This is a genomic window from Ralstonia sp. Ralssp110 (genome assembly GCF_047325135.1).
GTDB classification, from domain to species: Bacteria; Pseudomonadota; Gammaproteobacteria; order Burkholderiales; family Burkholderiaceae; genus Ralstonia; species Ralstonia mojiangensis.
This window is the reverse complement of the sequence record NZ_CP168610.1, coordinates 1,356,652-1,470,041: the sequence shown is the minus strand read 5'-3', so window position 1 is coordinate 1,470,041 and position 113,390 is coordinate 1,356,652. Positions and strand designations below refer to the sequence as shown.

Genomic DNA, 113,390 nt, shown 5'->3' with positions numbered 1-113,390 from the left:
AGGAAATAAGCTTCGCGGGCGAGCGTGCGGCCGTCGCGCGCGTGCCCTTGCATGGCCGGAACTTCGTAGCTGCCGCCGGACAGTTCAACGAGGTCGACACCCAGTGGGTTGAGCAGCTCGACCACCTGCTTCGCATCGTCAGGGCTGAAACCGCCGCGCTGGAAATCGGCCGAGTTCAGCTTGACCGCCACGACGAACTGCGGCGACACGGCGGCGCGCACGCTGCGCACGATATCGAGCAGCAGGCGCGCGCGGTTCTCGATCGGGCCACCCCACTGGTCCTGCCGCCGGTTCGAAATGGGCGAGAGAAACTGGCTTAGCAGATAGCCATGGGCGGCGTGGATCTGCACACCGGTGAAGCCGCTCTGCTCGGCCAGTTGCGCGCTGCGCGTGAAGCGCTGCTGGACCTCGCGGATATCCGCCTCGGTCATCTCGCGCGGCACCGGAAACTGCTTGGACAGCGCGCCGAGCGCGAGCGGAACTGCCGAAGGCGCCACCGTCGGCTGTCCGAGCGATGCAGGCATCTGGCGCCCCGGATGGTTGATCTGCACCCACGCATGCGCACCATGCGCACGCGCCACCTGGGCCCAGCGGCGAAAGCGTTCGAGATGCGCGCCGTCTTCCAGCACGACGCCGTTCGGGCCCGTCATGGCGCGGTGGTCGACCATCACGTTGCCGGTCAGGATCAGGCCGGCGCCGCCTGCGGCCCAGGCCTCATACAGACGCAGCAACGCGTCGGAAGGCGCGTGATCGGCATCGGCCATGTTTTCTTCCATGGCGGCTTTGGCCAGGCGATTCGGGATCACCGCGCCATTGGGCAGGACGAGGGGCGTGAAGAGTTTCATGGTGGCATCCGCGGGGGATTTGACATTTGACGACACCTCAACCCTAAGCTTAAAGTCAACTTGAATGTCAAGCCTGCGGAGCAGCACATGAAGATTGGTGAACTGGCCCGCCTGAGCGGCGTGGCCGCCTCCCGCATTCGGTTCTATGAAGCCAGCGGCCTGTTGCAGCCCGCTGAGCGGCAATCCAATGGGTATCGGGAGTACGCGCCGGAATCGGTGACGCGGCTGCAGATCATCTTGCGCGCGCAAAGTGCGGGGTTCTCGCTGGAAGAGATTCGCGCCTTTTTGCCCGGACACCAAGGCGCGTGGTCACGCGAAGAACTGCTGCAGGCGCTGCGCCGCAAAGTCGCGGAAATCGATGTGCTGGAGCAGCACCTGGCGCAAAACAAGCGCGACTTGCTGGCGCTCATTCGCGAAGTCGACCACGAGGCCGACGGTGAAGACTGCGCCGAACGCGCCCGCCGCGTCTTCGACAAGATGAACCTGCGACCGCTCAAGCAGCCCGCTGCAGAACCTCCGGCGCGCCCGGCGAGAAAGCGCGGCTGAGGCGCGCGGCTATTCCGAGACACGCTCGAACGTGTCGGCGTTGGTCATGACCGCATGCGGCCAGACCCGCTTGCCGTCGCCCTCTGTGGCCCGGTCCGACACCACGTGCCACACGGTCTCCAACCTGCCCGCGCGCAGCACACCGGTGAACGCACACACCATGTCGCCCTTGGGCGTCCCACCGGCAAAGGCGAGTGCGATGCAATCGCCGTGGCAGGTTCCGACCACGTCGTAGTCCCGGCCGAAGAAGCCGCTGTCATCCAGCGCCGTGCGGAATGTGCCCGACAGCCGCTCGCCGTCTTCCTCCAATGTCACAACGGAGCCGTATTGGTTCCGCCAACTGCCCGTCCAGGTTGCCATTTCGCCTCCTCGCATCCTTCTCGTGCTGAACGCATGTCGCTCAGCAGGACACATACCTCTCCGCCAGCACCGCAGCGCTGACTCGGGAATGGCAATTGCGTCCTCCCCCGCGCCCGATGCCGCAAACGCCCGCGTCAGGGCCAAAGGAAACGCACTTCAGATCGCCTGACAGCACATCGCGGAGCGGCTGTTGGCACTTCCGACGCAGGCTATGTGGTAACGCTTACGCACGGTTTTGTACAAAGGCCATCTGCGCGACAGAAGGGCCCTCCCCCTTACAAAATCAAGCTGGAGACAACGATGCTGAGTCCCCATGAAATTGCGACGCTGGTTTTGCTATGCGGCAACTCGCAACCGCGCGATCTGGACACGGTGGATGTTGAAACGCTGCTGGCGCTGCAACTCCTAACACTGGATCGTCCAAGCCCTGGCGTGAGCGAACCGCGCGTGACGCTGCAGGGGCATGCGTTATTGAAATCGCTGGGCGTACTCCGCGTGCGCAAGGGCATGCAGACAGCGGCGGCTTTACGGTAGACGCAATCGAATCAAAGCCCGCCCAGCGCGTGACGCAGCAGCACCGCAGACAGCACCAGCATCGTCACGCCAATCAAGCCGTCCAGCACCTGCCACGCCTTCGGCCGGGCAAACCATGGTGCGAGCCAGCGCGCGCCAAACCCGAGCGACACAAACCACAACAGGCTGGCCGATCCTGCCCCCGCTACAAACCAGCCGCGCAATGCCGAGGCTTGCTGCGCGCCAATGCTGCCCACGAGCAGCACCGTATCCAGATAGACGTGGGGATTGAGCAGCGTAAAGGCCGCCGCCTGCGCCAGCGCCGCGCCCCGGCTGAGGCCATCGCCACCTGCGGCGGCCCGTAACTGGCTGGAATGCCGCGCCCGCCACAGCGCCTGCACGCCATACAGCAACAGGAACGCGGCGCCCGCCAACGCAAGAAAACGCGCCAGGCTGGGTCGTTCACCCAACGCCTGCGCCATGCCAAGCACGCCCGCCAAGACCAGCAGCGCATCTGCCATCGCACAGAACAGCACGACACTCCCCACGTGCTCACGGCGCAGACCCTGACGCAGCACGAAAGCGTTCTGCGCGCCAATGGCCACGATCAGCCCCAGGCTCAGGGCCAAGCCCTGCAGGAAGACGGAAGAGGAAGTCGCAATCGATGTTGTCATGCGCGCAGCTTGCCGGGCCGATGCGATGAAGACAAACTATCTTTTCTTCACCCAATTCAGTTTTACTAACTATCGTGCTCGACTATTCCGCCTTGGCCGCTCTGGCTGCTGTCATCCGAGAAGGCAGCTTCGATCGGGCAGCCCGCGCACTCAATGTCACGCCGTCGGCCATTTCGCAGCGGATCCGGTTGCTGGAAGAACGCGTTGGCTGCGCGCTGGTGGTGCGTGATCAGCCGTGCCGCCCGACTGAAACCGGCCGACGGCTTTGCCAGCACGTAGACCGCGTTCGCCTGCTCGAACAGGAACTGCAAGGTGCGCTGCCAACGCTGGCGCAGGAGGGCGTTGCGCGCGTTGCGCTGCCCATTGCCGTGAATGCCGACAGCCTGGCGACGTGGCTCGCACCGGCAATCGCCACATTCGCAGCGGCGCATCCGGTGTTGATGGAGGTGGCTGTGGATGACCAGGATCACACCAGTGAATGGCTGCGCAGCGGCGCCGTGCTGGCTGCCGTTACCGCCACCGCGCGGCCGGCCACGGGCTGCAACAGCCGCCCACTCGGTGCCATGCGTTATCTGGCTGCGGCCTGCCCGGCATTCGTGCAGGAATATTTCGCAGACGGGGTCGGCGCAGGTGAACTGTCGAAAGCGCCTTGCCTCGTGTTCAACACCAAGGATGCGTTGCAGGCTACCTGGGCAAGGCGCCTGTGCCATCGCCATGTGGAACTGCCGCGCCATCTGCTGCCTTCGTCACAGGCGTTTGTGACTGCGGCCGTGGCCGGCATGGGCTGGGGGCTGCATCCGCATGCGCTGATTGCGCAGCATCTTGAAGACGGTTCGCTGGTCGAGCTGGTGCCTGACACGCCGTTGGACGTGCCGCTGCATTGGCAGCACGCGCGGGCGGCATCGGCGTTGGTGGACGAACTCAGCCGCGAGGTGCTGACTGCCGCGCGTGCCGCGCTGCTCCCGCCCTAGCGGTTACAGCGCGTTCAGCGGAATCTTGAGGTACTGCACACCGTTCGGCTCCGCTGGGGGCAACATGCCCGCGCGAATGTTCACCTGAATAGCCGGCAGGATCAGCGTGGGCATGCTGAGCGTGGCGTCGCGCTTCGTGCGCATCTGCACGAACTCGGCCTCGGTCACGCCATCGCGCACATGGATGTTGGCGCGGCGCTGCTCTGCCACTGTTGTGTGGCAGATGGCTTCGCGGCCGGCGGGCGGATAGTCGTGGCACATGTAGAGCCGGGTGTCCGGCGGCAGATCCAGCAGGCGGCGGATCGACTGGTACAGCGTGCCCGCGTTCCCGCCCGGAAAATCGCAGCGCGCAGTGCCCACGTCCGGCATGAACAGCGTGTCACCCACAAACACCGCATCGCCCACCTGATATGCCATGTCCGCCGGCGTGTGACCCGGCACGGCCAGCGCCTTGGCCTCCAGATTGCCGATATGGAACACTTCGTCGGGCGCGAACAGGTGGTCGAACTGCGAACCATCGAGCAGGAATGAGGGCTCCAGATTGAAGATCGGTTTGAACACGCCCTGCACGACGCGAATACGCTCGCCGATAGCGATGCGCCCACCGAAACGCCCACGCAGATACGGCGCGGCCGACAAGTGATCGGCATGCGCGTGGGTCTCCAGCAGCCATTCGATGCGTAAGTCCTGCGCTTCGATGAAGGCAGCAACGCGGTCGGCTGACCGGGTCGTCGTACGGCCGGATTTCGGGTCGTAGTCGAGTACCGAGTCGATCACGGCGCAAGGCGTGCCGGGGCCTGCGTGCACCACGTAGGTCATGGTGCAGGTTTCGGGGTCAAAGAAGGATTCGATCTGGGCATGCATGGTGGACGTTCCCGAACAATCTATATTTTTATAGAATATCGTCTGACATTCTGTCTGCCAATAGTGCAAACAGCGCGAATAGAACCCCGTGCCACGCCCCATGAGCCATTCCACAGACAATTCCGACGTTGTGCCGCTGCCCGAGGCGGCCATTTCCATGCTGCGCGCCTCGGCGTCGCAGGCGTGTGCCGTGCTCAAGGCCATGGCCCACGAAGACCGTCTGCTGCTGCTCTGCCAACTTACGCAGGGCGAGCGCAATGTCAGCGAGCTCGAGGCGTTGGTGGGCCTACATCAGCCCAGCCTGTCGCAGCAGCTGGGTGTGCTGCGCGACGAGGGCCTTGTCACCACGCGGCGCGAGGGCAAATACATCTACTATCGGCTCGCCAGCTTCGAGGTCATCCAGGTCATGCAGACACTCTCCGAGCTGTACTGCGGCAAGGTCTTGAAAAAGATGGCGGGACATTGACCATGTCGCCAATCGAAGCGGGTTGGATCGTCAGCGCGGGGCTGGGCTCTGTGGTGGGGCTCATTCTGGCGCTCACAGGTGCGGGTGGGGCTATCGTCGCGGTGCCGCTACTGATTTTCGGATTGCATCTGTCGGTGCCACAAGCTGCGCCGATTGCGCTGCTGGCGGTGGGGCTGTCCGCCGGACTGGGCGCGATGCTCGGCTTGCGGGAAGGCAAGGTCCGCTACAAGGCCGCTGGGCTGATGGCGCTGTGCGGCGTGGTGATCTCGCCGTTCGGCATCTGGACTGCGCACCGCGTGCCGAACACGCCGCTCACGCTGCTGTTTGCAGTGGTGCTCGCCTATGTGGCGCTACGCATGTTCCGGCAAGCGCGCGCGGCACCGTCAACCGAGGTCCAGCCGAGGCGAACCGCCCCGCCCTGCCACCTCGACACCACCACGGCCAAGCTGGTCTGGACGCTGCCATGCGCACGCGCATTGGCCGCGTCGGGCGTGGGCGCGGGCTTCCTGTCCGGATTGCTCGGCGTGGGCGGTGGCTTTGTCATCGTGCCCGCATTGCGCCGCGCGACCGATCTGCCGATGCAAACCATCGTCGCCACCTCGTTAGCAGTGATTGCGCTGGTGTCCATGGGGGGTGTGGTCGCCTCGGCCATTGGCGGGCATGTCGATTGGCATATCGCGCTGCCGTTTGCCGCCGGAGCCTTGACCGGCATGCTGGCGGGCCGGCGCTTTGCGCGGCATTTGGCGGGGCCGGCGCTGCAGCAAGGATTTGCTGCTTTTGCGGGCATCGTGGCGCTCGGCATGATCGTTCGAACACTAATTTGACCAGCGTGTTGCGGAAGCGGTACAATCGCGGTCTTCGGGGCGTAGCGTAGTCTGGTAACGCGTCCGGTTTGGGACCGGAAGACCGCGGGTTCAAATCCTGCCGCCCCGACCAGAATTGAGCAGCAAACAAAACGGCTTACGTTCACTACGTAAGCCGTTTTGCTTTGGAGCACGCGTTGCGGCTCGTGGTGTCATCTGACGATGCTATAAAGACAGCGTCCGCATCACGCAATGCCACCGACTTTCCCCCATGAACCTCATCCTGTGGCGCCACGCTGAAGCCGAAGACGTGGCCGCATCCCTGCGCATCCAGCGCAACACCGATCTCCAACGAGAACTCACCAAGCGCGGTCACAAGCAGGCCGAGAAGATGGCCCAATGGCTGCGCCCTCGCCTGCCGGAAGACACGCTCATACTCGCCAGCCCCGCTGTACGTACGCAGCAGACTGCGCGCGCCCTCACCGAACATTTCCACACGCTCACCGCGCTGGCGCCCGGAGCCGATGTCAGCGCGATCCTCGATGCATTGGACTGGCCGTCCAATAAGAATCTGCTGCTGGTCGGGCATCAGCCGTGGCTGGGCCGCCTTGCCAGCTTGCTCATCGCCGGCGTGGAAATGGACTGGAGCGTGAAGAAAGCCGGCGTGTGGTGGCTCTGCCGCCGCATCCGCGAAGACGAAGCGCAGACCGTGCTGCGCGCGGTGGTCAATCCCGATCTGGTGTGACACATCGCCCTCGTCACAGCATCGCCACGCAAAATTCACGCAACGGTCACGATTGACACGCTTTTGTCGCGGATCTGTCACGCAGCGTCTCTAGAATCGCCTCGAAATCCACCCTTGGGGATCCACGAATGCGAGACCTGCCGACGCCGACCCAGCCATTGATTGACGCACTGCCGAGCCTGAACCTGGGCAACGCACGGAGGGGCCTTCCTCGCTCACCCGACGCTGTTCCGGCGCGTGACAAGCCTGTTCTGGCCGTTTCGTGGGCGCGCCATCAGGATGAAGTAACGGAAGCACAGCGCCTGCGCTACAAGGTATTTGCCGAAGAAATGGGCGCCCGCCTGCCCTCGGCCCACACCGAACTGGACGTCGACATGTTCGACGCCGTGTGCGACCACCTGATCGTGCGCGACCAGAAGACGCTGCGCGTGGTGGGCACCTATCGCGTGCTGCGCCCTGACGCCGCCAAGCAGATCGGTTGCCTGTATTCCGAATCCGAATTCGACCTCGTGCGCCTGACGCACCTGCGCCCGAAGATGGTGGAGCTTGGCCGCTCGTGCGTGCACCGCGACTACCGCTCGGGCAGCGTCATCATGGCGCTGTGGGCCGGTCTGGGCGAATACATGCAGCGCTACGGCTTCGAATCGATGTTGGGCTGCGCAAGCGTGTCGATGGGCGATGGCGGTCACTTTGCTGCAAGCCTGTATCGCAGCTTCGTCGACGATGGCTCGCTCGCACCGATCGAGTACCACGCCTTCCCGCGCGTGGCCCTGCCGGTGGACGAACTGAACCAGGATCTCGAAGTCGAGCCGCCTGCGCTCGTGAAGGGCTATCTGCGCCTGGGCGCACGCATCTGCGGCGCACCGGCGTGGGACCCTGACTTCAACGTCGCCGATTTCCTCACGCTGCTGCGTCTGTCGGACATCAACCCGCGCTACGCACGCCACTTCCTGCGCGGCTGAGATCGCTCCGAACGGCACCACGCAAAACAAAACGGCCCGGGTCACTCCGGGCCGTTTTGCTTGGGATGCAGCGAGACGCCTTACACGTACACCACCTTGTAGCGGCGACCGATGCGCTGCCACTCATCGGCTTCTTTCGCCAGGCTGTATTCCACCAGCGGATTCTGCTCGATCCAGCTCTTGGGCAGCTCGACCTCGAAACCACCTTCATTCAGTTCGCCTTCGCTGTGGCGCACGCGCAGGCCGGGCAGTTGGATCGCTCCCCGACGACGGCACAGCACAAACGCCAGACGCAGGCTGAACAGCATCCGCCAATCGAGGAACTTGCCGCCGCCCGAGAGTTTGCCAAGCTTGCCGGCATGGCCCAGCAGCAGCGTCGCGAGGCGCGCCTGATCGGTCTTGGAGAAGCCCGGCATATCGGCATGGCTGGCGATGTACGCCGAGTGCTTGTGGTACCCGCTGTGCGAGATGCTCATGCCGATCTCGTGCAGGTTTGCCGCCCAACCCAGCAGCGCGAGATTGTCTTCGCGGCGCTCATCGGGCGGATCGGGAAACTGCGACAAAAGCGCCGTCGCCGCATCGCGAACGCGGCTCGCCTGCGCGCGGTCGACGCTGTAGCGGCGCATGAACTGTTCAATCGTCACCGTGCGCATGTCTTCGTGATGGGTACGGCCGAGCAGGTCATACAGCACGCCCAGGCGCAAAGCGCCATCGGTCACATCCATACGATCCACATCGAGTTCGGCGAACACGCCGAGCATGATCGACAGGCCGCCCGGCAGCACCGGAATCCGATCTGACTTCAGGCCGTTGAGCTTCAGACGATTGGTGTTCTCCGACTTGACGAGCGCGCGTTTCAGACGCTCGAGCCCTTCGCGCGTGATGCCGTGCTCGTTGCTCTTGTCATTGAAGCCGTTCAGCTCGATCAGCTCAGCCAGCGCACGTGCCGTGCCCGAAGACCCGACGGCCTGGTTCCAGCCAGCCGTGCGGTACTGCTGCACGAGCACCTGGATTTCGCGACGTGCGGCCAACTCGGCCTGCTTCATCGCATATTCGTCTACGTTGCCGTTCGGGAAGAAATGCCGGCTATGCGAAACGCAACCGATATACAGCGACTCCATCAGCTTGGGCTTGTAGCCGTTGCCGATGATGAACTCCGTGGAACCACCGCCGATATCGACGACGAGCCGGTTGCCCTGGCACGCCGGTGCGTCATGCGATGCACCGAGATAGATCAGCCGAGCTTCTTCGCGGCCCGCAATCACCTCAATGGGGAACCCCAGAGCGGCTTCCGCCTCGATCAAGAATTCCTGCGCGTTCTTGGCCACACGCAAAGTGTTGGTCGCCACGGCGCGCACATGCTCGGGGGCAAAATCGCGCAAGCGATCGCCAAAGCGGCGCAAGGCATCGACGCCGCGCCGACGCGCAGGCTGATCCAGGTATTTATCTTGCGTAAGCCCGGCGGCCAAACGGACCGGTTCGCGCAGCGCATCAACCTGGAATATCTGGGTGCCACCAGGGGTTTCGTCGACGCGGCCGATCATCAGCCGAAAGCTGTTGGAGCCCATGTCGACAGCAGCCAGCAGACGGGGGGTGGGACTCATGAATGAAAACGGTTGAGGAGCAGAATCAGGGGCGCGGAGTATTGTCGTTCGAAACAATGCGCAACAAAATATGTCTTTATTGTGTCCCGAACGTGACAAATCCAATGTGTCACAAATTTGACACCGAACTATGAAAAAGTGGCCGGATCGTCATCCGTCTGAACACAACATGTCGACATTGCCCGCGGGCGATCTGCTCAATCGCGAACTGGGCATCCTGGAATTCAACGCCCGTGTGCTCGCCCAGGCCGCTGACACGGGTGTGCCGCTGATGGAGCGGCTGAAATTCATCTGCATCGTGTCGAGCAATCTCGATGAGTTCTTTGAAATCCGCATTGCCGGATTGAAGGAGCAGATGCGCGACAACCCTTCGTCGGTCACGCCCGACGGGCTGTCGGTGCAGCAGGCGTTTGGCGTGGTTTCGGAGCGGGTGCGGCAGCTGGTCGCGCAACAGTATGCCATGTTGCAGGATGAGATCCTGCCCCTGCTGGAGAAGGAAGGCGTCTTCTTCCACATGACTACCAACTGGAATGAAGTCCAGCGCGCCTGGTGCCGCAGCTTCTTCCAGCGCGAACTGGTGCCCATCCTGACACCGATGGCGCTGGACCCGGCACACCCCTTCCCGCGCGTGCTCAACAAGAGCCTGAACTTCATCATCGAGCTGTCGGGCAAGGATGCCTTCGGCCGCGAGGCTGAACTGGCGATCGTGCAGGCGCCGCGCGCCCTGCCCCGGCTTGTGCAGATGCCGCCGGAGCTGTCGGGCTATCAGTATGGGTTCGTGCTGCTCTCGTCGTTCATGCAAGGCTTTGTGCACGAACTGTTTCCGCAGATCGACGTACACGGCTGTTACCAATTCCGCGTAACACGCAACTCCGACCTGTTCGTGTCGGAAGATGAAATCACGGACTTGCGCGAAGCGCTGCAGGGCGAACTTTCAACCCGTCACTTTGGCGACGCGGTACGCCTGGAAATCGCTCATGACACATCGCCGGCATTGGCACTACGCCTGCTGCAGGAGTTCGGTCTAGCCGAAACGGACTGCTACCGCGTCAAGGGCCCGGTGAACCTCGTGCGCCTGCTGCAGGTGCCGGACATGGTCGACAAGCCGGTGCTGAAGTACCCGCCGCATGTGCCAGCAACGGTCAGGCAGGTGGCTAACAGTTCGAACGTGTTCGACGCCATCCGTCAGGGCGACATCCTGCTGCACCATCCGTACGAGAGCTTCACCCCCGTGCTCGAACTGCTGCAGCAAGCTGCGCGCGACCCCGACGTGGTCGCCATCAAGCAGACTGTCTACCGCACCGGTAACGAATCCACGGTAATGGAAGCGCTCATCAAAGCGGCGCACAACGGCAAGGAAGTGACTGTCGTCGTCGAACTGCTCGCGCGCTTTGACGAAGAGACGAACATCAACTGGGCGGACCAGCTTGAATCGGCCGGCGCCCATGTCGTGTATGGCGTGGTGGGCCACAAGTGCCACGCAAAGATGCTGCTGGTGGTGCGCCGCGAGGTGTCCGGCAAGAGCAAGACCGTCAAGCTGCGCCGCTATGCGCACCTCGGCACGGGCAACTACCATCCCAAGACCGCCCGCCTCTACACAGACTTCGGCCTGATGACGGCCAACGAGCAGATCTGCGAAGACGTGCATCACGTGTTCCAGCTGCTGACAGGCACGGGCGCGCAGGTCAAGCTGCATCATTTATGGCACTCGCCGTTCACAATGCACGACAACCTGATCGAGCACATCCGGGCCGAAGCACGTGCCGCTCGTGCAGGCAAACGTGCGCGCATCATCGGCAAAATGAATGCGCTGCTGGAACCGGCCATCATCGACGAGCTGTACAAGGCATCGCGCGCGGGCGTGAAAGTCGACCTGATCGTGCGTGGAGTGTGTGCCCTCAAGCCGGGCGTGCCTGGGCTGTCGGAAAACATCAGCGTGCGCTCCGTCGTCGGGCGCTTCCTGGAGCACCACCGCGTCTATTACTTCCATTCTGGCGGCGAGGAAGTCGTCTATCTTTCCAGCGCCGACTGGATGGACCGCAACCTGTTCCGCCGTGTCGAAGTGGCCTTCCCCGTGCTCGACCGCAAGCTCAAGGCGCGCGTCATCAGGGAAAGTCTGCAGGTGCATCTGCGCGATAACGCGTCGGCGTGGGTCATGCAGCAGGATGGCCGCTACGTGCAGCGTCAGACGCGTGGCAAGCACGTGCGCGTCAGCCAATTGGAACTGCTGAACCACTTCTCGCCGCAGGCCGCTGCAGCGGCGGAGACGGCTGCCGCAGTGGCGGCGGCAACGGCGGCGGAACCGACGGTGCGCGCTCCGGTGGAGATCTCCGCAGGCTGATCCGGCCGCCTGCCAGCAAACGAAAACGCACGCTCAACAGCGTGCGTTTTTCATTGGATCAAGGGATGGAGAAAGCCGGTGATCAGGCGACACGCTCATCGGTAACGCTGGCGCTGCGCACCACCGTACGCTCCGGCGGGAACACGGCGCGGAAGGTGCTGCCCTTGCCGTGCTCGCTGGTCACCTGCAGTTCTCCACCGTGGCGCGATAGCACGTGCTTCACAATAGCCAAGCCCAGCCCGGTACCACCGGTGTCGCGTGAACGGCTGCGGTCCACCCGATAGAAGCGCTCGGTCAGGCGCGGAATATGCTCGGGCGCGATGCCGATCCCCGTGTCAGTGACGGAGTACACCGCGTGGCCGTCCCGCACGCCCCAATCGAGGCGGATCGTGCCGCCATCGGGCGTATAGCGCACTGCGTTGGACGCCAGGTTGCTGAACGCGGAAAGCAATTCAAGCTCGGCGCCACACACGCTCACGGCCGAGTCGCACGTCATGCTGACAGTGTGGCGGCCCGCAGAGAGCGCTTCGATATCGTGCTGAAGCTGCAGCATCATGCGCTGCATCGGCACCGGCGCCAATGACGGCGGCTCGGAATTCCCCTCCAGCGTGGCGAGCGCCAACAAGTCTTCCACCAGGTGCTGCATGCGCATGGCTTGCGTATGCATCATGTCCAGATAGCGCTTCTTGTCTTCTTCCGGCAGGGGAAGGTCGCGCACCGTCTCCAGAAAACCCGAGAGCACGGTCAGCGGCGTCTTCAGCTCGTGCGAGACGTTGGCCACGAAATCGCGGCGCATCGCTTCGGTGTTCTCCAGCTTGGTGATGTCCTGCGACACCAGCAGCTTGCGGTCTTCGCCATACGGCAAGATCTGGGCGGAGATGATGCTTTGCTTGTGCGGGCCCACGTCATGCATGGTGAGCGGCTCCTCGAACTCGCCGCGCGCAAGGTAGCGCACGAACTCCGGTCGGCGGATCAGGTGGGTAATACGTTGGCGCAGATCACGCCTGGCAGAGAGGCCAAAGTGCTCTTCAGCCACCGCGTTGCACCATTCGATCTGGTCTTCGCCGTCAAGCATGAGCACGCCGTTGGGCGAGGCCTGAATAGCCTGAATGAAGCGGCTGTGCTGTTGTTCAACCTGCAGCACCTGCGTGCGCCAGCCCTTCATCAACCGGTGCAGGCGGTAGTAGACCTCGCCCCACAGGCCCAACGCGCTGGGGATCTCGCCATAGGCCGGCGAGTCCAGCACGCGCCACAGGCGTTGGATCTGATAGACGTAATACAGGAGCATCGCCAACAACATTGCACTGAGAACGGCCAGTGCAACGACATGGTCGACGAAGAGATACAGGCATGCCGCGACGATGCCCATGAGGGCGGCAAAGACGGCAAAGCGGGTCCAGAAGACGTTCATGAAGGCATTCTAAGCGCTGGACCGCGACGGGCGTGTGAACGCGCGATCGGAAACCCCGCCTCGCGCGTTTGTCTGACTGCTGCGTTATTGCCCCGGATTGCGCGCCAGGCGATAGCCGCTGCCGCGCACGGTTTCGATCATGTTGCTGTAGCCACCCGGAGCGAGCGCTGCACGCAGACGCTTGATGTGCACATCCACCGTGCGCTCTTCCACGAACACATGGTCGCCCCACACCTGATCAAGCAGCTGCGAGCGGCTGTGCACGCGCTCCGGATGCGTCATCAGGAAATGCAGCAGTCGGAACTCCGTCGGACCGAGGTCCAGCTTGATCGGGTTTTCTGCCTCGAGGTTCGTAGCCGTTACACGGTGCGTGGCCGGGTCCAGCTTCAGGCCGTTGATTGCCACCACGTCATCGGTCAGCTGCGGCGCGCGGCGGCGCAGCACGGCCTTGATGCGGGCCAGCAATTCCTTGGGCGAGAACGGCTTCGTGACGTAATCGTCCGCGCCGCTGTCCAAGCCCATGATCTTGTCCTGCTCTTCGCTGCGGGCCGTCAGCATGATGATCGGGATCTGGCGCGTGCGCTCGTTGGCGCGCAGCTCCTTGGCGAACATCACGCCCGACTTGCCCGGCAGCATCCAATCGAGCAGAACGAGGTCGGGCAACACATCGCTCATCAACGACAACGCCTGCTCGGCGTTGTACGCGCGGATCGGGTAATGCCCTGCGTGCTGCAGGTTGACGGCGATCAGTTCAGCGATCGCCGGTTCGTCTTCTACGACGAGAATACTGCTCGGCATGCTCACGTCTCCAGTCCTGCCTTTTATTCGCCTTCGCCAAGGATCTCGCGTTCCAGCGTTTCGCGTGAAGCGTGCCGGACGTCGGTGCCCTTGACGATGTAGATAATAAACTCGGCGATGTTCTTGGCGTGATCGCCAATACGCTCAATAGCCTTGGCAATGAACAGCAGATCCAGCGCCACCGAAATCGTGCGCGGGTTCTCCATCATGTACGTGATGAGTTCGCGCATGAAGCCGCGGAATTCCTCATCAATGGCCTTGTCTTCCTGCAGGATCGACACGGCGGCAGCGGTATCCAGACGCGCGAAGGCGTCCAGCGCGTGACGCAGAATGGTCGCGGCCATCTCGCCCGAGCGCTCCACACCAGCGTAGTTCAACGCATGTGCCGACGGGTCCTGCATGATGCGCTTGGTGCGCTTGGCGATCTTCTCGGCTTCGTCGCCGGCACGCTCAAGGTTCGTGATGGTCTTCGAGATGGCCATCACCAAACGCAGGTCACGTGCGGTCGGCTGGCGGCGCGCGATGATGTTGTTGCAATCGCTGTCGATCTCGATCTCGAGCGCATTGATTTCCAGCTCCACGGCCATGACTTGATCGCACATGGCGGTGTCGAAGTTGGCCAGTGCGCGCATGGCGCGTGCAATTTGCGCTTCCACCAGCCCGCCCATCTGCAGCACCTTGGTGCTGATCGAGGTCAGGTCGGTATCAAACTGCGATGACAGATGCTTCTCAGACATCGGTTTCTCCTTGTCGCTTCAGCTTCAGCGTTGTTGCAGGTCAGCCGAAGCGGCCGGTAATGTAGTCTTCGGTTTCTTTGCGCTGCGGCTTGATGAAGATCTTTTCGGTATCGCCGAATTCGATCAACTCGCCCAGATACATGTACGCCGTGTAGTCAGAGCAACGCGCTGCCTGCTGCATGTTATGCGTGACGATGACGACCGTGTAGTCGTCCTTCAGTTCAGCGATCAGCTCTTCGATCTTGCCCGTGGAAATCGGGTCGAGCGCCGAGCACGGCTCATCCAGCAGTAGCACTTCGGGGCGGATGGCAATGCCGCGCGCGATACACAGACGCTGCTGCTGACCGCCCGACAGGCCGTAACCCGACTGGTTGAGCTTGTCCTTCACTTCGTTCCACAGCGCGGCCTTGGTCAGCGCCCATTCCACGCGATCGTCCATCTCAGAGCGCGATAGACGCTCGAACAACTTCACACCGAAAGCGATGTTGTCGTAGATCGACATCGGGAACGGCGTCGGCTTCTGAAACACCATGCCGACCTTGGCGCGCAGCAGGGCGATGTCCATGCGCGAGGTCAGCAGGTTCTCGCCGTCCATGTTGATCTGGCCCTCGGCTCGCTGCTCCGGATACAGCGCATACATCTTGTTGAACGTACGCAGCAGCGTCGACTTGCCGCAGCCCGACGGGCCGATGAACGCAGTCACCTGCTTTTCCGGAATCTGCAGGGAGATGTTCTTCAGCGCGTGGAACTTGCCGTAATAGAAGTTCAGGTCGCGAACATCGATCTTCGGGCTTTGCGTGCGCACTTCGAGGGACGTAGCAGTCATGGTCATTTCTTGGTGAACAAGGCACGCGCGAGGACATTCAGCCCCAGCACACCCAACGTAATCAGGAATACCCCGGCCCAGGCCAATTGCTGCCACTCGGGGAACGGGCTCATCGCAAACTTGAAGATCACGGTCGGCAGCGTGGCCACCGGCTGATTCAGATCCAGACTCCAGAACTGGTTGTTCAGCGCGGTGAAGAGCAGCGGTGCGGTTTCGCCGGCAATGCGGGCCACGGCCAGCAGCACACCGGTAATCACGCCGGCATACGACGCCTTCAACGTAATCGACAGGATCATCTTCCACTTGGGCGTGCCAAGCGCCATTGCAGCTTCACGCATCGCGTTGGGCACCAGGTTCAGCATGTTCTCGGTGGTGCGCACCACGATCGGAATCTGCAGCAGCGCCAGCGCAAGCACGCCGGCAATCCCCGAGAAGTGCTGCACGCGGGCCACCACGACGGCATACACGAACAGGCCGATCACGATGGACGGTGCCGACAGCAGGATGTCATTGATAAAGCGCGTGGCGCTCGCCAGCGGCGAAGTCTTGCCGTACTCGGCCAGATAGATGCCGGCCATGATGCCCAGGGGTGTGCCGACCAGCGTAGCCATGCCCACCAGCAGGAGCGACCCTGCGATGGCGTTGGCGAGGCCGCCTCCCGGCGTATTGGGCGCCGGTGTCATCTCCGTGAAGAGCGACATCGACAAGCCGCCCACACCCAGCGAGAGCGTGGTCCACAGAATCCATGCCAGCCACACAAGGCCGAAGGCCATGGCAGCCAGCGACAGCGACAGCGCAATCCCGTTGACGTTGCGGCGGCGGGCCTGCAGGCGTGCCTTGATCTTTTCAGAGTCGGCGCGGACGGCAGGAATGGAAGACGTACGCATGGTGTTGGGTCTCATAGCGTCAGGCAGATCGCGTTGGTTCACTTTTGACCCTCGCTCTTCTGCAAGCGCAGAAGCAGCAACTTGGACGCCGCCAGCACGATGAACGTGATGACGAACAGGATCAAGCCAAGCTCCATGAGCGCCGCGGTGTGCAGACCCTGGCCTGCTTCCGCAAATTCATTGGCCAGCGCCGACGTGATGCTGTTACCCGGCGAGAACAACGACGGATCGGACAGCAGGTTGGTGTTGCCGATCACGAACGTCACGGCCATGGTCTCGCCCAGGGCGCGCCCCAGGCCCAGCATCACACCGCCGATCACACCCGCCTTGGTGTAAGGCAGCACCACGTTCCACATGACTTCCCACGTCGTGCACCCGACGCCGTAGGCGGATTCCTTAAGCAGCGTCGGCGTGATTTCAAACACATCGCGCATCACCGCCGAGATGTACGGGATGATCATGATCGCCAGGATCACCCCAGCGCACAGCAGGCCGATGCCAATCGGCGCACCCTGGAACAGCGCGCCGATGACCGGAATCTTGCCTACGGTCGCTGCCAGCGGTTTTTGAAAATATTCGCCGAAGATCGGCGCAAACACGAGCAGGCCCCACATGCCGTACACGATGGACGGCACTGCAGCAAGCAGCTCGATGGCGGTACCTAGTGGTCGGCGCAGCCACGCTGGCGACAGCTCGGTCAAGAACAGGGCAATGCCGAAGCTGACAGGCACGGCAATGATGAGCGCGATCAGCGACGTGACCAGGGTGCCGTAGACGGGCACCAGCGCGCCATAGATGTCAGAGGGCGGATCCCACTCCGAATTCCACAGGAACGACAGGCCGAACTTCTGAATCGTGGGCCAGGAGCTGATGATGAGCGAGATGATGATGCCGCCCAGCAGTAACAGCGTAACGATTGCGGCAAGGCGGGTCAGACCGCCGAACACCAGGTCGCCGAGGCGGCTGGGTGCTCGCATACGGGAAGCGCCAGAGGAATCAGAGAGCGTGGCCATGAGGGAAACCGGTCAGCCGTGAAAGAAGCATTTGAAATGGTGCGGACAGCCAATTCTCACCGCCCGCCCGCACCTTGTGCCGCACTTACTTACGAGCCTTTATGCAGCAGGCAACGATCAGTGGTTGTAGACAACCTTGCCCGATGCATCCTTCACGCTCGACTTCCACGTCGCACGGATCTGGTTCTTTACAGCGTCCGGCAGCGGCACGTAGTCCAGGCCCTTGGCAGCGTCGTCACCACCCTTATAGGCCCAGTCGAAGAACTTCATGACTTCAGCGCCCTGCTCCGGCTTGGCTTGCGTCTTGTGCAGCAGGATGAACGTTGCACCAGCGATCGGCCATGCATCCTTGCCCGGCTCGTCCGTCAGGATCTGGTAGTACGACTTGCTCCACTCGGCGCCGGCAGCTGCGGCCTTGAACGCTTCAGCGGTCGGTTGCACGGTGGCGCCCGACTTGTTCTGCAGGTTCACGTACGTCATCTTGTTCTGCTTGGCGTAGGCGTACTCAACGTAGCCAACTGCGCCACCCAGACGCTGCACGAAAGCGGCCACGCCTTCGTTGCCCTTGCCGCCCGTACCGGTCGGCCAGTTCACGGTCGTGCCTTCGCCAACCTTGCTCTTCCACTCGGTGTTCACCTTCGACAGGTAATTCGTGAAGATGAACGAGGTGCCCGAACCGTCAGCGCGGCGCACCACGAGGATGTCCTGGTCCGGCAGCTTAGCCTTCGGGTTCAGCTTGGCGATCGCCGGATCATTCCACTTCTTGATCTTGCCCAGGTAGATGTCGCCCAGCAATTGGCCGTTCAGCGTCAACTCACCCGGCTTCACGCCCGGCAGGTTGATCACAGGCACCACGCCGCCAATCACGGTCGGAAACTGGATCAGACCATCCTTGGCCAGCTCTTCGTCCTTCAGCGGCATGTCCGATGCACCGAAGTCGACGGTCTTGGCAGTGATCTGCTTGATGCCACCCGACGAGCCGATACCTTGGTAGTTCACCTTGGTTTGGGTCGCCTTGTTGTAGTCGGCCGCCCACTTGTTGTAGACGGGTGCCGGGAACGTTGCGCCTGCGCCAGTGATGTCAACAGCAAATGCGGCACCAGCGAAAGCCAGCGCGGCCACGCCAGCGATTGCGGTTTTGACCAGTTTCATGAGTTCTCCAGAGGAGCGGTTGAGCGATGACAGATTTTTGACATCCGAACTTTAGGCGGCTTGAATGACAGTTCTGTGACAACACGAAAACTTCTCATAACTGACCTGCAAGGCATGAAAGTCGACCTGTGCGCATAAAAAAAGCGGCCCAGAGGCCGCTTTTTTACTTACATATTTGATCGAGCAAGAACTTACTGCAACGTCGCTGCAAGACGCTCCGCGTGTTGGTTGGCCAGTTCAGCATCCTGCGCTTCCACCATCACGCGAACGACCGGCTCCGTACCCGACGGGCGAATCAACACGCGCCCCTTGCCGTCAAGCTCAGCTTCGCTGGTCTTCAGCGCCGCTTGCAAGCCAGCGTGCGACTTCCAGTCGAAGCCTTTCTCGACGCGCACGTTGATGAGCTTTTGCGGGAACAGGCGCACGCCGTCTAGCATCTGGTCCAGCGTCTGGCCACTGCGACGCAATGCCGCAAGCACCTGCAGCGCCGAGATGATGCCGTCGCCCGTGCTGTGCTTGTCAAGGCAAAGCAAGTGACCCGACCCTTCGCCGCCCAGCAGCCAACCATTCTTCTTCAGCTCCTCCAACACGTAACGGTCACCCACCTTGGCGCGTACGAATTCGACGCCCTGCGCCTTGAGCGCCAGCTCCACGGCGAGATTGGTCATGAGCGTGCCAACCGCACCCGGCACCGCCTGACCAGCCGCACGACGCGCCTGCACCATCACGTAAAGCAGTTCGTCCCCGTTGTAGAGGCGGCCGTTGCGGTCCACCACCTGCAGGCGGTCGGCATCGCCGTCGAAGGCCAGGCCAATGTCGGCACCATGCTCGCGCGTGGCCTCGACCAACTTGCCCGGCGCCGTCGCGCCATAGCCGTCGTTGATATTGCGGCCATTCGGCTGGTTACCGATCGAGACGACATCCGCGCCCAGTTCATGGAAGACGTGCGGTGCGATGTGATAGGCCGCGCCGTGCGCGCTGTCCAGCACGACCTTCATGCCGAACAGGTTCAGATCGCTGGGGAACGTGCTCTTGCAGAACTCGATGTAACGGCCAGCAGCATCCTCGATACGGCGGGCGCGGCCCAGCGCGTCCGAGGCCGCGTACACCATCGGTTTTTCCAACTCGGCCTCGATCTGCAACTCGGTTTCGTCAGGCAGCTTGTCGCCGGTGGCGGAGAAGAACTTGATGCCGTTGTCGTAATACGGGTTATGTGATGCTGAAATCACCACACCCGCCGACAGCCGCAGCGCACGCGTGAGATACGCCACACCCGGCGTGGGCAGCGGCCCGCTCATCAAGACGTCAACACCGGCTGCGGTAAAGCCAGCTTCCAACGCGGCTTCCAGCATGTAGCCTGACAGGCGCGTGTCCTTGCCGATCAGCACGGTGGGACGACCATGGCCATGTGCTTCGCTGCCAAGGGCCAGCACACGCCCCGCTGCGTAGCCGAGGCGCAATACGAAATCCGGCGTGATCGGGCTTTCACCGACACGCCCACGGATGCCGTCGGTGCCGAAATACTTCCTGGACATTGGGAATCTCTCCTGGAGAATGTTTCTTTATTTGTTTGTAAGGCGCCGGCCATCGCCGGGCAATCCTCTGTTCGCTTGATCCCCCAGCCGCGCGAGGCCGGGGCGGCTCTCAGGCCACTGGCGGATTCACCCGTTCGTGGCGCATGGCCCACCAGAGTTGAATCGCTTCCACCGTCGGTTGTACGTCGTGCACACGCACAATGAACGCGCCCCGCTCTGCGGCCAGCAGCGCTGCCGCCACACTGGCGGTCACGCGCTCGGCCGGCGGTTTGCCACCCAGCACAGCGCCAAGCGTCGATTTGCGCGATAAACCGACGAGCAGCGGCAAACCGATCCGATTGAACTCCGCCAAGCGATTGAGCATGGTGAGATTGTGATCCGGCGTTTTGCCAAAGCCAAATCCCGGATCGAGTGAGATACGCTCGGCGGCCACACCTGCGGCCATCAACGCCTCCGTCTGCGAGCGCAGGAAGGTCTCCACCTCGCCCATCAGGTCCGCATAGCTGGGCGCTTCCTGCATCGTTTCCGGATCGCGCTGCATGTGCATGACGCACAGGCCCGCGTTGCCCTTGGCTACTGCCTCGATCGCGCCCGGCCGGCGGAAGCCCCATATGTCGTTGATCAGATCGGCGCCGGCATCCAGCGTGGCCCTCATCACTTCGGGCTTGTAAGTGTCAATGGACAGCGGTTTGCCGCATTCGCGCAGCGCCTCGACGAGGGGCATCACGCGGTCCAACTCGGCCTGCAGGCTCAGCGGCTCGGCACCCGGACGACTCGATTCGCCCCCGATGTCGATCATGTCCACGCCTTCGGCGATCAGCCTCTCAGCGTGGCGCAAGGCTGTATCGCGCGTGGCGTGTTGCCCCCCGTCGGAGAACGAATCGGGCGTGACGTTGAGAATGCCCATGACCAGGGGACGCCGATCGCGCGCGTAACGGAAACGTCCACACTGGAAGTGCGTTGTGGTGGAAATGGAAGCGGACAAGATAGATTGATGGAAATGCTGCGCAGGACCGGAATGCTACGCCAGGCATGCCAGAAAGCGCCAACAAAAAAGCCGGTGCGCTTGCACCGGCTCTTCTGCGTCGCTGCCAGAGCGACAAATCAACGCGTCATCATCAGGCCGTGGCAGGCACGTTGCCCGGGGTCACACCCGCCGGCGTCCCACCACCCGGCGGGGTGCTGCCACCACCAGTCGAGCCGTAGCGCGGCGGGCGCGGCGGCTTGCCGTCCATGATGTCGTTGACCTGATCGGCGTCGATGGTTTCCCACTCGAGCAGCGCGGCGGTCATGGCTTCAACCTTCTCGCGATTCGCTTCCAACAGCCCCTTGGCCAGGGCGTATTGTTCATCCACGATACGGCGAATTTCCGAATCCACCTTCTGCTGCGTCGCTTCGGACACCGTCTTCGATGCCATGCGGCCGAAGAAGCCATCCTGTTCCGTATCAACGTAGACCATGGTGCCGAGCGCGTCGCTCATGCCATAGCGCGTCACCATATCGCGGGCCATCTTGGTGGCGCGCTCGAAGTCGTTGGAGGCACCGGTACTCATCGCGCCCAGGAACACCTCTTCTGCAGCACGGCCACCGAACAAAATCGCGACCTCTTCGAGCATCGTGTCCTTGTAGGCGTAGTGCTTGTCGTGCTCAGGCAGCTGCCAAGTCAGACCGCCCGCCCAACCGCGCGGCATGATCGTGACCTTGTGCACCGGATCAGCCTTCGGCAGCAGCTTGGCCACCACCGCATGACCCGACTCGTGGTACGCCGTAGCGCGGCGTTCCTCTTCGCGGATCACGGCCGACTTGCGCTCCGGACCCATGTAGATCTTGTCCTTAGCGTCTTCGAAGTCCTGCATGTCGACCACGCGCTTGTTACGGCGCGCAGCAAACAGCGCAGCTTCGTTAACCAGGTTGGCCAGATCAGCGCCAGAGAAGCCCGGCGTGCCACGTGCCAGCACCGATGCATCAACGTCGTTGCCGATCGGCACCTTGCGCATGTGCACCTTGAGAATCTGCTCGCGGCCGCGGATGTCGGGCAGCCCAACGTAAACCTGACGATCGAAACGGCCCGGGCGCAACAGCGCCTTGTCGAGCACGTCGGCACGGTTGGTTGCGGCGATCACGATGACGCCCGAGTTGGCCTCGAAACCGTCCATCTCAACCAGCATTTGGTTCAGCGTCTGCTCGCGCTCGTCGTTGCCGCCGCCCATGCCGGCGCCGCGGTGGCGACCGACCGCATCGATTTCATCGATGAACACGATGCAGGGTGCCTGCTTCTTGGCGTTTTCGAACATGTCGCGCACGCGGGCCGCGCCCACGCCAACGAACATTTCAACGAAGTCCGAACCGGAGATGCTGAAGAACGGCACCTTGGCTTCGCCAGCAATGGCGCGAGCCAGCAGCGTCTTACCAGTACCAGGAGGGCCCACCAGCAGTACGCCGCGCGGGATGCGGCCGCCTAGCTTTTGGAACTTCTGCGGGTCTTTCAGGAAGTCGACCAGCTCAACGACTTCCTCCTTCGACTCGTCACAGCCTGCCACGTCAGCAAACGTGACGCTATTGTTGTTCTCGTCAATCAACCGCGCCCGGGACTTGCCGAACGAGAAGGCACCGCCTTTCCCGCCGCCCTGCATCTGCCGCATCATGTAGAACCAGAATACGATGATCAGCAACGTCGGGCCGAGGTAGTAAAGCGCGGTGAGAAGCACACCTTGCTCTTCTTCCGCCTTGCCGGTCACCTGTACGCCGTACTTCATCAGGTCGCCCACCATCCAGATGTCGCCGGGCGAGATGATGGAATATTTGTTGCCCTCGTTGGGCGTGACCAACAAAGTACGGCCCTGGACCTCCACGCGCTTGACCTTGCCGGCCTTCGCGTCGTCCATGAATTGCGAGTACGTCACACCCTCTTGGGCGCGCGGCTTGTCGAACTGCTTGAAGACGGTGAACAGCACCAAGGCAATCACCAGCCAGATGGCCGCCTTCTGAAACCAGTTGTTATTCAAGGCGAGACTCCTTTAGAAATGCCTTGACGGGATGCTTGGCATTGTAATGCACGGACACCGCCGCGGGTTGATTGCCCGCAAGACCGAGGGACCGCCGCGCTAGCCGGGGGCCCTTCCTGAGTATCGTCCGTCAGCCGGGATGCTTGAGCTGGCGGCCCAACAAGAATGTTTCGGACGATTTGTCGCGGGAGGCTTTAGGCTTGCGTGGCGCCACGATCTTGAAATGGCGCTTGAACATCTCGACGATCTGACTATAGCCGCTGCCGTGAAAACATTTGATCAGCAGCGCGCCCTCAGGTTTCAGGTGCGCCATGGCAAATTCCACAGCCAGCTCGGCGATGTGCTCCATGCGCGCGGCGTCCGCCGACGCCACACCTGAGAGATTGGGGGCCATATCGGACAAAACAAGGTCCACTTTGCCCCCGCCCGTGGCTTCCAGCACGATTTCTTCGAGTTGACGGAAAACGTCGTCCTCGCGGAAGTCGCCCTGGATGAAGGTGACGTCGGCGATGGCTTCCATCGGCAGGATGTCGATGGCGACGATTGCCCCATCGATACGGCCGTCCTTGGCGCGTGGCGAGGCGGCCAGCTTGTTGCGCACGTACTGGCTCCAGCTGCCCGGCGCGGCGCCCAGGTCAACGATGACCTGACCCGGCTTGATCAGCTTGTCCTGCTCGTCGATCTCTTTGAGTTTGTAGGCTGCACGTGCACGATAGCCTTCGCGCTGCGCCAACTTTACGTACGGATCGTTGATATGGTCGTGCAGCCACGACTGGTTGAACTTGTTCTTTGCCATCGAATTGGTTGCAATTTCGCCCGAACGTAGCGCCAAACATGGCGGCCGGGACTGGTTTTGGCGGATAATACGCGCCGTTTGTCTCTTTGCGTGATCCCGCCCTTATTTATGCCCGCCCTTATCCTCACCCCTGCCCAACGATCGGAACTGCGCTCCGAAGCGCACGCGTTGAACCCGGTCGTCATCATCGGTGCGGAGGGCCTGACCAAGGCCGTTCTGGCCGAAATCGACCGCTCACTGGCGGCCCACGGGCTGATCAAGATTCGCGTCTTCGGCGATGACCGCGAAGCACGGGTCGAACTCTATGACACCATTTGCGCCCGCCTGCAGGCCGCGCCGGTGCAACACATCGGCAAGCTGCTGGTCATCTGGCGCGAGGGCCCGGCGTACCTGAAGGAAAACCAGCCGCGAGACCTCAAGCCGCCGCGCAAGACTACCGTTGGCGCCGGTCCGCGCTCGGTCACCGTGCGCAAGCCGAACCCGAACAGCGCACGCCGCCCGAAGCCGGTCCGTCTGAGCGTGCTCGGCAACGAGCGCGTCACGGCCGGTGGCAACGTCAAGCGCGCCAAGCCGCGTCAAACCAGCCAGAAAAAGAAAGCGCTGTCCTGATCCAATTCGGGGCTGCACAGAAAACGACCGGCTTTTCAGCCGGTCTTTTTTTTGGCCTCAGGTGGCTTACCGAACGCCAGCCGCCGTCCAGATCAGCGCAAACCCCAGGAGGCTCTGCACCAAATAGAACACGCTCGATACGCCGTGCAGCATGCCGAACTGTGCACGGTACGGAGAATTTCCCACCGCCACGCCAAGCGCATCGGCCTGTTCGCGCAGCGAAGCCATGAACGGCTGCAGGCCGAAATAGCCCACCAGCACACACAGCAGCATCGCCAGCACAAGCCAACGCAGCCGCCGGTAACCGATCTCACCGCGACGCACCAGCGCCGTAGCAGCCAGCAGCAGCAAACACCCCGCCGCCAGACCGATCCACGCTTGCGCATGAAACAACCGGCCGGCAATCGAGCCGGCCAGCTGGCGATCGTCCAGCATCGCAAACAGCGTCGGAGCGACGATGTAGCCGATAGTCCAGAGCGAACCGCACCATACCGTGGCAAGCAACTGGAAGAAGCGCTGCGGCATGGCGGTTGTCTCGGATCGAGTTAGAGGTATTTGACAGCCAGGACTTCGTACTCGCGTTCGCCGCCCGGGGCGACCACGGTGGCGACGTCGCCTTCGAACTTGCCGATCAACGCACGAGCGATCGGCGAGCTGATCGAGATCTTGCCGGTTTCCAGATCGGCTTCATCATCACCAACGATCTGGTACGTGACGGGCTTGCCCGAATCCAGATCTTCCAGGTCAATGGTTGCGCCGAAAACGATGCGACCGTCGGCATCCAGCGAAGCCGGATCGATGATCTGCGCGGCGGACAACTTGCCTTCGATTTCCTGGATGCGGCCTTCGATGAAGCCCTGGCGCTCCTTGGCGGCATCATAGTCGGCGTTTTCGGACAAATCGCCCTGGGCACGTGCCTCGGCGATGGCGTTGACGACGGCCGGACGCTCCTTGGTCTTCAGACGTTGGAGTTCGTCTTTCAGCATCTCGGCACCGCGCTTGGTAATCGGAATGGTGCTCATCGTAAGTCTTTCGGAATCACAAAAAAATCAGCCGCAGCGAAGCGGGAGGGCGCGTAGCGCACACCCGCCTGACGGCGGCTGTCGTTGTTTTGACACGGACGCTCTAGTTTAGGCGAAGCGTCCGGAGGCGGCAACTGCCCCTCTCCGGGCGACTCGCCGCGACGCTATGCCGCGTCGCGGGCCCTGACGATGGGCTTACAGGGTGGCGTGCAGACCCTGCAGATCGTACACATCCAGGTGTTGCATATGCTTCAGGCCCTCCACCGCAGCGCGAGCGCCGGCGATGGTCGTGTAGTACGTCACGCGTTGGGCCAACGCTGCCTGGCGGATGGAACGCGAGTCGGCAATCGCGGCACGCGTCTCGTCGACCGTCGTGAAGACGAGTGCGATCTCGCTGTTCTTGATCATGTCGACAATGTGCGGGCGGCCATCCTTCACCTTGTTCACCACGCGCACGGGAATGCCGGCAGCTTCAATCGCCGAAGCCGTACCACGCGTCGCCACGATCGGGTAGCCCAGCGTATGCAGCGCACGGGCCACTTCCACGGCTTGCGGCTTGTCGCTGTCCTTGACCGTCATCAGCACAGTGCCCTTCTCGGGCAGGCGCGAACCAGCAGCGAGCTGGCTCTTGAAGAGCGCCTCGCCGAAGGTCTTGCCAACGCCCATCACTTCGCCAGTGGAGCGCATTTCCGGTCCAAGCACCGGGTCGACGCCCGGGAACTTGTTGAACGGGAACACGGCTTCCTTGACGCTGTAGTACGCCGGCACGATTTCCTTTTCGATGCCTTGCGAATCCAACGACTGACCTGCCATGCAGCGAGCCGCAACCTTGGCCAACGAGACACCAGTCGCCTTCGAAACGTACGGCACCGTACGCGAAGCACGTGGGTTCACTTCGAGCACGTAGACGATGTCTTCGCCGCCCTTCTGCTGGATGGCGAACTGCACGTTCATCAGACCAACCACGTTCAGCGCCTTCGCCATCGCGGCGGTCTGGCGCTTGAGTTCATCCACGGTGGCCTGCGACAGCGAATACGGCGGCAGCGAGCAAGCCGAGTCGCCCGAGTGCACGCCGGCCTGCTCGATGTGCTCCATCACGCCGCCGATGAACACACGCTTGCCGTCAGACAGGCAATCCACGTCGCATTCGATGGCGTCGTTCAGGAAGCGGTCGAGCAGCACGGGGCTGTCGTTCGACACCTTCACGGCTTCACGCATATAGCGCTCGAGGTCGCGCGGCTCATGCACGATTTCCATCGCACGGCCGCCGAGCACGTACGACGGGCGCACCACCAGGGGGTAGCCGATTTCTTCGGCCAGCTTGAGCGCCTCATCTTCTGCGCGTGCGGTGCGGTTGGGCGGCTGGCGCAGGCCCAGCTCGTGCAGCAGCTTCTGGAAGCGCTCACGGTCTTCGGCCGCATCGATCATGTCCGGCGACGTGCCGATGATGGGCACGCCGTTGGCTTCCAGGTCGAGCGCGAGCTTCAGCGGGGTCTGGCCGCCGTATTGCACGATCACGCCGACCGGCTTCTCCTTGTCCACGATCTCGAGCACGTCTTCCAGCGTCACCGGCTCGAAGTACAGGCGATCGGAGGTGTCGTAATCGGTCGAAACGGTTTCCGGGTTGCAGTTGACCATGATGGTCTCGTACCCGTCTTCGCGCAGCGCCAGCGCAGCGTGCACGCAGCAGTAGTCGAACTCGATGCCTTGGCCGATCCGGTTCGGGCCACCACCCAGAACCATGATCTTCTTGTTGCTGGTCGGCTCGGCTTCGCACTCGCCGTGCTCAGCCTCATAGGTCGAGTACAGATACGCGGTGTTGGTGGCGAATTCGGCAGCGCAGGTGTCCACGCGCTTGTAGACCGGACGGACCTTCTCGGCGATACGCTTCTCACGCACGGCCTTGGAAGTCGTCTTCATCAGCTTGGCAAGGCGGCGGTCGGAGAAGCCCTTCTGCTTGAGCAGACGCAGCTCGGCAGCCGACAGGCTATCCAGTGTGCGAGCCTTGACCAGCGCTTCGGTCTTGACGATGTCTTCGATCTGCGCGAGGAACCACGGGTCAACGGCGGTCTCGGAGTAGACCTCGTCGATCGACAGGCCCAGGCGGAATGCATCGCCCAGATACCAGATGCGGTCCGGACCGGCTTCGCCGATCTCTTCGATGATCTCGTCGCGGTCGGTGGACTTTTCGTCCAGGCCATCTACGCCGACTTCCAGGCCGCGCAGCGCCTTCTGGAACGATTCCTGGAAGGTACGGCCCATGGCCATCACCTCACCGACCGACTTCATCTGCGTGGTCAGGTGGCTGTCGGCCTGCGGGAATTTTTCGAACGCGAAACGCGGCACCTTGGTGACCACGTAGTCGATCGACGGCTCGAACGACGCCGGGGTCGCGCCACCAGTGATTTCGTTCTTCAGCTCGTCCAGCGTGTAACCGACGGCCAGCTTGGCAGCAACCTTGGCGATCGGGAAACCGGTGGCCTTCGAAGCCAGTGCCGACGAACGCGACACACGCGGGTTCATCTCGATGACGATCATGCGACCGTCCTTCGGATTGATCGAGAACTGCACGTTCGAACCACCCGTATCCACACCAATCTCGCGCAGCACAGCCAGCGAGGCGTTACGCAGGATCTGGTATTCCTTGTCGGTCAGCGTCTGTGCCGGGGCCACGGTGATGGAGTCACCGGTGTGGATGCCCATCGGGTCCAGGTTTTCGATCGAGCAGACAATGATGCAGTTGTCGGCCTTGTCGCGCACGACTTCCATCTCGTATTCCTTCCAGCCAAGCAGCGATTCTTCGATCAGCAGCTCGTTGGTCGGCGAGAGGTCGAGACCGCGCTTGCAGATCTCTTCGAATTCTTCGCGGTTGTAGGCGATGCCGCCGCCCGTGCCGCCCAGCGTGAACGACGGACGGATCACGATCGGGTAGCCGCTCGTGCCGGTTTCCTTGGCGATTTGCGACTGCACGGCCACGGCTTCGTCCATCGAATGCGCAATGCCCGACTTGGCCGAGCCCAGACCGATCTTGGTCATCGCGTCTTTGAACTTCTGACGGTCTTCGGCCTTGTCGATCGCCTCGGGCGATGCGCCGATCAGCTCGACGTTGTACTTCTTCAGCACGCCATGGCGATGCAGGTCCAGCGCGCAGTTCAGCGCGGTCTGGCCGCCCATGGTCGGCAGGATCGCATCCGGACGTTCCTTGGCGATGATGCGCTCGACCACTTCCCACGTGATCGGCTCGATGTAGGTCACATCGGCCGTGTTCGGGTCGGTCATGATCGTGGCCGGGTTGCTGTTGACCAGGACCACCTTGAAGCCTTCTTCGCGGAGCGCCTTGCAAGCCTGCGCGCCGGAGTAATCGAATTCACACGCCTGGCCGATGATGATCGGACCCGCGCCGATGATCAGGATGGTTTTGATATCTGTACGTTTTGGCATAACCCGCTCGATTCGATTAATTCAGTGTGGCCGTCGCCAGCTTGGCGGAGAAGCCGATAAACATGGCGCCGACGCCGCTGCTCATACCGGCAGACAAACGTCGTCGCGCGCGGAACGCCGCGGCCAGCCGCGCGCCCACGAAGATGATGGTGGTCAGGTACAGGAAGCTGCAGATCTGGCAGACCAGCCCCAGCACGACGAACGACACCACCGGCAGCGCATAGTGCGGGTCGACGAACTGGATGAAGAACGAGATGAAGAACAGGATCGCCTTCGGGTTCAGCAGGCTGATGATCAGCGCCTTCTTGAACGGGTGCGACTCGTCAGCCGGCGCCGCGTCTTGTGCGACGGATTCGCCGGCCTTGCGCGCGCGCCAATTGCGTACCGCGCCACGCAGCATCTGCAGACCGATCCACGCCAGGTAGGCCGCACCGATGTACTTCACGACGTAGAACAGCGCCGGACTCGCCTTCAACAGCGAAGCCACGCCTGCTGCCGACAACACCATCAGGATGGCATCGCCCAGAAACACGCCGCACGCGCCCTGGTAGCCCGTGCGCACACCGCGGCGGGCGGCCACCGACAGCACGTACATCGAGTTCGGCCCCGGCAGCAGCACGATGAAGATCGTGCCGAGCAGGAAAGTCCAGAACTCGGTGATGCCGAAGTGGGCGAGCATGAAGGCGTTCATGACGATGCGATCTCGTTTGCTTTACTGCTTCGCTGCGTCCATTGCCGCGGTGAAGCGGTCAAACAGATACGCGATGTCGTGCGGACCGGGCGACGCTTCCGGGTGGCCCTGGAAGCAGAACGCCGGGCGGTCGGTCAGCTCGAAGCCCTGCAGCGTGCCGTCGAACAGCGAGACGTGCGTCACGCGCGCGTTGGCCGGCAGCGATTCCGGGTCCACAGCAAAACCGTGGTTCTGCGAGGTGATGACCACACGGCCATCCTGCAGATCCTTGACCGGGTGGTTGGCACCGTGGTGACCGGTTTTCATCTTCAGCGTCTTGGCGCCTACGGCCAGGCCCATGATCTGGTGACCTAGGCAGATGCCGAACGTCGGCAGGCGACGCTCCAGAAATTCCTTTGCGGCAGCGATAGCGTAGTCGCAGGGTTCCGGATCGCCGGGGCCGTTGGAGAGGAATACGCCGTCCGGGTTATGCGCCAGCACCTCGGCCGCGCTGGTTTGTGCCGGCACCACCGTCACGCGGCAGCCACGCTCGGCCAGCATGCGCAGGATGTTGAACTTGACGCCGAAGTCATACGCGACCACGTGGTACTTCGGGGCTTCCTGCTTGCCGTAGCCACGGCCCAGCGCCCATTCGGTCTGGGTCCACTCGTACGGCTCGGTCACGGATACGACCTTCGCCAGGTCCATGCCCGACAGGCCGGGGAACGAGCGCGCCAGGTCGATGGCTTTCTGCACGTTGTCTTCGCCGGCGAGGATGCAACCGTTCTGAGCGCCCTTCTCGCGCAGGATTCGGGTCAGCTTGCGGGTATCGATTCCGGCGATGGCAACGACCTTCTCACCCTTGAGGTAATGCGAGAGCGAGTGCTCCTTGCGGAAGTTGGACGCGAGGATCGGCAGATCCTTGATGATGAGGCCGGCGGCATGGACTTTCGTAGCTTCGACGTCCTCACGGTTCACGCCAACGTTGCCGATATGCGGATACGTGAGCGTGACGATCTGGCGCGAGTAGCTCGGATCGGTAAGGATTTCCTGATAGCCGGTGATGGCAGTGTTGAACACCACTTCGCCGATCGTATGACCGGCCGCACCGATGGAATAGCCACGAAAGACCGTGCCGTCTGCAAGCGCGAGGATGGCGGGCGGGAAAGACGGCAACACGGGTAGCTCCTGCTGGATTCACCCTGTGCCGACCTGATCACCTTGTCGCCAAAGCGGAATTCCGGCTGAGCGGAATCCGGGCCGTTTGCGCGCCGAAAATCGGAACTGGGACAGAACTCACCAGAAATCACCGAGAAACGAGGCAGACGGGGCGGGAGGCGGGAGGTAGGAAGCGGTTGGCGCTAGGGTGATGGGTTTCTGAACTCAAACCTGACAATTATACCCTGGCGCCGCAAAAAACTCAATGAAAGGAAGGACTTAACGGCGTGTGCCACCTCGCGTTGTGACGCTCTTCCATCCCGGCGAACCCAACCTCAAGCTAGCGAGAGCATCACTTTTCTGCCGCCCTACTCACCTCGCATAGCAGCCTGCACCTGAGCCAGGGCCGTCGGGTCTTCGATCGTGGTCAGATCGCCCGGGTCACGCCCTTCCGCTACGGCCTGCATCGCGCGGCGCAGCAGTTTTCCGGAACGCGTCTTGGGCAGCGCTCCGACAAAGAACACCCGCGAAGGCCGCGCCACAGCACCGAGTTGCGCCTCGACCGTGCGCATCAACTCGCCTTCCAGGGCCAAGCGCCCTGCCGCCTCGGTAATGCGCGAGGCGTCACGCACGATGGCAAACCCCATCGCAACCTGTCCCTTGAGTTGATCAGCCACGCCCACCACCGCCACCTCGGCGATGGCGGGATGCGACGACAGGCTTTCTTCGATCTCGCGCGTGCCGAGGCGATGCCCCGCCACGTTGATCACATCGTCGGTGCGGCCGAGGATGGTCACGTAGCCCTCTTCGTCGCGCACGCCCCAGTCGAAGCTCGAATAGATGTGCCGCCCAGGAAACGCCGACCAGTAGGTCTTCAGAAAGCGAGCATCGTCGCCCCAGACGGTGGTCATGCAGCCCGGCGGCAGCGGCGCGGCGACGGCGAGGAGCCCTTTCTCCCCCGGGGCGCATGGCTGCCCCGTAGCCTCGTCCAGGATGTCGAGCTTGTAGCCATAGACCGGAAAGCCCGGCGAGCCGAGCTTTTGCATGGAAGGCTCGACCCCTTGCGGAATGGCCAACATCGGCCAGCCAGTTTCGGTCTGCCAGTAGTTGTCGACGATGGGCTTGTGCAGGGCCTCGCCGATCCAGCTGGCGGTGGGCTCGTCCAGCGGCTCGCCGGCAAGAAACAGGCGGCGCAGACTCGACAGGTCATGTCGCTGCAGCAGCGCTGGATCCTGCTTCTTCAGCACGCGAATGGCGGTCGGCGCGGTGAACATCACATTCACGCGGTATTGCTCGACGATGCGCCACCAGACCGCGCCGTCAGGGCGGATTGGCGTGCCTTCGTACATGACCGTCGTCAGGCCCGCCAGCAGCGGCGCATAAACGATGTAGCTGTGCCCGACCACCCAGCCGACATCCGATGCAGTGAACATCGTGTCGCCGGGCTGCGCGCCAAAAATGAGCGGCATCGACGCCGCCAGTGCCACCGCATAGCCGCCGGTATCGCGCTGGACGCCTTTCGGTTTGCCAGTCGTACCCGAGGTGTAGAGGATGTACGAGGGCTCGCTCGACTCCATCCATTCGCATGGCACATCGGCATTCGCGTGCTCTGCCGCGAGCGTTGCGTAATCAACATCGCGCGGGTTGTGCTGCATGGGCGCGAGTTTGCGATTGACCAGCAGCACGCGCTCAGGCTTGTGCGCCGCCAGGTCAATCGCCGCGTCAAGCAACGGCTTGTATTCGACCACCTTGCCCGCTCGCGAGCCCGCATCCGCACTCACGATCACACGCGGCGTAGCGTCGTCAATGCGCGTGGCGAGGCTGTTGGATGCGAAACCGCCGAACACCACCGAGTGGATCGCGCCGATGCGTGCACAGGCCAGCATGGCGAACGCGGCCTCGGGAATCATCGGCAGGTAAATCAGCACGCGATCGCCGCGCCTGACACCCAGCGCCTGCAGACTCGCCGCCATGCGGTTGACCTCGCGATGGAGCTGGCGATATGTGTAGGTGGTCTCCAGGCCGGTTTCGGTGGAGACGTACACCAGCGCCGCTTGCTCACCGCGCGTGGCGAGATGCCGATCGACGGCGTTGTGGCAGAGGTTGGTGCGCCCGCCCACGAACCACTTTGCGAACGGCAAGCGCGAATCGTCGAGGACTGCCGAATACGGCGTTTGCCACTCGATGTGCTGGGCCTGCTCACCCCAAAAGCCTGTGGGATCGTCAATGGAGCGCTGATACAGCGCGCGATATGCGGCGGACATGGGCATGACGTTGTCTCCTGGCCATCGTGTGCGATGGCTCAATCTTGATTGTGCTTGGATACACTTACTTTGCGGTCGCCAACTTACGCAGGTCTTACCGCCGCCCCAAAACAAAACGGCGCCCCGCAGGACGCCGTTTTTCTTGCCAGCCTCAGCGCTTCTTGCGCTTGGCCGAACTGGATGAAGTTGCCACCGGTTTAGCCTTGACCACCGGCTTGCCGGCCACCTTCGCAGTTGGCACGCGCGTGGTTGCCGCTGTGGCGCGCGCCGTCGTGGCCGACACGCGCATCACGCGCACATGCCCACCACGGCTGCCACCGCGCGCTTGCGGCAGCATCAGCACGACACTGTGCCCCTTGGGGATGGCATCGCCGGGGAGCTGGTTCCACGCACGAATCTGGGCAACGGACACGCCGTAGCGCCGCGACAGACCCGCAACCGTGTCACGCTTGCCCGCGCGCACCACCACCTTTCTGAGATCCGGCATGTCGGGTTCGACTGCCATGGTGGCGTTCTCGGCCAACTCGGGGCTGATGTCGGGTGCGTTTTCCTGGGCGCCGTCGGCGCGCGGCACCACCACGGTGGAGCCGGCCTTCAAACGCATGCCCTTCGGAATACGATTGATCTCGCGAATGGTGTCGGGGTCAACCTTCAGCCGCGCCGCCAACGCCTCCACACGCTCGCGATTGCCGACCGTCACGGCCGTCCAGCTCGAAAGACCGCCGCGGTAGGTGTTCAGGTTGTATTGGAACGTTTCCGCGTTGTCGTACGGCAGAAGAATCTGTGGGTTCGACGCGCCCAGGATCACCGGCCGGTTAAACGATGGGTTCAGCGCCTTGAACTCATCCATCGGCAGATTCGCCAGCTTGGCCGCCAGCGTCACATCAATATCACGTGACGTTGTGACGGTGACGAAGTACGGATGGTTGGGAATCTCCGGCAGCGTGACGCCGTAGCGCTCCGGGTTAGCAATGATGTTCTTCACCGCTTGGAGCTTGGGCACATACATGCGCGTCTCGGCGGGCATGTTCAGGTTGACGTAATCCGTCGACAGGCCAGCTGCCTGATTACGCGCAATCGCCCGTGCAACCGCACCTTCGCCCCAGTTGTAGGCGGCCAGCGCGAGTTGCCAGTCGCCAAACTGATCGTGCAGCTTGGAAAGATAGTCAAGCGCAGCATCGGTCGAGGCAAGCACATCGCGACGCTCGTCCTGGAAGACATTCTGCTTGAGGTTGTACGTTCTGCCGGTGCTCGGGATGAACTGCCACATTCCGGCGGCCTTGGCGCTCGACACAGCCTGTGGGTTGAACGCGCTTTCCACGAACGGCAGCAGGGCCAGCTCGGTGGGCATATTGCGCCGCTCCAGCTCTTCAACGATGTGATACAGGTAGCGGTTGGAGCGATCCACCATGCGGCGGAAAGCGTCTGGGCGCTGCGCATACCAGTCGGTACGATCGTCCACCGCCGAGCTTTGCAGGTCGGGCATGGAGAAACCTTGGCGAATGCGCGCCCAGAGATCCTTGGCCGGCCCTTTCAGGGATGCCACGGGCTGCTGATCGACATTGACGACCGGCGCAGGGGCTTGGCCGGTGGCGGTGGAAGCGCTGGTGCTGGCTGTGTCGGCGTTCGGCCCGGGGGCCGTTGCACAGGCCGCAAGGAGCAGACTGAGCACAGTTGCCGCAAGAAGTCGCACGGATCGCATCAAGTTCTGTGAGGTTAGGGCTAAAAATTGCCCCAGATAGTAAGAAACGCATCCGACCGCGTCAACCCGCGTTCACCCGGCGTCGCGCCTGCTGGATGCTTCACATGTGGCCGCGGCATCGCCGCGCGCCCAGCATTCTCAACGGAAATCGTTCTTCCACTGACGCAACGCGGCGAAGACTGCCACCGGATCATCCGCGTCGATACCGGCATGGCGTGCCACGGCCTGCGTCACATTGACGTCGTCCGATCGCATGAAGGGATTGGTCGCGCGCTCATGGCCAACGGTAGTGGGTACAGTCGAGCGGCCCTCGGCCCGCAACGCCGTTACCTCATCCTCCCAGGCTGCCAAGTCGGCGTTGCCAGGTTCGACTGCACGCGCAAAGCGCACATTCGATGCAGTGTATTCATGCGCGCAGTAGACACGCGTATCGGGCGCCAGCGCCGCCAGCTTGGCCAGCGACGCGCGCATCTGCGCAGGCGTACCCTCAAAAAGCCGGCCGCAACCGGTGGCGAAGAGTGTATCGCCACAAAACAAGCTCGCCGATGCGGCATTACCCTGAAGGTGCGCCACATAGGCGACGTGGCCGCTGGTATGACCTGGCACATCGATCACCCGAAATGTGGCGGCAGGCTGCAAAAGCGTGACGACATCGCCTTCACGCACCGCCTGCGTGCGGCACGGGATCGCTTCACCTGCTGGGCCGATGACCTGCAATGGCGCACCTTCGGGATTCTCCGGATACGCCGCGAGCAGTTCGCGCACGCCGCCGACGTGATCGCCATGATGATGTGTGATTACAATGGCACCGAGCGCGAGCCCGCGTTCCTTCAGGAAGCGCAGCACCGGTTGCGCGTCGCCCGGGTCGACGACAGCAGCCACACGGCCATCGTGTAGTGCCCAAATATAATTGTCGGTAAACGCAGCGATCGCCTCCACCTCAAGCGCTACACCACGCGGCACACCACCCTGGACCATGTCCGACTCCTCTAACGATCGTCGCATTATAGATTGGCACCACTGGCTCGCTTCGCCGCCCGGGCAATACGTCCTGCGCTGGGAACAGGCGCAGTTCGATCGCACGGTGGCCGACATGTTCGGCTATCACGCGCTGCAGCTCGGCCACCCTGGTTTTGGGGCGCTGCGCGAGAACCGCATCCCGCTGATCGCGCGTGTGGTGGATGACATCGACCCGACGGCCCCCACCGAAACGCTCGACCCGATGGACGGCGACCCCGCCGAATCCGCCGACGCGGCTGACACAGAGCCCGACGCCAGCACGCCCCAGCGCCAGGCCACACCGCGCGTCATCTGCCGCTATGACGAACTGCCCTTCGCTTCGCAGAGCATCGACCTCGTCGCGCTGCCCCACGTGCTCGAGTTCACGGATGATCCGCATGAAGTGCTGCGCGAAGTGGCGCGCGTGCTGATGCCCGAGGGGCGCCTGGTCATCACCGGCTTCAACCCGCTGAGCCTTTGGGGTATGCGCCAAGGCATGCGGCGCCTGGGCACGGAATCGTTTCTGCCGGCTCAGAGCCAGATGATTGCGTTCACGCGACTGAAAGACTGGCTCAAGCTGCTCGGATTTGATATCGTGCGCGGCCGTTTCGGCTGCTACTGCCCGCCCAATCGTTCAGACAAATGGCTGCAGCGCACCGCCTTCATGGAAAAGGCCGGCGACCGCTGGTGGCCGATCTTCGGCGCGGTCTACATGCTGCAGGCCGTCAAGCGCGTGCGCACCATGCGTCTGGTCGGCCCGGCATGGAAGACACGCAAATCGCCGGCGCTGGTGCCGGCCGGTACGCCGGTCGCAACACCTTCGGGCTCGCATTCGACCAAGGCGCCATCGGTCACGGCGCGAGACGGCAAATCGGGCGCCTGAGCGCTGCCGTTCCACTCACACGTCACCCACGTTTCTCAATGCAGGAAGTCACCGTTTATTCCGATGGCGCGTGCAAGGGCAACCCCGGCCTCGGCGGCTGGGGCACCGTGCTCGTCTCGGGCAGCCACGAAAAAGAACTCTTTGGCGGCGAAACGCTGACCACCAATAACCGCATGGAGCTGATGGCCGTGATCGAGGCGTTTCGCGCACTCAAGCGGCCGTGCCGGGTGCAGGTGTACACCGATTCGCAATACGTGCAGAAGGGCATCAGCGAATGGTTGGCCGGCTGGAAAGCCCGCGGCTGGAAGACGGCCGACAAGAAACCGGTCAAGAACGACGACCTCTGGCGCACGCTCGACGAACTCGTCACCGGCCACGAGGTGAGCTGGCATTGGGTCAAGGGCCATGCCGGCCATCCCGGCAATGAGCGCGCCGATGCGCTGGCCAACAAGGGCGTCGAGATGGCGCGCCAGGCGAAAGCCTGACGCGCCCGGGCGGTCGCTCACGTGCCCGCGCAGCGCTGCGTGGGGATCTGCGGCGCATTTGCGGCGGTGGTCGTGACGTATTGCGGCTTGCCATCCTGCGCATAAACCAGCCGCAGCGGGCCGCGCTTGGAAAGACCATCGTCGATATCGGCCTGCAACAGACCGGTCTGCGCCCATAAATCACCACCGATGCTGCGCTTCTGCATCATGACGGGGCGATTGGCACCCGGCTCCCAGTTGGCCTGGCGCTCGGGCACGTAGCGGTTGGGCAGCGTGCCGTATGCGTAGAGCTGGCTCAACGCGTCGGCGAGGTAACGCCCAGCTTGGTCATTGAAAATCGGCAGATCCTGGTTTCCGAGTTCGCTGCGGATGCGCTGCGCCTCCGCTGTGCAGGTTGGCGCGACATTGTCGGCCGCGCGGGCATAGGACATGCCGATCGCCACGGCTGCGGCGGCAAGCCAGGTCAGCACGCGATACAGGCGGCGCGGACGGGTGGTGGGAATCACGGACATCGGTTCGGTATGCATGCGAGCTTCTCCGGTGAAGTAACGTGGTGGTGAATCAGGACAGGAACAACTTGCGTTCGGCCTGACGACGCTTCGTCAGCCCCTTGAGCGGCTTGCCGCCGGCCTTGTCCCACAGCAGGAACTGGTTGGCCGCGCCGACGTAATCACCGGCGTTGAGCTTGCGCAGCAGCGTTGACGAGCGCAGCCGCCCCGCCCCCAGGTTGAAGACGAAGGACGCCAGCGCGTCGAACTGACCCTGCGTGATCGACACGCGCACGGCCTTGGCGATGCCTTGCTCGGTGTCGGCGAGGTCTTTGCGCAGCAGCGCTTCGGCCTGCTGCTGCGAGATCGGCCCCTTGAAGGTCTCGCCGGGACGAATCAGGTGGCCATAGCCGATCGTCGGCTTGCCAACCGCATCCAGATACGTCGACAGACGCAGTCCTTCCGATTCCTTGATCAGCGCGAGGCCTCGCTCGCCGGTGGTGCGCGGGTTGTGCTCAGTGCTCATCGCTCTTCTCCTGGGGCGTGCTGGTGGTGTCGGGGCCACCGGAACCGGCTGCATTCGGTTGCACGGGCCTTGGCACCAGCCGATTCGTGTATTCGTCAATCAGCCGCATCACCGCTTCTGGCGGCTGCAGCGCCGTGAACTTCATCTCGATGTCGATGTGCTCGCTATCGCGGCCCGTATCCCGCTTGGAATGCGGCGCAAGCGAGACGTAGAACCGGCCAACGCCGCCGCCGGCAGCGCCGTGTAAAGGCAGGGCCTCGGCGATGTCGCTGCGCACGGTCATGTTCACCGTCATTTCATCGAGCGCGATGCCGCGCGGCATCGCCAACGAGACCAGCGGCAGCGCCAGCCGGTGCTGACTGTCGAGCGCAAGTTCCACCTCGCGGGCGACCAGCGTGCCGCTGTCGTCGGCATCAAAAAACTGGTCGAGCAGCGCGGTGTATTGCTGCGCAAGCATCTGATTGGCGGAGGCTGCGGCATGCTGCATGCCGCGCGTGATGTCGTCGAGCGTCAGGCCATTCAAGCCCGGGTGACCGTGGCTGTTGCTGTTGCTTCCACCGCCGTTGCCACCGCCAGGCGGAGACGAACCCGGTGGCGACGGCGGAGACGCATCGGACGCAGTCTCGGGAAACGGTGCGGCATTGGAAGACACAGGTGGCGCTGGTGGCGCGCTGGCGGGCGGCGCAGGTGGTGTGGCGGGCGCTGACGACGCACGGTCATCATCACGCCCGCGGCGGCTGAAGAGATTGAACATGGTGTCGGGTCGGTCGGATCGATCAGATCAATAGGCGGCGCGCGGCAGGCGCGCACCGATCAGGACACCGGCCGTGGGGAGGCCGGCCGGCGTCCGTCGCCGTGGCGGCTTACGGATTTGCCGGGGCCGGGGCCGGCGCGTTGCCGCCAGCCGGCACCTTTTCGCCGACCATCGTGCCGTCGGTCGGCGTGGCCGGCAGCGGCTTGACGTCGTTCTCCTTGCCCTTGACGACCACCGGCTTGGTTGCCGCGTCAGTCAAGAACTCCATCACGCGCATCAGCGCTTCCGGCGGGTTCTGACGCTTGACCTGGGTGTGGAAGGAGTACTTGGCACGCGTGTCGGTACTACGGGTCTGCTCCGACTTATGCGAGGCGCGTCCCGACACCGACACGCTGAACGGGCCCCAGCCGAGCTTGGCCTGGAACGACCCTTCGGCCTCGGTGCTGGACGACGATTTCTCCGACTGCGAAATCTCCAGCTCGAAGTCGATCGTGCCTTCCTCGATGGCGATCACCGGATGCACGACCGCGCACAGCAGCGGAATGCGCATCGTCTTCTGGATCGTGCCCTGCGACACCCCCTTCTCGTCGACGATGGTTTCGTCGTAGTCAAATTGCACCGCAACGGCTTTGCCGTTCTGAATACACACCTGCAGCAGAAAATCCGCATAGGATTTTGCCGCCGTGGTTTGCGCTGCGATCATGGCCTGCAGCGGCGCAGAGATCATCTTGTCGATCGGCAGCGCATTGATAACCGACCCGATAAGTCCGTTGTCCATTTAAAACTCCTCACATTGAATTATTTGGACGCACAGGTTTGTGTGCCCGAATCCAAAGTAAGAGTTTTTCCTACGGGGTTCGATGCCTCGAAAGTCCCAGCCAAGGCCACGGAACAGCGGCCCAGTACGTATCGACAGGCGGCCCGTGACTTTCGGCACTGAACTTCCGTTTCAATGCATCCGGATCGATCCCGCCCTACAAAATAATCGGTTTCGCCGAAAATAATTAACTGAAGTACGAGGGGTCGATGAATATTCTGGTAATCGATAGCTTGCCTCTTTTTGCGGCAGGTGTGTCCAATGTATTGAATGCACTCGACGCGCAGGGTGTGTTTATCGATACTCACTACGTTGAGCAAATCGGACCGGCTTGCAGGCAAGCCGAACCCAGCGCCGTTGTGATGGAATGGAGCGCACAGGACGACGACGCACGGCAGCGCCTGTCGGAGTTGAAAGCGGTGTTGCCGGAAGTGCCCGTGCTGCTGACGGTGCAAGCGGTCGGCCGGCACGTGGTGGGCGATGCGCTGCGCTTTGGCGCGGCCGGCGTGGTCGACCGGCAAGCCACGGCCGACGTTCTGCTCGAAGCCCTGCTGCGCATTACCTCAGGCGCGGTCTACTTGCCGCCCATCAGTAATCTGTTTCCCGACGATCCGCGCCAAAGCTCAGGAGAAAGCCCGGCCGAACTCTGGCGCCGACTCACGCCGCGGCAACATGAGGTGCTGCAACTGCTTGCAGAGGGCAAATCCAACAAGCAGATTTGCCGCGTGCTCAACGTAGCTGAAGGCACCATCAAAAACCATCTGTACGCGCTGTTCCGGCAAATTGGCGTCAACAACCGGACCGAGGCCGCGCTCTGGCTCTCGCGCTGCAAGGCCAGCCTCGTCCGCCTGCAGATGTGTGCGATGTAGCGCCGCGACATGCACCTGCCCGTGGCCTCCCCTGCCTTTTTCGGACGTCACGGGCCCCAGGGTTCACCGCGGGGTGAAAACACTGAGCCGACCACATTGCATTCACGCAATCGCGCCATACACTGGTTGGAAGGCGGCGCACGGTGCATCGCCGTTTTTTCATGGAGGCCGCCCATGGAAACCATTGAATTCCACGCCAGCCCGCCACGCTATTGCGCTGCGGACCTCACGCTTACCTGCACGGCAAGCGTCGACGGCGTCCCGGCCCGCTATGCGGTGACGGCAGAAGCGCTGGAAGAACATTTCGGCGCCCGCTCGTGGCGGCAGGAGGATCTGCTGCAAGCTATGGAAAGCCACCGCGGCACCATTGAAGACATGGCGCGTTCGCTGTTCAAGCTGACGGATTCGCACAACATCGTGCTGCGTAGCGGTCATTTCCGCTTCGGCATGTAGCGAAGCGACGGGCAGCATGGCCGACATCCGCGCCTGCGGCGGACAAAAAGAAGGCCAGCGCGAAGCTGGCCTTGTGGAAACGAATGTGGGCTAGTCAGGCTTGCACTCGTGTTTCATCTCGCGTCGCCCGTCTTCGTAGACCACCTCCAGCCGGCACGTAAAGCCCCATAGGCGTACGACGTGCCGCAGCATCTCTTCGTAGTTCGGCCCAAGCGGGCGTCGGTTGCTCTGTAAATGGCGCAGCGTCAATGAGCGATCTCCGCCCACATCAACGTTGGTCACCTGGATGTTGGGCTCGATGTTCGAGAGGTCGTACTGCCCTGCCAACAACTCGCGGATCTTGCGATAGCCATCGTCGTCGTGGATCGCGGTGACGCGCAACTTGGCGTCGCGATCGTCATCGAGCACAGAGAACAGCTTCAACTCGCGGATCACGCGCGGGGAGAGGAATTGCAACAGGAAGCTCTCGTCCTTGAAGTTGCGCATGGCGAAATCGAGTGTCTTCTGCCAATCGCTGCCGGCAATCTCGGGCGCCCAGCGGTAATCCTCTTCTTCTGGCGATTCGCAAATGCGCCGGATGTCCTGGAACATCAGAAAGCCGAGCGTGTATGGGTTCAGGCCGCTGTAGTACGGGCTATTGAATGGCGGCTGATAGATCACGTTGGTATGCGCCTGCAGCAGCTCGAGCATGAAGGCGTCGTTGACGAGTTTCTCGTCGTACAGCTTGTGCAGGATGGTGTAGTGCCAGAAGGTGGCCCAGCCTTCGTTCATCACCTTGGTCTGGCGCTGCGGATAAAAGTACTGCGCGATCTTGCGCACGATGCGCACGATTTCTCGTTGCCACGGCTGCAACTTGGGCGCGTTCTTCTCGATGAAGTACAGCAGGTTCTCTTCCGGCTCGGGCGGAAACTGCGGATCAGGTTCCGGCACGTCGTCTGCGGTTGCCAGCGCACGTGCCCGGTGCGTGGGCAGCGTACGCCACAGGTCGTTCACCTGTGCTTCAAGGTATTTCTCGCGTTCAGCCTGGCGAGCCTGCTCTTCGTTGATCGACAGCTTCTTCGGTCGTCGATAACGATCGACACCGTAGTTCTGCAACGCGTGACAGGAGTCGAGCAGCAGTTCCACCTCCTGCTCGCCGTAGCGCTGCTCGCATTCGGCCACGTAGTTCTTTGCGAAGAGCAGGTAATCGACGATGGCGTCCGCGTTCGTCCACGTCCGGAACAGGTAATTGCCCTTGAAGAAGGAGTTGTGGCCGTAGCAGGCATGCGCGATGGTCAGCGCCTGCATCGGCATCGTGTTCTCCTCCATCAGATAAGCGATGCAGGGGTTCGAGTTGATGACGATCTCGTACGCCAACCCCATGAGGCCGCGCTGGTAGCCGCGCTCCGATGCGAGGAAATGCTTGCCGTATGACCAATGGTTGTAGCCCAGTGGCAGGCCGGACGACGCATAGGCGTCGAGCATCTGCTCGGCGGTGATGATCTCGATCTGGTTCGGATAGGTGTCCAGGCCGAAATCTGCGGCAATCTGGGCGATGCTTTGGTCGTAGCGCCTGATCAGCTCGAAGGTCCACTCCGAGCCCGTAGATAGGTAGGCCATGCTCGTTCCCGTTGGTCCATCACACAGGGTCACAGGTGGCGTGCTCGCCATGGCACACGCTGCCATTGCGCGGCGGCAGTGCCGGGCTGGCAGCAACTCCTGCGGCCCGATCAGCGATCAGGCGGCGCGCTTCTGAAACAGCTCGTGCAACACCGGATAGATTTCGTCCGCCTTGAGGATGCGCTGCATCGCGAAGTTCTCGTGCCCAGCCTTCAACGTAAGATACTCCTCCCACAGGTTCTGCGGCTCCGTGGAGACCACCTCAACATAGGCGTAATACTGCGTCAGCGGCAGGATCGTTTCGCGCAGTATCTTGGCGCACAGCTCCGAGTCCCCTGCCCAGTTGTCGCCATCCGAAGCCTGCGCGCAGTAGATGTTCCATTGGCTTGGTGAATAGCGCTCCTGAATCACTTCCGCCATCAACTTGAGTGCGCTCGACACAACAGTGCCGCCCGACTCCCGTGAGTGAAAGAAATCCTCTTCATCCACTTCCTTGGCCACGGTGTGGTGGCGGATGAAGACGACGTCGATGCGTTCGTAGTTCCGCTTGAGGAACAGGTAGAGCAGCATGAAGAAGCGCTTGGCCAAGTCCTTGCGCGACTCGTCCATCGAGCCGGATACGTCCATCACGCAGAACATCACTGCCTGCGCCTGCGGACGCTTGCGCAGCACGCGGTTGTTGTAGCGCAGGTCGAGCTTTTCAATGAACGGCACGCGATCCAGGCACGAGCGCAGATGTCGCATCTCCTTCATCAGCTCTTGCGCGCGCACGCTGTAAGGGCCGTCGTTTTCCAGCTCCTCGTTGTACTCGCCTTCCAGCTCATGCAGACGGCGCTGATACGGGCTGGACAACGCAATGCGGCGACCGAGCGAGCTGCGCATCGTACGCAGAATCGACAGGTTGGACGGCGTGCCATCGAGCGAAAAACCCGCGCGCACCTTGCGCACCTCCGCGATCTTGGCCAGGCTGCGCTTGGCAAGATCGGGCAACGCCATGTCTTCGAAAAAGAAGTTGAGAAAGTCCTCGCGCGAGAGCGTGAAGATGAAATCGTCTTCGCCCTCGCCCGAGTCGCTGGCCTGCGAACCGGAGCCGCCGCTGCCCTGCTGCGGGCGGTCGAAGCTGTCGCCGCGAATGAACTCTTTGTTGCCCGGGTGAACGCCTTCTCGGCGCCCGCCCGAGCCGTGGTGGAACATGGGCTCGGAGATGTCCTTGACGGGAATGGACACCTGACCGCTCTGCTCGATGTCCATGATCTTGCGACCCGTCACCGCCTTGGCCACCGCACGGCGGATCTGGTCTCGGTAACGCTTGATAAAGCGTTGCTTGTTGACGGTGCTTTTGCCGCCACCGTTCTCCCGCCGATCAATGATCGTGCCCATGTGACTGCCCTCGATTGGAAGTTCGCTGGGTGTCCTTGCCCTCTCCTTACCTCCTTAAGATGACTTCCTGACGCGCAGATACCACTCCACCAGCAAGCGCACCTGCTTCTGGGTATAGCCCTTCTCCACCATGCGGTTCACGAAGTTCTCGTGCTTCTCCTTGTCGTCATGCGACGACTTGGCATTGAACGAGATCACGGGCAGCAGATCCTCCGTGGTCGAGAACATCCGCTTCTCGATCACCGCGCGCAACTTCTCGTAGCTCGTCCAGACCGGGTTCTTGCCTCCGTTCTTGGCCCGCGCCCGCAGCACGAAATTGACGATCTCGTTGCGGAAATCCTTCGGGTTGGAAATGCCCGCCGGTTTTTCCACCTTCTCCAACTCATCGTTCAACGCGCTGCGATCGAGAATCTCGCCCGTGTTCGGATCGCGATATTCCTGATCCTGAATCCAGAGGTCGGCAAACACCACGTAGCGGTCGAAGATGTTCTGCCCGTACTCCGAATAGGACTCCAGATACGAGGTCTGAATCTCCTTGCCGATGAACTCCACGTACGGCGACGTGAGGTATTCCTTGATATAGGACATCAGCTTGGATTCCGTCTCCGGCGGGAACTGCTCGCGCTCGATCTGCTGCTCGAGCACATACAGCAAGTGCACCGGATTGGCCGCCACTTCCGTCCCATCGAAGTTGAAGACCTTCGAGAGCACCTTGAAGGCAAAGCGCGTCGACAAGCCCGTCATGCCCTCGTCGATGCCGGCAAAGTCGCGGTACTCCTGATACGACTTTGCTTTCGGGTCGACATCTTTCAGGCTCTCGCCGTCGTACACGCGCATCTTCGAGAAGATGTTGGAATTCTCGGGCTCCTTGATGCGTGTGAGCACCGCGAACTGCGCCATCATTTTCAGCGTGTTCGGCGCGCACGGCGCCGCGGCCAGCGAGCTGTTGCGCAGCAGCTTGTCGTAGATCTTCACCTCGTCCGACACGCGCAGGCAATACGGCACCTTGACGATGTAAATGCGATCAAGGAACGCCTCGTTGTTGCGATCGGACTTGAAGCTCTGCCACTCCGCCTCGTTCGAGTGCGCCAGGATGACGCCATCAAACGGGATCGCGCCAAAGCCCTCCGTGCCCTTGTAATTGCCTTCCTGCGTGGCCGTCAGCAGCGGGTGCAAGACCTTGATCGGCGCCTTGAACATCTCGACGAACTCGAGCAAGCCCCGATTGGCCAGGCATAGCCCGCCCGAATACGAATACGCATCGGGGTCGTCTTGCGGATAGTCCTCCAGCTTGCGAATGTCGACCTTGCCCACCAGAGACGAAATGTCCTGATTGTTTTCGTCGCCCGGCTCCGTCTTGGAAATCGCAATCTGCGACAGCACCGACGGATGCAGCTTCACCACGCGGAAACGCGTGATGTCGCCATTGAACTCATGCAGCCGCTTGACCGCCCAGGGCGAGGCAATCGTGTTCAGATAGCGTCTCGGGATGCCGTAGTCTTCCTCCAGAATCTTGCCGTCTTCGTCGGGCGAGAACAGCCCGAGCGGGGACTCGTGAATAGGCGAGCCCTGGAGCGCGTAGATGGGAATCTGCTCCATCAGCGCCTTCAACTTCTCGGCAAGCGAGGATTTGCCGCCGCCCGGAGGCCCGAGCAGGTAAAGAATCTGTTTGCGTTCCTCAAGGCCCTGCGCGGCATGTTTGAAGAAGGAAACGATCTGTTCGATCGTGTCCTCCATGCCATAGAACTCCCGGAAAGCCGGGTAGATCTTGATGACCTTGTTGAAGAACAATCGTGACAGCCGAGGATCGTGGTGAGTGTCCACCAGTTCAGGCTGACCAATCGCGGTGAGCATGCGCTCCGCGGCAGTCGCATAGGCGGTCGAGTCTTTTTTGCAGATATCCAGATACTCCTGGATGCTGTACTCGTCCTCTTTGCGAGCTTCAAAACGCGTTGCGTAGTGGCGGAAAATATCCATATCTCCCCCGTAGATTTCTTCCCTACTCCACACCAACAAGCGAGAGCCAGGCTAGTTCTTGCGTGCGTTGCTGATTCCACTGTAGACGAATCACCGATGATCACAAGAACGGTTGAGAGCCTGGAATGGTGCACAACCGTCGCAATTGCGTTAGCGCTCGACAGCATCAAGTGCTAAACGGACCTTGCACGATGCATCAACACGCATGCACCACGACGATCGGCTATCCCGAGCACAGCAGAAAGCGTACCCATGCCACCCGCCCGCGCTCGCAGGTTGGTACGTAACCGATCTGTGCGAGTTCCCGCGCGCACGCTGAATCCAGGAGGGGGATATCCCTGCGTTTTCGTGTCTCGCCAACTGTGGTACTGCACGTGGCGCTTACCAGCAGACCTACGCTTGTAGTGGCAGCTTTTCTTTTTGGCGCGCAACACAGCATTGTGCAAAGCATGGGGCAAAACGGCCTTTGTCGCCCCGACGCGTGCCCACAGCCCGTGGTCGAAAGACCGAAACGGATCGACCAAAGGTGTCTCTTTTTTGCGCCAAGGGAGGTTTGTGCCGGGCGCGACGGTGAATCGGCCGGAAAAGCCCGCACGGAGAACGCGGACAAAAGAAAAAGGCCCTCGGCATTTGCCTGAGGGCCTTTTAAGCGATTTCTCGCTTGTTTGGTGGGTGGTACAGGGATTGAACCTGTGACCCCTGCCGTGTGAAGGCAGTGCTCTACCGCTGAGCTAACCACCCGAATGCGGTGAAAACGAGATTATGGCGAAAAGGCGCAGCCGTGTAAATACCCTGGCCGCACATTTTTTTGATCAGGCAACCGGCGGCGCAGATTCCACAGCTTCGCGCGTCCAGACGGTCTTGCCGCCGCTGGCCTTGTCGATTTCCTTGAGCACGCCGGCATGCGCTTCGGCCTCGGCTTCGGTTGCCAGCAGCACCGGCAGTTGCAGCGCGCTCAGATCGACAGAGACGGCTTCGGCCAATGCGCCTTCGCCTGACTCCAGCATGTCGATCACCAGCGTGTTCTGGCCGCGCGTCATGGCGAGGTAGACCTCGGCCAGCAGTTCCGCATCCAGCAATGCGCCGTGCAGCGTACGGTGCGCGTTGCTCACGCCCAGACGGTCGCACAGCGCGTCCAGGGAGTTGCGCTTGCCCGGGAACATCTGGCGAGCCTCGCGCAGCGTGTCGATGTGGCCCGACAGGTGTTCACGGAATGCCGGCAAGCCGAGGCGCTGGAATTCCATGTCCAGGAAGCCCAAGTCGAACGCCGCGTTGTGAATAATCGCCTCGGCGCCCTGCACGTAGTCGCGGATCTCGTTAACGATCTCGGCGAACTTCGGTTTGTCGGCCACGAACTCGTTGGTGATGCCGTGCACGGCCATCGCGCCGGCGTCGATCTCACGCTCGGGGTTGATGTAGAAATGCAGGTTGCGGCCGGTCAGGCGGCGGTTGACCATCTCCACGCAGCCGATTTCGATCACGCGGTCGCCGGTGGCGGCATTCAGGCCGGTGGTTTCGGTATCGAGAATGATCTGTCGCATCGCGCGCTCCCCTACTCTGACTGGATTACTTGAAGACGACGGTCTTGTGGCCGTTGAGCAGGATGCGGTGTTCCGCATGCCATTTCACCGCGCGGGCCAGCGCCACGCATTCCACGTCGCGGCCGACTGCGGTGAGCTGCTCCGGGTCCATGCTGTGATCCACGCGCTCGATTTCCTGTTCGATGATCGGGCCTTCGTCCAAATCAGCCGTCACGTAGTGCGCCGTTGCGCCGATCAGCTTCACACCACGCTCATGCGCCTGGTAATACGGCTTGGCGCCCTTGAAGCTCGGCAGGAACGAGTGGTGGATGTTGATGGCGCGGCCTTCAAGCTTGCGGCACAGATCGTCGGAAAGAATCTGCATATAGCGCGCAAGCACGACCAGGTCGATCTGCTGCTCCTGCGCGATCTCCCAGATGCGGGCTTCCTGCTGCGCCTTCTGCGCGTCCGTCGCCTGCAGCAACGGCAGGTGCATGAATGGCACGTCGTACGACGCAGCCAGTTGGTAGAAATCGCGGTGATTCGAGACGATGGCCGCAATCTCGATCGGCAGTTGGCCGGCGCGGGCACGGAACAGCAGGTCGTTCAGGCAATGGCCGATCTTCGAAACCAGGATCATCACGCGCGGCTTGATTGCGGCGTCGAACATGCCCCACTGCATGGAGAAACGGTCGCCGATGGGCGCAAAGCGGTCACGCAGTGCGGCAAGGTCCAGCGGCTGGCCCTGCGGAACAAAATGCACGCGCATGAAGAAACGGCCCGTGAATTCGTCGCCAAACTGGTCCGAATCGAGAATGTTGCAGCCCTGCTCGAAAAGCAGGCCCGACACGGCGTGGACGATGCCCGGTTGGTCCGGGCATGACAGGGTAAGAATGAAACCGGAGTGACTCATGAAGCGTTTTATGTATTGTTGCCGGACGCAAACCGCTACGGCGCCCGGGGCAAACTCAGGCGCGCCAGGGCGTCGAGAGTGACGAGCGTCGCGTCGACCGTCATCGCGAAGTCCGCCATGATATCAAGCGCCGCGTCGGGGCTGGCACGCAAATGGCCGGCGACCTCCCCGTCCTGATTGGCGGGGATGAAGCTGTCCGGCAGCGTCAGGTTGAAGGCGAACAGCGTTTCGCACTGGATGCCCTCGGGCACTTCGCGCAGCACATCCAGCGTGCCGCACGGCACCAGTTGCGCCGCCAGATCGGCGCCGATGCCCGCCTCTTCCCAGCATTCCTTTTCCAGCGCGCCGCGTGCATCGAAGCCATGGCCGATGCCGCCGGCGACGAGGTTGTCCCACATGCCGGGGTCGATCGGCTTGGTTTCGGCGCGACGGGCCAGCCAGAGCGCCGGCTCGGCACCCTCACCGCCGTCGATCAGGCCGTTCATGTGCGCAGCGTAGGTTCGGATGCCGAAGAAACGCGCGGCGGCGCGCTCGATCAGCGCCAGCGCGGGCGTGCCCCAGCCGGTGTTGACGGCGAAACGCTCGTCGCGCCAGCCGAGCACGTGGCCGTCTTCCGCCAGGCGCATGATGACTTCGGCCAGCGCCGCGGTGCGCTCGGCCTCGTTGTCGAGCGTCTCCCGCAAATCGACCCGCTGCGTCGACACGTCGAACCACTGCGGCCAGCGCGCAAGCAGTGACGCTCTCTCTCGGCTCAGCCAGCCGACACGTTGTCCGGCAACAATCCAAGGAACGAGCGCATCAACGTCGAACGCCAGCCGCGCGGCCAGGCCGTCCCGAATGCGCTGCATACGCTGGTCGGTCATATCAGCGCCCCACCACATCGGGCGTGCATTGTGCTTTCCGTGCAGCACGGGTCGCGCGATAATGCGCCGTTAATACAAGCCGTCATCAGACTGGAGAAACAAGGATGGATGAAATCGACGAGCTGTCGGATCTGCCGACCCCGCGCTTTATCTGGGGCTTCGCTATTGCCGTCACACCGTCCGGCGAAGTGTCGCACGATGAATTCGAATATCTGACGCACACTCGCACACCGCGCTTCACCTGCCGCGTGGTCGAACTCGAAGACGCACCGGCCGAACCGGAAGACGAAGGCGACATCGACGGCCGCATCGTCCACTTCGACAACCCGAAGCGGATGTTCTACATCACAGACTTGGGCCTGGCGTTGATGAACTTCACGCTGTTCGACAAGGTAGACAACAAGTCCAAGCTAAAGGACGCCTGCGACCAAGCCATCGCCGACTGGCTCACCCGCCGCGAATTCCTCGACTCCGAACCGGACGACGACGAAGATTGATCGCCTAGCCCTGACCGGCGGCGCTGCCATCCTCGGCAAAGCGCAGGTCGGTCAGGCGCACATCGGCGTAGGAACGCCCGGCATCCAGCAGGGCCGAAACCTGCGCCTTCACCCGCTCTTTCTGAGCGCGCAGCGCACGCGGCGGCACGGTCGAATCCTGACCGGTGTGGTGCAGATACAGCATCTTGTAGGTGAGTTGACTCACCATCCACTGCCGCAGCACGCGGCGCCGGCCGGCATGGTCGGCTTCCAATCCATCGATCTGCCCAAGCAACGCGGAAAACGCCCGCGCCAGGCTTGCCGGCTCCGTTGCCTCGCCGGCAATGCAACGTTCGGCCAGGGCGCGCGCTTCTGCTGAGGACATGGTGTCGTCAGTTTCAACGAAGCGATCTGTCGCCGGGTCCGGACGCGGCGGCGCAGGCCGGCTTGCCAGTCGAGCAGACACCCCGGATAGCGCTTCCTGGGCACGGCGGATGGACGCTTCCAGCGCTTCCGCACTGCTCGGCACGATGCCAATGGTGGTCGGCATGTCGCTCGATTCTTCGTCGCGTTTATTGACGTCCATCACTCCCTCCGGTGATCGCCCTCGGCCATGGTGCCTGGCAGGCGAAGCGGAATTGTAGAACGCGACGCACATTTCGCGACAAATCAACGCAGATGTTCTTTATTGCCAAGGCAGCGCAAACGGTAACGTGGCATCACAAAACCACGTTGCACTGTTGGCAGCGACCCACGCGGCGCGGCCTCGCCACGGGTAAAATGCCGGATTGCGCTGCCAGCGCATGCACTCAATTGCTGACCGCCACCGTGCGGCAAGGAAATCGCCTTGATCAAGTGGATTATCGTGGCTCTCTATTTGGGCTCCATTCTGTACGTGCACTTTCGCGGCAAGGTGCGCCTGAAATTCTGGCGCCAGATGTTTGATCACTCGGCGGTGGTCGCGCCGGTCAACTGCTTCATGTACGCGTTTTCGGGCGTGCCGCAGACGCCGTATGTGCCTGTCGAGCGTTTTCCGGATCTGGAAAAGCTGCAGGCCGCGTGGCCGCAGATTCGCGACGAAGGTCTGGCGCTCGTCAACCTGCGCAAAATCAAGGCTGCCGAGAAGAACGACGACGCCGGTTTCAACTCGTTCTTCAAGAATGGCTGGAAACGCTTCTACCTCAAGTGGTATGAGGCACATCACCCCTCTGCCGAACAGCTCTGCCCACAGACCGTCGCGCTGCTGCGCGACCTGCCAAGCGTGAAGGCGGCGATGTTTGCCGAGCTGCCGCCGGGCGGCAAGCTGAATCCGCACCGTGACCCGTTTGCCGGCTCGCTGCGCTATCACCTGGGCCTGTCCACGCCCAACGACGACCGCTGTTTCATCGAAGTCGATGGCGAGCGCCACAGCTGGCGGGACGGCCAGGGCGTCGTCTTTGACGAGACTTATCTGCACTGGGCCGAAAACGCCTCCGACAAAGATCGTCTGATCCTCTTCTGCGATATCGAACGCCCGATGAAATTCGGCTGGGCGCAGCGCATCAACAAATGGCTGGGCCGCAAGGTCATGACCGCCGCCAGCTCGCCCAACGATGAGGGCGACCAGACCGGCGGCATCAACAAACTGTTCCGCTACGTGTGGGTGATGGGCCAGTACCGCCGCCGCTTCAAGGCATGGAACCGCAAGGTCTACTACGTGGTGAAGTTCGGCCTGATCATTGGCGTGGCAGCGTTGATCATTTGGATCTGACGGCCAACCCTCCACGCCTCCTGCATCGCACAAAGAACCGGCCTGAAGCGCCGGTTTTTTGTTGCGCGTGAAAAAGCTACCTGCATTGCGGTCGGCTTGCGTTTTTACAAAGCAGTGAAGCAAAAGCGCCACATGGGGCACAAATCTCGCCTAATGTCAGGAATTGAGCGCTCCAGCGCTTATGCGATATGGCGGGCACGCCGCTTGCTCCTCCTTGGTCGACACCCTTGCTCAGCGCATGGGACCGAGTCAGAGCCGGGATGCGCGTATGCCTGTGTCCCTCGTCAACAACAAAGACAGTGAGATCAATCGCCATGAAAAAGAACCTCATCAGCCGCCAGACCATCGTCACCCGCGCCGCCGCGCTTGCTGCTGTCGCACTGCTCGGTACCCAGATCGCGGCCTGTACCACCACCAGCCCCAATGCCCAGGGCTCCGACGTGATGTCGTCCACCAACAAGCACGCCACCACCAACTCGCAGGCCGATTCAGTGCTCTCGCGCCTGTACACCACGGCCAGCGGCTCGCGTGAGCTGGTCGGACGCGCCAAGGGCGTACTCGTGTTCCCGTCGGTGCTGAACGCCGGCTTTGTGGTGGGCGGCCAATACGGCGAAGGCGTGCTGCGCACCGGCGGTGGCCGTCCGCTGGGCTACTACAACATCGCCTCCGCGTCGGTGGGCTTCCAGGCTGGCGCGCAGTCGCGTGCGCTCATCATCCTGTTCATGACGGACGAAGCGCTGCAGAAATTCCAGAACAGTCAAGGTTGGACGGCTGGCGTGGATGCCACCGTGGCACTGGCAAAGATCGGCGCGAACGGCGCGGTCGATACCAACACCGCTCAGCAACCAATCATCGGCTTCAACCTGACCAACGCGGGCCTGATGGCCGGCGCATCGATCGAAGGCACGAAGATCACGAAGCAGAACAACTGATCAGCGCTTCGTTTTCCAGCCATACCGCCGTCTCGTACGGCGGTTTTTTTTGCACGGAACCCGCATGAAGCGTTGCGGCAATGTTGCAGCCCTAGGGAAATCCGGAGGGAGCGGCATGGGGCTTCTCGGCTAGCATCGTCCGGCCGATGTTGCAGTGCGCGCTGCCGTATCGGCATACGACAAAACAATCACCCAGGAAGAGGGGGGGAGACATGACAGGTTGCAACGCTGCCTTGCGCAGCGCCATTGCATGCGCGTGGCTGTCTGGGTTGCTGTTGGCGTCTGGCCCGACGCTGGCCGAACCGGGCATCACCGACACCAAGATCGTCATCGGCCAAACGGCGGGCTTCACCGGCCCCGCCGGCGAGCAGGTCAAAGAGATGACACAGGGCGCCAAGCTCTACCTCGATGCCGTGAACCGTGCGGGCGGCGTGAATGGACGCAAGATCGAGTTGATCTCGGAAGACGACGGCTTTGATGCGGCCGCTTCCAAGAAACACGCACACACGCTGCTGGTCGATAAACAGGTCTTCGCCCTCTTCCTCCCGCGCGGCACCCCGAATACCGAGGCCATCATGACCGAAGCCCGGCCGTTGGGCGCGCCGGTGGTGGCGCCTTCAACCGGCGCTTCAACGTTCTTCGATCAGCCTGACCCGCTGCTTTTTGTGGTGCGCGCGAAATACCAGGCGGAGATTGCCGAGCTGGTGCATTACTTCGACACGCTCGGCTTGCGCCGTCTGGCGCTCGTCAACGTGAACGACACCTTCGGCAAAGACACCGAAATCGGATTCAACAACGCCACGAAAAAACTGCCCGCCGACGCGCACAGCATCTTCACCGTCGACCGCCTGAAACCAGACATCGCCAAGGCGGCAGCAGATGTCGGCAAGTTCGCGCCGCAAGCGGTGATTCTGGCCTGCCCGGGCACGACGGCGCGCGCCATGATCGAGGCGCTCAACAAGCAAGGCACGGTGACGCAGATTGCGGCGCTGTCCAACAACGCCGGTCTGGCGTTTGCGAAATCGCTCGGGGCGCTAGGGCGCGGTGTGGTGGTCTCGCAGGTGATGCCGTCGCCAGTGCGTTCAACTTCGTTGCTGGGTCGGGAGCTGGCATCCAGCGCGAAATCTGCCGGTGTGGCGCCGTCGTACGCCATGATGGAAGGCTATGCTGCCGCGCGCGTGCTGGTCGAAGGGCTCAAGCGCGCGGGCAAGTCGCCAACGCGGGCCAGCTTTGTCTCGGGGCTCGAAGCCGCCGGCACGATCGACCTGGGCGGGTTGGAAGTCCGCTACGGCCCAAACCTGCGCAAAGGATCGAATTATGTCGAGCTGACGGTGATCGGGCCAAACGGCACCTTCGTCAAATAAAGGCGGATGCGCGCCGCGTGCAACCTGCCTCGGCAGTGGTTGCACCGCAGGAAATAGCGGTTGCCAGCGCAAAACGCATGAGTACATAAGAAAATACTATTTGGAATTCGCATACTGCCTCTACCAGAATGCATGAACCACATGCATGACTGAGATCAAACAGGCGGATGGAACTCCGACAACTCGAAGCATTTGCCGCGGTCATGTCGACCGGCAGCGTCACCGCGGCGGGCAAGCTGCTGGGACGCTCGCAACCCGCCATCAGCCGGCTCATCCAGGATCTGGAAGCTGAAATCGGCTATGCCCTGTTCACACGCGCGGGGCCGCGCGTCTCGCCGACGGAGCAGGGTTTCTTGCTGTACGAAGACGTTGAGCATACCCTGATCAGCTTACGTCAGATACGAACGCGTGCCGAAGAAATCGCGCGCGGCGAGGCACGCCCGCTGCGCCTGGCAGCGACGTCCGCATTGGCGGCCGGCTTGCTGCCCGCTGCCTTGGCTGATGAGCCTGAGCTCGCGCAGCACATCCAGATTCGCAGCGCCTCGCCCGAGCAGGTGGTGCACGCCGTGCTGACCGGCGCGGCCGACCTTGGCCTCAGCAGCCTGCCGCTGGAGCATCGTGGCGTCACCGTGCATTGGATCGGCGAAGCCGCGTGCGTGGCTGCCGTGCAGACACACGACCCGCTGGCCGCTGGCAAGCGCGTGGCGTTGGCCGATTGCGCGGGACAGCGGATCATCACGATGCACAACCCATATCGATTGCGCCGCCGTCTGGACCAAGCGCTGGCGAAGGCCGGCGTGGAACCAGCCTCGCTCATCGAGACGAATGCCTCGCTGAATGCGCTGGCCGCCGTGCGTGCGGGCCTGGGCGTCGCATTGCTCGAGCCGGTGACGGCGTACGGCGTGCCAATCGACGGCGTGACCGTGCGCCCGATCGACGCCGACATCCCCTTCTTCTTTGGCGTGATCACGCCCGAGGCCAAGCGGCCGTCGGCGGCGGTGACCTCACTGACCGACGCCCTCGCGCGCGCGGCGCAGCGTCTTCTGCCGGACTGCAAGCTGCACGATCCGGCGCGCCACGCCAGCATGCTGCAGGTGCTGTATGGCGAATCCATCAACGAAACCGAAGGCGCGTCCGCATGACCGCTGCACAACACGACAACGCGCCGCAAGTCACCGGGCTCGCAGCGCTGGAAGCCCGTTTGCACCAGGACCTGTCCTGGCTTGAACTCCCCGCGAAAAATTGGACGCTGCCACACACCTTAGAGGGTCAACCTGTGCTGGATGTGGCCGTCATCGGTGGCGGCATGGCCGGCCTGGCGGCGGCAGCGTCGCTCAAACATCTCGGTATCGGCGTGGTGGTGTTCGACCGCTCGCCCGCCGGCTTCGAAGGCCCCTGGGCGACGACGGCGCGCATGGAAACGCTGCGCTCGCCCAAGCAATTGACCGGCCCTGCGCTCGGCCTGCCGGCGTTGACGTTTCGCGCATGGTTTGAAGCGCAGTTCGGCACTGATGCGTGGGAGGTGCTCGACAAGATTCCGCGCCTGCAATGGATGGACTATCTGCGCTGGTACCGCCGCGTGTTGCAGCTGGACGTGCGCAACGAACACCACGTAAAGGCGATCCACCCGCGCGTGGATGGCGCCGTCGAACTGCTGATCGACATGCCGGGCCAACCGACCCAGCGAGTGTTTGCACGGCGCGTGGTGTTGGCCACCGGGCGTGACGGGCTAGGCGGTGCATCCGTGCCGGACTTTGCGCACCGGCTGCCGCGCCGATGGTGGGCGCATTCGTCCGACGAGATGGACTACGGCACGCTGGCCGGCAAGCGCGTGGGCGTGATCGGTGCAGGCGCATCCGCAATGGATTCGGCCGCGACGGCGCTGGAGGCCGGCGCTGCCAGCGTCGACATGCTGATCCGCCGTCCCGACCTACCGCGTGTGAACAAGGGCAAAGGCGCCGGCAGCCCGGGCCTGGTACACGGCCACCTGCATCTGCCCGACGCATGGAAATGGCGCATTCGCCATTACATCAACGTCGAACAGGTACCCCCACCGCGCGGCAGCACGCTGCGCGTATCGCGGCACCCGAACGCGCGCTTCAACCTCGGCTGCGGCATCCTGGGCGTGGACGAGCACGACGGCGTGCTGCACGTGGCCACCACCAAGGGCGTATTCCAACTGGACTTTCTGATCTTCTCGACGGGCTTTCGCACCGATTGGGCCTCACGCCCCGAGTTCAGCGCACTGGCACCGCATATCCGCCAATGGCGCGACCGCTATACGCCGCGCCCCGGTGAGGAAGACGCGGAACTCGCCGATTCGCCCGACCTCGGCCACGCGTTCGAATTTCGCGAGAAGACGCCCGGCACGCTGCCCGGCCTGTCGCGCGTGCATTGCTTCTGCTATCCGGCATCCGTCACGCACGGCAGCGTCTCGGGCGACATCCCGGCCATCAGCGAAGGCGCGAAACGCCTGGCGCAAGGCATTGCCGGCTTGCTGTACCAGGAAGACATCGACGCGCACTACGCGGCTATCCAGGCCTACGCCGAGCCGGAGATCTTTGGCGACGAATGGACGCCCGCCCCGCCCCCCGGCGTGGAAGCGAATGCCACTTCCAGCCAGGAGGCTGCACGATGACAGGTTGGCTCATCCGCCGCATCGGCCAGGCGCTGCTGGTCGTGCTGGTGATGACAGTGATCGTCTTCATCGGCCTGCATGCCATCGGCAACCCGGTCGACATACTGATCGGTCAGGACGTGGACCAGATCGACCGTGCACGCATCATTGCCGAACTGGGTCTGGACAAGCCGTTGTGGGAGCAGTACCTGGCTTTCCTGAACGGTGCCCTGCACGGCAATCTGGGCAAGAGCTTCGTCTACAACGAACCGGCCATCCAACTGATCCTGCAACGCCTGCCGGCCACGCTGGAGCTGGCATTTTCGGCGCTGATCATCGCGGTGGTGATCGGCGTGCCGCTGGGGCTGTTCGCGGGGCTGTATCCGCGTCATCCGGTGTCGCGCCTGCTCATGACGGGCAGCGTGGTGGGCTTTTCGCTGCCGACGTTCTGGGTGGGCCTGATGCTGATCATGGCGTTCAGCGTGAGCCTCGGTTGGCTGCCCGCGAGCGGGCGCGGCGAAACGGCACGCCTGTTCGGCATCGAATGGTCGTGGCTGACAGTGGATGGACTGCGACACCTCGTGCTGCCGGCGGTCAACCTGTCGCTGTTCAAGCTCTCGCTGGTGCTGCGGCTGACGTCTGCTGGCGTGCGCGAGGTGCTGCCGCTGGACTTCGTGAAGTTCGCGCGTGCCAAGGGCCTGTCGCCGTTGCGCGTGGTGCTGGCGCATGTGCTGCGCAATACGCTGATCCCGCTGGTGACGGTGCTGGGCCTGGAGCTGGGCTCGACCATCGCCTTTGCGGTGGTGACGGAAAGCATCTTCGCGTGGCCCGGCGCGGGCAAGCTGATCCTGGATAGCATCAACTCACTGGACCGGCCGGTCATCGTGTCCTACCTCATCGTCGTGGTGTGCCTGTTTGTGTCGCTCAACCTGATCGTCGACATCCTGTATCGAATGCTGGACCCGCGCGTGCGTGCGGCTGATAGCGCGGAGGCTGCATGATGAATACGACTTCGCAATCCACGACGGCGACAGCGGCGTCCGCCCCGCGCAGGCAATCGCCCTGGCGGCGCGTGGCATCGGATTTCCTCGCCTCCAAGGCGGCCATCTTCGGCCTGGTGGTCGTCGTGGTGCTGATTCTGGCCGCGCTGGCCGCACCCTGGATCACGCCGCAGAATCCGTACGACCTGATGCAGCTCGACGTGCTCGACTCGCGTCTGCCACCGGGATCGCCGGCCGGCACGGGCACGTTCACATACTGGCTCGGAACGGATGGCCAGGGGCGCGATCTCTACTCCGGCATCCTCTATGGCTTGCGCATCAGCCTGGGCGTGGGGATTGGTTCGGCAGCCGTGGCGGCGGTGATCGGCACGCTGCTCGGCCTGATTGCGGCGTATGCCGGCGGCCGCGTCGACAGCCTCATCATGCGCACGGTCGACCTGCTGCTGTCGTTCCCGTCGGTGCTGGTGGCGATGATGATCCTCGCCTATCTCGGCAAGAGCATCACGAATGTCGTGCTGACCCTCGTGCTGCTGGAGTGGGCGTATTACGCGCGGACGGTGCGCGGGCAAGCGCTGGTCGAGCGTCGCCGCGAATACGTGGAAGCCGCGCGCTCGCTCGCCCTGCCCGGCTGGCGCATCGCGCTCAGGCACATCCTGCCGAACTGCCTGCCGCCGCTGATCGTCGTGGGCACGCTGCAGGTGGCGCGCGCGATCACGCTGGAAGCCACGCTGTCGTTCCTGGGCCTAGGCGTGCCGATTACCGAGCCGTCTCTGGGCCTGCTGATTTCCAACGGATACCAATACATGCTGTCTGGCCAGTACTGGATCAGTTTCTATCCGGGCATCGCGCTGTTGCTGGCGCTGGTGGCCATCAACCTGGTGGGCGACCGCCTGCGTGAAGTCCTGAACCCGAGGGCGCAACGATGACGGCGTCCACCAACGCGACCACACTCGAAGTCCGCAACCTGCGCACGCATTTCTTCACGCGTGAAGGCGTGCTGCCGGCGGTGGATGATGTGTCGTTCTCGCTCGCGCGCGGACGCATCCTCGGGCTGGTGGGCGAATCGGGCTCAGGCAAGTCCGTCACCGGCTTCTCGATCATGGGCTTGGTCGACCCGCCCGGCCGCGTCGTCGGCGGCGAGATCCTCTATCAGGGCCGCGACCTCACCAAGCTCGCCCCGCGCGAGTTGCGCAAGCTGCAGGGCAACCGCATCGCCATGGTCTTCCAAGACCCGATGATGACGCTCAACCCCGTGCTGCGCATCGATGCCCAGATGATCGAGGCCGTGCGCGCGCACAGCAGCATGACCCACAAGCAAGCCCGTGAGCACGCGCGCGACACGCTCGGCCTGATGGGCATTCCGAGCCCCGAAGAACGGCTGCGCGCGTATCCGCATCAGCTTTCCGGCGGCATGCGCCAGCGCGTGGCGATTGCCATTGCGATGCTGCATCGGCCCGACCTGATCATTGCCGACGAACCGACCACGGCGCTGGACGTGACCATCCAGGCGCAGATCTTGTCTGAAGTGCAGAAGCTCGCGCGCATGCACGGCACGGCGCTGATCTGGATCACGCATGACCTGTCTGTCGTCGCCGGCCTGGCCGACGAAGTGGCCGTGATGTATGCCGGGCGCATCGTCGAACACGGCCCGGTTGATGCCGTGCTCGATGCGCCGCTGCACCCCTACACCATGGGCCTGATCGACAGCCTGCCCAGCGAGAACCGCCGCGGCCAACGCCTGCGCCAGATTCCCGGGATGACACCGAACCTGCTGTCGCTGCCGGCAGGCTGCGCGTTTGCGGCACGCTGCCCGCGTGCCACCGATGTCTGCAGCGTCCCCCCGGAGATCACGCAACCGATCGTTGGTCGCCTCGTGCGCTGTTTCCATCCGGGCGCGCAGCACGCTTCCTCGCGGGAGGTCGCATGAGCACGCCGCTTGTCGAACTCAAACAGGTCAGCAAACGCTTTGGCGATCGCAAAGTCGGCGCGGGTGATCGCGTCTTGCAACGCTTCGGCCTGGCACATCCGCCGGCAATCGTTCGTGCGGTCGACGGCGTCGACCTCGCGATCCAGCCCGGTGAAGTCGTCGGCCTCGTCGGCGAATCGGGCTGCGGCAAATCCACGCTCGGCCGGATTGCTGCCGGCTTGATGCCTCCATCGGACGGCGAGGTGCGCGTGGACGGCAAGGCTGTCGACACGCTCTCCGCAGACGAAGCCCGCGCGGCCCGCCTGAAGATCCAGATGATCTTTCAGGACCCGTATGCGAGCCTCAACCCGCGCCTGCGCGTGGAAGAGATCGTTGGCGAAGCGGCCCGCGTGCACGGCCTGACCGACCGCGCCAACTTTGCCGATTATGTGGCTGCGCAGATGCAGCGCGCCGGCCTGGACCCTGCCTTGCGCGACCGCTATCCGCATCAGTTCAGCGGCGGCCAGCGGCAGCGCATCGGCATTGCGCGCGCGCTGGCGGTGCAGCCGTCGATGCTCGTCTGCGACGAAGCGGTTGCGGCACTGGACGTGTCGATCCAGGCGCAGATCCTGAACCTGTTCATGGACCTGCGCGAGCAGCTCAACCTGACCTACCTGTTCATCAGCCACGACCTGGGCGTGGTGGAGCACCTCTCAGACCGCGTGGTGATCATGTATCTCGGGCGCGTGGTGGAATCGGCCCCGGCGGAGGAAGTCTTCCGCCGCCCGAATCACCCTTACACGCAGACCTTGCTGGCGGAGATTCCGCGCCTGTCGGCCCGGCACAAGACGTTTACCGCCATTCAAGGCGAGATGCCCAGCCCGCTGCACCCGCCGACCGGCTGCCATTTCCACCCGCGCTGCCCGCACGCCATGCCCCGCTGCAAGACCGAAACGCCAACGCTGCGCGGCATTGCGGTCAACCACGTCAGCGCGTGCCATCTGAACGACGTGACCTGAACGACATTCAATAAGCCAACGATTCCAAAAACAGGAAAAGGGAACCCACGTGAAACGCCTCCTAGCCTCGTCGCTTGCTGTAGCGCTGTTTGCCGCTGCCGGCGCTGTCAGCGCGCAGACGCTGAACATCGCCTTTGCCGATCCGCTGTCGTCGCTCGACCCGCAGTTGAACAACCACGCCGGCGACCGCTCCGTCGATGTGCATTTCTGGGATCTGCTGGTCGAAAACAAGTGGAACAAGCTGCAGCCCGGCCTGGCGCTGTCGTGGAAGACGCTGGATCCGAAGACGTGGGAATTCAAGCTGCGCCCGAACGTGAAATGGCACGACGGCCAGCCGTTCACGGCCGATGACGTCATCTTCTCGTACCAGCGCGCGCGCAGCGTGCCGGGCAGCGTGGCAACGTTCGCGGGCTATCTGCGCACGGTGGAGTCGGTCACGGCCAAAGACCCGTTGACGCTGATCATCAAGACGAACATCCCGAACCCGGACCTGCCGCTGAATCTGGCGTCCGTGCACATCGTCAGCAAGCATGTGGGCGAGAAATCGTCCACCGAGGACTACAACGCCGGCCGTGCCGTGGTGGGCACGGGCCCCTACAAGTTCGTCTCGTATGTGCCGGGCGACCGCGTGGTGATGGCGCGCAACGACAACTACTGGGGCGGCAAGCAGCTCTGGGAGAAGGTCAACTACCGCTACATCAACAATGCTGCCGCACGTACGGCCAACCTGCTCTCAGGCGAGGTCGATGTCATCGACAAGGTGTCAGTGTCGGACCTGGCGCGCCTGCGCCAGTCGCCCAACGTGAAGGTCTTTGCCTACCCCGGCCTGCGCGTGATGCTGCTGCAGCCGAGCTTCCGCAAAGGCGAGAATCAATACATCACCGGCAACGACGGCAAACCGCTGCCGAACAACCCGCTGCTGGATGTGCGCGTGCGCCGCGCGCTGTCGCTGGCGATCGACCGCAAGGCGATCGTCGACCGCATCCTGCAAGGCGCCGCCACCGTCGCCAACCAGTGGATGCCGTCGGACACGTACGGCTACAACCCCGACGTGAAGGACATCGCTTACGACCCGGCGCAGGCCAAGAAGCTGCTGGCCGATGCAGGCTTTCCGCAAGGCTTCAACCTGGTGATGCACGTGCCGAACGACCGCTACCCGCAAGGCCCCGAGACGGCGCAGGCGGTGGCACAGTTCTGGACGCGCATCGGCGTGAAGGCGCGCGTGGAAGTGGTGCCCTGGTCGGTCTACTCGGGCCGCGCCAACAAGAATGAATATGCGATGAGCATGCTGGCGTGGGGCAACGGCACGGGCGAAGCAAGCTACGCGCTGGTCAACGTGCTGGCCACCGTCGATACCAAGAAGGGTCTGGGTGCGTCCAACTGGGGCCACTACAGCAATGCGGCTGTCGACAACGCGCTGAACGCCTCCACTGAAGAATTCAACGTGGAAAAGCGCGCGGCCATCCTGCGCCACTCGGTCAAGCTGGTGTCGGATGACGTAGGCGTAATGCCGCTGTACCACTACCAGAACGTATGGGCCGCCAAGAAGGGGCTGAAGGTGACGCCGATGACGAGCGATCGCACGGCCGCCCAAATGGTCACCAAGGACGGCAAGTAAGCGCCATGGGAACGTTCGCGCTCAGCGTGACGCCGGCGGATGACCTGATCGATGTCTCGCGCAGCATCGTTGTGACGGGGCTTGCGCCCGGCGCGCAGGTCGGCATCGTGGCGCAAACGCGTCGCGGCAATGGCGTGCTGTGGCACAGCCGCGCCGTGTTCGTTGCCGACGCGCAAGGCACTGTCGACCTGACACGCGACGCGCCCGTCTCCGGTGATTACACCGGCGTCAGCGCGATGGGCATCATCTGGAGCCAGCGCCCGGATGACGGAAAAGCACGCGAGGTGTTTCCGCAGCCAGCCACGGAGCCGTTGACGACCACGCTGACGGCCACGGCCAACGGCGAGTCGGTCCATGCGAGCTTCGTGCAACGGCTGGCCGCACCGGGCGTGACGCGCCACGACGTGCGTGACGAAGGTCTTGTCGGCACGCTTTACCTCCCCGATCCGTATGCGCACCCGGGCCCGCGCCCTGCCGTGCTCATCCTCAACGGCTCGGGCGGCGGCATCAATGAGCCACGCGCGGCACTGTTTGCCTCGCACGGTTATGCCGCCTTTGCGCTGGCGTACTTCAAAGCGCCGGGGCTGTCGGACTACATCTCGAACACGCCGCTGGAATACTTCGAGCGCGCGCTCGCCTGGCTGCGCAAACGCGTGGAGCCGCTGCACGACTTCGTTGCCGTGAGCGGCCAGTCGCGCGGGGGTGAACTGGCATTGCTGCTGGGCGCGACATTCCCTGAAGCGGTGTCTGCGGTCATCGGCTACGTGCCAGGCGCCGTCGTGCACAGCGGGCAGAATGCTGCCGACCCCGCTATCGGCCGCGAGGGCCCGACGTGGCTGTATCGCGGTCAGCCGCTGCCGCATCTGTGGGAAGGCAACCGCACCGCGACCTGGGCACCGTTTGACGAAGGTCCCGCGCCGCATCGGCATGAACGCGCCATCCGCACGGCACTGCAAGATGCAGACGCGGTGGCACGCGCGCGTATACGCATCGAGCGCGCACGCGGGCCGGTGCTGCTGCTATCCGCCACGGATGACGGCTCCTGGCCCTCGAGCGATTACTCACGCCTGGTCACCGGCAAGCTGGCCGAGGTACGCCACCCCTACCCTGTCCAGCACTTCGATTACGAAGGCGCGGGCCACGCCATCGTCTTCCCTTACGTGCCAACCACGCAGCTCGTCTATGCACATCCGGTGTCTGGGCGCATCAGCACCGGCGGCGGCGAGCCACGCGCCAACGCGCGCGCCGATGCCCAATCGTGGGCAGCGGTGCGGCGCTTCCTCGCCAGCGCAGTGGCTGCGCGTGGCGCCTCCCGGAGCCTTTCATCAATGGACTTCACGCCCACACAAGACGTGGTCGACCAGGTTGCCGACCTCGGCGACGGTAGCCCCACGCATGCGCTGCGCCACGCCCGCGAAAAAGTCGCAACGGCCACGCAAGGCAGCTACGAAGCGCTGTTCGACGCCGCCCTGCCCGGCCTCACGCTGGGCGAACGCCTGCTCGTGGCGCTGTACGCCTGCAGCCTGACGCCCGCGCCGGAACTGGCCGAGCACTACCGCGCGCGCCTCGCGAACGCGCCTGTCAACACAGATGCCCTGCAAGCGGTCGACCACGGCGATATAGACACGCTGACCGACGCACGCCTGTGCGCCATCCTCACCTTTACGCGCACGCTCGTCGAGCGCCCCATCGAGGGCGACCGCGACGCGCTGTTGCGCTTGCCCGCGGCTGGCCTTGCCACGGCCGACGTCGTGACGCTCGCGCAACTCATTGCCTTCCTGTCGTATCAGACGCGGCTCGTCGCCGGCCTGCGCGCGCTTCGCGAAGCTGCCGGCACCTGCAGCGCCAACGCCTCCACGGAGACCGCAGCATGACCGAGATCATCCGCGCCCACGGCTTCACCAACGAATCGCTTGAGTGGCAGGCGTGGCTCGATGTGGTGGACCTCGACCGCGCCACGCCCGAGCAGATCGCCGTGCTGGAAGAAAGCCACCCCAAGGCGAAAACCTCGGATTACTACCGCTTTCTCGTTCACCAGCCCGAGATCCTGCGACAGCGCTCGGCGGCGTTCAACGCGATCATGTATGCGCCGGGCGGCCTGTCGCGTGCTGAACGTGAACTCGCCAGCGCCGTGGTGTCGCGCGTGAACGGCTGCGTGTATTGCGCGTCTGTCCACGCGCAACGCTTCGAGCAGCTTGCCAAGCGCAACGACGTCATCAAGCAGGTCTTCGAAGATCCGCACATCGCAGGCACGAATGCGCGTGAGCGTGCCATCGTGCTGTTCTCGATCGACCTGACACTGCGCCCTGGAGATGTGCGTGGCGAAGACCTGAAGCCGCTCAAGGATGCTGGCCTGACGGATGCGGAGATTCTCGACCTGATACATGCCGTGGCCATCTTTGCGTGGGCGAATCGCCTGATGCTGAATCTGGGCGAGCCCGTGTTTCCGGACGCGGCCTGAGCCGGGCGGCATCGCCCCAAAGAAAAAAAGCCGCAGGCACAAACCTGCGGCTTTTTCTTTGCAGACAGACTAGCGCACGCCGTCCGTCGTGGGTACACGCATGCCTTCGGTATAGGAATCGAATTTTCCAGCCCTTGCGCCATCCGCATAGACGTCGAACCTCGTGGCCAGACCGCCATCGGTGTAAGGATTGCGCGCCTCCATGGAGGCGCTGCCATCCGTGTACACATCCCGTGTGGCGCTCGCATACGTCACGGTTGCACCTAACGCCGCAATAATTGCCGTGACGACGACCCACAGTCTCTTGTCCATTTCACACCTCCTTTCCTGCAGGATGGGTGTCCTGCAACCAACTGATCAAAATGAGCATGCTCACGACGCGGGCCTCACGTTCTGGTTGACACGGAACAGGTTGCCGGGATCGTATCTGGCCTTGATCGCTGCCAACCTGGCGTAGTTGTCGCGGTAGGTGGCCTGCACCCGCTCCTGCCCTTCGTCCATCATGAAATTCACATAGGCGCCGCCTGCCGAATAGGGATGCAGTGCGTCCCAGTACCCCTTGCACCAATTCGTGATGCGCTCGCGCTGGCCAGGGTCGGGGTCAACGCCCACGATGACGGCCGCCCATTTCGAATCGCGGTAGGCGAACGGCGTCTCCTTGCGCCCCATGCGATGCACGGCAGCGTCGATCGGATACAGGTGCATCGTGGAATGCATGGTCGGCAGTTTCGAACCATGTTCCACATGCAGTGCAATAGCCTCTTCCGGCAGGTCGTTGACGAAGTCGGCCCGCCAATACCACTGCAGGCCGGGCGGGTATAACGCATCAAAGGCGGTTTGCAACATCGGATAGGGCATGGCCCCTACGCCGTACAGCGCGGGCTGTTGCGCTCGAACTGGCGCGAATGCCTCTTCCGCCGCTGCAGGGTCGCCCGTGTAGCACCACACAACGCCGCACATCTTCTGCAGATGCAGCGCGGGCGGGAACGGTGGTGCTGGCGGCACCGTAAGAAAAGCGAAGAAGCCGTTGAGTTCGGGCGGTGCCTTCGGCAGGAAGTCGCGATACCAGCGCAGAACGTCGGCGGCTTTATCAAGCGGCCACAGCGTGGGACCCGCGACCACGCTACTCACCGCATGCAGGCGGAACTCGAATGAGGTTACGACACCGAAGTTGCCACCGCCGCCGCGCACCGCCCAAAACAGATCGTCATTAGCATGCGCATTGGCAGTGACGAAGCTGCCGTCGGCCAGCACGATATCGACCGACAGCAGATTGTCGATCGTCAGGCCAAAGCGCCGTGCCAGATGACCGATCCCTCCTCCCAGGGTTAGCCCGCCAACCCCGGTGGTGCTGATGATGCCCGCCGGCGTTGCGAAACCGAATGCGTGCGTCGCATGATCGACGTCTCCCCATGTGCAGCCGCCTTCGGCGCGCACCGTGTGGGCGACAGGATCGACACGAATGCCGCGCAGACGGGCCAGATCGATCACCAAACCGTCGTCACACACGCCCAGACCGCCGCCATTGTGAGCGCCACCGCGCACGGCCAGCAGCAAGCCGTTGTTGCGCGCAAAGTTGACTGACGCAATCACGTCGGCTACGTCCGAGCACTGCGCGATGAGGCGCGGCCGTTTGTCGATCATCGCGTTGTAGACACGGCGTGCCGCGTCGTAATGCGGATCGTCCGGTTCGACGAGCGGCCCCCGCAATTGCGCACGGAAGGCCTGCACCGTGGTGTCTTCGAGCATGTTGATCTCCTGGGCAAGCGCCACGGAACCGATCTGGCTGGGTCTGCAGAGCGGAACATCAGGCGTGGGGGATGGTGAAGGAAGTCTAGAAGCGGGACATCGCCAGTTCTATCCGCTGCCTTGATCATTCTTGTGTGGCGGTCGGTCTGCCCTGGGATAGTCAATACTGACTATTTGTTTTGCCCCATCTTCGGCCTTCAATAAAACGCAATGGCGGCATGGCCCGTCGAAGCGTCAGGAGGGAAGAAAAATGCCGCTGTTTCTCATCGAACGCCAGTTTGCGGAACAGTTGGAGATCGGCGCCGCAAGCGTTGCGAACATCCAGCACATCAATGCAGATGTTGGTGTGAACTGGGTCTTCTCTTTCCTCTCTGCCGACCGCAAGAAAACCTATTGTCTTTACGAGGCCCCAAGCGCGGATGCCATCCGACAGGCGGCACACCTGGCAAGCCTGCCTGCTGACGTCGTGATCGAGGTGACCCAAGTGCGTCCGGAGAGCTTCGTGTGACGCTCTGCAACCATGCATTGCGCTCGCTGCCACCGATTGTGCCGGCCCGACGCGAGGTTTTGCGACGGCTGCGGCATGCCGCTACCGGCTGAATCTGCAGCGCTAAGCGACAGCACCCGCAACACCGCCAGTGCGCCAGCGACGGTGCGCTTCGTTGGCCGCGAGCGTGAGCTCGAGGTACTGGGCCACCTGCTGGCGCGAGCGCAAGACGGTACTGGCGGCATTGCTGCGTTGGCGGGGGAACCCGGCATCGGCAAAACACGCACCGCCGAAATTGTTGCCCAACAGGCCGAGCAACGCGGCATGCAAGTGCTCTGGGGCCGCTGTAACGAGGAGCCCGGCGCACCGCCCTACTGGCCTTGGCAACAACTGGTACGAAGTTGGATTGCCTCACACGACGAAGACAGCATCCACGAGGCATTGGCCTGTGGGGTAGCGCCGCTCGCGGAAATCGTGCCCGACCTTGCAGATCGGCTGCCCGATCCGGTGCGTGATCGCGCAGTTGCCACGCCAAGTACCGAAGTCGCGCAGGCGCGCTTCCGACTCTTCGACGCAGTGAACACCTTCTGGCAGCGCGCGGCACAACAGCATCCGCTGCTGCTCATCCTCGACAACCTGCACTGGGCCGACGCGTCGTCCCTGCGACTGCTCGAGTTTCTTGCACCTGACGTGTGCAGCAATCGCATTCTTCTCCTTGTGACGTACCGTGATGTCGAGCTATCGAGACAGCACCCGCTGTCGGCCACGCTAGGCGAACTGGCGCGCCAACCACGCTTCGAACGGTTGCGACTGAGGGGGCTGACCCATGCGGAAACAGCGCACATGATGGAACTGGCTGACGACACGACCGTCGCCCCCGCGCTGGTCGATGCGGTCCATGCGCAAACGGAAGGCAACCCCTTGTTCGTGGGAGAAATGACCCGTCTGCTGGCACAGGAAAATTCGTCCACCAGCACGGGCCATGTACTGCGCATTCCGGAGGGCATCAAGGAAGTCATCGGGCGCCGCTTGAGTCGTCTGTCCGCGAATGCGAATAAGGTGCTTACCGCGGCAGCGGTCATCGGCCGCGCATTCGAATTCCGTCTGCTGACCGCGCTGGCCGGCGATGTCGACGAAGAGACCTGCAGCGCAGCCATCGACGAAGCCCTGCAGGCGCGTGTGGTCGAGGCCTTGCGCGACCCCGGCCACTATCACTTTGCCCATGCCTTGTTCCGCGAGACCCTCTACGACGAGATTCCCATCCCTCGACGCAGCCGGCTCCATCTGAAGCTGGCGCGTGCCATCGAGATGATTCACGGCGACGACCCCGAGCAGCATCTGCCAGCACTGGCCTATCACCACTGGGCCGCCCTGCCCGGAGGGGACGCCGCACTCGCGGTGGATTACGCACAACGTGCGGCGCGGCGTGCCGACCGCCAGCTCGCGCACGAAGAATCGGCACGCTACTGCCAGATGGCACTGCAGGCCATGGACGCTGGCAGCGGCCTTGCGCGCGAGGCACGCTGCGGCCTGCTCAATGCGCTAGGTGCCGCGCACAGCCATGCCGGTGATTGGCTCCAGGCCATGCAGACGTTCAAGGAGGCGGCTCGCTTGAGCGCCGAGTACGGCAATACAAGGGAACTCGCTCACGCCGCGCTTGGCTTCGAAACCGCGAGTTGGGCGCCAGGACTGCCAGGCGGCCCCGCGGCCGAACTCCTGCGCGAGGCCCTCGCAGCTCAGGGCAGCGACGAGCCCGTGATGAGCGCCCGCCTGCTGAGCGCCCTGGCGCGCGCCCTCATCTTCAGCGGCGAGGAGGCACAAGCAAGCCGGGTGCATGAGCAGGCCATCGCAGTGGCGCGCCGGGCCGCCGACCCCGCAACACTGGCCGACACCCTGGTTGCGACCGTGTCGCTGCGCTGGCAGCAGGAGCACATTGCCGAGCGCATCGCCGCCTCCGATGAAGCGTACGAACTGGCCCGGCAGGCCGGCGACCGCACGCTGATGTGTGCAACACGTGCGTGGCGCTTCTTCGATGACTTTGAACTCGGCGACATGGCAGCCTGGCGAGCAAATCTTGAGGAATACGAGCGCGGTGGAGAGACGCTGCGCCAGCCCTTCATCCATTACACCGCTAGCATGTCGCGCGCCATGCATGCGCTGTTCGAAGGGCGCTTTGCCGATGCAGAGCGCTTGATCCCCAACGCTTACGAGATCGCGCGGCGCATGCCCGGCATGGATGCCGCCGGCGTCTATGGTGTCCAGATGTTCATGCTGCGCCGCGAACAAGGCCGACTGCACGAGGTGGCGCCTCTGGTCGAACATTTCGTTGAGCACACCAGCGCGATGGGCATCTGGCAACCGGGCATCGCCTTGATGCACGCAGAGCTTGGTCAGTTGGAGGCAGCACGCAAGACGTTTGACACGCTGGCCAACGCCGACTTTCTCACGATCGCGCGCGATGGTGTCTGGGTAGCCAATCTCACGTATCTGGCCATCGTGTGCCATGCGCTTGGCGACGCCGCCAGGGCGACGGCGCTGTACCAACTACTTGCCCCGTTCAGTAGGCGCAACCTGGTGTTCGGCACCGCGATCGCCTCGTTTGGCGCAGCCGATGCGATCCTGGGCGCATTGGCCACAACAATGGGCAACTGGCCGCAAGCGCAACAACATTTTCAGGCCGCCCTGGAGATGAACGAACGCCAAGGTGCAAGGCCAGCGCTCGCACGCACGCGGCTGGACTTTGCGCAGATGCTCTTACGTCGCGCCGACCCGAGCGATCTCGATCGCGCCGATACCTTGTTGAGCGCCGCAGAAGACGAAGCGGCAACGCTCGGGATGGCCAGTCTGCTGGCGCGCATCGAGGCCGCCAGAGCGTCGGTCAAGACTGCTCCGGTGGAGCACTATCCTGCGGGGTTGAGTCGACGCGAAGCCCAGGTGCTCCGCTTGGTCGCGCAGGGCAAGGGCAACCGCCAGATTGCCCGTGAGTTGTTCGTCAGCCCCAACACAGTGGCAAACCACGTGAGCAGCATCCTGAGCAAGACGCACAGCGCCAACCGGGCGGAGGCGGCTGCGTTTGCCATCCGCCATGCGCTGCTGTGAGTTCAACGCCGCGGCAGCAGACCGTCAGACGATGGGCAACTGCCTCACCGGTTTGCCCGTCAACTGCGCCACGGCATGGGCCACGGCCGGCGCAATTGGCGGCACACCCACCTCGCCCATGCCGCTGGGTTCTGCGGTGCTCGGCACGATGTGCGTTTCAATAACGGGCGCCTCGGCCATCTTGAGCGCCGGATAGTCCGGAAAGTTCGACTGCACGACCTGGCCGTCCTTGATGTCGATCCGACCATATAGTGCCGCCGTCAGGCCAAAGATGACCGCGCTTTCCATCTGCTGCGCAACGATGCCCGGGTTGACCACCGTGCCGCAATCGACCGCGCAGACGACGCGATGCACGCGCGGCTTGCCGTCCTTCATCGACACCTCGACCACCTGCGCGACCACGGAGCCGAAGCTCGGATGCAGCGCAATGCCGCGCGCGCGTGGGGCACCGTCGGCCGCCGGGGCGAGCGGTTGCCCCCAGCCGGCTGCCTGTGCGGCTGTATCCAGCACCTTCAGCTCACGCGGATGGGCCTTCAGCAAATCACGCCGCATCGCCAGCGGGTCAAGCTTGGCAGCGGCCGCCACGTCGTTGAGAAAGCCCTCCATGAAGAACCCGTTATACGAGTGGCCAACGCTGCGCCAGAACCCCACGGGAATCGGCAGATCGACTGCCAGGTGCGCGACGTGCTCGTGCTCGATTTCGTACGGCAAGTCGAACAAACCTTCAGCGGTGTAGCGGTCGATACCCGCCGACGGCGCACCAAACAGGCGATCCAGCTCGCCTGCCAGAATCGATTGGCCGGCGCTGCGCGACGCGATCGCTGTGACCTTGCCGTTCTCGACACGCGCCTTGAGCCGGGCGATGGCTTGCGGGCGATAGAAGTCGTGGCGAACGTCCTCTTCGCGCGACCAGATGACCTGCACGGGCTTGCCATCGGTCTTGGTGGCGATGGTGACGGCTTGGCCGATGAAATCGGACTCCAGCCGTCGCCCGAAACCGCCGCCGATGAGCGGGATGTCGATATGCACCTTGTCGCCGCTCACACCTGCCGCGCGTGCCGCCACCAGCTGTGCCAGCGTGGCAACCTGCGTGGGCGCCCAGAGATGCACGCCGTCTTGCGTCACCTGCGCGGTGCAGTTGATCGGCTCCATCGTGGTATGCGCAAGATACGGCGCGGTGTATTCGGCCTCGACGAGGGTGGCTCCATCGGCCTTGTCGAAGGCTTTCAGGCCATCGCCCATGGATCGATACGTGAAGCCACCCTTGTCGCTGTCGAGCGCGCTCACGAGCTGCTGCCGAATGCCTGCCGAATCGAGCTTGGCATGCGGGCCGTTGTCCCACACGGGCTCGATCGTTGCCAGCGCCTGACGCGCCTGCCAGTAATGATCAGCCACCACCGCCACGCCGGGTGCGCCGCCGGCAGTGCCCTCAAACGGCACCACGTAACGCACGCCCGGCATGCCAAGCGCCGCTTTCGATTGAAACGTCTTGAGCTTGCCGCCAAACACCGGGCACATCACGACGGCGGCATACAGCATGCCGGGCAGGCGCGTGTCGATGGAGAAGCGCGCGCTGCCATCTGTCTTCGCAGCAAGATCATTGCGCGGCGCCGGCTTGCCGATCAACTGGTATTGCGAAGCCGGCTTGAGCGTGACGTTGGACGGCGCAGCAATACCGCGCGCCGACTTGGCCATGCCGCCAAACGTGGATTGTTTGCCGCCAGGGCCAATCAACTGGCCATCACGGATGCTGACTTCCGCAGCCGACACATTCCATTCGCGTGCTGCAGCTTGCACCAGCGCCGCCCGCGCCGTGGCGGCAGCCTCGCGCACCGGCTGCCAGCCATCGGCGGTGCTGCTGCTACCGCCGGTAATGATGAGACCGATCTCGCGCGCGCTCTTGGCCATGATCCAGTGCAGTGCGCGGGCCCATGTCTTGTCGGCGCTATCAGGATGCAGCGGCAGCGAGCTGTCGCCCATGGCCACGACGTTGCCGTAGATGCGCTCCACGGGCGAGCTTTCGATGCTCACGCGCGAGAGCGGAATGTCCAGCTCTTCCGCCGCCAGCATCGACAGTGCGGTGTGAATGCCCTGCCCCATCTCCACACGCGGCATGGCGAGCACGACGTTGCCTTCGGGCGTGATCTTGATCCACCCGTTCAGCGCAATCTCGCCGTTGTGCTCGGGGAAGATGCTCGCGTCGCCCACGCGGCTGCGCGGTGGCATCACGCCCCAACCCACCACCAGTGCGCCGCCAATACCGAGCGCACCCAGCAGGAAACGGCGGCGTCCGCTGCGCGGTTTCGTTGATTTCGCGTTCATGCGCGGCCCTCCCGCAACGCCTTGGCGGCGCGCTTGATGGCAGCGCGCATGCGCGGATACGTGCCGCAGCGGCAGATGTTGGTCATGGCCGCGTCGATGTCGGCATCAGTCGGATCGGGGTGTTGGGCCAGCAAGTCCGCCGCGGCCATCAGCATGCCGGATTGGCAGTAACCGCACTGGGGCACCTGTTCGTCAATCCAGGCTTGTTGCAGTGCGTGGCGTTTGCCCTCGCCGCCGGCAAGTCCCTCGATGGTGGTGATGTGCTTGCCGGCCACAGCAGCCACCGGCAGCACGCAGGACCGCACGGCCGCGCCGTCCACGTGCACCGTGCAGGCGCCGCACGCCGCAACGCCGCAGCCGAACTTCGTACCGGTCAGGTTCAGGTGATCACGCAGCACCCACAACAGGGGCGTGGCCGGGTCGCAATCAACGCTGACCGGCTTGTGGTTGACGTCCAAATCCATGGGGCGGTGGTCTCCTTGGCTCTTGTGATTTTTTTGCTGGCCAAGCGTACGTTCAAACGGCTGATGTCAGCAATAGTGGTCCACCTCGACATGGCAACCGCCCGGAATGCAAAAAGGCCCGAGCACTTGCGCGCTCGGGCCTTGGATTCTTGGCGGAGAGAGGGGGATTCGAACCCCCGATAGGTTATTAACCTATACACGCTTTCCAGGCGTGCGACTTAAACCACTCATCCATCTCTCCGAAGCCCGCGATTGTAGCACACCGTACGGGCTCGCCAAGGTCCGCTCAAACAAAAGGCCCGGTCTCCCGACAAGGCCTTTTGCATCCCACCGCCGCCGACGCGTCTGCGCGGTCGGCATCCCCTCGCGTAACTCAATGCAGCGTAGCTTGCGTCTCGCTCGTCAGCAGGGTCTGTGTAATCTGATCGCGAATCGACTGCGCTTTGAGCAACAGGCGCAGGGCAATATCGGCACCGCGGCTATTGGCCACGTGCTCGATAAACGCAGCGCGTGCGCGCTCATTCAATGTGGCAACGTGCGCGGCTTCTGACCACACCCGCCAGGCGGCGGGCTGACCGGCAAACTGCTCGCGGCGGCGGAGCAGGTCCGAGTCGATGGCAGCGGCAATCTCGACGTCTTGAATGGTGCGATTCATGATGGCCCCCTTGCTGTCTGTGCTGTTGTTGCGCTCTTCGTGTGGCGCCCTGTGCCCGGCGTGCAGCCTAAATATGCAACGTCCATGCCAACGCCACTGAGCCGGTCAATGCGCGCTTTTGCATGCACGCATTGTCGTTTTGATGTGTTTGAAACACCCTGTTGACGCGGCTTCGCGGGCAGCACCCCTCCATTGGTGGGGTGCGGATTCCTCATCTGAAAACGGCTGTATCAGGCCCTTGTTACGCGGAACGTTACGTAACGCCGGTAGCGTTCCGAGCCCCGAAACACATGCCACACCGCCGTACAGCGCCATCTGCGGGTGTCGTGGCGTGGGCATGCTTGGTGCTTTATCCGTGCGCCCAAGCCCGCTGGCGCGCGGTCGGTCGTGTCACCCACCCCTCTTCTGCGCCGGCCTCTTCGCTTGCTTCGCTTCCCCACCGGGAGCGACCGGCCGCATGCCGCCACCCTCGGCGTGCCGGCCATCCCCCCCCCCCACAACAAAAGCATTCAAGAGGAGACACCCCATGCAAATGGGCAACCCACGCGTGCGGCACGGCCGCATGCTGATGTCGGCGCTGCTGTGCGCGGCGCTTTCGCTGCCGGGCTGCGGCGGCGGTGACAGCTCAGCCGTCGCCAACAGCATCCCCGCAGATTCAAACACCGCGCAGCCAACACAACCGGCGCAGCCCGCCGCAGTCAACTGGACCACGCTTGGTACGCGCGCCACACCGGCGCAGCCAGGCACGTCCATTACGAGCAACGCTGGCGCCAAGTGGGTCGACTACAACCCGCCCGCTCTGTATGCGGGCGTCGCGCGGCAGGCCATGCAGTACATCACCATGCCCGACGGCACGAAGCTCGCGGCGTATGTGACGTTGCCCGCCGACGCATCGGGCAAGGCCGCTGCGGGGACGTTCCCCACGGTGCTGGTGCAGACGTCGTACAACGGCGGCAACGCGCAATACGAAGCATCGATCGGTGCAGCGCTGGGCGCGGCCGATCCGTACATCGTCCAGCATGGCTATGCGACGGTGGTGGTGGATGTGCGCGGCACCGGTCAGTCGCAGGGGGCGTGGGATGCCTTTGGCGCCGACGAACAAAGCGACTACGGCCATGTGGTCGACTGGGTGACGCAGCAATCGTGGAGCAACGGCGCGATCGGCCTTTACGGCGTGTCATACCTCGGCATCACGACGGTCATCACGGCGGCGCAGAACCACCCTGCGGTCAAGGCGGCGTTCCCGATCGTGCCGATTGGCGATGGCTACCGCGACATCGTCTTCACGGGTGGGCAGACGAATCTCACGTTCATACCGGCGTGGTTCGGTTTGGTATCGGTACTGAGCCTGACCGATCCGACGCTGGTGACGGACCCGACCATCGGGTTGCCGGCTGTTCTGCAGCATCTGGTGTCTGCCGTCACGACCTTCCAGTTGCCGACCATGCTCCAGGCGCTGCTGGGCAGCACGGCCACGGCCTACGACGGCGCGTTCTGGGCGACACGCTCGCCGCTGGAGAACGACGGCAAGATCAAGGTGCCGACCTTCGCGGTGGGCGGCCTGCACGATCTTTTCCAGCGCAGTGAACCGCTCACGTACGAGAGCATCAAGACGCAGGCGCCGGCCAAGCTGCTGATCGGCCCATGGACACATCTGCAGGCCGCGTTGGGCAGCGGGTTACCCGTCGACGGCGTGCCGCCGCTGAACCACATTCAACTGCAATGGTTCGACCAATACGTCAAAGGACTGAACGTGGGCGCCGATGCGCTTCCCAACGTCACGCAATACGTGACCGGCCTCGGCCACTACGCAACGGCCACGGACTGGCCGCATCCACAGGCGCAGGCGCAGCAGCTCTTTCTGCGTGGCGATAAGAGCCTGTCGGCCACCGCGCCTGCGGCAAACGAAGCGTCCAACACGGTCGCACAGCTGCCGCTGAACGGCGCATGTTCGATCAGCCTGTCGCAATGGACCGCCGGCTTGACGGGTTTCCTCCCGCTGCCGTGCCAGACCGACGACACCATCGCCGAAGCCGCCGATGTGAAGTTCGAGACGCCGCCCATGCCGGCCGATGTCTACCTCAACGGGCCGATCGAAGCGGATGTGTGGATCTCGACCACTGCGCTGGACGCCGGCGTCTCGGTACGCATTGACGACGTGGACGGGGCGGGCAATGTCACGCCGCTCACCGATGGCCTCCAGACGGCCTCGTTGCGTGCGGTGGACGCCAGCCGTTCGCGCACGATGAACGGCCTGATGATCCAGCCATGGCATCCGTTCACGCCCGGCTCCGTCCAGCCGCTCATGCCGGGTCAAGCCGTGATGGTGCCGGTCGAGGTATTCCCGACCAGCGCGCTCATCGCCAAGGGCCACAAGCTGCGGGTAGCCGTGGGTGCAAGCAACCTGCCGCAAGGCGTGCCGCCGCTGCCCACGCTGCTCAACTCGTTGTTCGGCGTGCTGACGGTCTACAGCGATGCGGCCCATCCCTCGAAGGTTGTGCTGCCCGTGGTGCCGGCCACGGTGCTGTAGCAAGCGCCCGTCCGCGGTGATCTGACGGCCCGCTTCGCGGGCCGTTTTCTTTAGATACCAGGCACCACCAAAATACGTAATCCGGCAATTACATCCGCAAAACCACGCATCGCGAATACTGTAGTGAAAATATCGATATCTGAATATAAATAACGCAAATAGAGTAGGAAAACGTTGGCGCCATCCAGCCTGCATAATCCATCCCACGATTCGAAACGATGGCGCCCCAGCCCTTGGCAGGCAAGGTTTCATCAGCAAAACAACCGCCCTAATCCGCATTAAGTGAAAACGCTCAGAAGAATGTTATTCAGGATTTTCTTTTCAATGCCGATAACCCCGTGGAGACCGGAAAATCCAACCAGGGAAAATCGGTCACACCGTGACACAACCTGTCCCTTTCTTAACTACGCAGCCCTTGCGCATAACTAACGTGGTCCTCGACCGTCTTTCTCAAGCCGCTCCGGTGCGCGACCACATCTCAATTCATTCAGCAAACCGGAGGACGCTGTGAACCTTTTTCAGATGACCATCAAAGCCAAGCTCACAACGGGCTTTGGCGTGCTGGCAGCCATTGTTGTCGTGGTATCGGGCATGTCGTTGCGGGCGCTGTCCGAATCGACCGAAGGATTCTCGAACTACGTGCACGGCATCAGCGCCCGCGCAGACGTCGCCAACGACGTGCGCACGGCGGTGGATCGCCGCGCCATCGCCGCACGCAACCTGGTCCTCGTGGTCACGCCAAAAGATCTGGATCTGGAGAAGGCTGACGTCTTTCGTGCGCACGACGATGTGAAGAGCAAGCTCAAGCAGCTCAACGACATGATTGCGGGCGCCAAGGACGTCAACGACCGCGCCCGTACGCTGGTGGAAGACATCAATCGCGTGGAAGCCCAGTACGGCCCCGTGGCGACCGACATCGTCGGGCTGGCACTGGCCGGCAAACACGACGAAGCCATCCAGAAGATGGACAACGAATGCCGCCCGTTGCTGGCCGCCCTAATCAAGGCCACCGACGCGTATGCCACTTACACGCACGAGCGCCAGGAACAGCTCGTACAGGCGTATGAGGCGCAGTACGTCATGCAGCGCAATCTGCTGGCCGGCCTGTCGATCGGCGCGGTGCTGCTGGCAGTGATCGCGGGCATCATCATCACACGCTCGATCACGCAGCCGATCCGCACGGCGGTGGATGTCGCCCAGACGGTGGCCCGCGGTGATCTGAGCAGCCGCATCGATGTACAAGGCAAGGATGAGACGAGCCACCTGCTCTCTGCCCTGCGCGACATGAACGGCCGCCTGACCGAGATCGTCGACAAGGTGCGCGACAGCAGCAGCAGCGTGGCCGGCGCAGCCAAACAGATTGCGGCGGGCAATGCCGACCTGAGCCAGCGCACGGAAGCACAGGCATCGTCGCTGCAGGAAACGGCAGCCAGCATGGAAGAGCTGACTTCCACCGTGAAGCAGAACGCCGAGAATGCACAGCACGCCACCGCGCTCGCCTCCACCGCCTCGGAAGTGGCGCTCAAAGGCAGCACGGTCGTTGGTCAAGTCGTATCGACCATGCACGACATCAGCGAGCGCTCGAGCAAGATTGCAGACATCACCGGCATCATCGAAGGCATCGCGTTCCAGACCAACATCCTCGCGCTGAATGCCGCCGTGGAAGCCGCACGTGCGGGCGAGCAAGGCCGCGGCTTTGCGGTCGTCGCCAGCGAGGTGCGCAGCTTGGCGCAGCGCTCGTCAACGGCGGCCAAGGAGATCAAGGAACTGATCGCCTCGTCGGTGGAACGCATTCACGACGGCTCCACGCTGGCGGGCGAGGCCGGCGAGACGATGACGGAGGTCACGCAAGCGGTGGCCCGCGTCACGCACATCATGGAAGAGATTGCCGCCGCATCGGTCGAGCAGAAGCGCGGCATCGAACAGGTCAACCAGGCGATCTCGCAAATGGATGAAGTCACGCAGCGCAATGCGGCGCTGGTGGAAGAAGCCGCAGCCGCATCGCAATCGCTGCAGGACCAGGGGCAAGAGCTCAACGCTATGATGTCCTTCTTCCGGGTCGATCCGCACGCCGCACGCGCCTGACCGGAGCACGGTCACCGTAGCAGTTGTCGTCTCCAAGCTGTCATTGCGCCCGCCGCCGAAAGGCCGCGGGCGTTTTCTCTTTTCTGTCCTGTGTCTTTCGTTAGGCCGTCGTTCGTGACTTCCGTTGCATTGGCGGGCTCGCACGCGCGACGCAAAGTGGATTGGCCCCGCGTGAGACAAGCGACGGGGCAAGCCGGGGCCGTGCACGGCCCGCCCTGCCGACGAAAGCCACCATGCGACACAACAGCCCACACCTGCAACGCGGCTCGCTTTCTACCTTCCTGCCGAGCATGCCATCCAACGACGGGAGGCTCGCATGATCCCGCTCGGCTTCGCGCATTGGCTACGCCCGCGTGCGGCTCCGCAGCCACAACCAATCCCGCCCCTCGTTGAACAACTGCGTGAAGAATGTGAAGCGATGGCCCGCTACGCCCTGCACCACGGCTTGCCAGTCGCGCCAGAACTCATCGCCCAGCTCGGCCCGCTCATCGACCGCCAGATGCCGCCGCAGGCCACACCGCACCACGCGCTGGCAGCCATCCACCGCAAGCTTGCAGCCGCCATTGCACCAGCCACGCCGCAGGCCGTCACGCTGCTCGACACGCAGCATCGCAGCGATCATCCATTCCCATGGCTCGGTCCTGTGCCGTTGATCCGGCTGCTGACCAGCGCTGCGATCGTCTTCCTGATCGCCGTGATTGCCACCGGCATGTCGCCCGACGTATCGAGCGCAAACATCGACCGGGGCTTCCTCGATTCGGACGGCGCGCCCCTGTTATGGAACACGCTGTTCCTGCTGTTCTGCGCGGGGTTGGGCGCGTCGTTTGCCACGCTGTTTCAGGCGCATCGCTATGTGGCGGCAGCCACCTACGACCCGAAGTACGACGCGTCCTACTGCGCACGGTTGATCCTCGGCGTGATTGCCGGATTGATTCTGGTCGAGATGCTGCCGGCGCATCTGTTCGATGGCGGCAGCATGCACAACTTCGGGAAACCGACGCTGGCGATGCTGGGCGGCTTCTCTGCCACCGCCGTGCACCGGCTATTGCAGCGGCTGGTGGATGCGCTCGAAACACTCGTACGCGGTGACCGCTGGGCCGATGCCGACGCTGCCATGCAGACCTATCGCGCCCGCGCTGCCAGTGAGCGTACGCAGTGGCAAAGCGAACTCGCCGCAAACCTGATCGATCTGCAACAGTCGTTCGACAGCAACGCCTCACCCGAAGCGATGCGCCAACGCCTGGCCGACTTCACGCGCGCCATGCTCGCCGCCAGCGACCCGCCGGCTTCTGCGCCCCCCTCTGCCTCCAACCGGCCATCCAAGGAGTGACCTCATGCTGTTCCTCTACAACATCCCCGCATGGGCGATGGGCGCGATCATCGTCTTCGCCACGCTATTCGTGGCATTGGGCGGCTACGTGCTAGTCCGCCGTGTTCTTCCAGTCACGCTCGACGCCGAACAGCGCAACATGACCATCGCCATGATGACGGCCGTCACGACCATCAACTCACTGCTGGTCGCCTTCTCGGCCATCTCGGTATGGGGTGCGTATCAAGCCGCCGCCGACATCGTCGCCGCCGAAGCTGCGTGTGCCACGGAACTTGCCCGCGATCTCTCTGCGTTCTCGCACCCGAGCGCCACCACCGCGCGGCGCGAGCTGATCACGTATCTGGAGCATGTCGTCCACGACGAATGGCCGAGCATGCAGCAGCAAGCGCGTCCTGATGCCGACACGGAGGCTGCGTTCAACAACATGTTCGCCACGGCCAACCGCATCACGCCCCATGACGACCGTGAGCGCGTGCTGCTGATTGAAGTGCTCGCCCGCGTCAACGAGATGGTGAAGTACCGGGAGAAACGCCTGCAGAATCTGGAAGCCGCCATGCCCGGCACGCTTTGGGGCGTGATGCTGATCGCAAGCGGCCTTTCGCTGTTGCTGCTCTATGCGCTGCCAGCCACGCGCTTTCACATGGCGCTGGTGGCGGTGTGGGCGACCACGCTGGGCCTGGCGTTCTTTTTTGTGCTGGCCGTGGACCGGCCCTTTGCAGGCGAAGTCAGCGTCAGCGCGGCGCCGCTGGAGCGGTCTATCCAGACGCTATCGAACGACAAGCCGCAGGCGCATCCCTTGCCCGACTGAGCGCGCCGCCTCGCCGCGCTGCCCCCACTCGTGTTGTGGGCTGGCGGGAGAGGTCAGCCCAAGGGTCGGAGTTCCCACGCTTCGACCCTGCCCTTTGCCGGCTCGTCGGGAGCCGGCTTTTTTACTGCGGATCGCGAATATAGCCGACGAGTTTGTCGATCACCGGCCGGTTCGGCTTGGTCACGAGGCTCACGACAATCGCAGCAACAAAACCGGCCGGCACGCCGAACGCACCGGAGGCGATCGGGTCGACGCCAAACCACGGCTGGCCAAGCACGCCCGTCATGCGCGTGAAGAACGGGTAGTTGGCGATGATGTAGTACACGCTCACCGCCAGCCCCGTCAGCATGCCCGCGATGGCACCGGCACGATTGGTGCGTTTCCAGAACACGCCCAGCACCAATACCGGAAAGAAGCAGGACGCCGCCAACGAGAAAGCCGCCCCAACCAGAAAGAGAATGTTGCCCGGCTTCAGTGACGTCACATAAGCGGCCAAGAGCGCCACGCCCAACAACACCACCTTGGCGCTCGTCACGCGCCGCTGGTGGCTGGCCGTGTTGTCGATCATGTGGAAGTACACGTCGTGCGACAGGGCGTTGGCGATGGTCAGCAGCAGGCCATCGGCCGTCGACAGCGCCGCTGCCAACGCGCCCGCTGCAATCAACCCGGACAACACGTACGGCAGCCCCGCAATTTCGGGCGCGGCCAGCACAATCATGTCTGGCTGCATCATCACCTCTGCCCACTGCACGATGCCGTCGCCGTTGATGTCATGCAGAGCGAACACGGGTGGGTCGACCTTGCGCCACGGCACGATCCACTGCGGCAGGTCAGCAAACGGCGCCCCGACCAGATGCTGCAGCAAATCAAGCTTGACGAGCGCCGCCAGCGCCGGCGCCGACACATACAGCAGCGCCACGAAAACCAGCGTCCAACTCACGGAATTGCGTGTCTCTCGCACTGACGGCGTGGTGTGAAAGCGCGTGAGGATGTGCGGCAGGCTGGCCGTGCCGACCATCAGGCAAAACACCAGGAGCACAAAATTCAGCCGCTCGGTGCCACGCTCGTTTTGCGACGCCGACGGAAATGGCTCAGTGGATGGCGGCGCCATGCGGCTACGCGCCAGCGCGTCTTCACGCTGCTGGTTCCACAGGATCGACGCGGCGGCCGCATCCGGCGGAAATTCTTCGCGCTGGCGCTCCAGAGACTTGATCTCGCGCAGCGGCGCATTGCGTTCGCGTGCAAGCCTGAGCTGCGTATTCAGCGTTTCCCGCGCATGCTCGAACGACTGCGGCAGTTGCGAGATGCGCTCCTGCAGCGCCTGCGCCTCGCTCAGGAATTGGTCGCGCACGTGCTGCTCGGCAGGGTCGTGCGCGATGCGCCGTTCCTCTTTCTCGATCTGCAGCAGCAGGCGGCCCGTCGAAAGCTGCGGTACCGGATCGTGATACCGATGCCAACCGATGATCGACACCACCCCCAAGAACGACACGATCATGATGATGTACTGCGCCACCTGGGTCCAGGTCACAGCACGCATGCCGCCCAGGAACGAACAGACCAGAATGCCTGCCAGCCCGAAGAACACGCCCACCGAAAACTCGACGCCGATAAAACGCGTGACCACCAGTCCCACACCCTGGATCTGCGCGACGAGGTAGACGAACGAACACAGCGTCGCACCCAGCACCGCGATGCCGCGCACGACAGAACTGCCGCCGCGCTCGCCATTGCCGTAGCGATTGGCCAGGAAATCCGGCACCGTGTAGCCACCGAACTTGCGCAGGTACGGCGCCAAAAGGAAAGCGACCAGGCAGTAGCCGCCCGTCCAGCCCATCACGTAAGCGAGGCCCTCGTAGCCCGAGGCGAACACGATGCCCGCCAGGCCGATGAATGAGGCGGCGCTCATCCAGTCAGCCGCCGTGGCCATGCCGTTGAAGAACGCCGGCACGCGGCGCCCTGCCACGTAATACTCGGTCAGATCGGCCGTGCGGCAGATCAGCCCGATGCACGCATAGATGGCGATGGTGACGAACAGGAACACGTAGCCGAGCCACACGCCCGGCCCGCGCACACGCTCGATCGCGCCCATCATCACGATGAAGAGCAGCAGCCCTACGGTATAGAGCCCGTAATAGAGAAACAGCCGCTTGCGAAAGCGGCTGTCTTGTTGGGAGTCGGCGGCCAAGGTTGGCGACCAGCGCTGGCGGTTAGCGCGTTTCCTTCAGTTGATCGAGGATGGCCGGATTCTCGAGGGTGGACGTGTCCTGCGTAATGTCCTCGCCCTTGGCCAGCGAACGCAACAAGCGGCGCATGATTTTGCCCGAGCGCGTCTTGGGGAGGTTGTCGCCAAAACGGATGTCCTTTGGCTTGGCAATCGGGCCGATCTCCTTGCCGACCCAGTTGCGCAGCTCGTTGGCGATCTGCTTGGCTTCCTCGCCATCGGGGCGCGAGCGCTTGAGCACCACGAACGCGCAGATGGCTTCGCCCGTCATGTCGTCGGGGCGGCCCACCACGGCGGCCTCCGCAACAATCGGGTTCGCCACCAGCGCCGATTCGATCTCCATCGTGCCCATGCGGTGGCCCGAGACGTTCAGCACGTCATCAATGCGGCCCATGATGGTGAAGTAGCCGGTGTCCTTGTCGCGGATGGAGCCATCGCCCGCCAGATACAGCTTGCCCCCCAGCTCTTCTGGGAAGTAGCTCTTCTTGAAGCGCTCCGGGTCGCCCCAGATGTTGCGGATCATCGACGGCCACGGACGCTTGATGACCAGGATGCCGCCCTGCCCGTTCGGCACGTCGTGCCCGGTTTCATCGACGATGGCAGCCATGATGCCCGGCAGCGGCAGCGTGCATGAGCCCGGCACCAGGGGCGTGGCCCCCGGCAGCGGCGTCATCATGTGGCCGCCGGTCTCGGTCTGCCAGAACGTATCGACGATCGGGCAACGGCCGCCGCCAATGTTCGTGTGGTACCACATCCAGGCTTCCGGGTTGATCGGCTCGCCCACGGTGCCGAGCAGGCGCAGGCTTGAGAGATCGTACTGCTTGGGGTGGACCTTCTCGTCGGCTTCGGCAGCCTTGATCAACGAGCGGATTGCCGTCGGTGCGGTGTAGAACGTGTTGACCTTGTGACGCTGGATCATGTCCCAGAAGCGGCCGGCGTTCGGATACGTCGGCACACCTTCAAACACGACTTGCGTGGCGCCGGCCGCGAGCGGGCCGTACGCGATGTAGCTGTGACCCGTCACCCAGCCGATGTCGGCCGTGCACCAGAAGATGTCGTCGGGTTTCAGATCGAACGTCCACTGCATGGTGAGCAACGTCCACAGCAGGTAGCCACCCGTGCTGTGCTGCACGCCCTTCGGCTTGCCGGTCGAACCCGAGGTGTAGAGGATGAACAGCGGATGCTCCGCGCCCACCGGCGTCACTTCGCAGGTGTCGGGCTGACCCGCCTCGACTTCGTCCATCGCGCGGTCGCGACCTTCCACCCAGTTCACATTGCCGTTGGTGCGGCGGTAGACGATGACGTGCTTGACGGCGTCGGTGCCTTCCATGGCGAGCGCTTCATCGGCGATGGCCTTGAGCGGCAGCGCCTTGCCGCCGCGCATCTGCTCGTCGGCCGTGATGAGCGCCACGGCGCCCACGTCGACGATGCGTTCCTGCAGCGACTTGGCCGAGAACCCGCCGAACACTACCGAGTGCGTTGCACCGATGCGCGCGCACGCCTGCATGGCGACGATGCCTTCGATCGACATCGGCATGTAGATCACGACGCGGTCGCCCTTCTTGATGCCCAGGGCCTTCAGGCCATTGGCGAAGCGGCAGACGCGGGCGTGAAGTTCGCGGTAAGTGACGCGCGATACCTTGCCGTCGTCGGTCTCGAAAATGATGGCGACCTTGTCGGCGTTGCCGTTCTCAAGGTTGCGTTCGAGGCAGTTGTACGAAGCGTTGAGCTCGCCGTCTTCAAACCACTTGTAGAACGGTGCGTTGGACTCATCCAGCACCTTGCTGAAGGGCTTGTGCCACAGCAGATGCTCGTGTGCGAGGCGCGCCCAGAAGCCTTCGTAATCGTGCTCGGCTTCGGCACACAGCGCACGGTACGCATCCATGCCGGCGATGTTTGCCTGTTTGACAAAGGATTCGGGCGGGTCGAACACGCGCGTTTCCTGCAGGACAGATTCAATGCCAGCCATGGTGTCTCCTGATAGCGATGTCTGTAGTCGTTTTGCGGCGAATCTAAGGGGCTGACCTGACTCCAGCCTTACGCATTTCTGCACCGCAAACCGACGTGAAGGGCATTACTATAATGCGTCACTTCATGTTACGGCACGCATCGCAACGCAACATAGCCGGCCAGAGAGCCGCGTCCCGTGCCGGTTTCCACTGATTCCTCATCGTGCCCATCCACGCCCTTTTCCTGATTGCTGCCATGGCATTGGTCGGCAGCAACGTCGGTTTCGGCAAGTCAATCGTCGCCGTCATGCCGGTGATGTTGTTTGCACTGCTGCGTTTTCTGATTGCCATCGTCTGCATGGCGCCGTGGTACAAGCCGTCGCGCATGCGCCGCGTGACGCGCAGCGAGTGGACCAACCTCTTCCTCCAAGCGTTCTTCGGTACCTTCGGATTCACGCTGCTGATGCTCAACGGCGTGCGGCTGACCTCGGCGCTGGCCGCCGGCATCATTACCAGCACGATCCCGGCCGCGGTGGCGCTGCTGTCATGGCTCGTGCTGCGCGAGAAACCGTCGGGGCGCACGCTGGTGTCGGTGGCGCTCGCAGTGGCGGGTGTCGCCATTCTCAACGCCTATCGCGGAGGCGAGTCTTCGGGCGCGGCGCCTGCCGATTCGGGACAGGCGCTGCTGGGCAATGCGCTGGTGATGGGCGCGGTGTTATGCGAGTCGATCTACGTCATTCTGTCGCGGCGCCTGACGCAAACGTTGCCCGCCATCGAGATCTGCGCGTACACGCACCTGATCGGCGGCCTGCTGATGCTGCCCCTGGGGCTGATGCCGCTGCTCAGCTTCAATGTGTCGAGCGTGCCGTTGCCTATTTGGGGCCTTGTGCTCTGGTATGCGCTGTCGGCCAGCATCTTCTCGTTCTGGCTGTGGATGAAAGGCATCCGGCACGTGCCGGCGCATCTGGCGGGCGTGTTCACCTCGGTGCTGCCGATTGCGGCAGCCACCTACGGCATCGTCGCTCTGGGCGAGACGCCGGGCTGGCCGCATGGCATTGCGCTGGTTTGCGTGGTGGCGGGCATCCTCATTGCAAGCTGGCCTGCACGGCCACGCTATCCGGCGCGCCGCTCGCGTGTGGCGGACCCGCTGGACCCGCTCGATCCGTCACTGGACCGCGAATAGCGCAAGGGGCGGCAGCCGTCTTCCAGTCAGCGGTTCGGCAAACTTGGGACGCTACAATCACGCGTTTTTCACCCGGCCCCGTTTCCCATGAAGTCGCCCATCGCTCCGCTGCGCCCGATTCCGCGCCTGATTTTCTTTTCCCGCTGGCTGCAACTGCCGCTTTACCTGGGGCTGATCATCGCCCAGGCAGCGTATGTGTACCTCTTCGTCGTCGAGGTGTGGCACCTGGTTTCGCACCTGGGCGACCTGGACGAAACCAAGATCATGCTGGCCGTGCTGGGCCTGATTGACGTGGTGATGATCTCCAACCTGCTGATCATGGTGATCATCGGCGGGTACGACATCTTCGTGTCCAAGCTCGGCATTGAGGGCCATGAAGATGAGCCCGAATGGCTGGATCATGTCAACGCGGGCGTGCTGAAGGTGAAGCTGTCGATGGCGCTGATCAGCATCTCGTCGATCCACCTGCTCAAGACGTTCATCGACGCGGCGCAGAAAGACACGCACACGATCCTGTGGCAGGTTGTCATCCACGTGGCGTTCCTGGTTTCTGCACTGGTGATGGCGTGGGTAGACCGCATCGTTTCGCATGCGCATCCGGACGGCGGGGCTGCCGACGCACATTGACGCCGTGCCCCTGTCCGCGCGGCGAGTCCGATGAAACCGGTCGGACAATCCGTGGCCGACATTGGGTGTATGATCGCAGGCTATTCTGAACCGGCAGCGCCCGCTGCCGGTGCGCAGTGCAGATCACTGCCCTGCCGCATCCCCGGTTTCTCATTCCTACACGTTGGTCCCCACCATGACCGTCATTCGTCAAGAAGACCTCATCCAGAGCGTCGCCGACGCCCTGCAGTACATCAGCTACTACCACCCGATGGACTACATCACTGCTCTGGGCCGCGCCTATGAGCAGGAGCAGAGCCCGGCCGCCAAGGATGCCATCGCGCAGATCCTGACCAACAGCCGCATGTGCGCTGAAGGCAAGCGTCCGATCTGCCAGGACACCGGCATCGTCACCGTCTTCCTGAAGGTCGGCATGAACGTGCGCTGGGACGGCGCCACGATGAGCCTCGAAGACATGGTCAACGAAGGCGTGCGCCGCGCGTACAACGACGTCGACAACAAGCTGCGTGCAAGCGTGCTGGCCGACCCGGCCGGCAAGCGCACCAACACGAAGGACAACACCCCGGCTGTGATCAACATGTCGATCGTGCCGGGCGACACAGTGGACGTGATCGTCGCAGCCAAGGGCGGTGGCTCCGAAGCCAAGTCGAAGTTCGTGATGCTGAATCCGTCGGACTCGATCGTCGACTGGGTGCTCAAGACCGTGCCGACCATGGGCGCCGGCTGGTGCCCGCCGGGCATGCTGGGCATCGGCATCGGCGGCACGGCTGAAAAGGCCATGCTGCTGGCCAAGGAAGCCCTGATGGAGCCGATCGACATTCAAGACCTGATCGCCCGCGGCCCGAGCAACCGCGCAGAAGAACTGCGCATCGAGCTGTACGAGAAGGTCAACGCGCTGGGCATTGGCGCGCAAGGCCTGGGCGGCTTGGCCACCGTGCTCGACGTGAAGATCCTGGACTACCCGACGCACGCGGCCAACCTGCCGGTCGCCATGATCCCGAACTGCGCCGCAACGCGTCACGCGCACTTCACGCTGGACGGCAGCGGCGTTGCCAAGCTGGAAGCGCCGGACCTGTCGCAATGGCCGAAGGTCGAGTGGGCACCGAATACGGAAACGTCGAAGCGCGTCGACCTGAATACGCTTACGCCGGAAGAAGTTGCTTCGTGGAAACCGGGCCAAACGCTGCTGCTCAACGGCAAGATGCTGACCGGCCGCGATGCCGCACACAAGCGCATCGCCGACATGCTCGCCAAGGGCGAAAAGCTGCCCATCGACTTCACCAACCGCGTGATCTACTACGTCGGCCCGGTCGACCCGGTGCGCGATGAGGTTGTCGGCCCGGCAGGCCCGACCACGGCCACGCGCATGGACAAGTTCACCGAGACGATGCTCGCCCAGACGGGCCTGATCGCCATGGTGGGCAAGGCCGAGCGCGGCCCGGTCGCCATCGAGTCCATCAAGAAGCACAAGTCCGCTTACCTGATGGCCGTGGGCGGCGCGGCGTACCTGGTGTCGAAGGCCATTCGCGGCTCGAAGGTGCTGGCGTTCGAAGACCTGGGCATGGAAGCCATCTACGAATTCGACGTGAAAGACATGCCGGTCACCGTGGCCGTGGACAGCTCGGGCACATCGGTCCACAAGACCGGCCCGGCGGAATGGCAAGCGAAGATCGGCAAGATTCCCGTCGCAGCAGGCTGAACCGTTCACGCGATATGACGACACGCGCGCAGGCACCGGTCGGGGTCTTTGATTCCGGCCTCGGAGGGCTCTCCGTCCTGCGCGCGATTCGTGCCGAACTGCCGGCCGAATCGCTTCTCTACCTGGCGGATTCCCGCCATGCCCCGTACGGGGAAAAATCTCCCGAATACATTGCCGAGCGCACGCTGCAAGTGTGCGAATGGCTGGTCAATCAAGGCTGCAAGGCACTGGTGATCGCGTGCAATACCGCCACGGCGCAGGCCGTGCACGTGCTGCGCGAAAAACTCGCGGTGCCGGTGATTGGCGTCGAGCCGGGTGTAAAGCCAGCGGTTGCCACGTCGAAGAGCCGTGTGGTTGGCGTGCTCGCCACCGAAAGCACGCTGCGCAGCGAGAAATTTGCACGCCTGCTGGCGGCGGCCTCCGGCGATTGCAAGGTGCTGAGCCAACCCGGCTACGGCCTCGTCCCCCTGATCGAGCGCGGCGATACCCACTCGCCTGCGGTGCTTGAGCTGCTGCAGGCCTATCTGCAGCCGATGCTGGACGCGCATGCCGACACGTTGGTGCTCGGCTGCACGCACTACCCGTTCCTGGAAGACGCCATCCGCGAGATTGCGGGCGACCGGCTGACATTGATCGACACCGGTCACGCCGTCGCGCGCCATCTGGGCCGCACACTGGCAGCAGCGGGATTGCAGGCATCAGGCCAAGCCGCGTCGCCACGCTTCATGAGCACCGGCGACGTGCTTCCGCTGCAAGCCATGGTGGCTGCATTGTTGGGAGAGGCGCCGATGGCACAGCGCGTCGATATTGGCGATACGCCCCTGAACCCGGCCGTGGCATCGCTCGCTTCTCAACCGGAATAACGCCGCTCAGATACAACAACGCCGCCCTGAAAGGCGGCGCTGTCATCTTGGCCTAAGGTCAGCCGACGGTCGGCTGCACTGCGGGTTCTGCGGCCTCTTCCGCCGCTTCCTCTTCTGCCGGCTCATACTTCGCCACCACGGCGGTGGCCAGGCTGTTGCCGATCACGTTGGTGGCCGTGCGGCCCATGTCGAAGAACTGGTCGATGCCGATAATCAGCAGCAGACCCGCTTCCGGCAGGTGGAACATCGGCAGCGTGGCCGCCACCACCACCAGCGAGGCACGCGCCACGCCGGCCATCCCCTTGCTTGTTAGCATCAGCACCAGCAGCAGGGTGACCTGTTGGGTGAAGCTCATCTCGATGTTGTAAGCCTGTGCGATGAACAGCACCGCAAACGCCTGGTACATCATCGAGCCATCCAGGTTGAACGAATACCCCAGCGGCAGCACGAAGCTGGAGATGCGCTTGGGCACACCAAAGCGGTCCAGCGCCTCGATCGTCTTCGGGTAAGCGGATTCGCTGCTCGCCGTGGCAAACGCCAGCAGCGTCGGCTCACGAATCAGCCCCAGCAAGCGGCCCAGCGAACGACCCAGCAGCACGTAGCCAACGAAGAACAGGATCGCCCACAGCAGCGCCAGGCCCAGGTAGAACTCGCCGATCAGCTTGCCGTAGGTCCAGAGCACGCCTACGCCTTCCACCGTGATGGCAGCGGCCATGGCGGCAAATACGCCCAGCGGCGCAAAGCGCATCACGTAGTCGGTAATGCGGAACATCAGCTTGGTCAACTCTTCCAGGCCACGGCCGATCACGCTGTCCATCGGGTTCTTCATCGTCGACAGCGCGGCGCCGAAGAACAGCGAGAACACCAGGATCTGCAGGATCTCGTTGGTGGCCATGGCCTCCACGATGCTGCGCGGGAACACGTGCGTGATGAAGGCCTTGAGCGTGAAGTCGCCGGTCTTCAAGGCTGCCGTGGCGGTAGCTTCCGGCAGCGGCAGGTTCATGTACACACCCGGCTGGAAGAAGTTGACCAGCAGCATGCCCAGCGCCAACGACGTGGCCGACGCGCACACAAACCAGATCATCGCGCGCAAGCCCACGCGGCCGACCGAGCGGCCGCCGCTCATGCTTGCCAGGCCCGTCACCAGCGTCGAGAACACCAGCGGCGCGATGATCATCTTGATCATGCGCAGGAAGATGTCGGTGATGATGCTGAAGTACGAAGCGATGTTCTTGGCCGCGGCAGCGTCCTTGGCGTATTCGTGGCAACCCCAGCCGACGGCAATGCCCAGCAGCATTGCCAGCCCGATATGGGAGGTCAGACGTTTGGTGTTCAAGACTTTCTCCAAGGAATACCGTGGCCGGAGGGACGGCGCGCGGCAGACGCGGATCTCATGGGGCCAAGGGCCGGCCCAAGTTCGTCACGCTTTGTAAAAAGCGACGATATTAGAGAAGCGCATGCCGATCGTTATGTCGATGTTGCATGGCACCATGCAATTTCTGCATACATTGATATGACGCCGTCGACACCTTGCTGCGATGCCGCACGGGCAGTGGAATCAGCCGGTCAGAAGCGGATTATTGAGCCGCACGCAATGCCGTCGCGGCGTACTAACAAGCGACTTTTTGGGCACATGGAATGCGACGCCTGCGCCACGAAGCCGCTGATACCATCATGGGCTTACGTCACCCACCGGAGTCCCGCGATGAAAATGGCGCCCTTCGCCTTTGGCACGACCGACTGGTCCGCCGTTGAACCTACCGAACACACCGGCGAGACCGGCATGGCGATCTGGCGCACCCGTTACTTTGGCGACGAGCCGGACCGCATCCGCGTGCGCATGGTCGAGTACACGCCCGGCTACCTGGCTGACCATTGGTGTAAGAAGGGCCATATCCTGTTCTGTCTGGATGGCGAGCTGGAAACCACGCTGGAAGACGGCCGCAAATTCACCCTCACGCCCGGCATGAGCTACCAAGTGGGCGACAACGCTGAAGCCCATCAGTCGTACACCAAGAACGGCGCCCGGCTGTTCATCGTCGACTGACGGCGACACGACCTTTCTGCGTCGCAAATGGCCCCGGTTGACCGGGGTCAAGCGATTTAAAAATCAAGGTCTTTAGGGCTCATCGACCACAATATGTAGTGCTAGTCTCACTCCATACCACTAGATGGAGTACCTCATGACGGGCACACAGGTCACCAGGCAAGTCACCAAGCGCGACGGTTCATTGGCCCCGTTTGACGCGCAAAATATCCGCCAAGCCATCGCGGCAGCCGGACAGGCCACTGGCGAATTCGACACCGCCGAAGCGCAGCGCCTGACCACGGGCGTGCTCGAACGTCTCGCCCCGCTCCCCTGCCCCGGTATCGAAATCATCCAGAACTGGGTGGAAGAAGTGCTGGTCGACGCCGGTTATTGGCGCACCGCGCGTGCCTACATCGTCTATCGAGAGCAGCACGCCCGGCTGCGTTCGCTCAAGCACACGCTGGTCGATGTCGAGAGCACGATGGACGAATACCTTGAGCAGCGCGATTGGCGTGTCAATGCCAACGCCAATCAGGGCTACAGCCTTGGGGGTCTGATCCTGAACGTGGCAGGCAAGGTCACGGCCAATTACTGGCTTTCGCATGTCTACAGCCCCGAGGCGGGCACAGCGCACCGCGAGGGCGACATCCACATCCACGATCTAGACATGCTGTCGGGCTACTGCGCAGGCTGGTCGTTGCGGCAGTTGCTGACGGAAGGCTTCAACGGCGTGCCGGGCAAGGTGGAAGCGACGCCACCGCGGCATATGTCCGCGGCCATCGGGCAGATCGTCAACTTTCTCGGCACGCTGCAAAACGAATGGGCCGGCGCGCAGGCGTTCAGCTCGTTCGATACGTACATGGCGCCGTTCATCCGCCGCGACGCTATGTCGTATGCGGCTGTCAAGCAGTCCATGCAGGAGCTGATCTACAACCTGAACGTGCCCAGCCGCTGGGGGACGCAAACGCCGTTCACCAACCTCACGTTCGACTGGACGTGCCCAGCCGACCTGCGCGAGCAGATTCCGTACATCGGCGGCGAAGAGATGCCCTTCACCTACGGCGATCTCCAGCCCGAGATGGACATGATCAACCGCGCGTACATCGAGGTCATGATGGCGGGCGATGCAAAGGACCGCGCGTTCACGTTTCCGATTCCCACCTACAACATCACGCCGGATTTCGATTGGGAGCACCCCAACACCACGCTGCTGTTTGAGATGACAGCACGCTACGGGCTGCCCTACTTCCAGAACTTCCTGAATTCCGATCTAGAGCCACACATGGTGCGCTCGATGTGCTGCCGCCTGCAGCTCGACCTGCGTGAACTGCTCAAGCGCGGCAACGGGTTGTTTGGCTCGGCTGAACAGACCGGTTCCATTGGGGTGGTGACGGTGAATTGCGCGCGATTGGGCCATCTCTACGCGGGCGATGAGGCGGCGCTGCTAGCGCGGCTTGATACGCTGCTCGCTCTCGGCCGCGACGTGCTGGAAGTCAAACGCAAGTTCGTCCAACGGCTGATCGACCAGGGGCTGTATCCGTACACGCGCCGCTACCTGGGCACGCTGCGCAACCACTTCAGCACGCTCGGCGTGAACGGCATCAACGAAATGGTGCGCAACTTCACCCACGATGCCGACGACATCACCACACCATTCGGTCACGCCATGGCGGTGCGCCTGCTCGACCACGTGCGCCAGCGCATGACCGAATTCCAGGAGGCGACCGGCCATCTGTACAACCTCGAAGCCACACCCGCAGAGGGCACGACCTACCGCTTCGCCCGCGAAGACAGCAAGCGCTGGCCAGGCATCCTGCAGGCTGGTACGACAGAACAGCCGTACTACACCAACTCCAGCCAGTTACCCGTCGGCTACACCGATGATCCGTTCGAAGCTCTGGCGCGCCAGGAAGCGCTGCAGAGCAAGTACACGGGCGGCACGGTGTTGCACCTGTACATGAACGAAGCGATCTCCTCGCCACAGGCTTGCAAGGAACTCGTGCGGCGCGCGCTGGCGAACTTCCGCCTGCCGTACATCACCATCACCCCGACGTTTTCAATCTGCCCGAAGCACGGTTACCTGTCCGGCCATCACGCGTTCTGTCCGAAATGCGATGCAGAACTGCTGGCACAGCAGCCTAGCGGCAAGTGCAACTGCACAACGGCGGGCACTCCAGGTTCTTCCACCCACCTCCATCACGAAGGAGCCTCCGTATGAACACCGTTGCACACACCGCCAACCTCACGACTGCACTCGACGACAACCAGCGCACGCGCTGCGAAGTCTGGACACGCGTGATGGGCTATCACCGGCCCGTCAGCTCGTTCAACATCGGCAAGCAAGGGGAATTCCGTGAACGCCGCTTCTTTGTTGAAGACCGCGCCCGCTGAGCCACCGCACTGCCCGCCGCCGGCCATCGGCGGCCTGGCACCGTTTTCCAGCGTCGACTGGCCGGGGCAGCTTGCGGCAGTAGTGTTCGTGGCCGGCTGCCCGTGGCGCTGTCATTACTGCCACAACCCGCACCTGCAAACGCGAGCACGCACGCTGGACTGGGACGACGTCTTTGCGTTTCTTCAGCGTCGCTCGGGCCTGCTCGACGCGGTTGTCTTCTCCGGCGGTGAACCGCTGAGCGAACCGCAGTTGCCGCAACTGATGCGCGACGTGCGCGCCCTGGGCTACAAGATTGGCCTGCACACCGGCGGCATTTATCCGGCGCGCCTGGCCGACGTACTGCCGCGGGTGGACTGGGTGGGGCTCGACATCAAGACCAGCGCACCGCGCTACGATGCACTCACGGGCCGCCGCGGCAGCGCCGCACCGGTCGACGCGTCCCTGGACCTTCTGCTGCAGAACGGCGGCGCATTCGAGTGCCGCACCACGTGGCACCCCGACTGGTTGCCCGAACCGCAGCTTCTTGCGCTGGCGCAAAACCTCAGCCAGCGCGGCGTGAAACACTACGCATTACAAGCCTACCGAAGTGCCCCCGGAACCCCCGCCATCACGCTGCCCAGCGAGGGCACCCAGCGCGCATTGGCCGCCTGCTTTTCTTCTTTCTGTTGCCGGTGACACCATGCAAGACCCCTTCAATGTGGGCGATCTGCTCAAGCACAGCCCGCTGTTCCTGGACTTCGACGACGATGACATGGCTGTGCTCACGCGCGACAGCCATGCAGTGCGCGTGTTGCGGCACGACTTCGCGTTTCACCGTGGCGATCGGGCAGATGGTTTCTATGTCGTGGTGGTCGGCGCGATCAAACTCGTATTGCCGGGGGCGCACGGCCAATGCAAGGTCATCGAATTCTTCGGGCCCGGCGAGTGCTTTGGCGAGCCCTTCATGTTCCTGAACCGCCCTTACGCGGCAGATGCACAAGCCATGGAAGACAGCCTGCTGGTCTGGATCGACAAGCGCGCCATCGACGATGCACTGCACGTGCATCCGCGCCTTGCGCGGCAGATGCTCGCGGGGCTGTCCGCGCGCTTGCACACGTTGATGTGCGACATCGAAACCGTGAACCTGCAAAGCGCCAACGAACGGTTGATCGGGTATTTACTCTCGCTGCCGCGCAAGTTTGACCGCACGCGGTTTCCATGCAGCAAGAGTCTGGTCGCGTCCAAGCTGGGGCTGGCGCCGGCCACGCTTTCCCGCACGCTGCGTCAATTGATTCGCGACGGGCTGATCCGGGTGGAAGGCCGTGAGGTCGTCATCCCGAACACCACGGCGTTGCAGCGGCAGCTAATCGCGGGATAAAAGCAGGCAGTCGACGCAGATCAACCGCCTGCGGTGTCGAGGCGATGCTGGAGCGTGTTGACGGCGTCATCCACCAGCGCGGCGGCGGCAGTCAATTCATCGTCGCTGCAATCGGCGTGATAACGCTTCTTGGCGCCGCACTGATTGAGCACGAGGTGAATGTCCGGCGCCACGCCCGCCGTTGCCAGGCAGGCCTTGACACACGCCAGCGCGCAACCGTCGAGCGCGAGAATGGGCCGCCCGCTGCGTGCTGTCTTGACGAGCGCGCGCACCCCACCGCCGACACCGCTGATGCAGGACATCTCTGCCCTGCCTGCGCGGTCCAGATCGACGGCCAGGCGGTTTGCCGCTTGCGCCACGCTTGAACAACCCGAGCATGCATAGACGAGCGGCAATGCACGTGATGACATGGCACCCCTCGCTACCGCGATTGCCAGCGTGCAAGCCACGCCGGGCGTGCAGCCGCATCGAGCCAGTTCTTGACGATCAGCCCAAGCTCCGTGTCGCCCGCAATCTTGAGGCGGCGTTGGAAAAACAGCGTATCTGCGTCGGCAGTGCCGCGAATGAGCGCAACGAAATCGCCCACGCCGGCACGCAACTCCAGTTCGGGTTCGGGGCTTGAAACGGAGAGCGTGTGGAACGCTCCACCGCGGCAGCAAAAGCAGGCGCGCAGGCCGAGGTCTTCCACGGTGATGGCAAAGCGCCGCCCCTCCAGTTCCGGGGGCGGCGTCAGCCAAGACAGGCGCCGGGCCAGATCGAGGCCCAGCACAAACGGGAACGATGTCAGCGGCACCGGCAGGCTGCGCGCCATGCGGACGAGCATTTCGGGTGGGCGGAGTCGCGTCATTGCGGCGCCTCCAGCCATTCAATGCCTGACTGGCCGTGCCAATAGCCGTTGCAGCGTCCCATGCCCTCGGGCGGCTGCACGTCTTGCACGGACTGACCTAAGCGCAGGGCATCCAGTGCAGCCACGGCGTCCAGCGTGCCTTGCGATTGCGGGCTGACACGCAGCACCTTCACGCCCAGCGCAGACAGCGCGGGCGCCTGATCGAGAATGTCGAGACATTGCCCCGATTGCGTCTGGATACCATTGATGGCGAGAAACTCCTGCCCTTCGCGCGTGCGCACGGCCAGGCCATCCGGATGCTCGATGCAGCGGAAGCCGCAGTCGTCCTTGTTGAGGCGAAAGTGCCGCGCCGTAAAGCAGCGTGCAGAAAATGCCAGCGGCAAGCGTCCCCACACCATTGCTTCGATTGCCAAGTCGGCAGGCTTCTCATGCATCAGATCGGCCAGTGTGGCCTGGCTCATCTCCAGCGGCATGACCGCACGCACGGCACCCAGCCCGGCCAGCCATGCCAGTGTCGCGCCGTGATACGCGTTGCAATGCGGCCCTGCAACGAATGGCCGGCCGTTCAGCAACCGCACAGCGCCAAGCTCGCCGGCTTCGACCATCCAGTCGTCCTGCTGACATTGCTTGCGCAACGCCTGCGCCTCGGCACTCGTTTCGATGAGCGTGCGCGTCGACAGCACCACCGACTTGCCGGCCTCGCGCAGCATGGCCGCGATATCGAGCCAGTCGTCCGCTCGCAATTCGTGGCGGCGGCTGCAGACCGTCTCGCCCACGTAGACGATGTCGACAGGGCTGGCGGCGACTTCTGCGTAGAAGTCAAACGTCTGTAGCCGCGGCCAGTAATACAGCAGCGGACCAAGCGAAATTTCGTAGGACATGATGTGCCTTTCTATTTCCAGGGCCGGTCAAACGCGCCTTGCGTGACATGCGCGCCTTCTGCGTGACGCACGAGTGCGGCCTGCCAGTCGGGCTTGACGGAGAAGCGCGCCGGATCCGCCTCTGCCGTGTCCAATGCGTCGCGCAATGTGGCCACCACCTGCGCAACGTACGCCGGACTGCGCTGGCGCCCCTCGATCTTGATTGCCGACACGCCCATGGCGAGCAGCCTGGGCAGCAAGCTGAGCGCATTGAGGCTCGTGGGCTCTTCCAGCACGTGGTCGATCTCGCCGTCGACGAGGAAGCGCCCCTTGCACAGCGTCGGATACCCAGCAGGTTCGCCCGGTGCGTATTGATCGATCATGATGTTGTTCAGGCGGGCATCCAGGCTGCCGTCGCGCTCCACCCAGCGCACCGCATGCGCGGGTGAACACACGCCCTTGTTGTTGGGCGAATCGCCCGTGGCATACGACGACAACAGGCAACGCCCCTCGGCCATCACGCACAGGCTGCCAAAGCCGAACACCTCGATCTGCACCGACGTCTGCTGGATTACGCGTTCGACTTCGGTCAAGGTCAGCACGCGCGGGAGCACAGCGCGGTGAATGCCGAACTGCTCGCGCATCAGCTCGATGGCGCCGGCATGCGTGGCCGAACCCTGCACGGATAGATGCAACCGAAGGTTTGGATAGCGGTCGCGCGCATAGGCCATCAAGCCGGGGTCGGCCAGGATGACGGCATCGGCGCCGAGCATGTAGGCAGCATCGATTGCCATGCGCCACTCAATGGCGCGGCCGGGCTGCGGAAACGTGTTGATGGCAAACAGCACCTGGCGACCTTTCCGATGCGCATATTCAACGCCAGCACGGATGTCACTCTCGGTAAAGTTCAGGCCCGCGAAGTTGCGCGCGTTGGTCGCATTCTTCAAGCCGAGGTAGACGGTGTCGGCCCCGGCCTCCACGGCCGCCTTGAGTGCGGCCAGGCTGCCTGCTGGCGCCACCAGTTCAATGGGGGAAACGTTCTGTGTCATGGTGGCCAGTCTGCAACTTGTCCGCCAATGTGGTTTTGCGTTCCGTCAACCGGGTGCAAACGCTCGCGAGACACGGCGAAACGTCAGCAGCGCCCGGCACAGCATCGCACCCAGCCACACGTGCGACAACGCGAACAGCACGCCAGCAATCACCACCATTCGTTGAGGCTGTAACGGCACCAGCAACAACGCCAGCAACACGAGCAGCAGCAGGCGGGCATGCCAATGCTGTCGGCGCTCGCCGATCAACGTTTGCATAGCCGGCAGCCGCACATGCCGCGGCACCCGCCTACGCAGATGCATCCAGATCATGAACGGGATGATCTTGCCGAGCATCGCATTGACAGGCAGCACGCCGCCACCCACGAGGGCCAGCACGCCCATCTCCCACGCGACGGGCCAGTCTGCTGGCAGCCAAGACGTGGTCAGACCCAGCACGGCAACCACCAGCCAGGCGACGGAAGCGGCCAGCCACAGCCGCCAGCCCGGATCGTGCCGACGACGCGCGCTGCGCAGTGCATGCATGCCCGCCATCGCCAGCGTTGCCAGGGCGAGCCATCCCCATGTCTGCCAAAGCACCGCGCCGCGCCCGACGCTCCACAGAGTGCCAATGATCAGCGGCGCCCACAGCCACCACGGCATCAGCCGATGCCAGCGCTCCGGCAAACGCCGCGTCTGCCAGAACATCGGCAACACTGTCGACGCCACACCCGCGACCAACGTGGCCAGCCAGCCGCCGAGGCCCCAGCCGACATGCAGAGCCAGCAGCCTGGGGGATAGCGCAAACCATCCGCTGGCCAAGGCCGTGGCAAGCGTCGCGCCGCTCACCAGCGTTGCCAACACGGCCCAGCCGATGCAGCGCAGTGTTCGCACCGTCGCATGCGTGCTAGGCGTCTGCACCACGCGCATGCCGGCAAGAATGATCAACGCGGCGGGCACGGCCAGCAGCGGCGACCCCATCCATGCAGCCAGCACGAACGCGCGATGATTTGCGCCCAGGAAACCGGTCGCCAGTGCAGATGCCGTTGCCACGCACGAGAGCGACACCCATGGCGACACCCATCTCGCGCCACGCACAGGCACGCCGGCCACCACGGGAAGCAATTGAAATAGCGCACCGAGCATCGCCGGCAAAAGCACGCCCACGGCCAAGGCATGAACCAGCGCGAGCGACAGCGGCGCGAATCGGTCAGGCAAACCCGCGGATGGCCCCAGCGCTAATAGAAGACCCGCCGCGGCGCCTATCCACGGCACCGGCAGCAGGCAGCCGAACACCACGCCGGCGGGCGGCATGCGTTCGTAGAAAAGCGTGGGTGCAGTTGACATCGGGCCGACCGGATATCTATCCAGCCGACCACGTTAGCGCAGCCGCGTCTGCATGCGCTTGATATGCGTTAAGCGTCAGCGCAGTGTGAATCCGATGGAGCGCCGCTCGCGCAGTTCCGGCTTGATGGAATGCTCCTGTCGCAATTGTGCGAGGAAGGATTCCGGGTCAAGCGTCTCGCCCAACAGCAAAGACTGCTGCTTGACCACCGCAAAATCGCCCGGCGTGAGCATGTCGAGCGACGCCAGCATCTCGCGCCACACAGGCTTGAGCGCCTCAGCTTTGCCGCCCAGCGCTTCCGCAATGAACATCTGCTCGCGCTGCGCACGCACCAGCGGCTTGAAGCGGATCTTGAACGCAAACCGCCGCAGCGCCGCTTCGTCAATCCGATCAAACAAGTTGGTCGTACAGACGAAGATGCCGTCAAAGCGCTCCATGCCCTGCAGCATCTCGTTGACTTCCGACACTTCGTAATTGCGCACCGCACCCTGGCGGCTCTGCATGAAACTGTCCGCCTCGTCGAGCAGGAGCAGTGCACGCTCCTCTTCGGCTCGCGAAAACATCGCTGCAATCTGCTGCTCGGTTTCGCCGACGTACTTGCTCATCAAGTCCGACGCACGGCGAATCATCAACGGCATGTCGAGCTGCGCAGCAATGTGTTCGGCCAGCACCGTCTTGCCCGTGCCCGGCGGCCCGTAGAAGCACAGCGTGCCGCGTCGCCGCACGCGCAGCGCTTCGATGATGCGCTCGACGGAAAACCGCGTCTCCAGGTTCAGATAATCCAGCTTGTATTCAGTCACGACGCGATGCGCCTGCACGTCTGGCCGCAAGCCCATCGCCTGATCCGCGTGGTCGAGCTGACGCTCGATCAGTGATTCGGCGGACTCTTCCATTGCCGGCTGCGTCAGGCGCGCAAAGCGTGCGGCAGAATCGATTTGCGCAGGTGTGAGCGTCTTGCGCGCCGCCAGCTTGGCCATGAACGCGTCCGACACCTCCAGCCCCTCCAGGTGCTTGCGGATGATGCTCTCGCGCACCGTCGCCGGCGGCACCTTCAGCTCAAGATGGAACTGGAAACGGCGCAGGTATGCCGGGTCGATCTGGCGGATGGAATTCGACACCCAGATCACCGGCACGGGGTTCTGCTCCAGCGTCTGGTTCACCCACGCCTTGCCGTTGACGGAGCACCGCGGCTCTTCGTGGCCGAAGAGGCTCATCAGCTCACGCGTCGGGCCGGGGAATACGTCTTCCACCTCGTCGAACAGCAGTACCGCGCCGGGCCGCCCGCGCAGGAACGCCTGCGACACCTGCAGCGAGCGGTAGCGGTCTTTGCCCGTGAGGCTGTTGCCATCCTTGTCGAGGCAATCCACTTCGTACAGTTCGCAACCGGCGTCACGCGCCAGCACTCGGGCCAGTTCCGTCTTGCCGGTACCAGGCGCGCCGTACAGCAGGATGTTGACGCCCGAGGCGCGCTGCTGCGACGCGTTCTCCAACAGCGCGGTCAGGTAGCGCGCGTCGGTTTCCACATGCGGGTAATCGGACTGCGACAGCGTGGTCGGCGGTGCCGGGCGCGTGAAGACGGCCATCATGTCCGCCTCGCTAGCGTAGTCGCCCAGCAGCACGTGCAGCAGGCGGTCGGAGATGCGCATCAGATCGCCCAGGTCGGTGACGCTGTTCTCCGGCAGCGGCGGTTCGATGAGACCCAGCGTCTCCAGCCGCGAACCGGGCCGCAATGACGCAGCAACTTCGGACGTGCTTGCGCCCGCCAGGCTGGCGAGCAGCTGGAACGCTTCCTGGCTGTGCGCGACCTTGCAATCGACCATCACTGCGCGCAGATCGCGCTTGTATTTCACCAGGGAGGCAAACAGCAGCAGCGCGCGTTCGTGCGGCGGCAGGCCGAGCACGCGGGCCAGCATGTCGATGTTGCCGACCAGCAGGACACGTTCACCGGAGAGCCGCTCGCCCAGCGCATCGCACGACGCGCCGAACACGGTGAACATGTCCTTGGCGTGATGCTTGACGTACTCGTCGAGGTAATAGAAGAGCGAGCCTTCATCGAAGGCGCTGCTCCACTGGCCGTGGCGGTCCATAAAGGTGGGCAGGTCGAGCTTGCCGACCGCGCGCCAGCCCGGCATGTCGGCGCAGCGTGCAGAGAGAAAGCGCTGCAGCCGCTGGATGACCGTCACGGGCCAGATCAGCTCCGGCGCACACACGGTGAGGATGTCATTGATATTGGTGCGCAGGTTGAAGCGCAGGCCCATCGCGCAGACCGTGCGCAGCGCAAATTGCGCGCACATGGAATCCAGCGACGACAACAGCAGCGCCTGCGGCTGCCTGCCGCCCGTGGGGACGAACGTGCCATCGTCGTCAGCGTCGTCCATGTTGAGGTTGGCTTCATCCATGGTCGCCCCCTTCTTCCCCGTTTCACGGTTGGCCGGCCGGTCACCGTGTTTGAATGATTTTCATCCTAGCGCGTTTGCGCACACAGCGTACCCCGGGTGGACCCGTGTCTTTGCAAGTTGCGAGCCCGCAGCGCCTCGAATGGCCAACCGCCTGCACAGGCAGTTTCTCGCCATCAGCCGTCTGGACGTGAGCCTCACCCCACGAAAGAGAGGGAATTTGCGCGCAAATAGGAATCATTATCGTTTATACTTTGCCTATCGACCCAATAGGCTGAACGCAAACTGTGCTCGGTTGTCGCAACACTGTTGCAGTTGCGGGCCTACAATACCTGTCACGCTGGCGGCGACCCCGCCGGCTTCAACGCTAGGCGCCATGGAATTGCTCCTGAGTCTGCTCATCAGCATTGGGGTTTCATTGATTGTTTTCGGCAAGCGCTGACGCTGCGCCGCTTTCGTTGTTCATCCCACCACCATCGCATTGCATTCCTTTTTTCTGCTTTCGATTCCCGGTCGTTGATGATTCACCCTCGTACTCTCAAGATTCTGGTGGTCGTGCTGTTGCTGCACGCGGGCGTGCTGATGCTGATCCAGCTTGGCTTGATCGCCCCGCGCCCGCCTGTCGAAGAACCGCTCGAAATCCAGGCGCACATCATTCCGGCCGCGCCTGAGCCGATCAAGCAACCGGAGCCGCCCAAGCAGCAGCCGGTCAAGCAAGAGGCGCCCAAGCCCGTCAACATCGTCAAGCCGGTCGCGCAACCCAAGCCCACGCCGATGCCGACGCCCACGCTGCCGCCGTCGGACAACGCGCCCGTGGTGCCTGCCGCACCGCCCACGCCGCCGGCACCGGCTCCAGAACCTGCTCCCGCACCGGCACCGGTTTCATCTGGCCCGATCAGCGTCGGTATCAACGACATCCAATGCAGCGATCCGCCGCTCGTCTATCCCAGCATGTCGCAGAAAATGGGCGAGGAAGGCCGCGCCATGGTCAAGATCTCCATCGGCACGGCCGGTGAAGTCACCAACGTGGCGGTCATCTCGTCGTCCGGCTCGCCGCGCCTTGACCGTGCTGCCACCGACGCCGCGCGTGCCATCAAGTGCAGCCCTTACAAGCAGAACGGCCATGCCGTGCCCGTGGTGGCCAGCAAGCCGTTCGTCTTCAAGCTCGATAACTAATTCGATCCCGCTTCTCGCTTAGCCTCTCGCTCAATTCAGGACATTCATCATGCAGGAACTCGGTCTTTCCCACCTCTGGACACAAGGCGATATCGTCACCCGCGCCACGGCGATTCTGCTGCTCATCATGTCGCTCGCCTCGTGGATCGTCATCTTCACCAAGGCGTGGGACATCGTGCGTCTGAAGTCGATGGCGCAAGGCGCTGAAAAGCGTTTCTGGCACTCGGACGATTTCGATCACGCCATGCAGACGCTGGGCTCGGCCAAGGACAACCCGTTCCACACGCTGGCGCAGACCGGCCGCGAGGCCGCGCAGCATCACCGCGCGAGCCAGCCGCAGCTGCACGATGTGATGGACATCTCCGACTGGATCACGCGCTCGCTCAAGAGCGCCATCGATGAGGCCGTGGGCCAGATGCAATCGGGCTTGGCTGTGCTGGCATCGGTCGGCTCAACTGCACCGTTCGTCGGCCTCTTCGGCACGGTGTGGGGCATCTATCACGCCCTGCTCGGCATCGGCGCCGTGGGCGTGCCGACCATCGACAAGGTGGCTGGCCCTGTGGGTGAATCGCTCATCATGACGGCCTTCGGTCTGGCCGTCGCCATTCCGGCGGTGCTCGGCTACAACGCGCTCACGCGCGGCAACAAAGCCATCATCGCCAAGCTCAACCGCTTCGCGCACGATCTGCACGCCTACTTCGTGACAGGCGCGCGCCTGCGCCCGGGCGCTTCGCGTGATGAAGCCGGCGTGCGTCTGGCGGCAGTCAAGCAGCAGTAAGGAGCGGCCATGTCCTTCGGATCTTTCGACAGCGACGACGAGGTGATGAGCGAGATCAACATGACGCCGCTGGTCGACGTCATGCTGGTGCTGCTGATCATCTTCATCATCACCATTCCGGTAATCAACCACGCGGTGAAGATCGACCTGCCGCGCGCATCCAACAAACCCGACGACGCCAAGCCGCAAAGCGTGAACGTCGAGATCAACGCAGACGGCCAGGTGTTCTGGAACAACCAGCCCGTTGACGAAGCGACGCTGCAGGCCGACATCGCGCAGGCCGCGCAGCAGCAGCCGCAGCCGGAAATGCACCTGCGCGCTGACCGCAACGTGCGCTACGAGCGCGTGGCGCAGGTGATGGCCTCCATCCAGCGGGGCGGCCTGTCGCGCATTGGTTTCGTGACGGAGCCGCAGCACTAAGGCGGCATCACCACGTTGCCCGACCGCCGTTCTCGCAGAACGTCCGGCGTCGCGGCACGGCTGGCTCACAGCACATCTACACGACCGGGCCTCGCGCCCGGTTTTGTTTTTTCAGGCGTGGATCAGCACATCGTCAGTCCACGCTTGTAATGATAACGATTCTCATTTAATCTATTTGGCATTCGCTGGAGACCCTTTGCCAGCCAACGTCTCAGCCCATGCTTCCGCCCGCCAGGACATCGCCATGAACGCTTCCGAACACCAAGACGCAGGACGTACCGTGACCCGCCGTCGTCACGTCATCGTCGCCCGTAAGCAGCCCGCTGACCTGAACACCGCTGCCGCAACGCCCGCGGCCCAGACCGTTCGCGATATGCCAGTCGCCACCATCGGCGACACGCGGACGATGACTTCTGAACAACTCTTTGCCGGTCAGAACGCCGTGGCCATACGCCACAACGGCGCAATCTACACGCTGCGCGTGACGCGCTTCGGCAAGCTGATTCTGACCAAGTAACACTGCAACACGCACCGGCTTTTGTGGGGACGTCTCTCTCAGGAGACATTCGGCCGTAGCCAGCCGTCGTCATTCCGCATTGCCGGACGACTGCCAGCCAAGCCCTTCTTTCTCCCCACCGCGCCCAAAGAGAAAGGGCGCGACCTCCGCCGCGCCCTTCCCTTTAAATCTGTTGCGTGATCGCGTATCAGCAAATCACGTTCACAGCGGCGATACCCGCCTTGGCGATCACGACATCCTCGGTCGACTTCACGCCCGACACACCGACCGCACCGGCGCAGACGCCTTCCACCATCACCGGCACGCCACCTTCGAGCATGCCCTGCAGATGCGGCGCCGACAGGAACGAGATGCGACCGTTGTTGATGATGTCTTCGTAGATCTTCGACTCGCGACGGCCCAGCGCTGCGGTACGCGCCTTTTCCGGAGCGATGTATGCCGAGATGGTGGCGCAGCCGTCCATGCGGCGCAGGCCCATCAGATGGCCGCCATCGTCTACCACGGCGATCGTCACGTTCCATTGGTGCACACGCGCTTCTTTCTCGGCAGCGTCCAGGATCTTGGTGACATCGTCCTGGCACAGGCACGGTTTCGTTTTCATGACGTTCTCCTTGGTGGTTGTAATGCAATGGCGCAAGGGCTGCACAGAGCCCGTATTAGGCGAAAGTATGCCACTGGCATCGACCGCTTCCACGACTCTTCCTGAACCAATGACGCAAAAGAGCCGATACATTCCTGCGCTTCAGTATGGTTGAGGATCGTTCCGCTTGCGCCGTACGCCAGCGTTTCGCGGGACGTTGCGGGCCGACGTTAACACGAGGCTTCGTCAGAAAGATGCACAAAGAAAAAGCCCGGGTATCGCCCGGGCTTGATGTTGCGATGCGACAGCGCCTGCCGCTCTTCCTTTACGGCTGGCGATCGGTGCAGGCGCCATCGGTGTACGGGTCGGCGCGTTCCATTTTCGCGCCATCGGTGTACGGATCAGCGCGACTTACCTTGGCACCGTCGGTGTACGGATCGGCGCGGCTCACCTTGTGGTTGGTCTGATACGGATCGATCGACCCGGCGTGTGCGACCGCCGCGCCTAGCGCCAGGGCCAAGCCGCTTGCGGCCGCAACCAGGGTGCGCGTTGCAAAGCGTTGCGTGGTGACTTGCATGAGGACTCCTTTGGTCATGACACTGCGAACATGACGTGCGCCGCTGCGGCACACGTGTCCGCGTCGTTCACGCGGACGTCATATCGACCGGGTAGCGGGCGCCCAGTTCTGCACCGCGCTGCTTTGTCACGGGGCGGTGGCGCGCTTACCCGTCATCCAAATCCACGCACATGCCGTGCCACACGGGCACCTGCCGTCTAAGAAAAAAGGCTCCCGAAGGAGCCTTTCTCTTGGCGGGTGCGCCGCTTAGCGCCAGTGGCCCCAGTGACGGCCATCGTACCAGCGATAACGCGGGCCCCAACGGTACCAGCCTGCGCCCACCACAACAGGTGCCGGGCCGTAAGCGGGCGGACCGTAATACACGGGCGCCGGGGCGTAATACGCCGGCGGCGGTGGCGCGTAGTAGACCGGAGGCGGAGGCGGCGGTGGGTAGTACACCGGTGCAGGGGCCACATACACAGGGGCCACCGGCACGCCAAACCCGATGCCGACGCTCACGTGCGCCGACGCCATCTGCGGCACGGCCAGCACTGCCAGTGCGGCTGCACCTGCAATCCACAGCACATTGCGTCGAATCATCTTCATCACCTGCAGCTGAAGCGCCGGGCGAATCCGTAGCCGGCGCGAAATACGGTATCTGTATTGTATTCAGAGCCGCTGACACAGGTGATACGGTGCTGGCGAATTAGTAACAGAACGTAACGCCACACCACCCACAAGGGACGCTCCGTCAGTCAAGCACGGGGCTGCAGTCGAACTCGCCGGAGGCGATCATCGCCTCGGCATACGCTCGCGCGGCTTCCAGCGCGCTCGCCGCACTCGGATACGTATTCGCCGATTCGCGCACGGTTGTACGGGCTAAGAGGGTCTCACCGTTGCTGGCGCGCAGGATGCTCACTTCGGCGCGCCAGGCTTGCGGCGAGAGTTCATAGGCAGATACCTCGATTTTGCAGTCGTCTCGGAAAGTCATGTGTCCTCCGGTTTGTATTGGATAGGCCTAGCTTCGTGTCAATGCACGAAAAGCCAGATCACCAGCAACACAAGCGCGGGAACACCCAAGAGCCACGCAACGAGATAGGGCATGACAACCTCCTACATGTTGATAGGCATGTAGGAAGTGTAAAGACGCGCGCACGGACAGAGTGTCGACCTCCGCCCGCGCCCTTTTGTAGGACTGTACCGAAATGACTGTCGGCCCACGCCGACGCTTCTCACCCGTACAGAGGAGCCTTAATGTGCCGCACCGTCCTTGACGGCTACGTCACTTGGCCTCAGGAATCGGCTCGCACCGCGTCTTCCGCCGCCTCTGCGGCGGCTACTTCCAGGCCGACCGATGCTTTGAAGAAATTCACGGCTGCCTCGGCGCCAGGAGGCGCAGCGTCCACTAGGTTCTCCGCGACGAAGCCCCATTGGCGACGGACTTCATCACCGTGACGCTGCAAGGCGCGGGCGATCCCATTTTGGGTCTCCACGCCGATCTCAACAAAGTTGCGCGTATAGCCGGAGACGCGTTCGCCGGCAGGTTGCAGATAACGCGCTTGTGCGTTCCACCATTGGCCGGCGTCCTGCGCACCCGCAGCGTCGTGCAGGCAGTGCTCCGTCTCGCCAAGACCGGTCTTGAGGGCCTGCAGATTGAGCCCGATCAGGCGATTGACGCCGTTCACGGCCTCTTCCGTGACGGCCATCCAGGTTTCGAGCTGTGATCGTTGCAGAACGCCGAGTTGCTCCAGAGTCATCATGTCGGTTACTCCCTCGTGAGATCGGTAAATACGTCCAGCATGTGCCGGGCGTTTCAGTGTAGCTGCGCGCGACGCCGATTTCCTTGACCTCACCCGTTTGTCCTACATACGTTTCGGACGTCTTCGCCTGCGGTGCCGGCCATGTGCGCGTTAGAGTCGAACGCCTCATTCACCAAACCACGGAGTCACGATGAAACGTCTCGCCGCTGCCCTGATCGCTAGCGCCACCATTGCCGCCACACCGCAGGCTTTCGCGCAGGTCGCGGGCCACGCTGCGCTAGGGGTATCCGTTACCGAACTCGATGCCGTCATCAAAGGCGTGAGTGTGAAGAAGCAGGTGCTCGGCAAGCCGGTCTACAACGAGGGCAAGGAGAAGGTCGGCAATGTGCAGGACTTGATCGTGACGCCCGAGAATGCCGTCTCGTTCGCTATCGTTGGTGCGGGCGGCTTCGTGGGCGTGGGCCGTCATGACGTGGCCATTCCCGTGAATCAGTTCCAGTACGACCAAGGCAGGATTGTGCTGCCGGGCGCGACCAAAGACGCCATCAAGGCGCTGCCCGAATTCAAGTACGAGCGTCAGCCAAAGCCTGCCAAGGCCTGATGCCCGGGGGAACTTTGTCCTCCGCAGCCGCGCTGAAGGTGTGGGAATCGGCTGACACGCCTTTCAGGCAACCTGACCTGCACATACTGGCCTGCGTGTTCTTGAATGAAGATACACAGACGACAAAAGGAGTTTGTTATGCGTGCCTTCGTATCCTTGATTCTGGCGGCCGCATTGGCATCCGTCAGCGGATGCGCGGACATGACGCCAAAGCAGCGCAATACTGCGCTAGGCGCAGCCGCAGGTGGTGTCGCCGGGGCGGCCATCTGGGGCGGTCCGGGCGCCACGCTGGGTGGTGCGGCACTGGGTGGCGTTGTCGGTAACGCCGTCACCAAGTAGCCCCCAGGCGCGCAGCGATGCGCGCGCTGCAAGCTCGGGCCAGGCCATATCGCCTGGCCCTTTTTGTTGCCTGAGAGCGGCGCACTGCCATTGCACATTCCCCTCATACGCATATGCGAATGCCGGCGCATAATCGGCGTTTTGCAACGGAGGCAATGTGCGATACGAGCAAGAGGGTTTTGGCGTGAGCAGCACACCGATCCTGCGCGTCGAGGGCCTGCGCAAACGTTACGGTGACCAGACGGTCGTCGACAACCTGAGCTTTAGCGTCCGGCGCGGCCAGTGCTTCGGCCTGCTCGGCCCCAACGGCGCCGGCAAGACCACCACGCTGCGCATGCTGCTCGGCATGACGATGCCCGATGCGGGCAGTCTGAGACTGTGCGACGAGCCCGTTCCCGAAGCCGCGCACCGTGCGCGCATGCGCGTAGGCGTGGTGCCGCAGTTCGACAACCTCGATCCTGATTTCTCCGTCTCGGAAAACCTGCGCATCTTCGGACGCTACTTTGGCCTGTCGTCCGCCACCATCCGCGAGCGCATTCCTACCCTGCTGGAGTTCGCGCGGCTCGAACAGAAAGCCGATGCGCCTGTACGCGCGCTCTCGGGCGGCATGAAGCGGCGGCTGACGGTCGCGCGCGCGCTGATCAACGATCCCGACATCCTCGTCATGGACGAGCCCACCACGGGGCTCGACCCGCAAGCGCGGCACCTGATCTGGGAGCGCCTGCGCTCATTGCTCGCCGCCGGCAAGACCATCTTGCTGACCACGCATTTCATGGAAGAAGCCGAGCGCCTGTGCGATGAGCTCTGCGTGATCGACAACGGCCGGAAGATCGCGCAAGGCAAGCCTCAAGAACTCATCGCGCGCGAAATCGGCTGCGACGTCGTTGAAGTCTATGGTGACGACCTCAACGCCCTGCGCACGCTGCTCACACCGCTCGCTGACCGCGTCGAAACCAGCGGCGAGACACTCTTCTGCTATGCACGCGATCCGCAGCCGCTGGTGGCCGCGCTGCGCACGCAGGCAGAAACGCACACCATGCCTGGGCTGCGCTACCTGCACCGCCGGGCCAATCTCGAAGATGTGTTCCTGCGCCTGACCGGCCGCGAAATGCGTGATTGAGAGAACCGCCCATGTCCACTGAAACCGCACTCACTCCAACGCAGAAACAGGCCTTTCCGCAGCCGCTGCTGCCACTGAACTTCCGCAACTGGCAGTACGTCTGGCTGCGCAACTTCATGGTGTGGCGCAAGCTGGCCATTCCATCGATGGCCGGCAACCTGGCCGACCCAATGATCTACCTGTTCGGTCTGGGTCTCGGGCTCGGCCTGCTCGTCGGGCGCGTTGACGGCGTGTCGTATATCGCCTTCCTGGCGGCCGGCACCGTGGCGTCCAGCACGATGATGTCGGCGAGCTTTGAGGCGATGTACTCCGCGTTTTCGCGCATGCATGTGCAACGCACGTGGGAGGCGATTCTGTACGCGCCGCTCAGCCTGGGCGACGTCGTCCTCGGCGAGCTGTTCTGGGCTGCCAGCAAGTCCGTGCTCTCAGGCCTGGCGATCATGTTGGTCGCGGGGGCGCTCGGGTATGCGTCGATGCCGCAGGCGCTGCTGGCTCTGCCCGTCATCGTGCTGACCGGCTTCACCTTTGCCTGCTTGGCGATGAACATGACGGCGCTTGCGCCCAACTACGACTTCTTCATGTTCTACCAAACGCTGGTGATCACGCCGATGATGCTGCTCTCGGGCGTGTTCTTCCCGCTGTCGCAACTGCCGGCGCCCGTGCGCGCGGCGACGAGCGTGCTGCCATTGCCGCACGCGGTGGACCTGATCCGCCCGCTGATGCTGGGTCGCACGCCCGACAACATCCTGCTGCACCTTGGCGTGCTGGTGCTGTACGCCGTGGCCGCGCTGCTGCTTTGTCTGTGGCTGCTCCGCCGTCGCATGCTCAAGTAAGGCACGATCGCAACGCCCAACAAAAAAGCCCGTCGCAATGACGGGCTTTTCTTTTGCTGCGTTCGAGATTTACTCGTTCACGGCAGAGCGCTGCAGGTGCAGCTGCGTACGCGGATCATCGTTCTGCGCATTCTCACGGTCGGCTTTGGCCGAGCTGTTGCGCGCGGCCTCCAGACGATCGAGGTAAGCCTCATCAATGTCGCCCGTCACGTACTTGCCGTCAAAGCACGAGGCGTCGAAATCCTTCAGCGCAGGATTGACGTCGCGTACGGCACGCTTCATGTCTTCCACGTCCTGGTACACCAGCTGGTCTGCGCCGATGATCTTGGCGATCTCTTCGTGCGTGCGGCCATAAGCGACCAGTTCGCCGCGCGTCGGCATGTCGATACCGTACACGTTCGGGAACTTCACCGGCGGCGCAGCCGAAGCGAAGATCACCTTCTTCGCACCGGCATCGCGCGCCATCTGCACGATCTCCGACGACGTCGTACCCCGCACGATGGAGTCGTCGACGATCAGCACGTTCTTGTCCTTGAACTCGATCGCCATGGCGTTGAGTTTCTGGCGCACGGACTTCTTGCGCACCGCCTGGCCCGGCATGATGAAGGTGCGGCCCACGTAGCGGTTCTTGAAGAAGCCTTCGCGATACGGCACGCCCAGGTGGTTGGCCACTTGCATGGCGGCCGGACGCGACGAATCCGGAATCGGCATCACCACGTCGATCTTGTCGGTCACCTCGCGCTTGATCTTCTCGGCGAGGTAATCGCCCATGCGCAGGCGTGCGTCGTACACCGACACGCCGTCCATGCGGGAATCCGGACGGGCGAGGTACACGTATTCAAAAATGCATGGTGAAAGCACCGGGTTCGCGGCGCACTGCTTGGTGTGCAGCTTGCCCTCGAGATCGATGAAGATGGCTTCGCCGGGGGCCACATCGCGCTCGAACTTGAAGCCGATGCCTTCCAGCGCCACCGATTCCGAGGCAACCATGTATTCGATGTCGCCATCCGGCGTTTCCTGGCTTCCCAGTGCAAGCGGGCGGATGCCGAACGGGTCACGCACAGCCAGCACGCCGTAGCCGGAAATCTCGGCAGCGATGGCATACGAACCGCGCACACGACGGTGCAGGCCTTCCACCGCCGTGAAGATGGAATCGCGATTCAGCGGGATGTCGTTGCTGGCGCGTTGCAGCTCGTCGGCCAGCACGTTGAGCAGCACTTCGGAGTCGGACTGCGTGTTGATGTGGCGGCGGTCACGCCGGAACATCTCGTCGCGCAGTTGATCCGAGTTCGTCAGGTTGCCGTTGTGTGCCAGCACGATGCCGAACGGCGCGTTGACATAGAACGGTTGGGCCTCTTCCTCGCTGGAGGAACCTGCGGTCGGATAGCGCACTTGACCGATGCCGCTCGTACCCGGCAGACCGCGCATGTTGCGCGTGCGGAACACGTCACGCACCATGCCGTTGGCCTTGTGCATGTGGAAAGTGCTGCCTGAAGCGGTGGCAATGCCCGCCGCGTCTTGCCCGCGATGTTGCAGGAGCAACAGACTGTCGTAGATCAGCTGATTGACGGGCGTGGCTGAAACCACCCCAACGATACCGCACATGTCGAACTCCAGCGAGAACGTATTTGGTGGCGCCCACACCCGTTGCGGGCGCCGAAAAAGCTTCCCGGATTGCCTAGCTTGTGGCCAGACGCTCCAGATCAATAGTGAACATACTTCGCGACATCCGGTGGCAACAACGGCTTGGCTGCCTGTGCTGCCTGCTCCGCGTAAGGCCTTGTCATCGCATCGCGCCAGAACGGCTGCTCAGGCAGGCTGGTAAAACCGGCCACCGTCATCAGTACGAGGATGATCACGCCACCGCGTGCCAACCCGAACACCATACCCAGACCGCGATCCGCCGGCTTGAGCCCCGCGCTCGCCAGGGCCGCCGAGAGCAGCGCACCCACCAGCGAAGATGCAATCACCGTCACGATAAACAGTAGGACGAAACCGAGAACGGTGCGTGCGACCGGGCCGCCCGGCAGCGATTCCGGCATCCAGCCGGCCGCCACGCCTGAAAACGTGTATGCCACCCACGCCGCAAACAACCACCCGAGCAGCGCCAGCACTTCGCGGATCAGCCCCCGAAACAACCCAATCAGCGCCGACGTGACGATGATGAACAGCACGCCGTAGTCAAAGAAAGTCGGTTGCATCTGGCAGCGGCTCGGATTGACTGGCGTGGAATGCAGCGGGGTGAATCAGCAAACTTGGCGAGCGCGCTATGTACACGTTCGACCGCATTGTCATTGCTGCACGAGCTTCGGCGTCAGGCCGATCTGCTCGGCACGCTTCTGCGCCGCCTCGGCGGATGCACGATCGTTGAACGGACCCGCTCGCAGCAAGGCCAGATCGCCCTTCTCAGGCACCTTCTTGTGTTCGATGTAACCCGGAATCTTCTCGCTCTTGAGCTTGCCCAGCCAATTTCGGGCGCGGTCTTCGGAAGCGAACGCGCCAATCAGGAGAATGAACTTGCCGCCGTTGGCATCGGTGCTCGCTGCGGCCGTTTGCTGTGTGGGCTGGGCTGCCGGTTGGGCAGGTTTCGCTGTGGGCTTCGATTCAGCAGGTGGCGTCAGACTGGCGACAGGCTTGGGCGGTGTCGTCGGTTTGGTTGCAGCCGGCGGGTTCTGAGCCTCCGACGGCGCGTCGTCGCTCGCAACCACCTCTTCGCCTTGGTCAAGCGCCTGCGCCTGATCGGTCGACGAGGCTGCCGGACGCGACGCGGAACGCCGGCTGGCGACCTTCGGCTCATCGGTCGAGGCCTTGGCGCCACGATCAACCGGCTGATCCTGGATCTGCACGGCCACGGCATCGGTCACGGGGCGCGGCTTGGCATCAAACACGAGGGGCAACACGATGACGGCAGCGCCAACCAGCACCAAGGCGCCGATCAGCCGACGGCGAGCGCGTTGCTTTTGCGGGAGTTCGGGATCAAGGCCGTCGTCGTCATCGTCGGTGCGACGGGAGGCGCGGCTGCGAGCAGTGGACGATGTGCGCGAACCACGCACCGCATCGCGAGCGACATCGGCAGCACTGCCGGCGGCTGCGCCGCGTGTGCGTTCGCCTTCAGCGTTCTTGCGGGAGGAAAAGATGGAAAACAGTCCCATGAGGGCCCCGGTTTTAGTGCGCGCGACTCTTGCGCTCCGCCAGCACGCCGGCAACGGTGTAGAACGATCCGAAGACCACGATTCTATCATCCTCGGTCGCCCGCTCCATGGCGTTGCGATAGGCTGTGGCGGGATCGCTGAATGTGCTCACGCTCGATTCCTTGCCTGCGCGGAAACCGCAGTCGGCCAGCGCCTGCGCCAGGCTTGCAGCGCTCGCGGCGCGCGGCGTCGGCAAGTCGGTCAGGCACCAGTGATCGACCTTGTCGAGCATGTGCCCGAGCACACCCGCGATGTCCTTGTCCTGCATCGCACCGAACACCGCGTAGGTGTAGCGGTAAAAACCCATGTTCTCGAGGTTCTGGCCCAGCGCAGCCGACGCGTGCGGGTTATGCGCAACGTCCAGGACGACGGACGGACGGCCCGGCAAGACCTGGAAGCGCCCCGGCAACACCACCTGCGACAACCCCAGACGCACGTCCTGCGCCGAGATCGGCAACCGGTCGCGCACTGATTCCAAAGCCGCCAGCGCGGCCGAAGCGTTCAGCAACTGGTTTGCCCCGCGCAATGCCGGATACCCGAGGCTAGGCCAACGGCGCCCGCGGCCGCTAAAGCCCCACTGCTGCTTGTCACCTTGGAAATTGAAATCGCGGCCGATCAGCCAAAGATCTGCGCCAATGGCCTCGGCGTGCTCCACCAGGGAAATTGGCGGCACCGGGTCAGCGCAGATCGCCGGCTTGCCCGCGCGAAAGATGCCGGCTTTCTCAAAGCCGATCGCCTCGCGGGTATCGCCCAGGTAGGCCATGTGATCGAGATCGACGCTGGTAATGATGGCGCAATCGGTAT

107 protein-coding genes and 3 tRNA genes (2 of these 110 only partly in view) are annotated in these 113,390 nt (G+C 63.2%); 50 read left to right on the top strand and 60 right to left on the bottom strand.

Annotated elements, in window-relative coordinates:
• A protein-coding gene (locus ACEN9T_RS15725) for an NADH:flavin oxidoreductase/NADH oxidase family protein (RefSeq protein ID WP_413708203.1) crosses the window boundary here: on the bottom strand, positions 1-845 show its 5' portion. It extends 391 nt beyond the left edge of the window; only the first 845 of its 1,236 coding nucleotides appear in the window; its start codon is at positions 843-845; its stop codon lies beyond the left edge, outside the window.
• Positions 846-932: 87 nt separating this feature from the next.
• On the opposite strand from ACEN9T_RS15725, the gene ACEN9T_RS15720 reads away from it, so the two are divergent.
• Positions 933-1,391 (top strand): MerR family transcriptional regulator, encoded by a 459-nt coding sequence (locus ACEN9T_RS15720; protein ID WP_092969930.1) that lies wholly within the window; start codon positions 933-935, stop codon positions 1,389-1,391.
• Between the two features lie 9 nt (positions 1,392-1,400).
• On the opposite strand, the gene ACEN9T_RS15715 is transcribed toward ACEN9T_RS15720, so the two are convergent.
• Positions 1,401-1,751, bottom strand: coding sequence for an avidin/streptavidin family protein (locus ACEN9T_RS15715; RefSeq protein WP_413708202.1), 351 nt, complete (start codon positions 1,749-1,751; stop codon positions 1,401-1,403).
• 300 nt (positions 1,752-2,051) lie between these two features.
• On the opposite strand from ACEN9T_RS15715, the gene ACEN9T_RS15710 reads away from it, so the two are divergent.
• Complete coding sequence (locus tag ACEN9T_RS15710; RefSeq protein ID WP_092969926.1) at positions 2,052-2,285, top strand: hypothetical protein; 234 nt, start codon at positions 2,052-2,054, stop codon at positions 2,283-2,285.
• A gap of 11 nt (positions 2,286-2,296) precedes the next feature.
• Here the strand turns inward: ACEN9T_RS15710 and ACEN9T_RS15705 are convergent, their stop codons facing one another.
• Positions 2,297-2,938: a LysE/ArgO family amino acid transporter gene (locus tag ACEN9T_RS15705; protein WP_092969924.1), complete on the bottom strand. Its 642-nt coding sequence runs from the start codon at positions 2,936-2,938 to the stop codon at positions 2,297-2,299.
• 74 nt (positions 2,939-3,012) lie between these two features.
• Between ACEN9T_RS15705 and ACEN9T_RS15700 the strand changes: the two genes are divergently transcribed.
• Positions 3,013-3,909, top strand: coding sequence for a LysR family transcriptional regulator ArgP (locus tag ACEN9T_RS15700; protein ID WP_413708201.1), 897 nt, complete (start codon positions 3,013-3,015; stop codon positions 3,907-3,909).
• 3 nt (positions 3,910-3,912) lie between these two features.
• Here the strand turns inward: ACEN9T_RS15700 and ACEN9T_RS15695 are convergent, their stop codons facing one another.
• Positions 3,913-4,773, bottom strand: a complete 861-nt coding sequence (locus ACEN9T_RS15695; RefSeq protein WP_092969920.1) for an MBL fold metallo-hydrolase — start codon at positions 4,771-4,773, stop codon at positions 3,913-3,915.
• Positions 4,774-4,873: 100 nt separating this feature from the next.
• Here ACEN9T_RS15695 and ACEN9T_RS15690 point away from each other — a divergent pair, with 100 nt between their 5' ends.
• The 5 genes from ACEN9T_RS15690 to ACEN9T_RS15670 all read left to right on the top strand — a co-directional run bounded on the left by ACEN9T_RS15690 (position 4,874) and on the right by ACEN9T_RS15670 (position 7,749).
• The gene (locus ACEN9T_RS15690; protein ID WP_413708200.1) at positions 4,874-5,239 is read left to right on the top strand and encodes a metalloregulator ArsR/SmtB family transcription factor; all 366 of its coding nucleotides are present in this window, start codon (positions 4,874-4,876) and stop codon (positions 5,237-5,239) included.
• A gap of 2 nt (positions 5,240-5,241) precedes the next feature.
• Complete coding sequence (locus tag ACEN9T_RS15685) at positions 5,242-6,063, top strand: sulfite exporter TauE/SafE family protein (protein ID WP_413708199.1); 822 nt, start codon at positions 5,242-5,244, stop codon at positions 6,061-6,063.
• A gap of 35 nt (positions 6,064-6,098) precedes the next feature.
• Positions 6,099-6,175: transfer RNA gene (locus tag ACEN9T_RS15680), tRNA-Pro, on the top strand.
• A 138-nt stretch (positions 6,176-6,313) separates the two neighbouring features.
• Positions 6,314-6,787, top strand: coding sequence for a phosphohistidine phosphatase SixA (sixA, locus tag ACEN9T_RS15675; RefSeq protein WP_413708198.1), 474 nt, complete (start codon positions 6,314-6,316; stop codon positions 6,785-6,787).
• A 128-nt stretch (positions 6,788-6,915) separates the two neighbouring features.
• Positions 6,916-7,749, top strand: coding sequence for a GNAT family N-acetyltransferase (locus ACEN9T_RS15670; protein ID WP_092969910.1), 834 nt, complete (start codon positions 6,916-6,918; stop codon positions 7,747-7,749).
• Positions 7,750-7,829: 80 nt separating this feature from the next.
• On the opposite strand, the gene ppx is transcribed toward ACEN9T_RS15670, so the two are convergent.
• On the bottom strand, positions 7,830-9,353 hold the full coding sequence (gene ppx / locus ACEN9T_RS15665) for an exopolyphosphatase (protein ID WP_092969908.1): 1,524 nt from the start codon (positions 9,351-9,353) through the stop codon (positions 7,830-7,832).
• Positions 9,354-9,522: 169 nt separating this feature from the next.
• On the opposite strand from ppx, the gene ppk1 reads away from it, so the two are divergent.
• The gene (ppk1, locus tag ACEN9T_RS15660; RefSeq protein ID WP_413708197.1) at positions 9,523-11,694 is read left to right on the top strand and encodes a polyphosphate kinase 1; all 2,172 of its coding nucleotides are present in this window, start codon (positions 9,523-9,525) and stop codon (positions 11,692-11,694) included.
• A gap of 82 nt (positions 11,695-11,776) precedes the next feature.
• On the opposite strand, the gene phoR is transcribed toward ppk1, so the two are convergent.
• From phoR to ACEN9T_RS15605, 11 genes are all read right to left on the bottom strand, one after another.
• The gene (phoR, locus tag ACEN9T_RS15655) at positions 11,777-13,105 is read right to left on the bottom strand and encodes a phosphate regulon sensor histidine kinase PhoR (RefSeq protein WP_092969904.1); all 1,329 of its coding nucleotides are present in this window, start codon (positions 13,103-13,105) and stop codon (positions 11,777-11,779) included.
• Between the two features lie 84 nt (positions 13,106-13,189).
• Complete coding sequence (phoB, locus tag ACEN9T_RS15650; RefSeq protein ID WP_045203227.1) at positions 13,190-13,903, bottom strand: phosphate regulon transcriptional regulator PhoB; 714 nt, start codon at positions 13,901-13,903, stop codon at positions 13,190-13,192.
• 23 nt (positions 13,904-13,926) lie between these two features.
• Positions 13,927-14,640, bottom strand: a complete 714-nt coding sequence (gene phoU, locus ACEN9T_RS15645) for a phosphate signaling complex protein PhoU (protein WP_092969902.1) — start codon at positions 14,638-14,640, stop codon at positions 13,927-13,929.
• 40 nt (positions 14,641-14,680) lie between these two features.
• Positions 14,681-15,472 (bottom strand): phosphate ABC transporter ATP-binding protein PstB, encoded by a 792-nt coding sequence (pstB, locus tag ACEN9T_RS15640; RefSeq protein ID WP_004634243.1) that lies wholly within the window; start codon positions 15,470-15,472, stop codon positions 14,681-14,683.
• Positions 15,469-16,353: a phosphate ABC transporter permease PstA gene (gene pstA, locus ACEN9T_RS15635; protein ID WP_413708196.1), complete on the bottom strand. Its 885-nt coding sequence runs from the start codon at positions 16,351-16,353 to the stop codon at positions 15,469-15,471. The genes pstB and pstA overlap by 4 nt, the downstream gene beginning before the upstream one ends.
• Before the next feature lie 38 nt (positions 16,354-16,391).
• Positions 16,392-17,366, bottom strand: coding sequence for a phosphate ABC transporter permease PstC (gene pstC / locus ACEN9T_RS15630; protein ID WP_092969898.1), 975 nt, complete (start codon positions 17,364-17,366; stop codon positions 16,392-16,394).
• A gap of 117 nt (positions 17,367-17,483) precedes the next feature.
• Positions 17,484-18,518 (bottom strand): phosphate ABC transporter substrate-binding protein PstS, encoded by a 1,035-nt coding sequence (gene pstS / locus ACEN9T_RS15625; RefSeq protein ID WP_092969896.1) that lies wholly within the window; start codon positions 18,516-18,518, stop codon positions 17,484-17,486.
• Positions 18,519-18,709: 191 nt separating this feature from the next.
• A complete protein-coding gene (gene glmM / locus ACEN9T_RS15620; RefSeq protein WP_092969894.1) occupies positions 18,710-20,053 on the bottom strand; it encodes a phosphoglucosamine mutase in 1,344 nt (447 codons plus the stop codon).
• 109 nt (positions 20,054-20,162) lie between these two features.
• Positions 20,163-21,026: a dihydropteroate synthase gene (folP, locus tag ACEN9T_RS15615; protein ID WP_139219345.1), complete on the bottom strand. Its 864-nt coding sequence runs from the start codon at positions 21,024-21,026 to the stop codon at positions 20,163-20,165.
• 145 nt (positions 21,027-21,171) lie between these two features.
• On the bottom strand, positions 21,172-23,058 hold the full coding sequence (gene ftsH, locus ACEN9T_RS15610; RefSeq protein WP_092969891.1) for an ATP-dependent zinc metalloprotease FtsH: 1,887 nt from the start codon (positions 23,056-23,058) through the stop codon (positions 21,172-21,174).
• Between the two features lie 130 nt (positions 23,059-23,188).
• Positions 23,189-23,854, bottom strand: a complete 666-nt coding sequence (locus tag ACEN9T_RS15605) for an RlmE family RNA methyltransferase (RefSeq protein ID WP_027681159.1) — start codon at positions 23,852-23,854, stop codon at positions 23,189-23,191.
• 108 nt (positions 23,855-23,962) lie between these two features.
• Between ACEN9T_RS15605 and ACEN9T_RS15600 the strand changes: the two genes are divergently transcribed.
• Entirely contained in the window at positions 23,963-24,463 is a 501-nt protein-coding gene (locus ACEN9T_RS15600; protein ID WP_413708195.1) for a YhbY family RNA-binding protein, read from the top strand.
• A gap of 66 nt (positions 24,464-24,529) precedes the next feature.
• Here ACEN9T_RS15600 and ACEN9T_RS15595 read toward each other — a convergent pair whose 3' ends face one another.
• From ACEN9T_RS15595 to gloB, 8 genes are all read right to left on the bottom strand, one after another.
• A complete protein-coding gene (locus tag ACEN9T_RS15595) occupies positions 24,530-24,988 on the bottom strand; it encodes a DUF4149 domain-containing protein (protein WP_413708194.1) in 459 nt (152 codons plus the stop codon).
• A 20-nt stretch (positions 24,989-25,008) separates the two neighbouring features.
• Positions 25,009-25,485: a transcription elongation factor GreA gene (gene greA, locus ACEN9T_RS15590; protein WP_024975432.1), complete on the bottom strand. Its 477-nt coding sequence runs from the start codon at positions 25,483-25,485 to the stop codon at positions 25,009-25,011.
• A 195-nt stretch (positions 25,486-25,680) separates the two neighbouring features.
• Positions 25,681-28,926 carry a carbamoyl-phosphate synthase large subunit gene (gene carB / locus ACEN9T_RS15585; protein WP_092969885.1) on the bottom strand — a complete coding sequence of 1,082 codons (3,246 nt, stop codon included), beginning with the start codon at positions 28,924-28,926 and terminating at the stop codon, positions 25,681-25,683.
• Positions 28,927-28,942: 16 nt separating this feature from the next.
• On the bottom strand, positions 28,943-29,617 hold the full coding sequence (leuE, locus tag ACEN9T_RS15580) for a leucine efflux protein LeuE (RefSeq protein ID WP_413708193.1): 675 nt from the start codon (positions 29,615-29,617) through the stop codon (positions 28,943-28,945).
• Between the two features lie 21 nt (positions 29,618-29,638).
• Positions 29,639-30,775: a glutamine-hydrolyzing carbamoyl-phosphate synthase small subunit gene (gene carA / locus ACEN9T_RS15575; RefSeq protein WP_092969881.1), complete on the bottom strand. Its 1,137-nt coding sequence runs from the start codon at positions 30,773-30,775 to the stop codon at positions 29,639-29,641.
• A gap of 347 nt (positions 30,776-31,122) precedes the next feature.
• Entirely contained in the window at positions 31,123-33,024 is a 1,902-nt protein-coding gene (prpE, locus tag ACEN9T_RS15570; protein WP_413708192.1) for a propionate--CoA ligase, read from the bottom strand.
• 145 nt (positions 33,025-33,169) lie between these two features.
• Positions 33,170-34,720 carry a transglycosylase SLT domain-containing protein gene (locus tag ACEN9T_RS15565; RefSeq protein WP_092969877.1) on the bottom strand — a complete coding sequence of 517 codons (1,551 nt, stop codon included), beginning with the start codon at positions 34,718-34,720 and terminating at the stop codon, positions 33,170-33,172.
• Positions 34,721-34,858: 138 nt separating this feature from the next.
• Positions 34,859-35,698 carry a hydroxyacylglutathione hydrolase gene (gloB, locus tag ACEN9T_RS15560; RefSeq protein WP_413708191.1) on the bottom strand — a complete coding sequence of 280 codons (840 nt, stop codon included), beginning with the start codon at positions 35,696-35,698 and terminating at the stop codon, positions 34,859-34,861.
• Here gloB and ACEN9T_RS15555 point away from each other — a divergent pair.
• Positions 35,697-36,602 (top strand): class I SAM-dependent methyltransferase, encoded by a 906-nt coding sequence (locus ACEN9T_RS15555; protein WP_175537058.1) that lies wholly within the window; start codon positions 35,697-35,699, stop codon positions 36,600-36,602. The genes gloB and ACEN9T_RS15555 overlap by 2 nt on opposite strands.
• Positions 36,603-36,640: 38 nt before the next feature.
• On the top strand, positions 36,641-37,087 hold the full coding sequence (gene rnhA / locus ACEN9T_RS15550; RefSeq protein ID WP_092969873.1) for a ribonuclease HI: 447 nt from the start codon (positions 36,641-36,643) through the stop codon (positions 37,085-37,087).
• Between the two features lie 17 nt (positions 37,088-37,104).
• On the opposite strand, the gene ACEN9T_RS15545 is transcribed toward rnhA, so the two are convergent.
• From ACEN9T_RS15545 to ACEN9T_RS15530, 4 genes are all read right to left on the bottom strand, one after another.
• A complete protein-coding gene (locus ACEN9T_RS15545) occupies positions 37,105-37,614 on the bottom strand; it encodes a hypothetical protein (RefSeq protein WP_092969871.1) in 510 nt (169 codons plus the stop codon).
• Positions 37,615-37,648: 34 nt separating this feature from the next.
• Positions 37,649-38,101, bottom strand: a complete 453-nt coding sequence (locus ACEN9T_RS15540) for a lysozyme (RefSeq protein ID WP_092969869.1) — start codon at positions 38,099-38,101, stop codon at positions 37,649-37,651.
• The gene (locus tag ACEN9T_RS15535; RefSeq protein ID WP_413708190.1) at positions 38,091-38,855 is read right to left on the bottom strand and encodes a DUF2589 domain-containing protein; all 765 of its coding nucleotides are present in this window, start codon (positions 38,853-38,855) and stop codon (positions 38,091-38,093) included. The genes ACEN9T_RS15540 and ACEN9T_RS15535 overlap by 11 nt, the downstream gene beginning before the upstream one ends.
• A 109-nt stretch (positions 38,856-38,964) precedes the next feature.
• Positions 38,965-39,633, bottom strand: a complete 669-nt coding sequence (locus ACEN9T_RS15530) for a DUF2589 domain-containing protein (RefSeq protein ID WP_092969865.1) — start codon at positions 39,631-39,633, stop codon at positions 38,965-38,967.
• A 248-nt stretch (positions 39,634-39,881) separates the two neighbouring features.
• Between ACEN9T_RS15530 and ACEN9T_RS15525 the strand changes: the two genes are divergently transcribed.
• Both ACEN9T_RS15525 and ACEN9T_RS15520 read left to right on the top strand, forming a co-directional pair.
• The gene (locus tag ACEN9T_RS15525; RefSeq protein WP_092969863.1) at positions 39,882-40,541 is read left to right on the top strand and encodes a response regulator transcription factor; all 660 of its coding nucleotides are present in this window, start codon (positions 39,882-39,884) and stop codon (positions 40,539-40,541) included.
• Between the two features lie 174 nt (positions 40,542-40,715).
• Complete coding sequence (locus tag ACEN9T_RS15520; RefSeq protein ID WP_092969861.1) at positions 40,716-40,994, top strand: DUF1488 domain-containing protein; 279 nt, start codon at positions 40,716-40,718, stop codon at positions 40,992-40,994.
• A 90-nt stretch (positions 40,995-41,084) separates the two neighbouring features.
• Here ACEN9T_RS15520 and ACEN9T_RS15515 read toward each other — a convergent pair whose 3' ends face one another.
• From ACEN9T_RS15515 to ACEN9T_RS15485, 7 genes are all read right to left on the bottom strand, one after another.
• Entirely contained in the window at positions 41,085-42,593 is a 1,509-nt protein-coding gene (locus ACEN9T_RS15515; protein ID WP_092969859.1) for a SpoVR family protein, read from the bottom strand.
• 117 nt (positions 42,594-42,710) lie between these two features.
• Positions 42,711-43,973, bottom strand: coding sequence for a YeaH/YhbH family protein (locus tag ACEN9T_RS15510; RefSeq protein WP_092969857.1), 1,263 nt, complete (start codon positions 43,971-43,973; stop codon positions 42,711-42,713).
• 54 nt (positions 43,974-44,027) lie between these two features.
• Positions 44,028-45,950, bottom strand: coding sequence for a PrkA family serine protein kinase (locus ACEN9T_RS15505; RefSeq protein ID WP_024975416.1), 1,923 nt, complete (start codon positions 45,948-45,950; stop codon positions 44,028-44,030).
• A 666-nt stretch (positions 45,951-46,616) separates the two neighbouring features.
• A tRNA-Val gene (locus ACEN9T_RS15500) sits at positions 46,617-46,691 on the bottom strand.
• A gap of 71 nt (positions 46,692-46,762) precedes the next feature.
• Positions 46,763-47,491 (bottom strand): DNA polymerase III subunit epsilon, encoded by a 729-nt coding sequence (dnaQ, locus tag ACEN9T_RS15495; RefSeq protein WP_092969778.1) that lies wholly within the window; start codon positions 47,489-47,491, stop codon positions 46,763-46,765.
• 25 nt (positions 47,492-47,516) lie between these two features.
• A complete protein-coding gene (gene purU, locus ACEN9T_RS15490; RefSeq protein WP_092969776.1) occupies positions 47,517-48,383 on the bottom strand; it encodes a formyltetrahydrofolate deformylase in 867 nt (288 codons plus the stop codon).
• A 35-nt stretch (positions 48,384-48,418) separates the two neighbouring features.
• Entirely contained in the window at positions 48,419-49,246 is an 828-nt protein-coding gene (locus ACEN9T_RS15485) for a DUF4743 domain-containing protein (protein ID WP_413708189.1), read from the bottom strand.
• 104 nt (positions 49,247-49,350) lie between these two features.
• On the opposite strand from ACEN9T_RS15485, the gene ACEN9T_RS15480 reads away from it, so the two are divergent.
• Positions 49,351-49,743: a hypothetical protein gene (locus ACEN9T_RS15480; RefSeq protein WP_024975412.1), complete on the top strand. Its 393-nt coding sequence runs from the start codon at positions 49,351-49,353 to the stop codon at positions 49,741-49,743.
• 4 nt (positions 49,744-49,747) lie between these two features.
• On the opposite strand, the gene ACEN9T_RS15475 is transcribed toward ACEN9T_RS15480, so the two are convergent.
• Positions 49,748-50,308 (bottom strand): hypothetical protein, encoded by a 561-nt coding sequence (locus tag ACEN9T_RS15475; protein WP_413708188.1) that lies wholly within the window; start codon positions 50,306-50,308, stop codon positions 49,748-49,750.
• Between the two features lie 261 nt (positions 50,309-50,569).
• Here ACEN9T_RS15475 and lpxO point away from each other — a divergent pair, with 261 nt between their 5' ends.
• The 12 genes from lpxO to ACEN9T_RS15415 all read left to right on the top strand — a co-directional run bounded on the left by lpxO (position 50,570) and on the right by ACEN9T_RS15415 (position 64,390).
• A complete protein-coding gene (gene lpxO / locus ACEN9T_RS15470) occupies positions 50,570-51,472 on the top strand; it encodes a lipid A hydroxylase LpxO (RefSeq protein WP_024975410.1) in 903 nt (300 codons plus the stop codon).
• A gap of 314 nt (positions 51,473-51,786) precedes the next feature.
• Positions 51,787-52,404 (top strand): YSC84-related protein, encoded by a 618-nt coding sequence (locus ACEN9T_RS15465; protein ID WP_413708187.1) that lies wholly within the window; start codon positions 51,787-51,789, stop codon positions 52,402-52,404.
• A 212-nt stretch (positions 52,405-52,616) separates the two neighbouring features.
• A complete protein-coding gene (locus tag ACEN9T_RS15460) occupies positions 52,617-53,768 on the top strand; it encodes an ABC transporter substrate-binding protein (RefSeq protein WP_413708186.1) in 1,152 nt (383 codons plus the stop codon).
• A 167-nt stretch (positions 53,769-53,935) separates the two neighbouring features.
• The gene (locus tag ACEN9T_RS15455) at positions 53,936-54,910 is read left to right on the top strand and encodes a LysR family transcriptional regulator (RefSeq protein ID WP_092969764.1); all 975 of its coding nucleotides are present in this window, start codon (positions 53,936-53,938) and stop codon (positions 54,908-54,910) included.
• Complete coding sequence (locus tag ACEN9T_RS15450; protein ID WP_092969763.1) at positions 54,907-56,406, top strand: flavin-containing monooxygenase; 1,500 nt, start codon at positions 54,907-54,909, stop codon at positions 56,404-56,406. Before ACEN9T_RS15455 ends, ACEN9T_RS15450 begins: the two co-directional genes overlap by 4 nt.
• Positions 56,403-57,386 (top strand): ABC transporter permease, encoded by a 984-nt coding sequence (locus ACEN9T_RS15445; RefSeq protein WP_092969761.1) that lies wholly within the window; start codon positions 56,403-56,405, stop codon positions 57,384-57,386. Before ACEN9T_RS15450 ends, ACEN9T_RS15445 begins: the two co-directional genes overlap by 4 nt.
• Complete coding sequence (locus ACEN9T_RS15440; protein ID WP_092969759.1) at positions 57,383-58,312, top strand: ABC transporter permease; 930 nt, start codon at positions 57,383-57,385, stop codon at positions 58,310-58,312. Before ACEN9T_RS15445 ends, ACEN9T_RS15440 begins: the two co-directional genes overlap by 4 nt.
• Positions 58,309-59,313, top strand: coding sequence for an ABC transporter ATP-binding protein (locus ACEN9T_RS15435; protein ID WP_413708185.1), 1,005 nt, complete (start codon positions 58,309-58,311; stop codon positions 59,311-59,313). Before ACEN9T_RS15440 ends, ACEN9T_RS15435 begins: the two co-directional genes overlap by 4 nt.
• Complete coding sequence (locus ACEN9T_RS15430; RefSeq protein ID WP_413708184.1) at positions 59,310-60,311, top strand: ABC transporter ATP-binding protein; 1,002 nt, start codon at positions 59,310-59,312, stop codon at positions 60,309-60,311. The genes ACEN9T_RS15435 and ACEN9T_RS15430 overlap by 4 nt, the downstream gene beginning before the upstream one ends.
• Before the next feature lie 49 nt (positions 60,312-60,360).
• Positions 60,361-61,929 carry an ABC transporter substrate-binding protein gene (locus ACEN9T_RS15425; protein WP_092969753.1) on the top strand — a complete coding sequence of 523 codons (1,569 nt, stop codon included), beginning with the start codon at positions 60,361-60,363 and terminating at the stop codon, positions 61,927-61,929.
• A 5-nt stretch (positions 61,930-61,934) separates the two neighbouring features.
• Complete coding sequence (locus tag ACEN9T_RS15420; RefSeq protein WP_413708183.1) at positions 61,935-63,803, top strand: CMD domain protein; 1,869 nt, start codon at positions 61,935-61,937, stop codon at positions 63,801-63,803.
• Positions 63,800-64,390, top strand: coding sequence for a peroxidase-related enzyme (locus ACEN9T_RS15415; RefSeq protein WP_092969749.1), 591 nt, complete (start codon positions 63,800-63,802; stop codon positions 64,388-64,390). The genes ACEN9T_RS15420 and ACEN9T_RS15415 overlap by 4 nt, the downstream gene beginning before the upstream one ends.
• Before the next feature lie 69 nt (positions 64,391-64,459).
• On the opposite strand, the gene ACEN9T_RS15410 is transcribed toward ACEN9T_RS15415, so the two are convergent.
• Both ACEN9T_RS15410 and ACEN9T_RS15405 read right to left on the bottom strand, forming a co-directional pair.
• Entirely contained in the window at positions 64,460-64,702 is a 243-nt protein-coding gene (locus tag ACEN9T_RS15410; RefSeq protein ID WP_413708182.1) for a hypothetical protein, read from the bottom strand.
• Positions 64,703-64,762: 60 nt separating this feature from the next.
• Entirely contained in the window at positions 64,763-66,139 is a 1,377-nt protein-coding gene (locus tag ACEN9T_RS15405) for an FAD-binding oxidoreductase (RefSeq protein WP_413708181.1), read from the bottom strand.
• 250 nt (positions 66,140-66,389) lie between these two features.
• On the opposite strand from ACEN9T_RS15405, the gene ACEN9T_RS15400 reads away from it, so the two are divergent.
• Positions 66,390-66,647, top strand: a complete 258-nt coding sequence (locus ACEN9T_RS15400; protein WP_024975397.1) for a DUF4242 domain-containing protein — start codon at positions 66,390-66,392, stop codon at positions 66,645-66,647.
• Positions 66,648-66,722: 75 nt separating this feature from the next.
• Positions 66,723-69,725: an ATP-binding protein gene (locus ACEN9T_RS15395; protein WP_413708180.1), complete on the top strand. Its 3,003-nt coding sequence runs from the start codon at positions 66,723-66,725 to the stop codon at positions 69,723-69,725.
• A 24-nt stretch (positions 69,726-69,749) separates the two neighbouring features.
• Here the strand turns inward: ACEN9T_RS15395 and ACEN9T_RS15390 are convergent, their stop codons facing one another.
• The 4 genes from ACEN9T_RS15390 to ACEN9T_RS15375 form a co-directional block, all read right to left on the bottom strand.
• Entirely contained in the window at positions 69,750-72,047 is a 2,298-nt protein-coding gene (locus tag ACEN9T_RS15390; protein WP_413708179.1) for a molybdopterin cofactor-binding domain-containing protein, read from the bottom strand.
• Positions 72,044-72,511: a (2Fe-2S)-binding protein gene (locus ACEN9T_RS15385; RefSeq protein WP_092969740.1), complete on the bottom strand. Its 468-nt coding sequence runs from the start codon at positions 72,509-72,511 to the stop codon at positions 72,044-72,046. Before ACEN9T_RS15385 ends, ACEN9T_RS15390 begins: the two co-directional genes overlap by 4 nt.
• Positions 72,512-72,661: 150 nt before the next feature.
• Positions 72,662-72,752 (bottom strand) — tRNA-Ser (locus tag ACEN9T_RS15380).
• 132 nt (positions 72,753-72,884) lie between these two features.
• Positions 72,885-73,166, bottom strand: coding sequence for a hypothetical protein (locus ACEN9T_RS15375; RefSeq protein ID WP_252691254.1), 282 nt, complete (start codon positions 73,164-73,166; stop codon positions 72,885-72,887).
• Positions 73,167-73,692: 526 nt separating this feature from the next.
• Between ACEN9T_RS15375 and ACEN9T_RS15370 the strand changes: the two genes are divergently transcribed.
• The 4 genes from ACEN9T_RS15370 (at position 73,693) to ACEN9T_RS15355 (ending at position 79,919) form a co-directional block, all read left to right on the top strand.
• A complete protein-coding gene (locus ACEN9T_RS15370; RefSeq protein ID WP_413708178.1) occupies positions 73,693-75,696 on the top strand; it encodes a CocE/NonD family hydrolase in 2,004 nt (667 codons plus the stop codon).
• A 522-nt stretch (positions 75,697-76,218) separates the two neighbouring features.
• Entirely contained in the window at positions 76,219-77,781 is a 1,563-nt protein-coding gene (locus tag ACEN9T_RS15365) for a methyl-accepting chemotaxis protein (protein WP_413708457.1), read from the top strand.
• 316 nt (positions 77,782-78,097) lie between these two features.
• On the top strand, positions 78,098-79,111 hold the full coding sequence (locus ACEN9T_RS15360) for a hypothetical protein (protein WP_092969732.1): 1,014 nt from the start codon (positions 78,098-78,100) through the stop codon (positions 79,109-79,111).
• A 4-nt stretch (positions 79,112-79,115) separates the two neighbouring features.
• Positions 79,116-79,919 (top strand): DUF4239 domain-containing protein, encoded by an 804-nt coding sequence (locus ACEN9T_RS15355; protein WP_092969730.1) that lies wholly within the window; start codon positions 79,116-79,118, stop codon positions 79,917-79,919.
• 121 nt (positions 79,920-80,040) lie between these two features.
• Here the strand turns inward: ACEN9T_RS15355 and ACEN9T_RS15350 are convergent, their stop codons facing one another.
• Positions 80,041-82,104 (bottom strand): sodium:solute symporter family protein, encoded by a 2,064-nt coding sequence (locus tag ACEN9T_RS15350; RefSeq protein WP_413708177.1) that lies wholly within the window; start codon positions 82,102-82,104, stop codon positions 80,041-80,043.
• A gap of 22 nt (positions 82,105-82,126) precedes the next feature.
• The gene (gene acs / locus ACEN9T_RS15345) at positions 82,127-84,109 is read right to left on the bottom strand and encodes an acetate--CoA ligase (RefSeq protein ID WP_092969726.1); all 1,983 of its coding nucleotides are present in this window, start codon (positions 84,107-84,109) and stop codon (positions 82,127-82,129) included.
• A gap of 203 nt (positions 84,110-84,312) precedes the next feature.
• Here acs and ACEN9T_RS15340 point away from each other — a divergent pair, with 203 nt between their 5' ends.
• The 4 genes from ACEN9T_RS15340 to murI all read left to right on the top strand — a co-directional run bounded on the left by ACEN9T_RS15340 (position 84,313) and on the right by murI (position 88,461).
• Positions 84,313-85,272, top strand: coding sequence for a DMT family transporter (locus ACEN9T_RS15340; protein WP_092969724.1), 960 nt, complete (start codon positions 84,313-84,315; stop codon positions 85,270-85,272).
• 87 nt (positions 85,273-85,359) lie between these two features.
• Positions 85,360-85,899 carry a TIGR00645 family protein gene (locus ACEN9T_RS15335; RefSeq protein ID WP_413708176.1) on the top strand — a complete coding sequence of 180 codons (540 nt, stop codon included), beginning with the start codon at positions 85,360-85,362 and terminating at the stop codon, positions 85,897-85,899.
• A 175-nt stretch (positions 85,900-86,074) separates the two neighbouring features.
• Positions 86,075-87,598 carry a fumarate hydratase gene (locus ACEN9T_RS15330; RefSeq protein WP_004634356.1) on the top strand — a complete coding sequence of 508 codons (1,524 nt, stop codon included), beginning with the start codon at positions 86,075-86,077 and terminating at the stop codon, positions 87,596-87,598.
• 14 nt (positions 87,599-87,612) lie between these two features.
• The gene (gene murI / locus ACEN9T_RS15325) at positions 87,613-88,461 is read left to right on the top strand and encodes a glutamate racemase (protein ID WP_413708175.1); all 849 of its coding nucleotides are present in this window, start codon (positions 87,613-87,615) and stop codon (positions 88,459-88,461) included.
• Positions 88,462-88,519: 58 nt separating this feature from the next.
• Here murI and ACEN9T_RS15320 read toward each other — a convergent pair whose 3' ends face one another.
• Positions 88,520-89,797: a dicarboxylate/amino acid:cation symporter gene (locus tag ACEN9T_RS15320; RefSeq protein WP_413708174.1), complete on the bottom strand. Its 1,278-nt coding sequence runs from the start codon at positions 89,795-89,797 to the stop codon at positions 88,520-88,522.
• Positions 89,798-90,166: 369 nt separating this feature from the next.
• Between ACEN9T_RS15320 and ACEN9T_RS15315 the strand changes: the two genes are divergently transcribed.
• From ACEN9T_RS15315 to ACEN9T_RS15295, 5 genes are all read left to right on the top strand, one after another.
• A complete protein-coding gene (locus ACEN9T_RS15315; protein ID WP_092969716.1) occupies positions 90,167-90,508 on the top strand; it encodes a DHCW motif cupin fold protein in 342 nt (113 codons plus the stop codon).
• Between the two features lie 136 nt (positions 90,509-90,644).
• Positions 90,645-92,708, top strand: coding sequence for a ribonucleoside triphosphate reductase (locus tag ACEN9T_RS15310; RefSeq protein ID WP_413708173.1), 2,064 nt, complete (start codon positions 90,645-90,647; stop codon positions 92,706-92,708).
• A complete protein-coding gene (gene nrdD / locus ACEN9T_RS15305; RefSeq protein WP_413708172.1) occupies positions 92,705-92,881 on the top strand; it encodes an anaerobic ribonucleoside-triphosphate reductase in 177 nt (58 codons plus the stop codon). The genes ACEN9T_RS15310 and nrdD overlap by 4 nt, the downstream gene beginning before the upstream one ends.
• On the top strand, positions 92,844-93,557 hold the full coding sequence (locus ACEN9T_RS15300) for an anaerobic ribonucleoside-triphosphate reductase activating protein (RefSeq protein WP_413708171.1): 714 nt from the start codon (positions 92,844-92,846) through the stop codon (positions 93,555-93,557). The genes nrdD and ACEN9T_RS15300 overlap by 38 nt, the downstream gene beginning before the upstream one ends.
• A 4-nt stretch (positions 93,558-93,561) precedes the next feature.
• The gene (locus tag ACEN9T_RS15295; protein ID WP_413708170.1) at positions 93,562-94,239 is read left to right on the top strand and encodes a Crp/Fnr family transcriptional regulator; all 678 of its coding nucleotides are present in this window, start codon (positions 93,562-93,564) and stop codon (positions 94,237-94,239) included.
• 20 nt (positions 94,240-94,259) lie between these two features.
• Here the strand turns inward: ACEN9T_RS15295 and ACEN9T_RS15290 are convergent, their stop codons facing one another.
• The 6 genes from ACEN9T_RS15290 to ACEN9T_RS15265 form a co-directional block, all read right to left on the bottom strand.
• Positions 94,260-94,649, bottom strand: coding sequence for a putative zinc-binding protein (locus ACEN9T_RS15290; RefSeq protein ID WP_413708169.1), 390 nt, complete (start codon positions 94,647-94,649; stop codon positions 94,260-94,262).
• An 11-nt stretch (positions 94,650-94,660) separates the two neighbouring features.
• Positions 94,661-95,086, bottom strand: coding sequence for a ubiquinone anaerobic biosynthesis accessory factor UbiT (gene ubiT, locus ACEN9T_RS15285; protein WP_092969707.1), 426 nt, complete (start codon positions 95,084-95,086; stop codon positions 94,661-94,663).
• Positions 95,083-95,967, bottom strand: a complete 885-nt coding sequence (locus ACEN9T_RS15280; RefSeq protein ID WP_092969705.1) for a U32 family peptidase — start codon at positions 95,965-95,967, stop codon at positions 95,083-95,085. The genes ubiT and ACEN9T_RS15280 overlap by 4 nt, the downstream gene beginning before the upstream one ends.
• Positions 95,968-95,978: 11 nt before the next feature.
• Positions 95,979-96,995, bottom strand: coding sequence for a ubiquinone anaerobic biosynthesis protein UbiU (ubiU, locus tag ACEN9T_RS15275; protein WP_413708168.1), 1,017 nt, complete (start codon positions 96,993-96,995; stop codon positions 95,979-95,981).
• 45 nt (positions 96,996-97,040) lie between these two features.
• Positions 97,041-98,321, bottom strand: coding sequence for a hypothetical protein (locus ACEN9T_RS15270; RefSeq protein WP_413708167.1), 1,281 nt, complete (start codon positions 98,319-98,321; stop codon positions 97,041-97,043).
• Between the two features lie 75 nt (positions 98,322-98,396).
• A complete protein-coding gene (locus tag ACEN9T_RS15265; protein WP_413708166.1) occupies positions 98,397-100,718 on the bottom strand; it encodes an AAA family ATPase in 2,322 nt (773 codons plus the stop codon).
• A gap of 516 nt (positions 100,719-101,234) precedes the next feature.
• Here ACEN9T_RS15265 and ACEN9T_RS15260 point away from each other — a divergent pair.
• The 4 genes from ACEN9T_RS15260 to hemP all read left to right on the top strand — a co-directional run bounded on the left by ACEN9T_RS15260 (position 101,235) and on the right by hemP (position 103,606).
• On the top strand, positions 101,235-101,891 hold the full coding sequence (locus ACEN9T_RS15260; RefSeq protein WP_413708165.1) for an energy transducer TonB: 657 nt from the start codon (positions 101,235-101,237) through the stop codon (positions 101,889-101,891).
• A 49-nt stretch (positions 101,892-101,940) separates the two neighbouring features.
• Positions 101,941-102,669 carry a MotA/TolQ/ExbB proton channel family protein gene (locus ACEN9T_RS15255; RefSeq protein WP_092969695.1) on the top strand — a complete coding sequence of 243 codons (729 nt, stop codon included), beginning with the start codon at positions 101,941-101,943 and terminating at the stop codon, positions 102,667-102,669.
• Positions 102,670-102,678: 9 nt separating this feature from the next.
• Positions 102,679-103,089: an ExbD/TolR family protein gene (locus tag ACEN9T_RS15250; protein WP_024975369.1), complete on the top strand. Its 411-nt coding sequence runs from the start codon at positions 102,679-102,681 to the stop codon at positions 103,087-103,089.
• Between the two features lie 244 nt (positions 103,090-103,333).
• Complete coding sequence (hemP, locus tag ACEN9T_RS15245) at positions 103,334-103,606, top strand: hemin uptake protein HemP (protein ID WP_092970693.1); 273 nt, start codon at positions 103,334-103,336, stop codon at positions 103,604-103,606.
• Between the two features lie 187 nt (positions 103,607-103,793).
• Here hemP and ACEN9T_RS15240 read toward each other — a convergent pair whose 3' ends face one another.
• The 5 genes from ACEN9T_RS15240 to ACEN9T_RS15220 all read right to left on the bottom strand — a co-directional run bounded on the left by ACEN9T_RS15240 (position 103,794) and on the right by ACEN9T_RS15220 (position 106,502).
• Positions 103,794-104,207 carry a GlcG/HbpS family heme-binding protein gene (locus tag ACEN9T_RS15240; RefSeq protein ID WP_413708164.1) on the bottom strand — a complete coding sequence of 138 codons (414 nt, stop codon included), beginning with the start codon at positions 104,205-104,207 and terminating at the stop codon, positions 103,794-103,796.
• 304 nt (positions 104,208-104,511) lie between these two features.
• Positions 104,512-104,763: a hypothetical protein gene (locus ACEN9T_RS15235; RefSeq protein WP_413708163.1), complete on the bottom strand. Its 252-nt coding sequence runs from the start codon at positions 104,761-104,763 to the stop codon at positions 104,512-104,514.
• A 246-nt stretch (positions 104,764-105,009) separates the two neighbouring features.
• Positions 105,010-105,348 (bottom strand): hypothetical protein, encoded by a 339-nt coding sequence (locus ACEN9T_RS15230; RefSeq protein ID WP_175537053.1) that lies wholly within the window; start codon positions 105,346-105,348, stop codon positions 105,010-105,012.
• A gap of 145 nt (positions 105,349-105,493) precedes the next feature.
• Complete coding sequence (locus tag ACEN9T_RS15225; protein WP_092969692.1) at positions 105,494-105,733, bottom strand: hypothetical protein; 240 nt, start codon at positions 105,731-105,733, stop codon at positions 105,494-105,496.
• A 301-nt stretch (positions 105,734-106,034) separates the two neighbouring features.
• The gene (locus ACEN9T_RS15220; RefSeq protein ID WP_139219325.1) at positions 106,035-106,502 is read right to left on the bottom strand and encodes a phasin family protein; all 468 of its coding nucleotides are present in this window, start codon (positions 106,500-106,502) and stop codon (positions 106,035-106,037) included.
• 190 nt (positions 106,503-106,692) lie between these two features.
• Between ACEN9T_RS15220 and ACEN9T_RS15215 the strand changes: the two genes are divergently transcribed.
• The 4 genes from ACEN9T_RS15215 (at position 106,693) to ACEN9T_RS15200 (ending at position 109,395) form a co-directional block, all read left to right on the top strand.
• The gene (locus ACEN9T_RS15215; RefSeq protein WP_413708162.1) at positions 106,693-107,103 is read left to right on the top strand and encodes a PRC-barrel domain-containing protein; all 411 of its coding nucleotides are present in this window, start codon (positions 106,693-106,695) and stop codon (positions 107,101-107,103) included.
• Positions 107,104-107,241: 138 nt separating this feature from the next.
• The gene (locus tag ACEN9T_RS15210; RefSeq protein ID WP_004634401.1) at positions 107,242-107,442 is read left to right on the top strand and encodes a glycine zipper 2TM domain-containing protein; all 201 of its coding nucleotides are present in this window, start codon (positions 107,242-107,244) and stop codon (positions 107,440-107,442) included.
• A gap of 157 nt (positions 107,443-107,599) precedes the next feature.
• Positions 107,600-108,562: a nodulation factor ABC transporter ATP-binding protein NodI gene (gene nodI, locus ACEN9T_RS15205; protein ID WP_413708161.1), complete on the top strand. Its 963-nt coding sequence runs from the start codon at positions 107,600-107,602 to the stop codon at positions 108,560-108,562.
• A gap of 11 nt (positions 108,563-108,573) precedes the next feature.
• Positions 108,574-109,395 (top strand): ABC transporter permease, encoded by an 822-nt coding sequence (locus ACEN9T_RS15200; RefSeq protein WP_092969686.1) that lies wholly within the window; start codon positions 108,574-108,576, stop codon positions 109,393-109,395.
• Positions 109,396-109,464: 69 nt separating this feature from the next.
• On the opposite strand, the gene purF is transcribed toward ACEN9T_RS15200, so the two are convergent.
• The 4 genes from purF to folC form a co-directional block, all read right to left on the bottom strand.
• A complete protein-coding gene (purF, locus tag ACEN9T_RS15195; protein ID WP_092969684.1) occupies positions 109,465-111,000 on the bottom strand; it encodes an amidophosphoribosyltransferase in 1,536 nt (511 codons plus the stop codon).
• A 98-nt stretch (positions 111,001-111,098) separates the two neighbouring features.
• Positions 111,099-111,596: a CvpA family protein gene (locus ACEN9T_RS15190; RefSeq protein ID WP_413708160.1), complete on the bottom strand. Its 498-nt coding sequence runs from the start codon at positions 111,594-111,596 to the stop codon at positions 111,099-111,101.
• A 90-nt stretch (positions 111,597-111,686) separates the two neighbouring features.
• Positions 111,687-112,547: an SPOR domain-containing protein gene (locus ACEN9T_RS15185; protein ID WP_413708159.1), complete on the bottom strand. Its 861-nt coding sequence runs from the start codon at positions 112,545-112,547 to the stop codon at positions 111,687-111,689.
• 13 nt (positions 112,548-112,560) lie between these two features.
• Positions 112,561-113,390, bottom strand: the 3' portion of a protein-coding gene (gene folC, locus ACEN9T_RS15180) for a bifunctional tetrahydrofolate synthase/dihydrofolate synthase (protein ID WP_413708158.1). It continues 469 nt past the right edge of the window; 830 of the gene's 1,299 nt are visible here — the last part of the coding sequence; its start codon lies off the right edge, out of view — the gene reads right to left on this strand; it ends in the stop codon at positions 112,561-112,563.

Excerpts from the sequence above, each read along its gene's own strand:
- ACEN9T_RS15720 (WP_092969930.1), top strand. The coding sequence starts at position 933 with ATGAAGATTGGTGAACTGGCCCGCCTGAGCGGCGTGGCCGCCTCCCGC.
- ACEN9T_RS15715 (WP_413708202.1), bottom strand. The coding sequence starts at position 1,751 with ATGGCAACCTGGACGGGCAGTTGGCGGAACCAATACGGCTCCGTTGTG.
- ACEN9T_RS15710 (WP_092969926.1), top strand. The coding sequence starts at position 2,052 with ATGCTGAGTCCCCATGAAATTGCGACGCTGGTTTTGCTATGCGGCAAC.
- ACEN9T_RS15705 (WP_092969924.1), bottom strand. The coding sequence starts at position 2,938 with ATGACAACATCGATTGCGACTTCCTCTTCCGTCTTCCTGCAGGGCTTG.
- ACEN9T_RS15695 (WP_092969920.1), bottom strand. The coding sequence starts at position 4,773 with ATGCATGCCCAGATCGAATCCTTCTTTGACCCCGAAACCTGCACCATG.
- ACEN9T_RS15690 (WP_413708200.1), top strand. The coding sequence starts at position 4,874 with ATGAGCCATTCCACAGACAATTCCGACGTTGTGCCGCTGCCCGAGGCG.
- ACEN9T_RS15685 (WP_413708199.1), top strand. The coding sequence starts at position 5,242 with ATGTCGCCAATCGAAGCGGGTTGGATCGTCAGCGCGGGGCTGGGCTCT.
- sixA (WP_413708198.1), top strand. The coding sequence starts at position 6,314 with ATGAACCTCATCCTGTGGCGCCACGCTGAAGCCGAAGACGTGGCCGCA.
- ACEN9T_RS15670 (WP_092969910.1), top strand. The coding sequence starts at position 6,916 with ATGCGAGACCTGCCGACGCCGACCCAGCCATTGATTGACGCACTGCCG.
- ppx (WP_092969908.1), bottom strand. The coding sequence starts at position 9,353 with ATGAGTCCCACCCCCCGTCTGCTGGCTGCTGTCGACATGGGCTCCAAC.
- ppk1 (WP_413708197.1), top strand. The coding sequence starts at position 9,523 with ATGTCGACATTGCCCGCGGGCGATCTGCTCAATCGCGAACTGGGCATC.
- phoR (WP_092969904.1), bottom strand. The coding sequence starts at position 13,105 with ATGAACGTCTTCTGGACCCGCTTTGCCGTCTTTGCCGCCCTCATGGGC.
- phoB (WP_045203227.1), bottom strand. The coding sequence starts at position 13,903 with ATGCCGAGCAGTATTCTCGTCGTAGAAGACGAACCGGCGATCGCTGAA.
- phoU (WP_092969902.1), bottom strand. The coding sequence starts at position 14,640 with ATGTCTGAGAAGCATCTGTCATCGCAGTTTGATACCGACCTGACCTCG.
- pstB (WP_004634243.1), bottom strand. The coding sequence starts at position 15,472 with ATGACCATGACTGCTACGTCCCTCGAAGTGCGCACGCAAAGCCCGAAG.
- pstA (WP_413708196.1), bottom strand. The coding sequence starts at position 16,353 with ATGCGTACGTCTTCCATTCCTGCCGTCCGCGCCGACTCTGAAAAGATC.
- pstC (WP_092969898.1), bottom strand. The coding sequence starts at position 17,366 with ATGGCCACGCTCTCTGATTCCTCTGGCGCTTCCCGTATGCGAGCACCC.
- pstS (WP_092969896.1), bottom strand. The coding sequence starts at position 18,518 with ATGAAACTGGTCAAAACCGCAATCGCTGGCGTGGCCGCGCTGGCTTTC.
- glmM (WP_092969894.1), bottom strand. The coding sequence starts at position 20,053 with ATGTCCAGGAAGTATTTCGGCACCGACGGCATCCGTGGGCGTGTCGGT.
- ACEN9T_RS15605 (WP_027681159.1), bottom strand. The coding sequence starts at position 23,854 with ATGGCAAAGAACAAGTTCAACCAGTCGTGGCTGCACGACCATATCAAC.
- ACEN9T_RS15600 (WP_413708195.1), top strand. The coding sequence starts at position 23,963 with ATGCCCGCCCTTATCCTCACCCCTGCCCAACGATCGGAACTGCGCTCC.
- ACEN9T_RS15595 (WP_413708194.1), bottom strand. The coding sequence starts at position 24,988 with ATGCCGCAGCGCTTCTTCCAGTTGCTTGCCACGGTATGGTGCGGTTCG.
- greA (WP_024975432.1), bottom strand. The coding sequence starts at position 25,485 with ATGAGCACCATTCCGATTACCAAGCGCGGTGCCGAGATGCTGAAAGAC.
- carB (WP_092969885.1), bottom strand. The coding sequence starts at position 28,926 with ATGCCAAAACGTACAGATATCAAAACCATCCTGATCATCGGCGCGGGT.
- leuE (WP_413708193.1), bottom strand. The coding sequence starts at position 29,617 with ATGAACGCCTTCATGCTCGCCCACTTCGGCATCACCGAGTTCTGGACT.
- prpE (WP_413708192.1), bottom strand. The coding sequence starts at position 33,024 with ATGCCCATGTCCGCCGCATATCGCGCGCTGTATCAGCGCTCCATTGAC.
- ACEN9T_RS15565 (WP_092969877.1), bottom strand. The coding sequence starts at position 34,720 with ATGCGATCCGTGCGACTTCTTGCGGCAACTGTGCTCAGTCTGCTCCTT.
- ACEN9T_RS15555 (WP_175537058.1), top strand. The coding sequence starts at position 35,697 with ATGTCCGACTCCTCTAACGATCGTCGCATTATAGATTGGCACCACTGG.
- gloB (WP_413708191.1), bottom strand. The coding sequence starts at position 35,698 with ATGGTCCAGGGTGGTGTGCCGCGTGGTGTAGCGCTTGAGGTGGAGGCG.
- rnhA (WP_092969873.1), top strand. The coding sequence starts at position 36,641 with ATGCAGGAAGTCACCGTTTATTCCGATGGCGCGTGCAAGGGCAACCCC.
- ACEN9T_RS15545 (WP_092969871.1), bottom strand. The coding sequence starts at position 37,614 with ATGCATACCGAACCGATGTCCGTGATTCCCACCACCCGTCCGCGCCGC.
- ACEN9T_RS15540 (WP_092969869.1), bottom strand. The coding sequence starts at position 38,101 with ATGAGCACTGAGCACAACCCGCGCACCACCGGCGAGCGAGGCCTCGCG.
- ACEN9T_RS15535 (WP_413708190.1), bottom strand. The coding sequence starts at position 38,855 with ATGTTCAATCTCTTCAGCCGCCGCGGGCGTGATGATGACCGTGCGTCG.
- ACEN9T_RS15530 (WP_092969865.1), bottom strand. The coding sequence starts at position 39,633 with ATGGACAACGGACTTATCGGGTCGGTTATCAATGCGCTGCCGATCGAC.
- ACEN9T_RS15525 (WP_092969863.1), top strand. The coding sequence starts at position 39,882 with ATGAATATTCTGGTAATCGATAGCTTGCCTCTTTTTGCGGCAGGTGTG.
- ACEN9T_RS15520 (WP_092969861.1), top strand. The coding sequence starts at position 40,716 with ATGGAAACCATTGAATTCCACGCCAGCCCGCCACGCTATTGCGCTGCG.
- ACEN9T_RS15515 (WP_092969859.1), bottom strand. The coding sequence starts at position 42,593 with ATGGCCTACCTATCTACGGGCTCGGAGTGGACCTTCGAGCTGATCAGG.
- ACEN9T_RS15510 (WP_092969857.1), bottom strand. The coding sequence starts at position 43,973 with ATGGGCACGATCATTGATCGGCGGGAGAACGGTGGCGGCAAAAGCACC.
- ACEN9T_RS15505 (WP_024975416.1), bottom strand. The coding sequence starts at position 45,950 with ATGGATATTTTCCGCCACTACGCAACGCGTTTTGAAGCTCGCAAAGAG.
- dnaQ (WP_092969778.1), bottom strand. The coding sequence starts at position 47,491 with ATGCGACAGATCATTCTCGATACCGAAACCACCGGCCTGAATGCCGCC.
- purU (WP_092969776.1), bottom strand. The coding sequence starts at position 48,383 with ATGAGTCACTCCGGTTTCATTCTTACCCTGTCATGCCCGGACCAACCG.
- ACEN9T_RS15485 (WP_413708189.1), bottom strand. The coding sequence starts at position 49,246 with ATGACCGACCAGCGTATGCAGCGCATTCGGGACGGCCTGGCCGCGCGG.
- ACEN9T_RS15480 (WP_024975412.1), top strand. The coding sequence starts at position 49,351 with ATGGATGAAATCGACGAGCTGTCGGATCTGCCGACCCCGCGCTTTATC.
- ACEN9T_RS15475 (WP_413708188.1), bottom strand. The coding sequence starts at position 50,308 with ATGGACGTCAATAAACGCGACGAAGAATCGAGCGACATGCCGACCACC.
- ACEN9T_RS15465 (WP_413708187.1), top strand. The coding sequence starts at position 51,787 with ATGAAAAAGAACCTCATCAGCCGCCAGACCATCGTCACCCGCGCCGCC.
- ACEN9T_RS15460 (WP_413708186.1), top strand. The coding sequence starts at position 52,617 with ATGACAGGTTGCAACGCTGCCTTGCGCAGCGCCATTGCATGCGCGTGG.
- ACEN9T_RS15455 (WP_092969764.1), top strand. The coding sequence starts at position 53,936 with ATGGAACTCCGACAACTCGAAGCATTTGCCGCGGTCATGTCGACCGGC.
- ACEN9T_RS15450 (WP_092969763.1), top strand. The coding sequence starts at position 54,907 with ATGACCGCTGCACAACACGACAACGCGCCGCAAGTCACCGGGCTCGCA.
- ACEN9T_RS15445 (WP_092969761.1), top strand. The coding sequence starts at position 56,403 with ATGACAGGTTGGCTCATCCGCCGCATCGGCCAGGCGCTGCTGGTCGTG.
- ACEN9T_RS15440 (WP_092969759.1), top strand. The coding sequence starts at position 57,383 with ATGATGAATACGACTTCGCAATCCACGACGGCGACAGCGGCGTCCGCC.
- ACEN9T_RS15435 (WP_413708185.1), top strand. The coding sequence starts at position 58,309 with ATGACGGCGTCCACCAACGCGACCACACTCGAAGTCCGCAACCTGCGC.
- ACEN9T_RS15430 (WP_413708184.1), top strand. The coding sequence starts at position 59,310 with ATGAGCACGCCGCTTGTCGAACTCAAACAGGTCAGCAAACGCTTTGGC.
- ACEN9T_RS15420 (WP_413708183.1), top strand. The coding sequence starts at position 61,935 with ATGGGAACGTTCGCGCTCAGCGTGACGCCGGCGGATGACCTGATCGAT.
- ACEN9T_RS15415 (WP_092969749.1), top strand. The coding sequence starts at position 63,800 with ATGACCGAGATCATCCGCGCCCACGGCTTCACCAACGAATCGCTTGAG.
- ACEN9T_RS15410 (WP_413708182.1), bottom strand. The coding sequence starts at position 64,702 with ATGGACAAGAGACTGTGGGTCGTCGTCACGGCAATTATTGCGGCGTTA.
- ACEN9T_RS15405 (WP_413708181.1), bottom strand. The coding sequence starts at position 66,139 with ATGCTCGAAGACACCACGGTGCAGGCCTTCCGTGCGCAATTGCGGGGG.
- ACEN9T_RS15400 (WP_024975397.1), top strand. The coding sequence starts at position 66,390 with ATGCCGCTGTTTCTCATCGAACGCCAGTTTGCGGAACAGTTGGAGATC.
- ACEN9T_RS15395 (WP_413708180.1), top strand. The coding sequence starts at position 66,723 with ATGCCGCTACCGGCTGAATCTGCAGCGCTAAGCGACAGCACCCGCAAC.
- ACEN9T_RS15390 (WP_413708179.1), bottom strand. The coding sequence starts at position 72,047 with ATGAACGCGAAATCAACGAAACCGCGCAGCGGACGCCGCCGTTTCCTG.
- ACEN9T_RS15385 (WP_092969740.1), bottom strand. The coding sequence starts at position 72,511 with ATGGATTTGGACGTCAACCACAAGCCGGTCAGCGTTGATTGCGACCCG.
- ACEN9T_RS15375 (WP_252691254.1), bottom strand. The coding sequence starts at position 73,166 with ATGAATCGCACCATTCAAGACGTCGAGATTGCCGCTGCCATCGACTCG.
- ACEN9T_RS15370 (WP_413708178.1), top strand. The coding sequence starts at position 73,693 with ATGCAAATGGGCAACCCACGCGTGCGGCACGGCCGCATGCTGATGTCG.
- ACEN9T_RS15365 (WP_413708457.1), top strand. The coding sequence starts at position 76,219 with ATGACCATCAAAGCCAAGCTCACAACGGGCTTTGGCGTGCTGGCAGCC.
- ACEN9T_RS15360 (WP_092969732.1), top strand. The coding sequence starts at position 78,098 with ATGATCCCGCTCGGCTTCGCGCATTGGCTACGCCCGCGTGCGGCTCCG.
- ACEN9T_RS15355 (WP_092969730.1), top strand. The coding sequence starts at position 79,116 with ATGCTGTTCCTCTACAACATCCCCGCATGGGCGATGGGCGCGATCATC.
- acs (WP_092969726.1), bottom strand. The coding sequence starts at position 84,109 with ATGGCTGGCATTGAATCTGTCCTGCAGGAAACGCGCGTGTTCGACCCG.
- ACEN9T_RS15335 (WP_413708176.1), top strand. The coding sequence starts at position 85,360 with ATGAAGTCGCCCATCGCTCCGCTGCGCCCGATTCCGCGCCTGATTTTC.
- ACEN9T_RS15330 (WP_004634356.1), top strand. The coding sequence starts at position 86,075 with ATGACCGTCATTCGTCAAGAAGACCTCATCCAGAGCGTCGCCGACGCC.
- murI (WP_413708175.1), top strand. The coding sequence starts at position 87,613 with ATGACGACACGCGCGCAGGCACCGGTCGGGGTCTTTGATTCCGGCCTC.
- ACEN9T_RS15315 (WP_092969716.1), top strand. The coding sequence starts at position 90,167 with ATGAAAATGGCGCCCTTCGCCTTTGGCACGACCGACTGGTCCGCCGTT.
- ACEN9T_RS15310 (WP_413708173.1), top strand. The coding sequence starts at position 90,645 with ATGACGGGCACACAGGTCACCAGGCAAGTCACCAAGCGCGACGGTTCA.
- nrdD (WP_413708172.1), top strand. The coding sequence starts at position 92,705 with ATGAACACCGTTGCACACACCGCCAACCTCACGACTGCACTCGACGAC.
- ACEN9T_RS15295 (WP_413708170.1), top strand. The coding sequence starts at position 93,562 with ATGCAAGACCCCTTCAATGTGGGCGATCTGCTCAAGCACAGCCCGCTG.
- ACEN9T_RS15290 (WP_413708169.1), bottom strand. The coding sequence starts at position 94,649 with ATGTCATCACGTGCATTGCCGCTCGTCTATGCATGCTCGGGTTGTTCA.
- ubiT (WP_092969707.1), bottom strand. The coding sequence starts at position 95,086 with ATGACGCGACTCCGCCCACCCGAAATGCTCGTCCGCATGGCGCGCAGC.
- ACEN9T_RS15280 (WP_092969705.1), bottom strand. The coding sequence starts at position 95,967 with ATGTCCTACGAAATTTCGCTTGGTCCGCTGCTGTATTACTGGCCGCGG.
- ubiU (WP_413708168.1), bottom strand. The coding sequence starts at position 96,995 with ATGACACAGAACGTTTCCCCCATTGAACTGGTGGCGCCAGCAGGCAGC.
- ACEN9T_RS15270 (WP_413708167.1), bottom strand. The coding sequence starts at position 98,321 with ATGTCAACTGCACCCACGCTTTTCTACGAACGCATGCCGCCCGCCGGC.
- ACEN9T_RS15265 (WP_413708166.1), bottom strand. The coding sequence starts at position 100,718 with ATGGATGAAGCCAACCTCAACATGGACGACGCTGACGACGATGGCACG.
- ACEN9T_RS15260 (WP_413708165.1), top strand. The coding sequence starts at position 101,235 with ATGATTCACCCTCGTACTCTCAAGATTCTGGTGGTCGTGCTGTTGCTG.
- ACEN9T_RS15255 (WP_092969695.1), top strand. The coding sequence starts at position 101,941 with ATGCAGGAACTCGGTCTTTCCCACCTCTGGACACAAGGCGATATCGTC.
- ACEN9T_RS15250 (WP_024975369.1), top strand. The coding sequence starts at position 102,679 with ATGTCCTTCGGATCTTTCGACAGCGACGACGAGGTGATGAGCGAGATC.
- hemP (WP_092970693.1), top strand. The coding sequence starts at position 103,334 with ATGAACGCTTCCGAACACCAAGACGCAGGACGTACCGTGACCCGCCGT.
- ACEN9T_RS15240 (WP_413708164.1), bottom strand. The coding sequence starts at position 104,207 with ATGAAAACGAAACCGTGCCTGTGCCAGGACGATGTCACCAAGATCCTG.
- ACEN9T_RS15235 (WP_413708163.1), bottom strand. The coding sequence starts at position 104,763 with ATGCAAGTCACCACGCAACGCTTTGCAACGCGCACCCTGGTTGCGGCC.
- ACEN9T_RS15230 (WP_175537053.1), bottom strand. The coding sequence starts at position 105,348 with ATGAAGATGATTCGACGCAATGTGCTGTGGATTGCAGGTGCAGCCGCA.
- ACEN9T_RS15225 (WP_092969692.1), bottom strand. The coding sequence starts at position 105,733 with ATGACTTTCCGAGACGACTGCAAAATCGAGGTATCTGCCTATGAACTC.
- ACEN9T_RS15220 (WP_139219325.1), bottom strand. The coding sequence starts at position 106,502 with ATGATGACTCTGGAGCAACTCGGCGTTCTGCAACGATCACAGCTCGAA.
- ACEN9T_RS15215 (WP_413708162.1), top strand. The coding sequence starts at position 106,693 with ATGAAACGTCTCGCCGCTGCCCTGATCGCTAGCGCCACCATTGCCGCC.
- ACEN9T_RS15210 (WP_004634401.1), top strand. The coding sequence starts at position 107,242 with ATGCGTGCCTTCGTATCCTTGATTCTGGCGGCCGCATTGGCATCCGTC.
- ACEN9T_RS15200 (WP_092969686.1), top strand. The coding sequence starts at position 108,574 with ATGTCCACTGAAACCGCACTCACTCCAACGCAGAAACAGGCCTTTCCG.
- purF (WP_092969684.1), bottom strand. The coding sequence starts at position 111,000 with ATGTGCGGTATCGTTGGGGTGGTTTCAGCCACGCCCGTCAATCAGCTG.
- ACEN9T_RS15190 (WP_413708160.1), bottom strand. The coding sequence starts at position 111,596 with ATGCAACCGACTTTCTTTGACTACGGCGTGCTGTTCATCATCGTCACG.
- ACEN9T_RS15185 (WP_413708159.1), bottom strand. The coding sequence starts at position 112,547 with ATGGGACTGTTTTCCATCTTTTCCTCCCGCAAGAACGCTGAAGGCGAA.